Here is a 106435-nt window from a genome sequence, read left to right on the forward strand (position 1 = left end):
GTCGTCGGGCCAGCGCGATCACCTCTTCGGTGTCGGCGTACCGGCCGGGCGGATAGACCAACCCGGTCGACAAACCGAATGCGCCCGCGTCCAGTGCCTCGTCCAGGAGCCGGCCCATCGCCGCGAGATCCTCGGCACTCGGAGCGGCCGCGGTCGGGCCGATCACCGCCTGCCGGAGCGTGCCGTGACCGACCAGGTGGCAGACGTTGGTCACCGTCCCGGCGGCATCGACCGCGGCGAACCACTCGGTGCTGCTGTGCCAGCCGCCCAGCTGGTCGGGCTCGAGGCCGAACAGCCGTCCCGGGCCCTCGGCGAACGCGTCGTCGCCGGCCCGGATCGGCGCCAGCGACGACCCGCAGTTGCCGACGATCTCCGTCGTCACGCCCTGGCTGATCTTGGACAGATCGTCCTCGGCCAGCAGCGGGGCGTTGTCGGCATGGGAATGGGCGTCGATGAAGCCCGGGCAGACGATCCGCCCGCCGGCGTCGATCACCTCGGCGTCCGTTGCTTCGCCGGTCACTGAACCGGCCGCGGCCGGCTCGACGGCGGCGATCCGTTCCCCGTTGATCACCACCGTCCCGAGGTACGGTTCTCGTCCCGTGCCGTCGATGATCCGAGCGTTGATGATCTTCATCCCGCCGAGTCTACGGACCGCCGCCGGCCGGGCCGGGGCGGCCGAACCGGTCTCGTCCGATCGGATCGGAATCCGAGGGAACCTTCCGCTGCGTGGTGGACACCTCCCCGATGGCGGGGTGTTGCACCCCGTCCGCGGAGCGAGGGACGGTGATGACGGTGCGATGGCACCCGGCGAGAGGTCAGGCTACGTGCGGAGCGACGATCGGGACGGTCGGTACGACGAGGGTGTGGTCATCCACCTTCCGGAGCCGGCGTCGACGGTCGCGGCCGACCCCGACCCGGACTCCGACGAATCCGGTCCGGACGACTCGGGCCTGTGGCGAGAACTGCGGACCGGGGACGAGGAATCGTTCCGCGACCTGCTCGTCCGGCACGGCCGCGCGGTCTACAACTTCGCGTTCCGGCGGACCGGTTCCTGGTCGGTCGCCGAGGACGTGGCCCAGTCGACCTTCACCACGGTCTGGCGCCGGGCCGTGGCCGGAGACCTGGCCGTGCTGCGGCTGCCGTCGGCGCGGCCGATCCTGTTCGCCATCGCCCGCAAGGAGGCCGCCAATCAGCTCCGGTCGGCCCGCCGACAGGCCCGGCTGGCCGCGCGGATCGCGGCCGACCGCGACGTGGCCACGGCCGACAACACCGACGCCTGGCTGGCCGCGGAGTCGGCGATGCGCCAGATCAACGAATCGCTGCAGGTCCTGCCGCAGCAACAGCGGGAGGTGATCGCGTTGGTGCGCTGGTCCGGCCTCTCGCTGGCCGAGGCCGCCGAGTCCCTCGGGGTGCCGGTCGGCACGGTGAAGTCGCGGCTCAACCGGGCCCACCGTCGGCTCAGCGGCACGCCGCTGGCCGGCCTGCTCAAGGGAGGTCCCGAGTGATTCAGCGATCCACCCCCGACCTGCCGCCCGAACGCGAGTGGTCCGATCCGCTGGGCCGGGCCGATCAGATCATCGCCGAGGTCGGGCGGCAGCGGCCCCGGGCCAAACGACGTACCGGCTATGTCGTCCCGGCGATCGCCGCGGCCGCGGCCGCCGTCATCGCCGCCCTCGGCGTCGACCTGCTGGGCCAGCCCGCCGCCCCGAGCGTGGTCGCCACGCCGCCGGTGTCGGAGACGCCCGCCGCGACGCCGACGGCGCCGGCGCACGTGCCGACGCGCGGTTCGACGATGGTGCTGCGGGTCGGCGAGACGGCCGAGCTCCGGCACGCCGAGATCACCGTCGACGAGGTGTCCGGCACCAGCCGCGGCATCGCGGTCAAGGTCCAGACCTGTGTGGTCGACGCGCCGACGGCGCAGTTCCCGGCCGGGGTGCCGGTGCGCATCGGCGACTGGCTGGCGGTCCGTGATGATCATTCCGGGGTCGCCGTCGCGTGGGCACAGGATCCGGACCGGGAGCCGGCCTATCCCAACCTGGCCCTGGTCAGCCAGGGTGAATGCGTCGCCGGCTGGATGCCGCCGATGAATCCGCCGGGGCAGGGCGACATCTCGTTGATCTATCACGGCGAGCTGGGTGACGAGGCGCGCTGGCTGCTCGAGTGAGGCGGTGGGTCTTCGCCGGTGATCAACTTCCTAGTGTCGTGGTGACGAAGTTGTGTGACGTTTGCCGGTGTTCAGGTGCGTGCATCGCCAGGCCGACGAGGAAGACCTATCGGGTCATAGATCGACCGAGGAGAACGCAGCGAGGTGCGTGCCTGGACGCCGGCAAGCGTTACAGAACTTCGTCACCGCGACACTAGGTACTGCGACAAGTTGGTGATCATCGTCACCTGACCGGGATGGAACCTCAGCGGCGGGTCCGGACAACTCCAGGGCAGACGACAACGACGTGAAAGGAACCTCATCATGGCTCTAGGACTGCGAATCGCCGGCTCCGTGTTCGCTGCGGCAGCCCTGTCCCTGATCGTGATCCCCGGCGCCACGGCCGAGCCCCAGGACGAACCGGGCCTGCCGGTCGGCAGCCGGCTGGTCCGGCCCGCCGATGATCGGGCGCCGGCGCCGGCGCCGGCGCCGCCGCGGGACGCGCTGGCCCGTCGCGGCGACGCGGTGATCATCTCCTGCGAAGGGCAGTACAAGGCACCCAACCTGTCCAAGGCCGATATCGATCGGATCATGGAGCGCCAGAAGGTTCAGCTGAGTCAACCCGGCCTGACCTGCAAGATCATCTCGGCGGTGCCCGGGGACAACTAGTGTCGTGTTGCCTGAGTATCTTTACGTTTCCCGACGCCCAGGCACGCACATCGCTGCGTTCTCCTCGGTCGAGATATGACCCGATATGCCTTCCTCGTCGGCCTTGCGCTGCACGCACCTGGACGCCGGGAAACGTAAACCTACTCAGGCAACACGACACTAGCTATCCACCCGCGAGACGGCTCGCCGCGCCGACCTGGTTGGGGAGGGCGGCGGGCCCGACCCCGTGTCGAGCATGAAACGGGGTTCCATTTATCCTGGGACCATGCGATTGATCGCCGGTGCCTATCCCGCCGCTCCGACCGATCCGGTCGACCAGCCCGAGTTCCTGCGCCGGCTTGCCGAGTCCGATCTGATCGGTGGCCTGGAGTTGCCGTACGTGGACGACGAGGCGCGCTGGTCGGCACGCGCCCTGCCGGGCGACTGGACGCACGTGGTGACGACCGCGCCGGTGACCGGCCTGCGCACCCGCGACGACGCGAGCTACGGCCTCGCCTCGACCGACGAGGCCGGCCGGCAGCGAGCGATCGCCGTGACCAGGGCCATGTGGGAGGCGGTCCAGCGGTCCGGGCTGACCGTGGCCGCGATCGAACTGCAAACGGCGCCGGCGCGGATCGGCAGCGCCGAGGCGCTGAGCCGGTCGCTGACCGAGATCGTGAGCTGGGACTGGGCGGGCGCGGTGGTGCTGGTCGAGCACTGCGACGCGCTGGTGCCCGGGCACGAACCGGAGAAGGGATTCCTGGCGCTGGCCGACGAGCTGGCGGTGACCCGAGAGCTGGGGCTGGGCGTCGTGATCAACTGGGCGCGCTCGGTGATCGAGACCCGCACGCCGGACGGCGCGGTCGCGCAGGTGAAGGAGGCCGGCGACCAACTGCGCGGGCTGATGTTCTCCGGGGTCGCCGACACCCCGGTCGGCCGGCACCCCGCCTGGGTGGACGCGCACCTGCCGCCCGCACCGTACGAACCGTCGTCGCTGCTCACCGCCGACGAGATCGTCCGCACCCGGGCGGCCGCCGACTCACCGGCGCTCCTGGGCGCCAAGGTCGGCGCCGGCCCGTCCGACCAGACCCCGGCGGAGCGGGCGGCCACGGTGCTCGGCGCGCTGGAGCTGGTCGCCCGCGCCGGCTGACCCGTCCCGGCTGAGGTGTCGGCTTCCGGGCACCCGCCCGTAACCGGGATCCCTTATCGTTCGGCCCATGGTGCCTGTAACCCGGGGAATCCTGCTGATGATCTTGACCGCCGCGCTGGCCGTCGGGGTCGTACCGAGGCAGGCTGAGGCGGTGGAACAGGTCAGATTCGCGACCTTCAACGCCTCGCTCAACCGCGGCGCGGCGGGGGAGTTGCTGGCCGACCTCGCGACGCCCGACGATCCGCAGGCGCGCAAGGCGGCGGAGGTGATCCAGCGCAACCGGCCGGACGTGCTGTTGATCAACGAGTTCGACTACGTGGCGGACAATGCCGCCGCGGACGCCTTCCGGGCCAACTATCTGGAGATCGGGCAGCAGGGCGCCGCTCCGATCGACTATCCGTACGCGTACACGGCACCGGTCAACACCGGCGTGCCGACCGGCTTCGACCTGGACCGGAACGGCACCGTCGGCGGCGGCAACGATGCCCACGGCTTCGGCCTGTTCGAGGGCCAGTACGGGATGCTGGTGCTCTCCCGGTATCCGATCGAGACCGACCGGATCCGTACCTTCCAGCACTTCCTCTGGAAGGACCTGCCCGGAGCGCTGCTGCCGGACGATCCCGCGACCTCGACCCCCGGTGACTGGTATTCGGCCGCCGCCCTCGACGTGCTCCGGCTGTCCTCGAAGTCGCACTGGGACGTGCCGATCCGGATCGGCCGGCGGCCGGTGCACTTCCTGGTCGCGCACCCGACGCCGCCGACCTTCGACGGGCCGGAGGACCGCAACGGCCGGCGCAACCATGACGAGATCAAGTTCTGGGCCGACTACGTCTCGTCACCGCGGACCAGCCGCTACATCTACGACGACGCCGGGCAGCGCGGCGGCCTGCGACCCGGCAGTCGCTTCGTCATCGCCGGCGACTACAACGCTGATCCGCTGGACGGCGACAGCGTCGCCGGGGCGATCACCCTGCTCCTGGACCATCCCAAGATCACCGACTCGCGGCCGACCAGCGCCGGCGCGGTGATCGCAGCCGAGCAGCAGGGCGGCGCCAACGCCACCCACCGCGGCGACCCCGCTCTGGACACGGCCGACTTCTCCGACACCGCCCCGGGCAACCTGCGGGTCGATCACGTGCTGCCCTCCCGCGGTCTGCTGGTCCGCGACAGCGGCGTCTTCTGGCCGACCCCCGACTCACCCCTGGCCCGGCTCAACGACACCTCCGACCACCACCTGGTCCACGTCGACCTCCTCGTCCCCTGACTCGGTCGAAGGCAGCCGTCTGTTCGTTCCCTGACCCGCTCGGTCGGTTCGTTCCCTGAGCTTGTCGAAGGGCACACCAGTTGCGTTCCGTTCTCCCTGACCCGGTGCGGAAGTCGCCACAGGTAGAGAAATGCACGCCTGTCGGGCCGGGGAGGGTGCGGAAGTCGCCACAGGTAGAGAAATGCTCACCTGCGGGGCCGGGGAGGGTGCGGAAGTCGCCACAGGTAGAGAAACGCTCGCCTGCCGGGCCCGGGATCGACGGACGCCGGGCGATCTCTCGGCTCCTGGTAACCCGGCGTCGATCATCTGGCCTGTGCCCTCCGGCCGGCTGAGGTGACGAGCACCGTCCATCGACACGTCACAAGTGCGCCGACACGCCGCAAGAACGCCCGCAGATGTGACGGGTCGGCGGAGGGTCAGGAGGTGCGGTGGGAGGCGAGGGTGGCCAGGGTGGTGAGGGCTTGGTTGCCTTCGGGGGTGATCGGGGCGTCGGTGAGGGCGGCCAGGGCTTCGGCGTGACTGGAGTTGATCATGGTCTCGACCGCGTCCTGGGCACCGGAGTCGGCGATGATCTGCCGCAGCGTGGCGACCTGATCATGATCGAGATCGGAGCGGCCGAACAGGTCGGTGAACCGGCCCCGGGCGACCGGCGCGGCGGCAGCCAGGGTGTGCGCGATCAGGACGGTGCGCTTGCCCTCGCGAAGATCATCTCCGGCGGGCTTGCCGGTCAGCCGTTCGTCGCCGAAGACGCCGAGCAGGTCGTCCCGGAACTGGAACGCGCGGCCGAGCGCCGACCCGTAGCGGGCCAGCACGTCGAGCAGTCGCTCGTCCGCGCCGCCGAGGCTGGCGCCGAACTGGCAGGGCCGCTGGACCGTGTATTTGGCCGACTTGTATTCGACCACCCGCTCGGCCGTCTCGATCGCGGTCGACAGGTCGTGGGCGGAGAGCGGCCGGGATTGGGCCAGGATGTCCAGATACTGCCCGGCGGTGACCTCGGTCCGCATCGACTCCAGCAGCGGTAGCGCCCGGCCGAGCGCGGCGGCCGGCAGACCAGAGCGGTGCAGCAGTTCCGAGGACCAGATCAGCAGCAGGTCGCCGTACAGGATCGCGCCGGCCCGGCCGAACGTCTCGGCCGCACCGACCAGACCCTGCTCGGCATGCAGCCGCTCGAACTGCCGGTGTGCCGCGGGCCGGCCGCGGCGCAGGTCGGAGCCGTCCATCACGTCGTCGTGCACCAGGGCACTGACGTGCAGCAGATCGAGACTCGCCGCCGCGGCGAGCAGCGGTGCGAACTCCCGGTCGGCCGGCAGCCCGGCGGCGGCGACGTAACCCCAGACGGTGCCCGCGGGCCGGATCCGCTTGCCGCCGGCGAGCAGGTCCCGGGCCATCGCGTGCAGCGGGGCGAGGGCCGGGTCGATCGCGGCCAGCGTGTCCCGCTGCGCGTCCAGGAACTCGTCCAGCACGACGGCGACGGCGTCGGTGAACGCGGGGGAGAGCGGGTCGGCCGGATCGAGGACGGCCGGTTCGAGCTGGGTGCGTGCCACGCTCCGAGCGTACGGAATCCGCCCCTGGCCGCCGAATCCGGTGTTATCCACACCCCAGCCACCGAGTTGTCAGAACTGAGTTGTGTCATAGCACAACTCAGTTCTGACAACTCGGCGTGGGAGGGGCGCGGGGTGAGATGGGTGATCAGGGAGCGAGATTCGGACACTAGGCTGACCTGATGCCACTCGGTCCCATGATCGATTCCGCCGGACTCGTCAGCCGGCCGGATTCCCATGCCACGGTCGAGGCGATGCTGGCGGCCCCGGGCGGCCCCTTGTTCTCCTTCGAACTGTTCCCGCCGAAGGATGATGATCAACGGCGGATGCTGTGGCAGACGGTGCGCCGGTTGGAGGCGCTGGGACCCGATTTCGTCTCGGTCACGTACGGCGCCAACGGGTCGAGCCGCGAGCGGACGATCGAGATCACCGAGGCGATCGCTCAGCACACCACGCTGCGGACGATGGCCCATCTGACCTGCGCCAGCCAGCCGGTGGAGCAGCTGCGCCGGGTGATCGGCTGGTATGCGGCCGCCGGGATCCGGCACGTGATGGCGATCCGCGGCGACATGCCGGGCGGCCCGACGGCGCCGTGGGTGCAGCACCCGGAGGGGTTGCGGAACGCGACCGAGCTGGTCGAGCTGGTCCGCTCCCTGGGCGATTTCTGCGTCGGCGTCGGCGCCTTCCCCGACCTGCACCCGGAGAACCACGATCCCGATCTCGATGCGCGGGTGCTGGTGGAGAAGGCGCGGGCCGGGGCGACGTTCGCGATCACCCAGCTGTTCTTCACCCCGAGCCGCTACTTCGAGCTGGTCGACCGGGTCCGCTCGCTCGGCTGCGAGCTGCCGATCATCCCCGGCATCATGCCGGTCACCCGGCTGAGCCAGATCCAGCGCTTCGCCGAGCTGTCCGGCGCCGACCTGCCGGCGCCGGTCGTCGATCGGCTGGAGCGGGCGGGCGAGGATCCGGCGAAGGTACGGGAGGTCGGCATCGACATCGCCACCGAGGTCTGCCACGACCTGCTGGCCGGCGGCGCGCCCGGTCTGCACTTCCTCACCATGAACCGCTCGCTGGCGACCCGGGAGATCTACGCCCGGCTGCAGCCGGCCGCTTCCTGATCTTCCTGGACTACGTCCCCAGCGGCAGACTCAGCGGACGTACGGCCTCGAGGTGCGCCTCGATCGCGTCGGCGCCGGCGACCGCGCCACCGGCGGCCGCGAGCTCCCCGCGGAAGGCGGCGACCCGGGCCCGCAGGGTGCGGTCGGCGGCGACCTCGGCAACGGTCTCGCGCAGCAGCTTGGCCGTGATCATGGTCGGGTCGAGGGCGCGGCCGAGGCCGAGATCGTCCACCTGGTAGGCATTCATGGCCTGCTCGGGCATCTGCGGCACGGCCACCAGCGGCACCCCGGAGGCGAGTGACTCCAGGGTCGAGTTCATCCCGGCGTGGGAGAGGAAGACCTGGGCGTGCTTCAGCACGGCCGGCTGCGGGAAGTAGGGCCGGACCTCGAAGTTGGCCGGCACCGGACCAAGATCATCGACGGTGATCGCCTCGCCGATCGCCATCGCCACCTGCCACGGCTCGGAGCCGAAGGCCTCCAGGCAGGTGCGGAAGAAGTCGGGCTGATCGTTGAACGCGGTGCCCAGCGAGATGAACAGCAGCGGCCGGTCGGCCAGCCGCGGTTGCCAGACCTCGTCGGCGCGGGCGCCGAGATCGGGGCCGACGAAGACGAAGCGGTCGTCGAAGGTCTGCGCCTGCGGCTGGAACCGCTTCGGGATGAAGACGAGGTTCAGCTCGGCCGGCGTCGACTCGAACGGCCGCGGCGGCTGGACGCCGTGCCGGCCGGCGAACTCGGTCAGGGTGCGGCCGAGCGATTCCATCGTGCTCTTCATCGTCGCGGCGACCTCCGCGCCGCGAGCATCGAAGGCGAGCTGGCGGAGCATCTCCCGGCGTGGCTCGAACTCCTCGTTGCCGGCATAGGTCGGGTTCAGCGCGATGCCCGGCACGGCGAGCTGCTCGGTGATCATCGGTGCGGTGATCATCATCTTGTCGTAGCAGATCGCCACCACCGGATCGGCCGTCCAGGCCTCGATCACCGTCTCGTAGCCGGCCAGGGATTCCTCGATCATGCCGCCGAGCCGTTCGGCCATCGCGCCGGATTTCAGGTCGAACCCGCTCATCGCGGCGACGCCGTTGCCGGGCACCAGAACCACGTCGGCGCCGGCCCGTTCGACCGCCGCGGCGAACGGCTGCTGGACGGCGTAACTGACCCGGTGGCCGCGGCGGAGGAGCTCCTCGACCAGCGGCAGGGTCGGGTTGATGTGGCCGTGGCCGGGGAAGCTCAGGAAGCCGAAGTGCATGCTGGTTACCTCGCTGATCGGAAGGACGTACACCTTCCATCAGAATATGAGTGAGTGCTCACTCATTCCAGCCCTGCAGTACGTGACGTACCCCACGATCAGCCCAGCGAACGCCGCCAAGCCGCGTCCGGACCGGCATCGACGGTGACCAGCCGCTGGGTCGCCCGGGTCAGCGCGACGTAGAGGACGCGCACCCCGCCGGGGGACTCGGCGACGATGTCGTCCGGGCTGACCACGATCACGCCGTCGTATTCGAGCCCCTTCGCGGCCAGCGGGGTGACCGGGACCAACCGGTCCGGGGCCGTCCCGTTGTCGGAATGATCTTCCCGGGTGATCAACTTCGCGTCGATCAGCGACTCCCGGAGCGCGGCCAGCCGGGATGGCGGCGCGATCACGCCGACCGTGCCGTCGACGGCGTCCAGCAACTCGCGGGCGGCGGTGATCACAGTGTCCGCCAGGCCCGCCGAACCGCTGTCGGCGTCGACCAGGGTGCCGTCGGTGGTGAACGGGGCGGGGCGGGCGACCAGCAGCTCGGGTTCGCGCCCGACCTTGCGGACCGCGGTCGGCAGATCCGCGTCCGGCACCGAGCCGACCACGACCTTGGCGGCGAGATCGAACACCTCCGCGGGGCTCCGGTAGTTGGTGCTCATCCGGAACCGGCGCACCGGTGCGGTGCGGACGAGTTCGGTCATCGCGCGCTCGGTCTCCTCGGCATCCGGCCAGGAGCTCTGCGCCGGATCGCCGACGATGGTCCAGCTGGCGCTACCGCCGCGGCGGCGGAGCATCCGCCACTGCATCGGGCTGATGTCCTGCGCCTCATCGACCAGGATGTGCGCGTACGTGTCGTGCGGGGTGGCGAACGGATCCTGCTCCTGGCGGTCGGCCAGCCGCTCCATCGTGGTGAACACCTCGGCCACGTCCTCGCCGTTCTCCAGGAACAGCGGGATCTCCACCGCCTCCCGCTCCGGCACCGGTCCGAGCAGCTGCGCCAACTCGTCCAGCAGGGCGCTGTCGGCGACCGACCAGTCCCGCCGGCTCGACGGCGCCGCGGCCAGCCGGGCGTAGTCGGCGGCGAGCAGGTCCTGTTCGGCCGCGCTGAGCTGCGATCCGGCCGCCCGGCCGAGCAGGCTTCGGTCGGCCAGCCGGACCAGCGCCGCCGGCGCCGCGAGATCCGGCCACCAGGACTGGAGGAAGGTGCTGAACGCGGCCGTCGAGGTGACCGAGTCGTCGAAGTCCGGCCGGTCCAGATCGGCCTCCCGTGGCCGCCGCCGCCAGAGCGCGGTGAGCAGCGCGGTCTCGGCCGCGTTCCGGGCCTGGTTGAGCTTGTTGTGGGCGAGCACGTCGGTCCGGATCCGCGTCAGGGCCGGCGCGTCCAGTGCGTAGACGACGCCGTCCACCGTCAGCTGCAACCGGTCCGGCACCCCGGCCGGCGGCTCGGTGACCAGGCGGCGCAACACCCGGGTCATCCGCAGGCTGCCCTTGATCGCCGACAACGGCGCCGAGTCGTGCCGCTGTCCGGTCACGTCGAGCAGATCGTTCGGGACGGTGCCGATCGAGCGCAGTGTGACCGAGTCCTCACCGAGCGACGGCAGCACCCGCTCGATGTAGTTCATGAACACCTGGCTCGGGCCGACCACCAGCACACCGCCGGACTCGAACCGGCGCCGGTTCGAATACAGCAGGTACGCGGCGCGGTGCAGCGCGACCACGGTCTTGCCGGTGCCCGGGCCGCCGGTGATCATGGTGAAGCCCTGCCACGGGGCGCGGATCGCCTCGTCCTGCTCGGCCTGGATGGTCGCGACGATGTCGCGCATGGTGTGGCCGCGGGCCCGGCTGAGTGCGGCCAGCAGGGCGCCCTCGCCGACCACCACCAGCTCCTCACCGGCGTGCTCGGCGTCCAGCAGGTCGTCCTCGATGCCGATCACCTCGCTGCCGCGGCAGCGCAACACCCGGCGGCGGGTGACCTGCATCGGGTTGGACGCGGTGGCCCGGTAGAAGGCCGCCGCGGCCGGGGCCCGCCAGTCGATCACCAGCGGTTCGTATTCGGCGTCGCGGACGCCGATCCGGCCGATGTAGCGGGCCTCGGCGTCGACGTGGTCGAGCCGGCCGAAGACCAGGCCCTCGTGCTCGGCATCCAGGGTGGCGATCCGCTTGGCCGATTGGAAGGCGAAGATGTCGCGCTCCAGCAGCCCGGTGCCGTCCTCTTCCCGGACGTAGCTGCCGCGGTCCGACTGGTACAGCGACCGGCCCTCGGCGGCGACCAGCCGAGCCGACCGGGAGGCGATCTCGAGCCGCTGATAGACCTTGTCGACGTGTGCCTGCTCGACCGCGATCTCACGGTCCACGAGTGCCGCCTGGGCGTCCTGATCGTCGTGATCGGACTGGTCGGCGGAGGTCGACGAAGAAGTCAAAGGTGTGTCCTTACCCGAAAGACGAAACACCCCAGTCTACAAACGATCCGTCCTCAAGACACGGAGGAGGTCAACAGGTCGTCGTGGCAGGCGTAGGAGGCCAGGGCGCCGGACAACAGGGTCTGGGACAGACCGGGTCCGGCGGCCGAGAACGGACCGGCGACATAGAGCCCCGGCACCGGCCCGCGGATCGGTGGCCGGAGCAGCCAGCTGTCGTAGCCCTGCCAGGCCAGCCCGTGCCGCCAGTCCGGCCGGGTTGCGGCGTAGTCGTACCGGATCTCGATCATGGTCTCGGCGGCCGGCCGGCGCACCGTGATCAGCGGACCGGTGCCGGGCCGGTGTTCGATCAGCTCCCGGACCTCCGATGATCTTTCCCCGGTCACCGCACGGGCCGTGACGGTCGGGGCCAGGGCTGGTCGCAGCCGGGCCAGGGTCGCCCGCTGCGGCCGCAGCGGCAGCCGGCCGAGCAGCTCGTCGTACAACCGTGGCGGATCGACGGCGCCGATCACCGAGCGCGCTCGCACCGGGCCGGCGGCGGTGATCACTCCGCTCGCCCGGCCGGCGGTGTCGATCATGATCTCCGCCACCGGGTCGTCGATCATGATCACCTTCCGGGTCGCCAGCCGGCCGGTCAGGATCTCGATCAAGGCCGAGGTGCGGCCGGCTTCGGCGCCGTCGGTGCGGCGGACGGTCCAGCGGCCGAACCGGCGCAGCATCGAGAGCTCGACGGCACAGTGGGCCGGCGTCGAGGTCGGGTCCGATCCCAGCGGGTACGCCAGGTCGGTGATGATCGCGGCCAACGCCGGGTGAGCGAACTCCCGGGCCAGCCGCTCCAGCGACCGGCCCCGTTTCATGATCGACTCGATGGACCGGGTGAGCTGGAACCGGCCGTGCAGCTCCGACTCGAGGCCGAGCGGGCGCAGCGCCTGCCAGACCTGGTCGAGGTCGTCGATCAGGTCCCGCCAGGCGGCCGCCACGGTGCTGCCGTACGCGGTGCTCAGGGTGGCGAACTGTTCGCCGCGGTCGGTCGGCAGCGTCAGCTCGGTGCCGTCGGGGAAGCGGTGGATCGGCGGCGGGGCGGGGACGAGCTCCCAGCCGGCGCGGGCCAGCTCGGCGTCCATCGGCCGCCCGCTCTTGCGGAACAGGTCCCGCCAGGCCGCCGGCAGCGTGATCACCGCCGGCGCGTCGTCGACCAGGGCCGGGCCGGGGGAGCCGGCGAGCGGTCGGGCCGCCCAGACGCCGCCCGGCGGCCGTCCCTCGGTGACCAGGCCGACCCGGTGCCCGGCCTTGGCCAGCCGGGCGGCGGCCGCCATCCCGGCCGCTGTGGCACCGACGATGATCACGTCGAGGTCGGCGTCCGGCATGGCCACCGTCCTACCAGAACCCGGCCGCTTCGACCGCACCGGCCGGCCGGATGATCACTCCCAGCGCAGCACCTCGGCCTGCTCGAGCCGGGGGAGCCGCGGGTACCAGGAGCCCGTATCGGCGGGGTGGCCGAGGTTGACGACCAGGATCGAGGACCGATCGCCCTCGGGGAAGAACTCGGCGTCCAGGCCGACCGGATCGAAGCCGCCCATCGGGCCGGCGCCCAGGCCGAGGGCCCGCGCGGCCAGGATGAAGTAGCCGGCCTGCAGAGCTCCGTTGAACCGGCCGAGTTGGTAACGGGCATCGTCGTTGGCGGCCAACTGGTCGCGGAGTTCCGGCTTCACCGGGACGACCCGCGGCGCCAACTCGTGGAAGTCCTTGTCGAACGCGAGCAGCGCCACCGCCGGAGCCGCCAGTGTCTTGGCCCGGTTGCCCTCGTGCAGATGCCGCACCAGGCGCTGCCGGGCGTCCGGGCTCTGGGGGAAGACGACCCGCAGCGGCTGCAGGTTGGCGGCCGTCGGAGCCCACTTCGCGAGGTTCCAGATCTCGGCCAGTTGCGCATCGGTCACCGGCGTCGGCGCGAAGGAGTTGATCGTGTGGGCCTCGGTGAAGAGCGTCGCCAGCGCCGCGTCGTCGACCGGACGGGTGAGCGTGGGTTCCAGGACCTCGGTCATGATAGTAATCTCCAAGTCGCTAGGTAATTAGAAGTGCCATCGAGGATCATAGCTCGGCGGGTACAGTGGTCGGTATGGCCTCGGCAGGTGAGATGACTCACGACGCGCACACCTGCGACGAGTCGTTGGCCCGGGCCTTCCAGTTCCTCGGCAAGCGGTGGAACGGGGTCCTGTTGGGCACGCTGATGAACGGCGCGGCCGGCTTCGCCGAGTTGCGCCGGTCGATCCCGGGGATCAGCGACTCGGTGTTGTCGGACCGGTTGTCCGAGCTCGCGGGGGCCGGCCTGGTGCAGCGCACGGTGCGGGAGGGGCCGCCGGTCACGGTGGGCTATCGGCTGACCCCGGCCGGCGAGGCGCTGCTGCCGGCACTGGAGGAATTGATGGCCTGGGCCCGACGCCACCTCACCGAGGAGCGGTGTCGCGAGGCCCGACAGGATCGACGCCGAAAGGCCTAGATCTGTTCGGCCAGGACACGGGCTCGGCGACGCGGCACTAGCCTGCTGCCATGACCGACCTGGAGCACGTCGACGAGCAGTGGCAACGCGGCCTGTGTGTGGTGGCCCACCCGGATGATCTTGAATTCGGCGCGGCGGCGGCGATCGCCCGCTGGACCGATCAGGGCAAGGAGATCGGCTACGTCATGGTGACCAGCGGCGAGGCCGGGATCGACGGCCTCGCCCCGGACGAGTGCCGCCGAGTCCGGGAGGCCGAACAGGTCGAGTCGGCCCGGCTCGTCGGCGTCGACTCGGTCGAGTTCCTGGGGCTGCCGGACGGCGTCCTCGAGTACGGGATCGCCTTGCGCGCCGCGATCTGCCGCACCATCCGGGCCTTCCGGCCGGACGTGGTGATCACCGCCAACTTCCGCGACACCTGGGGCGGCCGGTCGCTCAACCAGGCCGATCACATCGCCACCGGCCGGGCCGTCATCGACGCGGCCCGCGACGCCGGCAACCGCTGGATCTTCCATGATCAACTCACCGGCGGGCTCGAGCCCTGGGGCGGGGTCAAGGTGGTGCTCGCCTCCGGCTCACCCGAGGCGGGGCACGCCGTCGACACCACCGCCACCTTCGACCGTGGGGTCGCGTCCCTGCTGGCGCACAAGGCCTACATCGACGGCCTCGGCTGGGACCACTTCGATCCGGAGGAGTTCCTGGAGGGCCCGGCCCGCGCCGCCGGCACCCGGCTCGGCGTCTCCCGCGCCGCGGGCTTCGAGGTGTATTCGATGGGCTGGGGCGACTGAGGCTGGGGTCGCCGTCACGGCAGCCGAAAGCGCCCGCGCGACCTGTATCTGTCGACGCGACCCAAACAGCATTCGCGTGGCCTTGTAGGAGTCGCGTCGCTGACGAGTCGGCCAGCGGCTCGCCATTCCAGGCTGGCCGAAGATCAGCCGGCGTGCCGCTCGAGGTACTCGTCCAGGGCTTTCCGAGCCAGCTTCGACCGCGACAGGCCCTCTCGTTCGGCTTGCTCCTCGAGCGCCTCGATCATCGGCGCCGGCACCCGGAACTGCACCACTGGGGAATGAGTTGCTCCACCCGACAGAGACTTGCGACCCGGGATCAGGTTCTTCCGGCGAGCATGAGCCGCGGCCTGCTCCCCGAGCTCGATCGATCGCGCGTCCGTGAGCTCCTCGCCGTGGTACATGAACGGCTCGTCGCTGGTGTCCAGCTCAGGCTTGCCGTGCATCTCGTTGAACGTCGGCATCACTCACCCTCCTCGTCGTCATCGTGACCGGCCCGGTAGTAGGTCGGCATGGCGTGGATGCAGGCCCACTCGCCGGGCCGCTTGTCGTCCGGCACGACGACCATGTGCAACTCGATGCCGCGCTTATCCTCGCCAACGTAGTGAAGCTGGTCACCTTCAGCGCCGACCAGCTCGGCTCCGTCCAGCGCGGCTATGATCCGGCTCGACGCGATGCGATGCTTCCGAGCGCCTGCGGTGATCCGGACCTTTGCCACGCCCTAGTGTGTCATACACATACGTGATTAACCAAGGATCCAATGCTGCGACCGACTCATCACCAGCCGACGCAGGCCCCACTGCGACGAGGGCTGGTCCCGCAAGCCGCCAAGCTGGTCCAATGGGGCGACGAGTCCGGGCCCTCCGGCTCGAGCCGCTCTGCCGACTCTGCAGCGACGTCGCCGACGTGGCGACCGGTTGTTGGGCGCCGGCTGAAACGACGGCGGTACAAGTGCAGCGGGAGATCACACCAGCCTCGAAGCGGCGGGACACCGGTGCGCCCTGCCTCGTCCTGGGTGTGCCTAATCGCGGGAGGCCGACCGTGACCCGCGCGCCTCGCCCATCGCCCGCCGGCGCGGCGGCGAGAGTCGTTCGCGCGACCCGTATCGGTCGATGCGACTACTACAGCAGTCGCGCGAATCCCATACGGGTCGCGTGGCTGTTGGGTCGGCCATTGGCAGGGCGGGCGGGGCGCAGCTGAAGCGTCGACGCCTTCAGGCGTCGTGGGGCATCAGATCCGGATCGGAGCGCCGAGGTCCGTGGCTCGCCTGCTCGATGCGGCGGCCGCCGCGATTCGCTCGCCGCGGATGCTCACACCGGGGCCGCGGAAACGCGGGGTGATTCTGTTCTTGACGCGTTGTCAGTGGGCAGGTGTAGATTGATCCTTGTTCGAACACGCGTTCGATATCGATACTTGGGGAAGGATCGCGGACGCGGGTTCGGCTAGTGGCGACGTGTTCGCGGCACGCGCTCCGGCTCGCCTTGGCGTGGATGGACTCGACCCCCGTCCACGCCAAGGCTGCCGATCAACTCGGGTCGAGACCTCCGAACTGTGTCCCTCAACGACCAGGCCGCCCAACCCACCAGGATCAGCCGAACCATGCCCCATTCAGTCGCCCTTGTCAGCAACTCCGTGACCAACAGCTCCGCGACCCGTCCCAGCAGCCCAGTGACCCGGGCCGGCAGCGATCCGACCGCTCGTCAGCAGCACCCCGGCGGCCCGAGCCACCCGCGACGACAACCGGCGCTGCCGACCTCCTTCCCGCGGCCGGACCATGATCGACTTCCGGCTGCCCTGCGGGCCGACCTGCAGCGCATCGAGAGCACGCTGCTCGAGGCGGAGCTGGCCGACCGGCCCAGTGATCGTTATCTGGCCGCCCATCTCGCTGCGCTGCGGATCGGCGCCCTGATCGTCCGGCTCCGCTCGGCCCAGGTCCGGTTCCCGAGTCACCTGTGGTCGCTGGTCACCGCGGTCGCCCCGGAGTTCGGGGAGTGGGCCGCCTTCTTCGCTGCGACCGAGGCCAAGCGGGAGACCGTGCGGTCCGGCGCGACCTCGATCGTCACCGAGCGCGAGGCGGCCGATCTGCTCCGCGATGCCGGACTGTTCTACCAGCAGTTGCACACCCGGCTGGCGGCGCAGACCGGTCGGCGGCCGGGTCGTCCCGGCTCGGCGCGGGGGTCGGCATGACCGGGTCCCGGCACGGCACGGGGGTCGGCATGTCCGGGTCCCAGCCGGCCGCGGTCCGATCGGCCGGGCCACTTTCCGGCGCCGACCGGTCCATCCGGCCGCTGCCCAGGACGCCGAGCCCGTCCCCGGCCACTAGGCTGCGGTCGAACGCGAGGTGGTGGTCGGATCCGACCCCGCCGGCCATCGGTCCGCTGGGTACGGCGGCGGAAGGAGGACTGCATGTCGGACGGCACGGCGCCCGCACAGTCCGAATCGCGCTCGGCGCCCCGACCGGCGACCGGGTCGGGCCGCTCCGGTCGACGCCGGCCGGTGACCCAGGTGCTGCTGCTGCGGATCCTCGAGGCGCGGCTCGCCGACCTCGACGGCGCGGCGGCCCTCACCGTGATCGACCTGGGCGGCGGCACCGGCGGCGTGGCGACCGCTCTGGCCGAACGCGGCCACCGGGTGACGGTCATCGACCCCAGCCCGGACGCTCTGGCCTCGCTCGAACGCCGGACCGCCGAGCTTGGCCTGGCCGACCGGATCAACGGACTCCAGGGCGACGCCGGCAACCTGGCCGACCTGGTCCCGCCCGGCTCGGCCGACCTGGTGCTCTGCCACCGGGTGCTGGATGTGGTGGACAATCCGGCCGATGCCCTGGCCTCGGTCACCGGCGTGCTGCGGTCCGGCGGCATGCTGAGCCTGCTGGTGCCGCAGCGGCACGCCCTGGTGCTCTCCCATGCGCTGGCCGGCCACATCGGTCTGGCCCGCGAGGTGCTGGCCGACCGGAGCCGCTTCGATCACGACTCGACCCTGGAGCTGGTCCGCGCTGCTGGGCTGGAGATCGTGGCGGAGCACGGCATCGGGGCCGCGGCCGACCACGTCGCCGAGGCGGTGGTGGAGTCTGGGGCCGGTGCGTACGCGGAGCTGCTCGCCCTGGAGACCGAGTTGAGCACCGACCCGGCCTTCCGGGCGATCGCGCCGGCACTGCACGTCTCCGCCCGGCGCCCCTGACCGACCCTTCCGGGCGCTCGCTCGGCACGCTCCCCGGGAGCGGCCGATGGCCGTGATCATGCACGTCGACATGGACGCGTTCTTCGCGTCCGTGTCGCTGCGCCGGCGCCCCGAGCTGCGCGGCACACCGGTCGTGGTCGGCGGCTCTCCGCGTGGCGTGGTGTTGTCGGCGAACTACGAGGCCCGGGCCTTCGGGATCCGGTCCGGGATGCCGTCCGGGCGGGCCAAGCGACTCTGCCCGCGGCTGAACTTCATCGATCCGACCTTCGACGACTTCTCCTCGGTGGCCAAGGGGATCGTTGCCGTCTTCGAGTCCGTGACCCCGGTGGTCGAGGCCGCCTCGATCGACGAGGCCTACCTCGACCTGACCAGCGCGCGGCACCAGTTCAGCTCCCCGTACGCGATCGGCGAGCACGTCCGGGCCGTGGTCTGCGACGAGCAGCAGATCACCTGCTCGGTCGGCATCGGTCCGTCCAAGTTCGTGGCCAAGATGGCCTCCCGCGCCGCCAAGCCGGACGGGCTGATCGAGGTTCCGCCGCAGCGGGTCGCCGACTTCCTGCATCCGCTGGCGGTGGAGACGATGTACGGGGTGGGGGAGCCGACCGCGGAGAAGCTGCACCGGCTCGGCATCCGGACCATCGCCGACCTCGCCCGGACCCCGGTCGGCGCGCTGCGCCAGACCCTCGGCCCGCATCAGTCCCATCAACTGGTCGAGTTGGCCTGGGGCCGGGACCGGACCCGAGTGGTTCCCGGGGTGGTCGAGCGCGGGGTCGGATCGCAGGAGACGTTCGGCGCCGATACCGAGGACCCCGCCGTCGTCCGCCGGGAGATGCTGCGGATGGCGGCGAAGACGGCGCGACGGATGCGCCGGGCCGGCTTCCTCGGTCGGACCGTCACGCTGTCGGTCCGGTTCGCCGACTTCCGCACCCTGTCCCGGTCCAGCACTCTGCCCAGCCCCACCGATGTCACCGACGAGATCTACGCGGCCGCGCTGGCGCTCTATCAACGGCTCGGGCTGGACCGGGCCCGGGTGCGCCGGGTCGGGATCAAGGTCGCCGGGCTGGTCCGGTCCGACCGCGCGGAGCGCCAGCCGTTCCTGGACGATCCGGAGTTCGGCTGGCGGGAGGCCGAGCGCGCCGTCGACGCCGCGGTCGGCAAGTTCGGCCCGAAGGCGGTGCAGCGGGCCGTGCTCGCCGCCCCACGCAACTGGGTCGCGGCGATGGGGCACCCGGGCCAGCCGGACCGGGAACGGCCCTGACCCGGCCAGCTCCGGTCCTGGCCCGGCCGCGTTGGGCTTGTTGCGCCCCGACCGATCCGCCCGGCCCGACCGATCCGCCCCTTGTTCCGGGGGCGACGGCCCGGATTCTGGTCAAGTGTGACGAACCTCCCAGTGCCCGCGGTGGGTGCGGTTTGAGCCGCCCGACGGTAGTGTCGGGGTCAGGTCCATCCCGGACCAGGTGCCAGGGCATCACCGGAGGGTCGTGCCGTGGGTTTTCCTGAGCTGAGGGTGGGCCTAGACTAGGGACCTAAGGCTCACGCCAGGCCAGGGTGTGAGGACCGCACAAGTTGCGCCGTTGGCGCTTGGAAGCCGGAGGTGGCCACGTGGCCCTCTCAGAGGAAGAGCAGCGGCTCCTCGAGCAGATGGAAGCCGCCCTCGCTGCTGAAGACCCGAAGCTGGTTAACACCATGCGCGGCACTGGTCCGCGTCGGGTGCATCGCCGGCGGGCCGCGCTCGCGGGCGTCGGGTTCTTTGCCGGGTTGGCACTCCTGATCGCAGGAATGTCGACCTATTTGTTCCTCAGTGTGCTCGGGTTCGTGATCATGGTTGCTGCGGCCGTCACGGCGATCTACGCCTGGCAGCACGTGGGCTCCGGCCCGGATCCCAAGTCTGGTGGGGAGCGGCTCCGCGCCCCTCAGCCGTCGGGTTCGGACAGCACCCGCAACTTCATGGACAAGATGGAGGAGCGCTGGCGGCGCCGGCGCGACGAAGGTTTCTGACCCGAACATCAGACCGACTCAAGGCCCGTCTCTTCCGCTGAAGAAACGGGCCTTGATCATGTCCGGTCGTAGTCAGTGGCGATCGTGATCAACCGCGGCCCCGATCGGCCGGACCGTCAGCCGGCGTTGGACGCCTCGACCTGCTCGGCCTCCGCGTACGCCTTCTTGACCTCGGCCGGGATCCGGCCGCGATCCGGCACCCGGTAGCCGCGGGCCTGACCCCAGGCCCGCAGGGTCGAATTCGCCGGGGGCAGGGCGGTGACGAAGGTGGAGACGCCACCGCGACGAGTTCCGGTGCGGCGAGCCCTCTCGGCATACGGCTCGAAGACGGAGCGCAATTTCGTGGCATTGTCGGTCGACAGATCTATTTCGTAATCCACGCCGTCGAGCGCAAAGGTCACGGTCTCGTCGGCGCCCGTTCCATCGAGATCGTCCTGCAGGGTGATCTCAACTCGTCGTGCCATGGAGTCGCCTTCCTACCTCGGTGAATTCGGGCCCTCACTCGGCTCCGAAGTATTCCATTTCCGGCCGCTGAGCGTCCAGTGTCGGAAACGTCACCGGTGTCGCCTTCATGGTCCCGGATCTGGCGTCTGACCAGGGATGCGGACGACTTGATCAGAACCGGAGTCCAACCGAGGGCCCGCCGATGCCCGGTTTCCGGCCGTCTTGCCGCCGGCCGGGCTAAAGGCGACGGAATAGTGAACGTGGCAACCAAAAGGCGAGGAATCGACGCCAGCGGCTTTGTGGTTCGGCGAGCCCGTAGCGCACGGTCCGGGTGATTTCGGGCAATTCATCGAGCTGCTCGTCGGGCGCCGATCGGGCATAGCGGGATCGTTCCACCAGAATCGCGACGCTGGTCATTCCGTCGGCCTGATCTCGATCCAGCTGATCCGCGACTCCGGCCCCGATCTGGCGCGGCGACCCCTCCGGCCAGCGGCCACCGAGATCGACCATGGTGTCCCGGATCTCCCGCCAGGCACCCTCGACCCGATCAAGATCATCCTGGTTCGCACTCAACCGGCTGGTCCGGCGGTGGATCCGTAGCGTGGCCGGCGCGGCCAGCACCAGCAGCACCAGCAGGCCGATGCCGATCCCCGCCACGACCTGCAACGGATCGCTGCCGGCCTGGGTCTGGTCGACCGGGCCGTCGGTCGGAGCCTGACTCGGCCCGGCGGACGGCTCGTTCGGCCCGGAGGTCGACTGCTCGGACGGCACAGTGGTCGGGTCCGGCCCCTCGTTGCCGGCCGACGGCGGCACCGACCAGTCCGGCACCGAGCCGGCCTGACTGGCCGGCGTCGGCTCGAACCGGACCCAGCCGTAGCCCGAGAAGTACAGCTCCGGCCAGGCGTGCATCTTGTGATTGGTCACCGTGTAGGTGCCGTCGCTGTTCCGGTCGCCGGGCAGGAAGCCGATGGTCACCCGGGACGGGATTCCCGCCACCCGCGCCATCATCGCCATCGCTCCGGCGAACTGCTCGCAATAGCCGCGCTTGTCCCGGAGCAGGAAGTTCTCCAACGCCTGATAGCCGCTGCCGGGCAGCGGCCGGGTGTCGTAACGGAACTGCCCGCTGCGCAGGAACGCCTGGATCGCGGTGGCCCGTTCGAAGGCCGACGACGAGTCCTCGGTCACCTCGGCGGTCAGGTCCCTCAGGCTCTGCGGCAGATCGTCCGGGACCGTGGTCGTGATCGCGGAGTCCTGCGGCGTGCCGGCGGCCGCCAGCGACAGTTGCTCACTGGTCGGCGCGATGTCGACGCTCTCCACCGAATAGCTCAGCCCGGCCACCTGGCGCCGTCGTACGTCCTCGCTGCCCATCGCCAGGATCGACAACGCACCGGGGTCGAATCCCCAGGCGCCGTCGGCGTTGAAGCTGCGCGGCGCATACGGGGCCGGCAGATACTCCGACTCGAAGCCGTCGGTGACCGTGATCGAGGTCTGCCGGCGCGGCGCCGGCTCGGTGGTGACGCCGGGGATCTGGCCCAGCCGGTCGCCCGGGGTGACCTGGATCTGCACCGGGGACCAGCCGGCGTTGCCGAACTGGGGCAGCGTGGTCAGCCGCAGGTAGGTGCCGGACTGACGGTTGGACTCGGTCACCGACCGGTATTTGATCACCGGCCGCTCCGCGGCCTGGGTCAGGTTCCGGCGCAGGTCGAGGGTCGGATCGCCCAGTTGCAGCGGACCGTTGCCGCCGGGGCCGCGACCGAAACCGATCCCGGACACCGACAGGGTCGGCACCACCAACGACGCGATCACGGTGATGATCAACGCCGGCACGGCCAGATAGCCGGCCGCCCGCCAGACCACCGGCGCGGCGGCGCCCATCGTCTCGGACGAGTCGAGGGACAACCCACGGGTCCAGCGGGCGTTGGCGTTCAGCCCGTCGGCGATCAAGATCGCCAGGTAGCCGACGGCGACCAGCCCGAAGCTGATGATCGAGGCGTCCTGGGTCAGCCCGAGGGCCGGCACCAGATACAGCGCGGTCGGCGGGGCGAAGGCCCAGCCCGGCCGGCCGACGCCGCCGACCAGCAGGTCGGTCAGCACCATCACGATGCCGACCGCGGTGACGAAGATCAACGTCACGCCGTCGTTCGGCTCCATCGGCGACGACTGGGTCTGCATGTGCGTGATCCCGGACTGCCACTGCTCAGCCAACCCGCCGTACCAGGTGGCCGAGGTCGACTCGTTCATCGACCAGGTGAGCATGCTCAGGGCCAGCCCGAGCACGGCGACCTGGATCGCGAACACGGCGGTCGGGCCCAGCCGGGCGCGGCGCAGCAGCAGGGTGATCAGCCCGAGGGTGAGCACCAGCAGCCAGCCGAGGACCAGATAGCGGCCGTCGCTGGTCAACGGCCGGATGGTCAGGGACGCCAACAGGACGGCGATGGTCACCGCGACGGTGCTGCGATCGGTGGCGCGCATCATCCCACCCGGCTCAGCTCGTTCAGGCCGGCCCAGGCGTCGCCGACCGAGGTCGTCCGGTCCGCCTGCACCACCCGCCACTGGTTGTCCAGTAGCACCTTCCGGGCCAGGTCGGCCGCCTCCTTGCGCCGCTCGTCCTCCTCCTCGCCGGCGAACGTGGCGACGTCCAGGACGATGGCCAGGCCGCGGGCCCGGCTGCCGCGGACCCGGAGCAGCACCTCGGCGTCGGCCGGGGTGAGCCGGCCGAGGATGGCGACGATCAACTGCCCGGGCCGGTCGGCGTTCGCCGACTCGACCGCGTAGTGCAGCGACCGGGTCGATCGCGGCCGCAGGTCGGTCAGCCGCTCCACCACCAGTTGCTTGCTGGCCGAACTGTGCTGGCCCATAGCGCCGCTGATGTGCAGCGGCCCGCCGGCGTCGAAGATCTCGACGCTGAACCCGGTGTCCAGGAAGTGGGTGGCCACCGAGCCGGCGGCCGAGATCGCCCATTCGATCGAGTTGTGCATGCCGCGGCCGGCGTGGGCCGAGTCGCGGGAGTCGAGCAGGATGCTGGCGCTCGGATCCCAGGCCTGTTCCTCGCGGCGCACCATCAGCTGATCCCGGCGCGCGGTCGACCGCCAGTGCACCCGGCGGACGTCGTCGCCGTGCCGGTACTCCCGGATCAGCGCGTCGTCGGCGCCGACCACGCCGATCCGGTGCGGCTGCGCTTCGCCGGTGCTGCCGGCGCCGCCGGCCGCCCGCAGCGGCGGCAGCGGAACGATGTCGGGCGTCACCATCACCTCGCTGGAGGCGACGAACTGCCGGTCCATCCGGACCAGCCCGAACGGGTCCGTGGTGCGCACCATCAGCGGCCCGGTACGAAACCGCCCGCGCACCCGCCCGAGCAGCGGATACTCCACCTCACGGCGCCAGTTCAGCGTGGCCCGGTCGATCAGGAAGCGCGGCCGGTTGCCCAGCTCGCGCGGCACCGCGTCCTCCAACATCAGGATGCCGATCGGCAGCCGGCCCTGCTGACCGAGGACGATCCGGCCTCGCATCGGTGAGCCGAGCGCGACCTGGGCCGGCTCGACCGACCGTTCGCAGGACAGTCGCAGCCGGGTCCGGGCGACCAGGATGGCGGCCAGGATCGGCAGCACCAGCAACAGCAGGCCGAGCCGCATGATGTCGCGCTGGTCGCTGACCACCCCGACCAGGGTCACGATCACCCCGACGACGGTGAAGATCCGGCCGCGGCCGGTGAGCAGTTGCCAGAATTTCGTGCCGTGCACCCCGACTCCTCTTCAGTGTCGCGAGTCAGGCCTGGCGGGCCGGCGCGTTCTGCCGGTCGCGCCGCCGTTCCGTCCGGGTCGGTGCCTCGGCCGGATTGCGATCCGGGATGTGCACCGAGGAGACGGCGGTGGAGATGATGTCGGCCACGGTCCGCCGGGCCAGCTGGGCGTCGGTCGACGGCAGCACCCGGTGGGCGAGGACGGACACGGCGAGGGTGCCGACGTCGTCCGGGGTGACGTAGTCCCGGCCGGACAGCGCGGCGAAGGCGCGGCTGGCGCGGAGCAGCTGCAGGCTGGCCCGGGGCGACGCGCCGATCCGCAGATCCCGGGTGTTCCGGGTCGCGTTGACGACGGCGACGATGTACTGCTTCACCGACTGGGAGACGTACACGCCACGGACCGCCGTGATCAGCCCGCGCACGGTGAGGCCGTCGGTGACCGGCCGCAGATCGGCCAGCGGATCCGACGACCCGTGTGAGTCGAGCATGTCCAACTCGGCGTTCGGCGTCGGGTAGCCCATCTGGATCCGGGCCATGAACCGGTCCCGCTGCGCCTCGGGGAGGGGATAGGTGCCCTCCATCTCGATCGGGTTCTGGGTCGCCACCACCATGAACGGCGTCTCGAGCAGATAGGTGGTGCCGTCGACACTGACCTGTCGCTCTTCCATCGACTCCAGCAGCGCCGACTGGGTCTTCGGCGAGGCCCGGTTGATCTCGTCGCCGACGACGATGTTGGCGAAGATGCCGCCCGGCTTGAACTCGAAGTCCCGGGTCTCCTGGTTGAAGACCGAGACCCCGGTGATGTCGGAGGGCAGCAGGTCCGGGGTGAACTGCACCCGGCGCACCGTGCAGTCGATCGACCGGCCGAGGGCCTTCGCCAGCATCGTCTTGCCGACGCCGGGCACGTCCTCCACCAGCAGGTGGCCTTCGGCGAGCAGCACGACGAGCGCCAGGTCAACGGCGCTGCGCTTGCCCTCGATGATTCCCTCGATGGCCTCGCGGACCTCGCCCATCACGCGCACAACATCAGTGAGGGAATACGAACCGTCTCCGGTTCTGGCGTAGCTCAAGGTCACCTGTCCTCCGTGTCTTAGGTCGACCGTCTCATCGGCAGCGCGCCAAAGCGGCACAAGGTGTCAATGGGAGGAAGTTCCCACGATGACCATACGCGGTGATTCGCCCTTCCGGTGACCGTGGACCGGTTTCGGGATCGTACGGCCGCCGGGCGGTGGGGACACGGATGGGGGGAGGTTGGGGCGAAAAGGGTGCCAAGTGGAGTGAAGTGGAGTATGGTGGCGGAAAGTGGAGCAGATCGGGCTGATTGTGGAGCCAGGAGGTGGTCGCCGTGTTTCTCGGCACCCACACTCCGAAGCTCGACGAGAAGGGCCGACTGATCCTCCCGGCGAAGTTTCGAGATGAACTGGCGGACGGACTGGTGATCACCCGAGCGCAGGATCGATGCCTGGCGATCTGGCCCGTCGCGACGTTCATCGAGCAGACCCAAGCCCTGAGGAATGCCCCCTCCAGCAGTAAGCAGGTGCGCGACTACCAACGGATGCTGGCCTCCGGTGCCTCGGACGAGACGCCGGACAAGCAAGGGCGGATCACCATCCCGCCGCATCTGCGGACGTACGCGGGCCTGGACAAGGACTGCGTGGTGGTGGGGGCGATGAATCGGGTGGAGGTCTGGGATGCCGCGGCCTGGGAGTCCTACGCGGGCGAACAGGAGACGGCTTTCGCCGAGATGAACGACGAGGTCTTCCCGGGCTTGTAACCGCGAGCCGCCCGAGAAGGAGCAGGACCCACGCACCACCGAGCTGTGAGAACTGAATAAGCGGTCGATGAGAAGCAGCGAGCTCGTGTCTCCAGGCTTCAACCCGACGATCCGGCTCCCTGGCGCACCTTCCCCGGTGCCAGGTAGCACTTCCCGCGGATCTCGGGTTGAAACCTGCCGACACGAGCCGCCTGCTTGCCGGCCGAACGTGGACGGAACAGCAAACGCACAGTGGGGGTCGAGATGAGGCTGATCGAGATCGTGGTCCGGTCAGCCAGCCCTGCTCACCTCCGCGGGCGGTACGGATGAGCGAAGAGCCCCGCCATGTTCCCGTCCTGCTCGGCCGGATCGTCGAATTGCTGGCGCCGGCCCTGGGGCCGACGCCGGACGATCCGCAGCCGGTGTTCGTCGACTGCACCACCGGGCTCGGCGGCCACTCGGCCGCGCTGCTCGACGCCTGCCCGGCCGCCCGGCTGATCGGGCTCGACCGCGACCCCGAGGCGCTGGCCGAGGCGACCCGTCGGCTGAGCCGGTACGGCGACCGGGTGCGCCTGATCCGCGCCGTGTACGACGAACTGCCCGAGGTCCTGGCCGATGCCGGGCTGAGCACGGTCCGGGCGATCCTGTTCGACCTCGGCCTGTCCTCGCTGCAGATCGACCGGGCCGAGCGCGGGTTCGCGTACGCCGTCGACGCGCCGCTGGACATGCGGATGGGCCAGGACCAGCCGCTCACCGCGGCCGACGTGCTGAACACGTACGACGTCGCCGAGCTGACCCGGATCCTGCGCGTCTACGGCGAGGAACGCTTCGCCGACCGGATCGCCCGGCGGATCGTCACCGAGCGGACGACCGAGCCGTTCACCACCTCGGCCCGGCTGGTCACCCTGCTGCAGCGGGCGATCCCGGCCAAGTCGGCCAAGACCGGCGGCCACCCGGCCAAGCGGACGTTCCAGGCGCTGCGGATCGAGGTCAACGCCGAGCTCGCCGCGCTCGAGGCGGCGCTGCCCGCGGCGGTGACCGCGCTCGCGCCCGGCGGCCGGATCGCGGTGCTGGCGTACCACTCGTTGGAGGACCGGATGGTGAAGCGGACGTTCGCCGCCGGCGCGACCGACCGGGCGCCGCGCGGCCTGCCGGTGGTGCCGGACGAGTTGCGGCCGGAGCTGACCCTGCTCACCCGGGGGGCGGAACGACCGGAACCGGCCGAGGTCGAGCTCAATCCGCGCGCGGCCTCGGCCCGGCTGCGGGCGGCGATGAAGATCGAGCGCTCGGAGCTCGGGGGCACGAAGCCCGGGGGCGCGACAGGCGGGAGTCAAGGAATGGGGGAGAAGGCGGCGTGAGCGCACTACTGGCACCGTCGGGCGGTGAGTCCGACTCCACCGAACGGAAGCGGCTGCGCACCGTGCCGGCGCGGCAGGACCCGCCGCGGCTGGCGCCGATGCCGTTCCTGGTGGTGTTGATCGGCGTGCTCGGGCTCGGCCTGGCCGGGTTGTTGATGTTGAACACGTCGCTGCAGGGCCAGGCGTTCGAGACCCGTCAGCTGCAGCGGCAGGAGTCCGAGTTGGCGTACCGGCAGGTCGAGTTGGAGACCAAGCTGGACAAGACCGCCGCCCCGCAGGAGCTGGCCGAGCGCGCCTCGGCCCTTGGGCTGCGGCCGAATCCGTACCCGGTCATCCTGCGGCTGCCGGAGGGCACGATCGAGGGTGACCCGAAGCGGGTCGACGGCGACGAGGTGCCGGGCATCGTGGTCAAGACGCCGGCGGAGCTCGCGGCGGAGCGGGCCGAGAAGGAGGCCAAGCAGGCCGCGAAGGAGGCGAAGAAGCGCGCCGAGGCGGAGGCCGAGCGGCAGCGCGAGCAGCAACGCGAGCAGGAACGCGAACAGGACCAGCAGCGCCAGGAGGGTGAGAACTGATGGCCGCCGACGAACGCCGCCCCCGGGCCCGGCGCACGACGTCGGCCCCGGCCTCGACCGGCACCCGCAAGCTCCGGCCCGGAGCGGAACGGAAGCAGCGCGCGGTCGCCGCCCGGACCGCGGCCCGGCCGGCCAAGAAGAAGGTCCGTCATCCGATCCGCCGGGTGGCGCTCGGCAACAGCCCGCGGCGACTGCGGATCGTGCTGGTCGCGATGGCGATCGCGCTCTCGCTGTGCGCCGGCCGGCTGCTCCAGTTGCAGGGCTTCGACTCCGCCGCGTACGCCGCCGGAGCCGACCAGTTCACCGCCAAGCTGCCGCTGCTGCCGACCCGGGGTGACCTGGTCGACCGGAACGGCTCGGTGCTGGCGACCACCCAGCCCGCGGTCGCGGTGACCGCCGATCCGACCCTGACCTCGAACACCGCGAAGAACCCGACCCGGGCGGCCCAGTTCGCCGAGGTGATCCTGAACCATCTGGAGCTCGACCGGGCGACGCTGCTCAGCCGGCTGAACAAGCCGGACACGCGCTTCGTCTATCTGGCCAAGAAGGTGCCGGCGACGACCTACCTGGCGCTGGCGGCCGAGCTGACCGAGAAGAAGCTGTACGGCGTGTTCCGGGAGAGCGACCCGATCCGGGTCTACCCGGCCGGATCGGTGGCGGCCGGCGTGGTCGGCTTCGTCAACGGCGCGGGCGAGGGTGTGGCCGGCCTGGAGCGCTCCCTGGACAAGCAGCTGGCCGGTGTCGAGGGTCAGGAGATCTTCGAGATGGCGCCGAACGGCAGCAGGATCCCGCTCGGTGAGAGCAAGATCAATCCGGCGGTCGACGGCACCGACTACCAGCTGACCATCGACGCCGAACTGCAATGGACGGTGGAGCGCCGGCTGGCCCAGCAGGTGCAGAAGGTCGGCGGCGACACCGGCACCGCGATCACCATGAACGTGAAGACCGGCGAGATCCTGGCGCTGGCCAACTACCCGAACTACGACGCGTCGAAGCCGGGGGACGCCGCCCCGGAGGACCGCGGCAACCGGGCCGTCTCCGCCGCGTACGAGCCCGGCAGCGTGGAGAAGTTGCTCACCGCCGCCGCGCTGATCGAAGCCGGGATCGCCGATCCCGAGACCAAGCTGACCATTCCGGAGCGACTCGAATCCGGTGGCGGCCTGATCAAGGACGCGTTCGCGCACGGCGAGATCGACCTGCTGATGCGCGGCGTGATCGCGAAGTCGTCCAACATCGGCACGATCATGCTGGCCCGGCAGATGGACAAGGCGAAGCTGCGGGACTATCTCGCCCTGTTCGGGCTGGGCAAGAAGACCGGGATCGAGATCGCCGGCGAGGCCGCCGGTCACCTGCCGCCGGCCGACATGAAGGACTACACCCGGGACCAGATCGCGTTCGGTCAGGGCCTGTCGGTCACCGCGGTGCAGGAGGCGGCGGCGATCGCGGCGCTGATCAACGGCGGTGTCTACCACCAGCCGACGGTGATCAAGGGCGCCACCGACCAGACCGGCCAGCCGGTGCCGCTGACCAAGGCCCCGCCGCGCCGGGTGATCTCGCCGGAGACCTCCGACCAGATGCGGGACCTGATGCAGGCCGTCGTCGATCACGGATCCGGCAAGCTCGCCGTCGACCACTACCAGAGCGGCGGCAAGACCGGCACCGCGCAGCGCTACGACCCGGCCTGCGGCTGCTACAACGGCTACACCGTCTCCTATGTGTCGGCCGCGCCGATCAACGATCCCGAGTTGATCACCTACGTCGTGGTCGACAACCCCAAGAGCAGCGACACCGGCACCAGCGGGGCGGCTCCGGCGGCGACCGACATCATGCAGCTGGCCCTGCCCCGGTACGGCGTCCCGCCGACCGCAGAGCGGGCCAAGGAGGAGAAGATCACGTGGTGACCGTGCCGGGGCGTCCCGTCCAGCACCCGGCCGGCTTTCTCGGCACCCCCTCCAGTCGATAGCGTCGGGCCAGTGAATTCCGATCCCCCCGGCGGCTCGGGGGTGCCGCCATCGTCCCGACTGCCTGAACCGTGCCGATTGTCCGACCTGTTCGACCAGCCGGGCCTGCCTGACACCCCGGTGTCGGGCGTCAGCCTGAGTGACCGCCTGGTCCGGCCGGGCGGGATCTTCGTGGCGCTGCCCGGGCTGGCCACCCACGGTGCGCGGTTCGCGCCGGCCGCGGTCCGGGCCGGCGCGGTGGCGATCGTCACCGACGCCGCCGGTCGCGAGCTGATCGAGTCCGGCGCCGATCCGATCGGCGTTCCGGTGATCGAGCTGGCCGACCCGCGCGCGGCGATGGGGCCGCTGGCGGCCCGGGTGTACGGCGAGCCGGCCGAGCGGCTGACGATGATCGCGGTCACCGGGACCAACGGCAAGACCACCACCTGTTCGCTGCTCGAGGCCGCGCTGCTGGCCGCCGGCCGCCGGGTCGGCATGATCGGCACGATGGGCTTCCGGCTGGACGGGGTCGAGCTGCCGGCGGACCGGACCACGATCACGACCCCGGAGGCGCCGGAGCTGCAGAGCCTGCTGGCGCAGATGGTCGAGCGCGGCGCCGACACGGTGATCATGGAAGTCACCTCGCACGCGCTGGACCAGGGCCGGACCGATCCGATCCGGTTCGACGTGGCGGCGTTCACCAACCTCGGTCGTGATCACCTGGATTTCCATCCGAGCCTGGATCACTACTTCGAGGCGAAGGCGCGGTTGTTCACCGCCGAGCGGACCAGGGCGGCGGTGATCAACTCCGACGACCCGCGGGGCCGGGAGCTGGTCGGCCGGCTGCAGGCCGCCGCGATCCCGGTCCGCACGATCGGCACCGCGGCCGCGGCCGACTACGCGCCGGTGACGGTCCGCGGCAGCGCCGAACAGACCATGATCACCGCCCGGACGCCGAGTGGCGGGCGCGAGTTCGCGATGCGGCTGCCGGGTGACTTCAACGTCCGCAATGGGCTCACCGCGCTCGCCGTACTCGACCTCCTGCTGGCCGACGGCCCGGCCTTCGATCTCGACACCGCGATCGCCGGCCTGGCCGCCGACGTGCCGGGCCGGATGCAGCGGGTCCGGCTGGGCGGTGCCGCGCCGGCGGTCTATGTCGACTTCGCGCACACCCCGCAGGCCATCGCCGCTGCCATCGACGCGCTGCCGGCGGGGACGGATCCGGCGACGGCACCCGGCGGCGATGATCCGGGGGTGCCGCTCCGCGGGCGGCGGATCGTGGTCGTCGGCTGCGGCGGTGACCGGGATCCGGACAAGCGCGGCCCGATGGGGGCGGCGGCGGCCGAGCGGGCCGACGTGGTGGTGATCACCGACGACAACCCGCGGACCGAGGATCCGGCGACGATCCGGGCCGCGGCGCTGGCCGGCGCCCGGGCGACCGAGCGGGCTCGGGCGGGCACCACCACCGTGCTGGACGGAGGGGACCGTCGAGCGGCGATCGCCGCCGCATTACGGTTGTCCCGGTCGGGCGACGTGATCGCGATCCTGGGCAAGGGGCATGAACAGGGCCAGCAGATCGGCACCGACCTGCTGCCGTTCGACGACGCGACCGTCGCGATCGAGGAGTGGCGGCGCTTGGAGCCGGCGGGGCAAGCCGGCAGTCAGTCGTAGTTTGGCGGGGGCCTGTGGGGGGCCGCCGCGTCCCGCACCGGTGCGGGAGATCAGAACAGGGAAGGATTTCGATGATCGAGTTGACCACTGGCGAGGTGGCCGACCTGTTGTCCGAGCCGACGGCGGGGGCCTCGCCCGAGTCCGGCTCGAGTCTGTCCGGCACCGTCGACCGGGCGCGGGTGATCACCGATCTGACGGTGGACTCGCGGACGGTCAAGCCGGGTTCCCTGTTCGTCGCCCTGCCGGGGGAGCGGGTCGACGGTCACGACTTCGTGGCGACCGCCTGGGCGGCCGGTGCGGCGCTGGCGCTGGTGGAGCACCCGGTGGACGGCGACGGACCGCAGCTGGTGGTGCCCGCTCCGCTGCTGGCGCTCGGCCGGATCACGCGGCACCTGGTGGACAAGTCCCGGGCCGACGGGCTGCGGGTGGTCGCGATCACCGGATCCCAGGGCAAGACCTCCTGCAAGGATCTGGTCGCCCAGTTGCTCGAGCCGACCGCGCCGACGATCGCGCCGCTCGGCAACCTGAACACTGAGATCGGTGTGCCGCTGACCGTGGCCCGGGTCGAGCCGCAGACCCGGTTCCTGGTCGCCGAACACGGCGCCCGCGGAGTCGGCCACATCGCGTACCTCTGCGAACTGACCCCGCCCGACGTCTCGGTGGTGCTCAACGTCGGCAGCGCCCACGTCGGCGAGTTCGGCAGTGTCGAGGCGATCGCGCAGACCAAGGGCGAGCTGGTCGAGGCGCTGACCGAGGACGGCACCGCGGTGCTGACCGCGGACGATCCGCTGGTCTGGGCCATGCGGGACCGGACCAAGGGCCGGGTGATCGCGGCCGGGGTCGGCCACGACCCGGGCACCGACCGTGCCGTCTGGGCCACCCGGCTGTCCGGCGACCGGGCCGGTCATTACGGCTTCACCCTGCACGCCCGGCTGCCCGAGACCGAGGGCGACGGCCAGGTCCGGCTGCGGATGATCGGCCGGCACCAGGTCGGCAACGCGGTCTCGGCCGCGGCCGCGGCGCTGGCTGTCGGCGTGCCGTTCCCGGACGTGGTCGAGCGGCTCTCCGCCGCCGAGCCCCGGTCGCGGTTCCGGATGGAGCTGTCCGAGCGGTCGGACGGCGTCCTGGTGCTGAACGACGCCTACAACGCCAACCCCGAGTCGATGCGGGCGGCCATCGACGCGTTGACCGAGCTGGCCGCCGGCCGGGCCCAGCAGTGGCCGGACGCCCGGGTCTGGGCGGTGCTCGGCGACATGCTCGAGCTCGGCGAGGTCGCCGACAGCGAGCACCGGGCGATCGGCCGGTACGCGGCCCAGCGCGGCGTGCAGCGGTTGATCGGGGTCGGCGAGTACGGCCCGGTCTATGTCGGCGCGGCCCGCAAGGCCGGCCTGGCCGAGGCGACCGCGGCCACCGACGCCGACGAGGCGGTGCAGTTGGTCGAGGCCGAGCCGGGCGACACCGTGCTGGTCAAGGCGTCCCGCGGGCTGGCCCTGGATGTGGTGGCCGACGCGATCCTGACCGCCGAGGAACGCCCGTGAGAACGATTGTCTTCGCCGGCGCGCTGGCCCTGTTGGGCACCCTGCTCGGCACCCGGTTGGCGATCACCTTCCTGGTCCGCAAGGGGTACGGCCAGCTGATCCGCGACGACGGGCCGACCTCGCACCACACCAAGCGGGGCACCCCGACGATGGGCGGCCTGGTGATCATCGTCGCGGTCGTCGGCGCGTACGCGATCAGTCACCTGCTGACCTGGACGGCACCGTCGGCCTCGGCCGTGCTGGTGCTGTTCCTGTTCGCCGGGCTCGGCGTGGTCGGCTTCCTGGACGACTTCCTCAAGATCAGGAACCAGCGCTCGCTCGGCCTTCGCAGCAAGGCCAAGCTGCTCGGCCAGTCGCTGGTCGCGATCACGTTCGCGATCTTGTCACTGCAGTTCCCGGACGAGCGGGGGATCACGCCGGCCTCGAACGCGATCTCGTTCCTCCGCGACATCGACTTCCTGCAGTTGCCGGTGGTCCTGGTGATCATCTGGGTGATGCTGCTGATCGCGGCCGCCAGCAACGGGGTGAACCTGACCGACGGCCTGGACGGCCTGGCCTCCGGCGCCTGCGTGATGATCTTCGGCGCGTACACGCTGGTGAACATCTGGCAGTTCAACCAGTCCTGCGCCTCCGTCGCCTCGGCCGGGCCGAAGTGCTACGAGGTGCGCGACCCGTACGACCTCGCCGTGGTGGCGATCGCGCTCGCCGGGGCCTGCTTCGGCTTCCTCTGGTGGAACGCCGAACCGGCCAAGATCTTCATGGGCGACACCGGCTCGCTCTCGCTCGGCGGCGCGCTGGCCGGGCTGGCGATCTTCACCCGGACCGAGCTGTTGTTGGTCATCCTCGGCGGCCTGCTGGTGATCGAGGTCGCCTCGGTGATCCTGCAGGTCGGCTTCTTCAAGGCGACCAAGGGTCGCCGGCTGTTCAAGATGTCACCACTGCACCACCACTTCGAGCTGTTGGGCTGGCAGCAGGTGACGATCGTGATGCGCTTCTGGATCGTGGCCGGCCTGTTCGTCGCCGCCGGCCTGGGAATCTTCTACGCGGAATGGGTGGCCGGAACATGACGACATTGACGTTCCCTGAGCCTGTCGAAGGGCAAGCCCGATGAGCCCGAGCTGGCTGCCGACCGCCGACGGCGCCTCGCCCTGGCCGCAGGCCCGGGTGATCATCGCCGGCCTCGGCGTGGCCGGCTTCGCCGCGGCCGACGCGCTGCTCGAGTTCGGGGCCCGGGTGCTGGTGCTGGACGACGCCGACAACGAGCAGGTCGGCGAGCGGGCCACCCTGCTGCGCACGCTCGACGCCGAGGTCCGGCTCGGCCCGGGCTCCACCGCGACGCTGCCGGACGAGGCGCACCTGGTGATCACCACCGGCTTCCCGCCGACCGCGCCGCTGATGGTCCAGGCCGCCGCCCGCGGCGTCCCGGTCTGGAGCGAGGTCGAGCTGGCCTGGCGGCTGAGCCGGCCGAACAAGATCATCCCGTGGATCGGCATCACCGGCACCAACGGCAAGACCTCGACCACGCTGATGCTGGAGGCGATGCTCAGCGCCGCCGGGCTGCGGACGGCCGCCGTCGGCAACATCGGCCGGCCGATCATGGAGATCGTGCTCGACCCGCAGCCGTACGACGTCCTCGCCGTCGAGCTGTCCAGCCACCAGCTGCACTGGTCGGACTCGCTGTCCCTGCACTCCGCCGCGGTGCTCAACCTGCAGCCCGACCATCTGGAGTGGCACGGATCGACCGAGAACTACGGGGCGGCCAAGGCCAAGATCTACGAGCGGGTCCAGGCCAGCTGTGTCTACAACGTGGCCGACCCGGCGACCGAGCAGATGGTGATGGACGCCGAGGTCGTCGAAGGGGCCCGGGCGATCGGCTTCACGCTCGGCATCCCGGACCGCTCGATGGTCGGCATCGTCGACGACCTGATCGTCGACCGCGCCTTCATCCCGCAGCGGGCCGACTCGGCGCTGGAGCTGGCCAAGGTCGCCGACGTGCTGCCGGCCGCGCCGCACAACGTTGCCAACGCTCTTGCCGCGGCGGCACTGGCCCGGTCCTTCGGCGTGCCCGCGACCGCGGTCCGCGACGGCCTGCGCGCGGTCCGGCTCGGACCGCACAAGATCGAGACCGTCGCGGTGCTGAAGGGCGTCACCTACGTCGACGACTCCAAGGCCACCAACCCGCACGCCGCCGACGCCGCGCTGACCGCGTTCGAGTCGGTGGTCTGGGTCGCCGGGGGCCAGGCCAAGGGCACCACCTTCGACGAGTTGATCATCAAGCACGCGGACCGGCTGCGCGGCGCGGTGTTGCTCGGGGTCGACGCCGACCTGATCGCCGGGGCGCTCGGCCGACACGCGCCTCAGGTCCCGGTGATTAGGGTCGACTCGGCGGAGACTAGGGCCATGGCTCAGGCCGTGACGGCGGCTGCTTCCCTGGCCAGACCGGGTGATGCAGTGCTGCTCGCCCCGGGATGCGCCAGTAAGGACATGTACACCGATTACGCCGCCCGGGGCGAGGCCTTCGCCGCGGCCGTGGCCGAGCTGCCGGGCGGGTGACGCCCCCGCCCTACGGCCGGCGGGGTCGGGTAGGAGAGAAAGGGAGCGACCCGTGGCGACCGTGACCGGACCGTTCCAACGCGAAGCCGGGGCCGACTCCGTCGACGGCGAGCCGGAGCGCAGCGGGCTGCTGCCGGGGACGCGGTCCCGACGGTCGGCCGGAGCCTGGCTCGAGGCCGTGCTGGAGCGCCCGCTGGCCAGCTTCCACCTGGTGCTCGGCGCGACCGGGATCCTGGTCGCACTGGGCATGCTGATGGTGCTCTCCGCCTCCAGCGTCTCGGCCGAGCTGAACTACGGCGACGCCTACTACTACGTCAAGCGGCAGGCGATCTTCCTCGGCATCGGGATCGCCGGCGGACTGTTGATGATGAGGCTGCCGCCCCGTATCCTGCGGGTGCTGGCCTGGGCCGGCCTGGCGCTGGCCGCGATCCTGTTGATCTTGACCTACACCCCGCTCGGGGTGAGCGTCGGCGGCAACCAGAACTGGCTCTACTTCGGCTCCTCGCTGTTCATGATCCAGCCGGCCGAGTTCGCCAAGCTCGCCATCGTGGTCTGGGGCGCCGATGTGCTGGCCCGCAAGGACAAACTGCTCGACCAGCCGCGGCACCTGATCATTCCCTATCTGCCGGCGACGTTGATCATCGTGCTGCTGGTGGTGTTCCAGCGCGACGCCGGGACCGCGGTCGTGGTCGCCAGCATCATGGTCGGCGTGCTCTGGATCGTCGGCGCGCCGATGCGCATCTTCATCGCGATCGCCGGCACCGGAATCGCGGGCATGGTCGGGTTGTTCCTGGCCAGCCCCAACCGGATGACCCGGCTGGCGGCGTTCCTCGACCCGACCGCCGATCTCGGCGGCGCCAACGACCAGACCAACGCCGGTCTGCTCGCGGTGGCGTCGGGCGGCTGGTGGGGCAGTGGGATCGGCGGCAGCCGGCAGAAGTGGGGCGGCCTGCCGGAGGCGCACACCGACTTCATCTTCGCCGTCATCGGCGAGGAGCTGGGGCTGTTCGGCAGCGTGATCGTGCTGGCGCTCTTCCTGGTCCTCGGCTACGCCGGGATCCGGATCGCGATGCGCAGCGACCACCCGTTCTTCCGGTATGCGGCCGCCGGCGTTACCGTCTGGTTGATGGTTCAGGCGCTGATCAACCTCGCGGTCGTGCTCCGGCTGCTGCCGGTCGCCGGCGTTCCGCTGCCGTTCCTGTCCTACGGCGGCTCGGCGCTGATCTCGAGCCTGATGGCGGTCGGCGTGCTGCTGACCTGTGCCCGGAACGAGCCGGCCGCCCGCACCTTCCTGGCCCGCCGGTCGGGCCGCACCCCGCCCGAGATGACTACTGTGGTCGGGCACCGCGGTCGGCCCACCAAGACCGCCAAGACCGTCAAGACCGTCAAGACCGCCAAGACGGCGAAGCCCGGCCGGTCCGCGCCGGCCGCGAAGAACACCAAGGCCGCCAAGGCCGCCAAGTCCAGCAAGATCAACCCCGGTAAGGCACGGACCCGATGAGACCACCTCGATGAGCGAACCGGAGGCCCGCCCGACGAGCGGGCCACAGGGCCGCTCGCTCAGCGTCGTCCTGGCCGGCGGCGGTAGTGCCGGCCACACGTCACCCCTGATCGCCACCGCCGAAGAACTGCGGCGTCAGGCGCCGGAGGCGCAACTCACCGCGATCGGCACCGAGCGCGGCCTGGAGACGACGGTGATCCCCGCGGCCGGACTGCCGCTGGAACTGATCCCGCCGGTGCCGATGCCGCGCCGGCCCGGCCTCGATCTGATCAAGGTCCCGGTCCGGCTGAACCGCGCGATTTCGGCCGCCGCCGACGTGCTGCGGTCGAAACAGGCCTCGGTGCTGCTCGGCTTCGGCGGCTACGTCTCCACCCCGGCCTATCTGGCGGCGCGCCGGCTCGGACTGCCGATCGTGATCCATGAAGGCAACATCGTGCCCGGCCTGGCCAACAAGCTGGCGGCGCGGTTCACCGACCACGTCTACACGTCCTTCCCGGCCACCCCGCTGCCGCACGCCCAGTGCATCGGGCTGCCGCTGCGCCGCGCCATCACCGAGCTCGACCGGGCCGGCCGGCGCGACGACGCCCGGAAGGAGTTCGACCTCGCGCCCGATCAGCCGACGCTGTTGGTCAGCGGCGGTTCGCAGGGCGCGGCCAGCATCAACCGGGCCGTGATCGAATCGGTGGACGACCTGCTCCGGGCCGGCATCCAGGTGCTGCACGCGCTCGGCCCGAAGAACGTCACCGCCGAGACGGTGCGCCGGACCGACCCGGACACCGGTGCCGTCTACGCGCCGCTGGCGTACGTGGAGCGGATGGAGCTCGCCTACGCGGCGGCGGACCTGATGCTCGGCCGGTGCGGCGCGAACACGGTGATGGAGACGTCCGCGATCGGGCTGCCGGCCGTCTACGTGCCGTACCCGGTGGGCAACGGCGAGCAGCGCCGGAACGCGGCCGGCGTGGTCGAGGCCGGCGGCGGCGAACTGCTCGAGGACGCCGACTGCACCCCGGAATGGGCCCGGGCCCGGATCCCGGAGTTGATCTTGGACCCGGAACGGCTGACCCGGATGTCGGCCGCCAGTCGTGACGTCGGCCGCACCGACGCCGCCGCCGATCTTGCCGCTCGAACCCTGGAGGTAGCACAGTCATGGGCTTGATCACGCCGACCGAACTGATCGGTGTCGAGCAACTCCCGCCGGTCCATTTCATCGCCATCGGCGGCTCCGGGATGAACGGGATCGCCTCGGCCTTCCTCGACCTCGGCTACGAGGTCAGCGGCAGCGACCGGCAGGACTCGGGATACCTGCAGGCGTTGACCAAACGCGGCGCCCGGACCTACGTCGGACACGCGGCCGAGCAGCTCGGCGACGCCAGGACGGTGATCGCGTCGTCGGCGATCCGGGAGGACAACCCGGAGCTGGCCGAGGCGCGGGCGCGGGGCTTGCGGGTGCTGCACCGCAGTGAGGCGCTGGGTTCGCTGATGCTCGGCCGGCGCGGGGTCGCGGTCGCCGGCACCCACGGCAAGACCACGACCACGGCGATGATCGCCCGGGTGCTGACCGAGGTCGGGGCTGACCCGTCCTATCTGATCGGCGGCTCGTTCCTCGGCAGCAAGACCGGCGGCCACATCGGCTCCGGCGACGCGATGGTGGTCGAGGCCGACGAGAGTGACGGCTCGTTCCTGCAGTACCCGGCCGAGGTCGCCGTGGTGACCAACGTCGATCCCGATCACCTGACCAACTGGGGCACCCCGGCGGCCTACGCGGACGGTTTCGTCCGGTTCGCCACCAAGCCGGAGCTGAAGCTGCTGGTGGTCAGCGCCGACGATCCGGGCGCGGTCGAGCTGGTCAAGACGATCTCCACCCGGACGTCCCCTGAGCTCGTCGAAGGGGCGGCGGCGCCGGAGATCATCACCTTCGGACTGAGCGAGACCGCCGACCTGCGGCTGACCGACCTGGAGCTGGCCGGCGGCGGCTCGACCTTCACGCTGACCGACACCCGGCGCGGCACCGGCGGCCAGGTGCGGCTGACCGTGCCGGCCCGCTACAACGCGCTGAACGCCGCCGCGACCTACGCGGTGGCGACGTATCTCGGCGGCGACGACGCGGCCGTACGGGCGGCGCTCGGCCAGTTCGGCGGCACCCACCGCCGGTTCGAACTGATCGGGACCGTGAACGACGTCCGGGTCTACGACGACTATTCGCATCACCCGACCGAGGTGGCCAACATGCTCACCGCGGCTCGGCCGGCGGCCGGCGACGGCCGGGTGGTGATCTGTTTCCAGCCGCACCTCTACACCCGCACTCGAGACTTCTGGCGCGAGTTCGCGGCCGCCCTGGAGGTCGCCGACGAGGTGATCGTGATGGACGTCTGCGGTGATCGGGAGGACCCGATCGAGGGAATCACGGGTGCCCTGGTCGCCGACGCGATCCGGCCCGGCACGGCCACCGTCACCTATCAACCGGTGTGGGACGAGGCGGCGCCGACCGTGGCCGGGATCGCCCGCCCCGGCGATGTCGTGGTGACCGTCGGCTGCGGCGACGTGACCAAGGTCGCTCCCAAGATCGTCGACGAACTGCGCCGCCGGTACGGGAGCTGACGTGAGCCACCCGGGGACGCGATGAACCGCACGGCGACGGCGGGCCGGCCGACGACGTCCCGGGCCGGCAGCGCGTCCCTGCTCTACCGGCGCCGCCGCCGGCGCTGGCCGTTCGTGCTGATCGGGCTGCTGGTGCTCGCGCTGGCCGGTGGGGCCGTCTGGCTGGTCGGGTTCTCCAGCGTGCTCGGCACCAAGCAGGTCGAGGTGCGCGGCATCACGGTGGTGGCCGAGGCCGACGTGCTCGCCGCGGCCGACGTGCCGCTCGATCAGCCGCTGGCCCGGCAGGACATCGACGGCATCGCCGGCCGGGTGGCGGAGCTGACGCCGGTCGAGTCGGTCGAGGTGACCCGGCAGTATCCGGACACGGTCGTGATCATGGTGCGCGAACGCACCGCGGTGATCGCGGTCGACGACGGCGACGCGTACCTGCTGCTGGATCGGCACGGCGTGCCGTACCGCCGGATCGCCAAGCTCCCGGCCGGTGTCGTGCTCGCCGAACTGAACGCCGGCAACACCCGGCTGGCCGAGCAGGTCGGCCTGGTCGCGGCCGCGCTGCCCGCGGCGCTGCGGAAGCGGGTCGAGGTGATCACGGCGACCAATGAGAGCTCGATCGAGCTCGAGCTGACCGACGGCGACCGGGTGATCTGGGGGACCGCGGACGAGTCCGCGCTGAAGGCCACCGTGCTGGTGAAACTGCTGGAGCGGAAGGGCAAGGTCTACAACGTCTCCGCGCCGCACCACCCGGCGATCCGCTGAACCCTCGATCCGCGATCGGGGCGCGATCATCGGAGCGCGCCGGCAAACTCGCGTAAAGCTGAGGTTCAGGTGGAGGGAATTCCGGCTGTTTGGCGTGTCTAGGTGGGGGTGATGGACGCTGCCGGTGACGACCTCTTAGCCTTGCCGGAACGCCTGGTCTAACTCTCGATCGCTTCCCAAGGTCAAGACTTGGCAACAACCTGGGTGAGCAGGGTCCAGTAGTCATTGAGCAGGAAAGAGGCGGAGGTTCGTGGTTTCTGCGTCAACGAATTACGTGGCCGTGATCAAGGTTGTCGGCGTCGGGGGCGGCGGGGTCAACGCAGTCAACCGGATGATCGAAGCCGGATTACGGGGAGTCGAGTTCATCGCGGTCAACACTGACGCGCAGGCGTTGCTGATGAGCGACGCCGATGTGAAGCTCGACATCGGGCGGGATCTGACCCGCGGGCTCGGTGCCGGCGCTGATCCGGAGAAGGGCAAGCAGGCTGCCGAGGATCACGCCCAGGACATCGAAGAGGCGCTGAAGGGCGCCGACATGGTCTTCGTCACGGCCGGTGAGGGCGGCGGTACGGGCACCGGCGGCGCGCCCGTCGTGGCCCGGGTCGCCCGCGCGATGGGCGCGCTGACGATCGGAGTGGTCACCCGGCCGTTCGCCTTCGAGGGCAAGCGTCGCTCGGTGCAGGCCGAGGACGGGATCGCCAACCTCCGCGAGGAGGTCGACACGCTGATCGTGATCCCGAACGACAAGCTGCTGTCGATGATGGACAACCAGCAGATCGCGATCCTGGACGCCTTCCGGCAGGCCGATCAGGTGCTGCTGCAGGGCGTCTCCGGCATCACCGAGTTGATCACCACGCCCGGTTTGATCAACCTCGACTTCGCCGATGTGAAGTCGGTCATGTCCAACGCCGGCTCGGCGTTGATGGGCATCGGTTCGGCGCGCGGTGAGGACCGGGCCCGGGCCGCCGCCGACATGGCGGTCTCCTCACCGCTGCTGGAAGCGAGCATCGAGGGCGCGCACGGCGTGCTGATCTCGATCGCCGGCGGTTCCGACCTCGGCCTGTTCGAGGTGTCGGCCGCGGCCACGCTGATCCAGGAGTCGGCGCACGAGGAAGCCAACATCATCTTCGGCACCGTGATCGACGACGCGCTCGGCGACGAGGTGCGGGTCACCGTGATCGCAGCCGGCTTCGAAGGCGGCGAGCCGCCGCGCCGGCAGCAGGGGATCAGCCGGCAGCCCGGCCTGTCCCGGTCGCAGCAGCAGGCCCAGCCGCAACCGGGGCAGCAGTCGCAGCCGCCGGCCCCGCAGCAGCAGCCGGTCAACCACCAGCGGCAGCCCGACGGCGGGGCGCCGAGGCAGCCGGCGCCGGCGCAGCAGCCCGGCCAGCGTGCGCCCGGTGCGCCGTCCCAGCAGCCGGTGCCGGTGCCGCAGAACGGCCCGAGCGCCCGGCCGAATCACCAGCCGAGTCAGCCGCCGGTCCGACCGGCCCCGCAGCCTCCGGCCGACGACGATCTGGACGTCCCGGACTTCCTGAAATAGACGGTGACCACGGGATCACCGGCGATAACGCCGACGCGACACGGGTTCGAGGTTCGCGGCCTGGGAGTTCTTCGCCGGTAATGTCGATACCGTCCCGAGACGGACCCATGTATATCGGCGTATGAGGGATCGACGTGTGAGGGCGGTCAGATGGCGGACAGGTTGAAGCGAGCGGCTGCATGGCTCGGGCTGGTCACCGACGACCGGTATTCCGAGTACGACGACCAGCCCGGGCAGGACGAGCCCACCGCCGGCGTGCCGACCGAGGCGAGCCGGCCCGAGGACTCCAAGGTGACCAACCTGGAGACCAAGCGGCCGGCTCCGACCGTGGTCTCGGCCACCGCCACGGCACCGCAGCCGGCCGCCCCGCGGCCGTCCGTCGCGCCCCGGCCCGCCGACATCTCCCGCATCATCACCGTGCACCCGCGCACGTTCAACGAGGCCAGGACGATCGGCGAGCACTTCCGTGACGGCGTGCCGGTGATCATGAACCTGACCGAGATGGACGACAGCGACGCGCGGCGGCTGGTGGACTTCGCGGCGGGCCTGATTTTTGCGGTCCGTGGCAGTATCGATCGCGTGACCAGCAAGGTGTTCCTGCTGTCGCCGCCGAACATCAATGTGACGGCGGAGGACAAGGAACGCATCGCGGGCGGGTTTTTCAACCAGAGTTGACCGGGGGTCGGTTCAGGCCGGGCCGCGGTGCTCGGGGACGGGAGCCGGCACGATAGTCTGAGGTCACGACCTGGTCGGATGTCGAAACGAACGCGAGGCACGTGGCTCAGATGGTCATCATCGGTCTCATCATCAACTTTGTCCTGTGGCTGTTCCTGATGGTTCTGTTCGCCCGGATGATCCTGTCCTGGGTGCCGGTGCTGGTTCGTGACTGGGAGCCACGGGGGGCCATGTTGGTGGTCGCCGAGGGCATCTATTCGATCACCGACCCGCCACTGCGGCTGCTGCGCAAGGTGCTGCGCCCGGTCCGGATCGGCTCGATGATGCTGGACTTGGCATTCATCGGGTTGGCAATCGCGGTGAGCATATTGATGAGGATCAACGCACTGGTGTTCTTCAGCAGTTGAGTCTGGCTCATCGCCGGATGTGTGCATTAGGCTCGAATTCGGTACGGTAAGGCAGATGGGTAACGGACGCATCACGGTTCCGAGTTCCGATTGTTTGAGGTGAACGATGACGCTGTCGCTGGACGATGTGCGCAACAAGCGCTTCCGGATGGCCCGCAAGTCGGGGTACGAAGTCCTGGAGGTCGATGAGTTTGTCGACGAGGTCGAAGAGGCCTTTGCGCAGCTGATCGAGGAGAACAAGAACCTCAAGAAGCAGGTCGAGTCACTGCGGTCCGCGCCAGTTCAGGACAGCGGTCCCGTCGACACGACGATGCTGCAACCGGCCGCGATGCCGCAGCACGACGGGAAGCAGACCCTCGTCGTCTCCACCGGCAAGGAGGCCAGCGCCGCCGTCGTGCGCCTGGTCGAGTTGTCGACGGAGCAGGCGGAGCGGCTGACGGCCGAGGCCGAGGAGGACGCGAACCGGATCCGCGAGGAGGCCAACCGGTCCGCCCACCAGGTGACGACCGACGCCCGGACGCGAGCCGAGCGGGTCGAGTCCGAGGCCCGGGTGAACGCCGAACGGGTGCAGTCCGACGCCACCTCCCGGGCGGCTCAGCTCGACCGCGAGATCGAGCAGCGCCGGATCGACATGTTCAGCGAGCTCGAGCGTCAGCGCGACCTGCTGAGCACCTCGGTCCGCGAGCTGCGGAACTTCGAGGCGAACTTCCGCAGCAACCTGACCGGCCAGCTGCGGCGGCACATCGACACCCTCGAGGCGTCGCGCGCCGAACCGCACGACACGCCGCAGGTGGTGCGCGATCTGGACGACAAGCCCGAGCGCGGCTCCCGGGACAACAGCCAGCGCAATGGCGTCTACGGCTCCGACAACGATTCGCCGACACTCGGCGGCGGATCGGCCAGTGACACGCCTCGACTGGACGCCCTGCTCGGCGACCAGCGCTGATCATCGGCACCGCCTGACCGTCGTCCGAACCGGACCGAGCCCCGCACCCACGGTGCGGGGCTCAGTCACGTTACGCCCTAGAACCGGGGCGCCGCCGACGTTCCTGAGAGCGTTCGAATCTTCCGCTCCAAGATTCGGGAAAACGGTGACGAAACGCCATCTCATCGTTGAAGATAGAGCGAATCGCCCCTACTCTCCTTGGGTCACTGCTACCCGGAGACTCCGGACGACACCGCAATACCCCGAAGGGGGGATCCGATGAGTACTGCCAAGAAGTCCTCGGCGAAGAAGCCGCCGGCCACGGGCGGGCGGTCATCGGGTTCGGCGTCGACCGGATCGCGTTCCAGTTCCGCGGGATCGAACGCACCGAAGGCAGCAGCTTCGAAGGGATCACGGTCGAAGCGGGTCGACACCACCCCGGCGACCCCGGCCGTGCAGAAACGGGCAGCCAAGTCGGCAGCCAAGCCGACGACGAAGACCGGCCCGACCGCGAAGCGGTCGAGCTCGCCGGCGCCGACCGCGAAGCGATCCTCCGGGACCGCCAAGCGGACGCCGGCGAAGCGGGCCCCGAGTCCATCGACGCCGCGTCGGTCGACTCAGTCTCGTCCAGCCCCAGCGACCAAGAAACGGCCAGACACCGGCCGCACTGCCTCGACCACCAACCCGGCCGAAACAGCCCAGACCCCTCGGAGCGACACCATGCACAGCGACGCCGCACCTGCCGTCAAACCCGTCAAGCCTTCCTCGCTCCCGGTCCGGGAGGGCGAGGACCCCTGGACCAAGGCCGAGCTGGACGAGGTGAAGGAGACCCTCGAAGCGGACATCGAGCGGTTCGCCGAACAGCTCGCCGCCTCCAACGCCGAGTTGGTCGGCATGCTCCGCGACGGCGCCGAAGGCGCCGGCCGCGATCCGGCCGATGTCGGCTCCGCCAACTTCGAGCGGGACGCCGAGATGTCCCTGGTGAACAACGCCTCGGAGATGCTGGAGCAGTCCCGGCTGGCCCTGCGGCACATCGAGCAGGGCAGCTATGGCAGCTGCGACAATTGCGGCAACCCGATCGGCAAGGGGCGACTGCTCGCCTTCCCGCGGGCCACCCTGTGTGTCACCTGCAAGCAACGCGAGGAACGGCGATAACCGAGAATCCGGCGGACCGGGACGAGTCCCGGCCGCGAACCAGTTTGCTGCGACTCCGGCTGCTCTATGCTGCCGTCGCCGTGGCGGGGGTCACGCTGGACGTGATCACCAAGACGATGGCGGTCCGTTGGCTGGATCCGGGCGACCCGGTCCAGCTGCTCGGCGGTCTGCTGCGGCTGCAGTTGGTCCGCAATCCCGGGGCCGCGTTCAGCCTCGGCGAGAACTTCACCCCGGTCTTCGCCGTCCTGTCGGCCTGCGTGCTGGCGGTGGTGGTGATCTTCCTCGCCCGGCGGGTCGGCCACACCGGCTGGGCGGTGGCGCTCGGCCTGGTGTCGGCCGGGGTGGCCGGCAATCTGATCGACCGGATCTTCCGGGAGCCCGGGGTGCTGCACGGCCACGTGGTCGACTTCCTGCAGCTGCCGTACTGGCCGATCTTCAACGTCGCCGACATGTGCATCACCGGCGCGGCGATCTTGATCATCGTCCTCTCGGTGATCAAGAACATCGGCCTGGACGGGAAACGGCTGGCCCCGACCCGGCGGTCGGGCGACGACCAGGCGGCGCGGGACGCGCCCCGCGAGCCGGGCCCGGCGAGCACCGAACGGTGAGCTCCGGGTGAGTGACACCCGGGTGATGCTGATCCCGGACGGGCTGGACGGCGAACGGCTGGACGCCGCCGTGGCCCGGATGCTCGGCCTGTCCCGCAGCCGGATCGCCGGCCTGATCGACCAGGGCCGGGTCGCACTCGACGGCAAGGCGGCGCAGAAGTCCGACCGGGTCCGGGCGCACGCGATGCTCGAGGTCGAGTTGGAGGACGACCGGGCCGAGGCCCAGGTGGTGCCGCAGACCGTGGCCGGCCTGAGGATCGTGCACGACGACGACGACATCGTGGTGATCGACAAGCCGGTCGGCGTCGCCGCCCATCCGAGCGTCGGTTGGTCCGGCCCCTCGGTGCTCGGCCATCTCGCCGGCGCCGGCTTCCGGATCACCACCTCCGGGGTGCCGGAGCGGCAGGGGATCGTGCAGCGACTCGACGTCGGCACCTCCGGGCTGATGGTGGTCGCGAAGAGTGAGCACGCGTACACGATGCTGAAGCGGGCGTTCCGTTCCCGGACGGTGGACAAGACGTACCACACGCTGGTGCAGGGCCACCCCGACCCGTTCCACGGCACGATCGAGGCGCCGATCGGCCGGCATCCGACGGCCGACTACAAGATGGCGATCATGGACGGTGGCCGGCACAGCACCACCCACTACACGACCCTCGAGGCCTTCGTCGGCGCCACCCTGCTCGAGGTGAAGCTGGAGACCGGCCGGACCCACCAGATCCGGGTCCATATGGCGGCGATCAAGCATCCCTGCGTCGGCGATCCGATGTACGGCGCGAATCCGGCGCTGGCGGCCCGGCTCGGCCTCGACCGGCAGTGGCTGCACGCGGTCCGGCTCGGCTTCACCCACCCGCGATCCCAGGAATACGTCAGCTTCGAGTCCGATTACCCCGAGGATCTGGCGCACGCCCTCGAGCTCGTCCGGGCCGGCTGAGACCCCGAATTCCGTGCGGCCCGGAGTTCGCTAGTGTCGATCCGTGCGAAGAGCCAAAATTGTCTGCACCCTGGGCCCGGCTACGTCGGCCCCGGAGCGCCTCATCGAACTCGTGTCGGCCGGAATGGACGTGGCTCGGCTGAACATGAGCCACGGCGACTACGCCGATCATGAACACAACCTGACCGGTGTCCGCCGCGCCGCCAAGATCACCGGCCGGCCGGTCGGCGTCCTGGCCGACCTGCAGGGCCCGAAGATCCGGCTCGGCCGGTTCGCGGCCGGCAAGGAGGTCTTGGCCTACGGCGCGACTTTCACGATCACCACCGACGACATCGAGGGCGACGCCCGGCGTTGCTCGACGACGTTCAAGGAACTGCCCGGCGACGTGAAGGCCGGCGACACGATCTTGATCGACGACGGCCGGCTGATGCTCAAGGCCACCTCGGTCACCGACACCGACGTGGTGACCCGGGTGATGGTCGGCGGGCCGATCAGCAACAACAAGGGGATCAACCTGCCGGGGGTCGCGGTCAGCGTCCCGGCGATGAGCGAGAAGGACACCGAGGATCTGCGCTGGGCCCTCCAGCACGGTGTCGACATGATCGCGCTGTCCTTCGTCCGCAACGCGGCCGACGTCGACATCGTGCACAAGATCATGGACGAGGAGGGCCGGCGGCTGCCGGTGATCGCCAAGATCGAGAAGCCGCAGGCGGTGGAGAACCTGGACGAGATCATCGACGCGTTCGACGCGTTCATGGTCGCCCGCGGTGATCTCGGCGTCGAGTTGCCGCTGGAGGAGGTGCCGCTGGTGCAGAAGCAGATCGTCACCGCGGCCCGCCGCTGGGCCAAGCCGGTGATCGTCGCCACCCAGATGCTGGAGTCGATGATCTCCGCCCCCCGGCCGACCCGGGCCGAGGCCTCCGATGTGGCCAACGCCATCCTGGACGGCGCGGACGCGGTGATGCTGTCCGGCGAGACCAGCGTCGGCCAGTATCCGGTGAAGACGGTCGAGACGATGGCCCGGATCGTCGACAACACCGAGTCGCACGGCCTGGAGCAGGTGCACGACATCCTCTGGGATCCGCACACCACCAGCGGGGTGATCACCAAGGCCGCCGCCGAGGTGGCGGAGCGGATCGACGCGAAGTATCTGGTCGCCTTCACCCACACCGGCGACTCCGCCCGGCGGATGTCCCGGCTCCGGTCCTCCATCCCGGTGCTGGCCTTCACCCCGATCGAGGCCACCCGGCAGGCGCTCACCCTGAGCTGGGGGATCGAGTCGTTCCTGGTGCCGATGGTCGGCCACACCGACGACATGATCCGCCAGGTCGACCGGGCCCTGATCGAGTCCGGCCGGATCGCCGAGGGCGAGCGGGTGGTCATCGTCGCCGGCTCCCCACCCGGCGTCGCCGGCCACACCAACATGGTCCGCGTCCGCCGCATCGGCGCCCCCCTCTGACCCACCTTCAGCCGACTTGTCAGAACTGAGTAGCCCTATGGCACAACTCAGTTCTGACAAGTCGGCGATTTCGTTACGTGGCGTATTGCAATGGCTAGACTTCGGGGATGGATAGGCGGATGGAATCGCGGCGGGGTGGCCGGCCGCGGAGCGCCGAGATCGACGTGGCCGCGTTGGACGCGACGCTGACGCTGCTGGGTGAGACCGGTTACCGCCGGTTGTCGGTTGAGGAGGTCGCGCGCCGGGCCGGCACGACCAAGCCCGCGCTCTATCGGCGCTGGCCGACCCGGCAGGCTCTGGTGCTGGCGGCGTTGGCCGGACGGCTGGGCGGGATCGACGTGCCGGACACCGGTTGCACCATGTGCGACCTGGGCGAGGCCATCGGGATCTTCGTCGCCGCCTTCCGGCGACTGCCGCCGGACGTGATCGGGCCGCTGCTCGCCGACTGCGCCGCCGACCCCGAGCTACACGCCGCGTTCATGGCGACCCTGTTCGATCCGCCACGGGACGCGGTCCGGCGGACCCTGATCCGGGCGGTGGACCGCGGTGATCTCCGTCGTGATCTTGATCTCGAACTCGCCGTCGATCTGCTCGGCTCGCTGGTGCACCACCGGGTCCTGTTCGGCCACGCGCCGCTCACCGACCGCGACGTCGAGACGGCGGTGGAGACCCTGCTCGGCGGCATCGCCGCCGACTATCCGCGGCTGCTCGAACACAGTCGGCAGCAGGCCGGCGATCCCGCCCTGCATGTGCTGCATCCCTGAACTGCAGCCCGCAATCCCTGTCCTACAAAGGGTGCCGGAGAGGGGACTCGAACCCCTATGTCCTCTCGGACAGACGATTTTGAGTCGCCCGCGTATACCATTCCGCCACTCCGGCCGGAGCCCGGAACATTCTGCCACACGCCGAACGGAGATCGCGGATCGTCCCGCTCCCGGCGGTGGGCGTGCCGGAGCCGAGTGCTGAATCGGCCCAGTAACACGCCTGCTCTAAAGTGTCACCCGTGACGAACGAGAAGAACGACCCCGCGGCCACCTCGCCCACCCGTGTCCTGGTGGCCGAGGACGAGGTGCTGATCCGCACCGACCTGGTCGAAATGCTCACCGAAGAGGGCTACGAGGTCGTCGGTGAGGCCGGCGATGGCGAGCAGGCGATCGAGCTGGCCATGGAGCTGCGGCCCGACCTGGTGGTCATGGACGTGAAGATGCCGAAGCTGGACGGGATCAGTGCCGCGGAGAAGATCGCCGGCGAGCGCATCGCCCCGGTGGTGATGCTGACCGCGTTCAGCCAGCGCGAGCTGGTCGACCGGGCCAGCAAGGCCGGCGCGATGGCGTACGTGGTCAAGCCCTTCGGCAAGTCGGATCTGGTGCCGGCGATCGAGATCGCCGCGGCCCGGTTCGCCGAGATCAAGGCCGTTGAGGCCGAGGTCAGCGACCTGTCCGAGCGGCTGGAGTCGCGCAAGATCGTCGATCGGGCCAAGGGGATGCTGCAGGCCGGTCTGAGCCTCACCGAGCCGGAGGCGTTCCGGTGGATCCAGAAGACCGCGATGGATCTGCGCAAGTCCATGCGCGAGGTGGCCGAAGGCGTCATCGAGCACGGGGCCGGCTCCAAGAAGAAGTAGCGTGCAGCGGCCGGTGAGCGGGGGATCGTCTCGTCGGCCGCTCGTGTGTAACGAACGCGATAACGCCACCCGCGAACTGGACATCGAAGCGGTGACTCGTCGTAGGGTGCATCATGCTCGACCAACCAGCGGTGCTGTCAGGTCTGCGTGGGCAGCTGCCGTTGCCGTACACCCAGCTCACGGTTGAGCTGGCCAGGAGGAGGAATAGTGCGTAATCGACGGCTTGCGACGGTAGGGGTTGCGGCCCTCATCAGCGCGGCGATGGTGCTGACCGGCTGTGGTCAGCGCGGCGGCGACGGGGGTGGCACCGAGCCGGGCGGCGGGGGTGAGAAGAAGATTGCCAAGATCGGCGTCGTCGCTCCGCTGAGCGGCGGGCTGTCGGCACTGGGCCTCGGCATCCGGAACTCGGTCGACCTGGCGATCCAGGAGGCCAACAAGAACAACGAGATCCCGGGCTGGACGCTGGAGCTCGACGCCAAGGACGACGAGGCGAAGAACGACGTCGGTCAGACGGCGGCGACCTCGCTGGCCTCCGATCCGGAGATCATCGGCGTGGTCGGCACCCTGAACTCCGACGTGGCTCAGGCCGTGGCGCCGATCCTCAGCGCGCAGAAGATCGCGATGGTGTCACCGGCCAACACGAACCCGTCGCTGACCCGTGGCGAGGACTTCGCGGACAACCCGAGCCGGCTCTACCCGAGCTACTTCCGGACCTGCGCCACCGATGACATCCAGGGTCCGTTCGCGGCGAAGTACCTGTACGACACGGCCAAGTTCACCAAGGTCGCGACGGTCAACGACAAGCGGACCTACGGCGCCGGCCTGGTCAAGACGTTCACCGAGGCGTTCACCGAGTTGGGCGGTCAGGTCGTCGCGGCCGAGACGGTCAACCCGGACGAAAAGGACTTCTCGGCCGTGATCAGCAAGATCAAGGCTTCGAACCCGGAGGCGCTGTACTACGGCGGCCAGTACCCGGAGGCGGGCCCGCTGAGCCAGCAGATGAAGGCCGCCGGCCTGAACATCCCGCTGATGGGCGGTGACGGCATCTTCGATCCGGCCTTCATCGAGCAGGCCGGTGCCAAGTCCGACGGTGACCTGGCGACCTCGGTCGGCGCTCCGCCGGAGGATCTGCCGTCGGCGAAGACCTTCATCGACGCGTACGGCGCCGCCGGCTTCAAGGAGCCCTACGCCGCCTACGGCCCGTACTCCTACGACGCGGCCCGGGCGATCATCGAGGGTCTGAAGGTGTCGCTGAAGGATGCCACGGACGCGGAGAGCGCCCGCCAGGCGACGATCGACGCGATCGGCAAGGTCAGCTTCGACGGCGCCAGCGGCAAGATCTCCTTCGATGAGTACGGCGACGCGACGACCAAGGTGCTCACCGTCTACGAGGTGCAGCAACAGAAGTGGGTCGGCGTCAAGACCGGTAGTTAGTCGATCATCGTCCCTCGGCGCGAGGACTCCCACCCGGAGCCTCGCGCCGAGTCCATATCAGGGCTGGGTTGGGACGGAAGATGAGGAGTTACCCACGTGGTGCTGCTTCAGCAGCTGATTGACGGACTCTCGCTCGGCGCGATGTACGCCTTGATCGCCGTCGGCTACACGGTGGTCTACGGCATCGTGCAGTTGATCAACTTCGCCCACGGCGAGATCTTCATGCTCGGCGGCTTCGGCGCCGTGTCGGTCTGGTTGCTTTTCCCGGGACGGCCGGTCGCGCTGTGGATCCTGCCGATCATGCTGATCGGCGGGATGGCGGTGGCGGTCGGCGCGGCGTTGTTGATGGAGCGATTCGCCTATCGACCGTTACGCAGCGCGCCCCGATTAGCACCGTTCATCACCGCGATCGGCGTCTCGATCATGCTCCAGGAGATCGTCCGGTTGTTCTACGACCGGATCCCTGGCTTCCCCAGCGCCAAGGCCGCGGTGATCTTCCCGCAGCTCGAGCTGATCAGCGGGGCGGCGATCCCGCTGGCGCCCGGCGTCTCCATCCAGCGCGGGGCGATCTTCACCCTGATCGCGCTGGCGATCTGCACCGTCGTGCTCTATCTGTTCGTGAACCGGAGCCGGCTCGGCCGGGCCATGCAGGCCTCGTCGCAGGACCCGGACACGGCCCGGCTGATGGGCATCAACGTCGACAAGATCATCATGTTGGCCTTCGGTGTCGGGGCCGCGCTGGCCGCGGTCGCCGGGCTGGCGTACGGCCTGCGCTACACCCAGGTGCAGTTCAACATGGGCTTCCTGGCCGGCCTGAAGGCCTTCACCGCCGCGGTGCTCGGCGGCATCGGCAACATCTACGGCGCGGTGCTCGGCGGCCTGGTGCTCGGGATGGCCGAGGCGCTGGCCACCGCGATCCCGTTCAGCGGGTCGGCCTGGAAGGACGTCTGGGCCTTCGTGCTGTTGATCTTGGTTCTGGTGTTCCGGCCGCAGGGTCTGCTCGGCGCCCGGGTGGTCGATCGCGCATGAGCGGACCATCACGGCTGGGCCTGCCCCAGCTGATCACCCCGGAGTTGATCAGGCGGACCGAGCCGTTTGCCTGGATCCTCGCGATCGCCGGCGGGGCGTTGATCATCATCGCTCCGTTCCTGCCATGGGCCTACGACGACGCCGCGCTGGACGACATGTCGGTGCTGCTCTATCCGTCGGTGCTGCAGCTGCTCGCACTCGCGCTCGGGGTGGTGATCGTCGCCGGCACGCTGCTGGACCGGCTGCGGCCGACCCGGCGCGGGAGCCTGGCGCCGGGTTGGCGCCGGCTGGCCAAGGCGGCGGCCACCGGAGCCCTGATCTATCTGGGCCTGATCGTGATCACCATCGGGCTGGAGCTCGGCGGCCTGGTCAACATCGAGCCGGGCGGCTGGATCGCGCTGGCCGGCGGACTGATCGCGTTCGCCGGGACCCGGTTGCTCGCGCCGGCACCGGATCCGGGGTTCGGCCGGCTGGAGGCGCCGGTCGTGGTCGAGATCCTCGCCGTCGCGGTCTTCATGGGGGCCGCGTTCTCCGCGGTCGTGTTCGCCCTCGACTTCGACGACGGCGGCGGCTTCGTCTGTTTCATCGCCTTCCTCGGGGCCGCGGCCGCGGTGTTGATCCGGGGCGGGGTGATGGCCTGGTATTCGGGCATCTCGGCCCGGCGCCGGCCAGTGCTGGTGACGGCCGCGATCCTCGCCGCGATCCTGTTCCCGTTCAGCCAGGGCAGCTCCGACGCCAACCTCTCGATCGCCACCCAGGTGATCATCTTCGCCATGACGGCGCTGGGGCTGAACATCGTGGTCGGCCTGGCCGGCCTGCTCGACCTCGGCTACATCGCCTTCCTCGGCGCCGGGGCGTACGTCTCGGCCATGCTCTCCCAGTCGGCGTTCGCCACCATCAACTTCCAGCCGCCGTTCCCGCTGGTGATCTTGATCAGCGGTACGGTCACGGCGGTCCTCGGCCTGATCATCGGGTCGCCGACCTTGCGGGTCTCCGGTGACTACCTGGCGATCGTCACGCTGGCGTTCGGCGAGATCTTCCGGATCGCGATGCTCAACCTGGACGGGATCTCCGGGCCGGACCTGACCCACGGGCCGAACGGCATTCCCGCGATTCCCGACCTCGATCCCTTCGGCTACGACTTCGGCGACCCGCCGCCGTTCCTCGGCATCTTCGATCCGTTGCCGCGATTCGCCAACTACTACTTCCTGCTGCTGTTCGTGCTGCTGATCGTGATCTTGATCGTGGTCCGACTGAACAACAGCCGGATCGGCCGCGGCTGGGTGGCGATCCGGGAGGACGAGAAGGCGGCCGAGGCGATGGGAGTGAACACCTTCGGGCTGAAGCTGTTCGCCTTCGCCGGTGGCGCGTTCCTGGCCGGCGTCGCCGGTTCGATCAAGGCGCACCACGACATCTCGATCACGCCCGGGCAGTTCGTGTTCCTGGAGTCGGCGTTCCTGCTGTCGGCGGTGGTCCTCGGCGGCATGGGCACGGTGGTCGGCGTGCTGGTCGGCGCGACGCTGCTCAAGCTGGCGCCGGAGAAGCTGCGTGAGTTCGCCGAGCTGCGGCTGTTGCTGTTCGGCGTGCTGCTGATCGTGATGATGCGGTTCCGGCCGGAGGGCATCGTGCCGAGCCGACGCCGCCAGCTGGAGTTCCACGAGGACGATGAGGAGCTTGCCGACAAGCTCGACGAAGGCGAGAGCGTACCGTCGAACGAGGGGGCCCGAGCATGACGACCGAACTGGCACCGCAATTGCGGGGAGTCGATCCCGATCTGCAGATCCTGACGGCGCAGGGTGTCTCGATGCGGTTCGGCGGCCTGGTCGCGGTCGATCAGGTCGACTTCTCCGTGGGACTGGGTGAGATCGTCGGCCTGATCGGCCCCAACGGCGCGGGCAAGACCACCTTCTTCAACTGTCTGACCGGGCTCTACCAGCCCACCTCCGGTCAGGTCGTCTTCCAGGGCGCCGTGCTGCCGCCCAAGCCGCGCCGGGTGGTCAAGGCGGGGATGGCCCGGACGTTCCAGAACATCCGGCTGTTCGCCAACATGACCGCGCTGGAGAACGTGATGGTCGGCCGCTACTGCCGGACCAGTTCGGGGCCGTTCACCTCGATCATCCGCGGCTGGAAGTTCCGCCGGGAGGAGCGGGAGACGAAGGAGATGGCCAACCAACTGCTCGACTTCGTCGGGATCGGCAGCTCGGCCGACCACCTGGCGCGGAACCTGTCCTACGGTGATCAGCGGCGGCTGGAGATCGCCCGGGCGCTGGCCACCGAGCCAAAGTTGATCTTGCTCGACGAACCGACCGCCGGGATGAACCCGCAGGAGACCCGGCAGGCCGAGGAGCTGATCCTGCGGATCCGCGATCTCGGGCTGGCCGTGGTGGTGATCGAGCACGACATGCGGTTCATCTTCAGCCTCTGCGACCGGGTGGTCTGCCTGATGCAGGGCAAGGTGCTGGTCGAGGGGACCCCGGAGGTCGTCCAGTCCGATCCTCAGGTGATCGAGGCCTACATCGGCACCGGGCCGGCCGAGCCGGAGGGCACGGAGCCCGATGGCATCGTCGGGGACGGAGGGCCGCGGAATGCTTGAGGTGAAGGATCTCAAGGTCGCCTACGGCCGGGTCCGGGCGGTGAAGGGGATCACCTTCACGGTCGACCAGGGCCAGGTGGTCACCCTGATCGGGACCAACGGCGCCGGCAAGACGACGACGCTGCGGACGCTGTCCGGGCTGCTGCCGGTCGAATCCGGCGAGATCTGGTTCGACGGCCAGCGGCTGGACGGCACGCCGGCGCACGAGATCGTCCGTCGCGGGATCGCGCAGTCGCCGGAGGGCCGCCGGATCTTCCCGCGACTGTCGGTCGAGGAGAACCTGCTGCTGGGCGCGTTCGCCCGGCGGGATCGGGCCGGCATCCAGCGCGACCTGCACCGGGTGTACGAACTCTTCGACGTGCTGGCCTCGCGCCGGGGCCAGCCGGCCGGACTGTTCTCCGGCGGCGAGCAGCAGATGCTCGCGATCGGGCGGGCGATGATGAGTGGCCCGAAGCTGCTGATGCTGGACGAGCCCTCGATGGGGCTGTCGCCGATCATGATGCAGCGGATCATGACCACGATCGCCGAGCTGAAGTCCGAGGGCGTCACGATCCTGCTGGTCGAGCAGAACGCGCAGGCCGCGTTGTCGCTGGCCGACTACGGGTACGTGCTCGAGGTCGGCCGGATCGTGCTGCACGACACCGGCGTCAACCTGCTCACCAACGAGGACGTACGTAAGGCCTACCTCGGCGAGGACTGATCCGGCTCAGGTCAAAGTCCGGTTCCGCCAGCGGAGGTCGGCGATCACGGCCCGGTGGTCGGACGGGTAGGTCCCGGCCACGGGGTCACCGGCGATCCGTACGCCTTCGACGATCACCTCCTGATCTTCGTGACCCGGCCGGAAGAAGATGTGGTCGATCCGCTGGTCCACCAACTGCGGGCCGGCCTCCAGCGGCGCCGACGGATGGTTCGACGGCAGCGTGACCGCCTCGGGCTCGCCCCCGCCCGCGACCCAGGCGTCGGTCAGCACATCGCCGACCGAGCGCAGCGTCGGCGAATCGGCCGCGGCGTTGAGATCACCCATCAGCAGCACCGGGCACGGCCCGTCGAACCGGGGATCGGTGGCCAGGTCGGCGAGCTGACGACCCTGGGCGATCCGGTCGTCGGTGTAGGCGACGCCGTAGTCCAGGCAGCTCGCGACGATCGGCAGCGGGCCGGCGGGATGGTCGACCCGGACCAGCAGCGACACCGGATCCCAGTCGCGGTGCCGGGCCGGCAGCACCGTGATCTCCGCGTCGAGGATCGGCCACCGGCTGAGCACCGCGATGCCGAGGTCGACGCCGACGTGATCGGGATCCGCCGGCTGCCGCGGTGGTAACGGGTAGGACGGGCCGGCGAATCGGGCGTGCCGGCCGAGCGTGGCGGCCAGCTCGTCGGCCTGCGACGTCTCGCCGTCGGCCCACACCTCCTGCAGGGCGACCACATCCGGGTCGGCCCGGCGCAGGGTCTCCAGGATGCCGGGTTGCCGATCACGCCAGCGTGGCCCGAAGCGCCACCAGAGGTTCCAGGTCATCGCCCGTACCTGGTGGTCCGCCATGTCATCCGTCCCTTCCGCGGGTGGCCGGAGATCGGCCCGACCCGGCTGACGTTCCAGCCAAGCACGGGCCGATTGATGATTCTGGCGGTTTTCGGTCGCGGCGTTCGACTCCGGGAGGTGCCCCTCGATTCTGTCGGCGGATCGGCGTTCGATCCCTGAGCCTGTCGAAGCATGTCCTGAGCCTGTCGAAGGGGGCAGGCCGGATCCGCCCGCCCTCCGACAGGCCGGACGGCGCTCAGCCTCGCAGGGCATCGGCAAGCGCGAACTCCCGCTGAGCCCCCGCGTCGTCACCGAGCCGACGCAGCGTGCGGCCGTACAACTCGCGCAGGTAGCCGTCATCGGGACGATCGGCGACCAACTCGGCCAGCGTGCCGGCCGCCGGAGCGAGGCTGGCGGTCGCCGCCTGGATCCGGGCGTGCAGCGAGCGCACGTTCGGATCGTCGGGATGCTCGTCCAGCAACGGCTGCAGCAGATACCGGCCGCCGTGCGGATCCCGGGCTCCGAGCAGTGCCTCGGCCAACCGGAGCCGGCGCACCTCGGCCGGCATCGGCTCGGCCGGGGGAGCGGTCGCGATCGCCTCGGCCAGGACCTCCGCCGACTGGGCCCCGGCAACCGCGACCCGGCCGTTGATCACGAACGTCGGTGACGTCGCGACGCCGATCGCCCGACCGGTGAGCAGTGCCTCGCGGGTGGCCCGCTCGACCGGGTCCGATGGCTCGAAGCCGGGCTCCAGGTAGAGCAGGCCGGCGTTCAGCGAGTCGGTGCCGGGCGGCCGCGGCAGCTCGTAGCGGTCGGCCAGCCCGGTCAGCCGGTCGAGCGCGTTGAGGTCGACGTGCCGCACCAGGTGGTCCCGGAAGAGTTCCTCGACCAGCCGGTCCTGCACCTCGGGCCCGTGCCGCAGTGCGGCACTGATCAGCCGGTGCGCGCCCCAACTGCTGGCCCGCCACCGGCCGCCGAAGTCACCCTCGATGCCCTCGTCCCGCGCCGCGTCCCGGATCCGGGCGCGGTTCTCCTCCACCGAGCCGGGACCGCAACGGGCCAGCTCGTCGGCGACGCCGGGCTCCTCGATGACCGAGGTCAGCGACGTCGACCAGCGCGGGGCGGTCGGGTCGATCAGGAAGGGGCGCCAGAGCACCGTCGCCGGTCGGTCGAGCAACCGCAGGGCCTGCTCCAGCCGGCGCTTTCCGACGTAGGCCCAACCGCACAGGACGTCCGCGTACACCTCGATGATCATGGTCCCAGGATAGGCGACGTTCGTACGTTATCCAACAGATGTCGGATAGTCGAGGGTCGTCGGATAGTGTGGACAGGGTGGATGACGATCGCCGAGTCCGGCGGACCCGGACACAGCTGCGGGCTGCGACGCTGCGCCTGTTGGCCGACGATTCGACCCGGCTCACCATGGCCGCGGTCGCGGCGGCGGCCGATGTCAATCGGAGCACCGTGCACCAGCACTACGACAGCGTCGACGCGCTGATCTGCGATGCCCTCGCCGACCGACTGCTCGCGATCGCGTCCGAGCTGACCGAGTGCCCGTTCGCAGACGACCGGGATCGCCCGCCCCGGCAACTGGTGGCGCTGTTCGACGCGGTCGCGGACGCGGCGCCGGTGCTGAGCCGGCTCGGTCCGAGTGCCTCGGCCCGGGTGCAGCACCAGCTGACCGGCTCGCTGGCCGCCGTGCTCGACGCCCGGTTCCGGGCCGGCCAGCGCCCACCCGGCTTCGGCCGTGTCCGGCCCGAGCTCCAGGCCGACTTCGTCGCCGCCGGGCTGATCAACCTCGCCCTGCGGCGCGGCCACGCCGACACCGCTCGCCGGCTCGCCGGCCAGGCCTGGCGACTGATCCGCGGGCATTGAGGATTCGACAGATTGGCGCATCCGCATTTACAGAATGACAAGTATTGGTGCAGAATCTATCTCACACTGACAATGAGGTAGAGGGGAATGTCATGAATCAGCAGCGCATGCGGGACGTGCTCGACCGGTTGTCACGGGGTGAGATCACCGCGGAACAGGCGGACCGCGATCTCGCCGATGCCGGCGACACCGTGGCCTCGGACCCGGTCGGCTCCTCGGCCAGGCCGGACAGCGGCACGGCGAAGCCGTCGCCCACACCACCCGTACCGCAGACTCCACCCACCCCACCCCCGCCGGCAGCTTTACCCACACCGCCGCGATCGCTGGCACCGCTCGCGCCGACGGCACCGGCCAAGCCGCTCGCGCCGGTCGAGCCTCCCGCGCCGGCCAAACCGCAGGCGCCGCTCAAGCCGCTCGCGCCGGCCAAGCCGATGACATCGGCCAAGCCGTCCGCGTCGGTCGTGCCGCCCGCGCCAGTGGTGCCGGCCAAGGCGTCCGCGGTCGTGCCGCCCGCGCCGTTGGTGCCGGCCAAGCCGCCCGCGTCGGTCGTGCCGCCCGCGCCGTTGGCGCCGGCCAAGCCGCCCTCGTCGCTGGCATCGGTCGAGCCGCTCGCGCCGGTGGATCCGGCTCCGCCCATCGATGCCGGTTCCGCGGGTCGGGCGGACGCCGGTGCGTCCTCGATCACGGTGCGGGCGAGGATGAACGGATCCGGCGCACTGACCGTGGTAGGCGAGGCGATTACAGGTCCCGAGGTACGAGGGCCCGCGTCGACGCAACTCCACCAGGACGGCACGGAGTTCGTGGTCACCAGCAGCTACGCCGCCGGCACCGAGCTCGCCGTACCGGCGGATGCCGACCTGGTGCTCGAGGTCAACGGATCCGAAGTCGAGGTCCGCGACCTGACCGGGACCCTGGACGGCACGTTCAACGTCGGCGACATCACGGTGGCCGGTCGGTTGGCGCACGGCGATTCGCGGATCCGCGCCAACGCCGGACCGCTGGTGCTCACGCTGGCCGCTGGGTCCGACGTCCGGATCCAGCTGCGGGCCGGATCCCAGTGGAGCGTCGATCCGCGGATCACCCAGACCGGTCCCGGCGAGTGGATCGTCGGCGACGGGCGGGCCTCGCTGGTGATCGAGGGCAACTTCGGCGACCTCACGGTGATCGGCCCGGTCGATGAGTGATCATCAGCACCGGCCGACCCGACAGTGCCCGACCTGCTCCGGCGATCTCCATCTCACCGGCTTGGCCTGCGCGGACTGCGGCACCGAGATCCGCGGCCGGTTCACCCGCTGCCACTTCTGCACCCTGACCGATGATCAACTGGAACTGCTGCACGTCTTCCTCGCCGCCCGCGGCAACGCGAAGGAGCTGGAACGCCACCTGAACGTCAGCTACCCGACCGCCCGCGCCCGACTCGACGACCTGCTCACCACGATCGGCGTCACCCCCACCACACCGTCCCGCCCCTCCCGCCGAGAGGTCCTCGACGCAGTCAGCCGCGGCGAACTGACCACCGAAGACGCCCTGTCCGAACTCTCCACCGACCGCCACTAGCCGGCCAGCTCATGATCTTGCCCCCAGGATGGAAGGAACGGTCGGGAAACGTCCCACTCGGCGAAGGGACGATCCCGGACGGGTGCGGCGGCGCTTCGCCAGGTCAGAGACACGCAGCGGCGCCCTTCCCACCTCTGAACAGCCGACCGGCCCCGTCCATCGCCTGTGACGCATCCCGCCCTCCGCCCGAGCTGCGAAGCGGCCCGCCCCAGGCCTCAGGTTCTTCACGTTAACGTGAAAAACCGTCGCTTCATGAACGTTGCAACCTTCACAAAGTGTCAGGAACGGGGGTGAAGCTCGGCATTCGACGGTACGGGTCGGCGCGGGCCGGGGAGTCGAGGTGGCCCCCGGATCCGGTGGGTAGTCGATGCTGATTCCCTCCGACCGGTCCAGGTCTGCCGGCGCCCTCGGAGAGAGTGCAGGCAGCCCACAACCCTCTCCTCCTTGCGATCTTCCTTTGGTCACAGCCGAACGTTCCTGGCCACGTCGATCCGGCATCGCAAGAACCCCTTCGCCAGCCGACCACAGTGCCGAAGGCGCCATCGCCCGCGCGGCCGCTTCGCCGACGCGACCGCCATCGGCCGGCGCGACCCCTGCAACGGTCGCGCCGGCCGATATCGGTCGCGTGGGGCTCGTTGCTTGCCGGGCCGGTGGGCGAGTGGCTGGCGGGCCTTCGTCGGCGCGACTCGTACCGGCTGGCGCGACTGTTGTAGGGGTCGCGTCGGCCGATGTCGGTCGCGTAGTCGTTTGCCGGGCCGGTGGGCGAGTGGCTGGCGGGTTTTCGGCGGCGCGACTCGTGTCGGCTGGCGCGACTGTGGTAGGGGTCGCGTCGGCCGATGGCGGTCGCGTGGGGCTTGTTGCTTGCCGGGCCGGTGGGCGAGTGGCTGGCGGGTTTTCGTCGGCGCGACTCGTGTCGGCTGGCGCGACTGTGGTAGGGGTCGCGTCGGCCGATGGCGGTCGCGTGGGGCTTGTTGCTTGCCGGGCCGGTGGGCGAGTGGCTGGCGGGTTTTCGTCGGCGCGACTCGTGTCGGCTGGCGCGACTGTTGTAGGGGTCGCGTCGGCCGATTCCGGTCGCGTGAGGCTCGTCGCTTGCCGGGCCGATACCGGTCGCGCGTGCCGCGTCTCTTGGCTGCCGCGCCGCGGGCCGATCGGCGACGCGACTGGTGTCGGGTCGCGCGACTGTTGTGGGGGTCGCGCGGACTGGCAGGGGTCGCGGCTGGAATCGCGTCGTCGCCCTGTCGGCGGATTCGGCGGGCGCAGGTGGCTGACGGGGTATGACGAAGATCGTGCAGGCGGGTAGTCCCGCCTTCTCGGTGCGATCTTTGAGGCCCGCTATACGTGCCCGATCCGAATCTCACCTGTCCGGGTTCGGGAAGCTGCGCAGGACCGCATGCCCTCGACTGCGAGCTGTCTGGATCCCAACCGGGCGCCGCATCCGGATCACCGTCCTCCGTGCCGGTACGGGATCTCGGGCGAGGACAGAGCCGGGAAAACCGCCGTCGGCCAGACGATCACGTTCACCGGGCATGTCGCACGGGTCGGCGATGATCAAGACCTGCCCTTCGGCAGGCTCAGGGGACGGATGGGGGCCGGGACTTGAGCACCCAGCAGAGCCAGCCGATCACGGCCTGGCCGATGGCGACGATGATCACGCCGGGCGCGAGGTCGAGCGGGGTGGGGATGTAGCCGGCCGCGAGGCGGGCGGTGGCCACGAAGATCGCGGTGATGGCGACGAGGGCGCCCAGCAGGGCTGAGACGGCCGCGGCGGCCGGCCGTAGTTGCGCTGCCGGACGGGTCGCGAGGCCGACGGCGAGGCCGGCGGTCGCGGCGGCGGCCAGGTTGACGACCAGGCCGCCGTGGGGGAGGGAGAAGGCACCGGTGAGGGCGGCGATCAGGGATCCGATCAGGTAGCCGACGAGTTGCCCGGGCAAGATCACCAGGAACATTCTGATCATGATCGCGCGCAGCTGCGGCCGGTCGTGCCCGCCGACGACATACGGATTCGCGCCGGGACCGCCGGACGGTTGATTGAGCCGACTCATTTCGCGATGCACTCCTTGAACGTGACCGGCGTCCGGAAGCCGTCCGACGCGGGGGTGCCCAGATAGGTCGCGTCGACGGCGCGGGAGTCCTCGGTCTCCAGGCTGAAGTCGACACCGAAGGCGATGCCGATCTTGACCTCGGCGGCGAAGCCGGTCTTGTCGATCACGTTGTCGTACTCGACGTTGCTGACCGTCGCGTTGGTGTACATCAGATTTTGCAGCGTGTCGTTCGGCACCAGTTGATCCGGGAACGCGGTCTCGGGGGAGACGACCCCGCCGTTCGCCAGCCAGGCGTCGACAACCGCACGCTGTTGATCATCGGTGATCTTCAGCATGGTGGTGGTGACGGTGGTGCCGCCGGTCCCGTTCTCGTCCTTGCCCTCACCGCCGAGATTGCCCTGGCCGACCTTGGTCGAGTCGCTGGCCTGGCCCTTCCGAGTGGTGGTGATCGTCACCCTGGTGATCTTCCCGTCCTTGTTCCGGGTGATCGCCAGGCTGGAACCGAGGAGGCCGGAGAGGTTCTTGCCGAACGGCCCGAGCTGACCCGTGAGCTCGCCGTACACCTCGCCGTTGGTGGTCCAGATGGTGTCGCCGTTGCGGTTGTCGGTGAGCTGGGTCCAGGTGTTGCTGGCACCGAATTTGATCCCGGATCTGGCCAGGTCGAGGCCGGGCACCCCGTCGTCCTCGTCGTCGCCCTGGCTCTTGTCCTTCTGTTCCCAGGGCAGGTTGACGCCGAGCTCGCCGGTGACGTTGGCGTCCACCTTGATGGTGGAGACGTTCTGATCCGGCGGCTTGGGCGGATCGGTGGCGCCCTTGATCGCCAGGTAGATCGCGTAGCCGCCGGAGGTGTCGTGCTTGAGCGTCTCCTGCTCGATCAGATACTGGTCCAACTGCTCCCGCATCGACTTCGCTTCGTCGGCGTTCTTGAAGATCCAGGTGCTGCCGTAGTCGAACTCGACCCCGGCGCCGAAGTCGACCTGGGCCCCGGCGGACAGCTTGCCGATGTCCAGTTCGGCGCCGAAGCCGCCGGTGACCCCGGCGCTACCGCCGTCGGTCGCGGTGTAGGCGACGGTCCCGTCGCTGTACGTGGTCTCGATGAAGCCGGCGTTGTCGCCGATCTCGATGAACGCGATCTTGATCACCGAGCTGACCTTCTCGGTCCGCTTGGTGACGGTGCACCGGTCCGGCTTCGGGTCGAACGTCGGCTGGCCGGGCTCCCCGGGTGGCGCCTCGTCGCAGGTGATCGGCTGGCCGTTCGCCCCGACCGTGCCGACGGCCTTGATCAGCCGGCAGATCGCGTTCCGAACGGCGATGTCGGCGGACTCGATGACCGGGGAACCGACGACGGAGATCACCAGCACCGCGACCATCGCCAGCGCGCCGAGGTACTCCAGCGTCGCCGTCCCCGCGTCTCGTCGTCTCGCGTGCATCGTCCGCCCGCCATTCTGGATGGGTTCCACAACGACGGTATGAAGTAACGCCTCGGCGGTCATGGGTCCGCGGACCCAGCGCCGGGCCCAAGCTCACTCGGTGACCGGGCGCAGCTCCATCGACTCGAGCAGCTCGCGCTCCAGCGCCGGATCCGGCTCGCTGACCAAGATCGACACCGCCACCGACTGCGGGTACGGCCAGTGCGCGGCGACGATCCACAGGCCGTGCAGTTCGGCGGAGTCGTCACCGGTGATCGTGTAGCGGGTCAGTTGCGCGGTGGTCGCGCCCTCGACGGTCACCTCGCGGGACTCGGTCACGGTGAACCCGGCCAGCCCGACCTGCGCCTTGCCGATCAAGGTGCCCATGCCCTGGGCCGCGGTCGCGTACGAGCCGAAGTCGCCGGCGAGGCTGAGCTGTTCCGGGGCATCGGGCGCATCCCGGAATCCCTTGTTCCACGGGGATTCGACGGCGAACTCGGTGTCCCAACCGACCGGTCGATCGACGGTCAGCCGGCCGACCGTCACCGTGACGTACCCGTCGTTGGTGGCATCGGAACACCCGGCGAGCAGGGCCAGCACGACCAACAGGACGACCCCAGGGAAGGCCCGACGTGACGACATGGTGACCTCCGGTCCGCGCATACGGATGTGCCACGCGACACGCTACAGTCACGATCGGGCCGGTTCGCCGATCCGGTCGGCGGAGGAGGTTGGCGTGGTGCTCTGGATCTGCCTCGGCGTCGCCCTCGTGCTCGGCGTGAGCGCCTCCCTCTGGCTCCGGACCGGCGGCTATCGGCGCGACGACGACGAGGTACGGCGCACGATCAACCCCTGGCTGGTGCCGCCGGTCGCAGTGGCCGGGGTGCTGCTCGGCTCACTGCTGTGGCAGCAGCCACTCGTCGTGGCGATCACGTTCACCGTGGCCTGGGTGTGGGCGTTGGTGCTCGCCCTGATCGATCTCGAGGTCCGGCGGCTGCCCGACGTGCTGACCCTGCCCGGCTATCCGGTGTTCGCCGCGGGCCTGACCGTGTGCTCGGCGCTGACCGGCTCCTGGTGGAACCTCGCGGTCGCCGGCATCGCCGCGGCGATCGCGCTGGTGATCTTCTTCCTGCTGGCCTTCCTGGCCCCGGGCGGGGACGGCCTGGGCTTCGGCGACGTCAAGCTCGCCGGGGTCCTCGGCGGCCTGCTCGGCTGGCTGGCTCCGATGACGGCCGCGCTCGGCCTGCTCAGCGGCTTCATCATCGGCGGGCTGGTCGGGGTGATCTTGCTGGTGGTCCGCAAAGCCGACCGCCGGTCCCACCTGTCGTTCGGCCCGGCCATGATCGCGGGCGCCTATCTGTGGACGATCCTGCCGCCGATCTAGCCCAGCACGGCCTGGACAGCCCGGTTACGATCAGCGGACATGTCGTGCGGAAGGCGAATCATCGATGTCGAACGGGTCCCGAGCCTCACGGTTGATCATCCTGGCCGTAGCGGCCGCCGTCGTGCTCGCCGGGCTCATGATCGGCCAGTCGCCGGCGCGGGCGGATGACCCGGTGCGGGTGTTACTGCTGCTGGACGTGTCCGGGTCGATGAACGAGAAGGTGTCCTCCGGCGGGACGAAGTTGGCGGCGGCGAAGGGTGCCCTGAAGCGGGTGGCCGATTCACTGCCGGCGGGCACGCAGGTGGGTCTGCGGGTGTACGGGTCCAAGATCAAGGAGCCGAAGAAGGAGAATCCCCAGGCGTGCCGGGACTCCGAGCTGGTGATGCCGATCGGCGCCCTTGATCGCAACCGGATGTACCAGGCGGTGGACTCGTTCCAGGCCGTGGGGGAGACGCCGATCGCGTACGCCCTCGAGCAGTCGGTGGCCGATCTTGGTGATCATGGTCGGCGGGTGGTGGTGTTGATCTCCGATGGTGAGGAGAACTGTGTGCCGGATCCGTGTCCGGTGGCGACGAAGCTGGCGGCGAAGGGTGTTGATCTTCAGTTCAATGCGATCGGGTTCGATGTGAATGCGAAGGCGCGCAAGCAGTTGCAGTGCATTGTCGACGAGACGGACGGCTCCTATTACGACGCCGACGACACGGATGAACTGAACGAGTCGCTGGACAAGCTGACCAAGCGGGCGTTGCGTCCGTTCGCGCTGTCGGGCGCACCGATCCAGGGCTCGACGGACCCCGAGCTGCCGGCCCCGGTGCGACCCGGTCAATACCTGGAGTCGTACGACAGCACCGGTGACCCGCGGCACTACCGGATCGATCGGACGCCCGGTTCGACGGTGCACCTCGGGATCAGCGCGGTCACGCCGAGCAGCGATGACGGTTACACCGACTCCTGGGAGCTCAGACTGGAAACGATCGACGGCACCCTGTGCGACACCGACACCTTCGGCGGCGGATCGGTGGTCTCCGCGACCGTCGTCGCCTCCGGCTCGGTGAGCACCGCCGGCGCCACCGACGCCTGTCAGCGGGACCCGGTGCTGCTGAAGGTCCGCCGGGCCGTATGGATCAAGAAGGACGTGCGGGTCGAGCTGGTCCTGGCCGAGGAGCCGCCGATCACCAACCTCGCCGAACTGCCGCCGCCGTTGGCCAAGGAGCCGGGCGGGATCGCTCCGGTCGCCCGGCAGCAGCGCCCGGCCAAGGTGGTCGGCGGGCTGGCGTTCACCGACGCCACGCCGGTGCAGCCCGGCTCCTACCTGGACGAGATCGCCGTCGGCGAGACCGTGGTCTACAAGGTGTCGCTGCAGCCCGGGCAACGCCTGCGGGCGACGCTGGACGCGCCCCGACCCGGCAGCGACTGGGGCCTGGAGTCGGGCTACCAGGGCGTCGTGCCGAGGATCATCGTGCTGTCGCCGTCCCGGGCCGAGGTGGACAACGAGTTCACCGCGGTGATGGGCGGCGGGCCCGCCGCGCGGCTGACGGCCGGGTCACCCGAGGTGCGGATCCGCAACCGGGAGTTCCCGGATCCGACCGTCGGCGACAACCACGTCCGGGCGGCCTCCCGCGGCGGTGACTACTACCTCGCCGTCAGCCTGGACGCCAACAAGACGAACCTGATCCGGACCCTGTTGCCGATCCAGCTGAACGTCGCGGTCGACGGCCGGCCGGCCGGTCTCCCGGTCTATGCCGCTCCGACACCTACCCCTTCGCCGGGGCAGTCGAGCCCGGCCGCGCCGCCCGACTCCCGCGTGCCGACCGATGCCGCGACGCCGCCGGTCACCGCCGGACCGGACCACTCGACACCGCCGGAATCGGACCTGCAGCGGATCGTGCTCGGCGCCCTGATCGGCCTCCTGGCGGCGGCGCTGCTGGCCGGCGTGATCGCGGTGCTGGTGCTGCGGCGCCGGCGCCGCTGAGTCCGCAATCGGTTTCATCGCGGCACCCTCCTGGCCGACCTCACCCCGAGTGACTCGTTTCACACTAGGCTGACGCCAGAAGTGGGGATCAGGTCGCGTTGCTGGGCGGAAGACGTGATTTCACGACGACCGCCTCCGGTTGTGGGCACCAGGAGGGGCACAGATGCTGATAGCCGTCCCGGGGTCGTCTGATCTGGGCGGTGTGCTCGGAGTCAGTACGGCGAATCCCGAGGCGTTGTTGCGCGCGATCCGGGATCGATTCGGGCCGTTCCGCCACCGTCATGTGCTCGTCCTCAGCCCGCGGCAACTGGCGTCCGTCGCCCGGGAGCAGGCGCACGTGGTCATCGCCTCCGACCCGGCCGTCCGAGTCTGCGTCCTGCCACTGCGGCACCACGGGTTGACCCTGTCGCTGATCGGCCGCGCCGTGCTGGCGGCAGAGCTCCGGCCGGACGGCTGGAGCGATCCCGGCCAGGCCGTGCAGCTGGTGCACAGCATCGCCGCCCGCAGCCGCAGCCTGATCTGGCATCCGAGCCTCGGCTCCGTCGAGGAACCGCACCCGTCCCTGGGCGAACGGATCGTCGGCCTGGTGCCGGCTCGCAGCTACTTCCACGAGCTCGGCTCGCAGGGTCTCGTCCCGGCTCGATCCGGGCCGGGCGGCCCGACCCCGTACGGCTGGCACGTCGCCGGACCGCCCTCGGCCCAGCTGCAGACCAGTCTGAACGGGGTGCACCTCGAGTCGGTCGACCTCAGTCTGGCCGGCCGACGACCCTATGCCGGGCGAAGATCGGTGGAGATCACGCAACTCGCGCCGCCGTACGCCCGACCGCTGGCCGGCCCGGCCTGCGGAAGCTGCACGGCGACCCTGGTCGGTTCGCTGTGTGCCTTCTGCGGCTGTGGCCCGGCCGGGGTACGGCAACCGGGCGAGGCGTCACCAGAGTCGGTGGAGGCGGAAAGAGGTGTCCGGATATGAACCCGAGGCAGTTGCGCGGGCTGGTGCTGATGATCTTGTCGGTGGTGGTCGCGGTGCTGGTCTTCGTCGGTGTGTCCAGCTATCTGACCGAGGTGAACAAGCAGGTCGGGCCGATGGTCACGGTGTTCAAGGTGAAGCAGGACCTGCCGGCGTTCACCACGCTGTCGGCGGAGAACACCGAGCGTGATCAGATTCCGGAGCAGTGGGCCGCGGACAACACGGTGCTGCAGGCCCAGGATCTCGACGGACGGGTGATCGCGGTGCCGCTCTCGGCCGGCTCCTATGTCAGCACCGACCTGCTGGTGCCGGTCAGCAATCTCGACCCGGACGAGCGGGAGATCGCGGTCAACGTCGATGCCGTCACCGGGCTGGCGGGCCGGATCCGGCCGGGCGACCGGGTCGACGTCTACGTGGTGTTCGCCGATGTGCCCGGATTGCCCAAGCAGGCCCGGATCCTGGTGCAGAACGTACGCGTGGTCTCGGTCGCCGGAGAGCAGCAGGTGCAGGCCCCGGACCGGGAGTCGCTGCAGAACGTCGTCCCGGTGACCCTGGCGCTGCGGCCGGAGTCCGCGCTGGCGGTCACGTACGCCAACTCCTTTGCCCAGGAGGTCCGGCTGGTCGGGCTGCCGCCGGGGGTGGCCCAGGACCGGAGCAAGGAGCCGCGCACCTTCGACGCCGGCCAGCTCGGCGGCAAGGCCGAGCCGGAAGGAGGCAACCGGTGAACCGCGCCGTGGTGGCGATCGCCGACCAGGTGATCGTCCAGGAACTCCGCTCCCGGCTGGATCAGAGTGATCACGAGGTCGAGGTCGTCTTCGTCGCGGAGTCGACCCAGGAGACGCTGTCGGCGGTGCTCCGGCACCGGCCGAGCATCCTCTTCGTCCATGATCAACTCGGGCCGGCGTCGGTGGTGCCGATGATCCGCGAGCTGACCCTGCGGCACCCGGCGCTGGCCGTGCTGGTCGTCACCTCCAACCCCAGCGTCGAGTCCTACCGCTCAGCCATGGACGCCGACGCCAAGGGCGTGCTCGACTACCCGTTCGGGCTGGAGGAGGTCGAGCATCGACTCGCCTCGGTGATCGAGTGGGGTGCCACCATGGCGCAGGCCCTCGCCGGGGACCGGGCGCCCGAGTCGAGGAACGGCTCGGCCGGCGGCCGGGTGATCGCCGTCGCCGGCGCCAAGGGCGGGCTTGGGACGACGATCATCGCCACCCATCTCGCCTGGGACGTGGTCCGGCAGAGCCGCGGGATGCGGGTCTGCCTGGTCGATCTCGATCTTGAGAAGGGTGACGTCCCCAGCTATCTCGACGTCAGTCACCGGGTCTCCGTCGCCGACCTGGCCAAGATCAGCGAGGATCTGACCGCCCGCGCGGTCGCCGACACCGTCGTGGCCCACAGCAGCGGGCTGCATCTGCTGCTGGCGCCGACCGAGATCCGGGAGACCGAGGTGATCACCGCCGCGGCGGTGCGGCAGATCGTCGCCCAGCTCCGGCGGCTCTACCAGCTGGTGATCATCGACACCGGTGCCGCGGTTACCGCCACCCAGGCGGCAGCGGTCGAATCGGCCGACCAGACCCTGCAGGTCGTCTCCGCCGACGTGCCGGCCCTCCGCTCGGCCCGGCGGCAGGTGGTCTTCTGGGAGTCGCTCGGCGTGGTCAACCCGGACAACGTTCGGGTCGTCGTCAACCGGTTCCGGCGTCGCGGCGAGATCCAGCAGGACACGATCGACATGCTGATCCTCGGCGAGCGGTCCGAGGTGCTGATCCCCGACCTGGAGCAGGGCCTGGAACGGGCCGGCAACAGCCGGACCCCGAGCGAGGTCCGCAACGGCGTCTGGTGGAAGAGCCTGCGCCGGATCGGCCAGGAACTCGGGGTGATGAACCACTTCCACCCGGACCGCCCGGCCGCCGGCGGCAACGGGCAGTCGCCGCCGCGGGAGACGGCGGCGCAGCCCGATCTCGCGGCCACCCCGGGCGCCGGTCCGGCCGCCGGATCCCGGCCGCGCGAGTCGGGTCAGATCGCGCTCGAGAACGTGGTGCTGATCCCGGTCGCCCTGCTGTTGTTGATCTTCAGTTTGCAACTGGCGCTGTTCGGACTCGGCTTCGTCTCCGCCGGCTCGGCCGCCGACGCCGCGGCCCGGGCGGTCTCGATCGGGGACGATCCGGAGGCCGCGGCCCGGGCCGCCGTGCCGGAGCAGTTGGTCGGCGGGATCAGCGTCGATCAGGCCGGGGCCGAGGTTACGGTCAGGTTCAGCTCGCCGTTGCTGTTCCTCGACGGGGTGACCCGGACCGCCACCGTGGCCGTCGGCCACAACGTCGTGGAGGAACCCCGATGATCACCCGGCGATCGGCCGAGCGGGGCACCGCGAGCATCGAGCTGATCGCGATCGTGCCGATGGTGATGTTCGTCGTGGTGGTCGTCTTCCAGGTGCTGGCGTCGGCGTACACGGTGCAGGCCGCGGCGCAGGCCGCCCGGGACGGCGCCCGTGCGTACTCGCTGGGCCGGTCACCGGAGGCCGCGGTCCAGGCCAGCCTGCCCGGGGCCGTCCGGCTGGTCGAGGTGACCCGGGTCGGCCCGCACCACGGCGTCCGGGTCACCGTCCAGGCACCGGCCTACCTGGTGGTCGGCGACCGTACGGTGACGCGGGAGGTGATCATGCCGTGAGGAATTCGTTCTCGGCCGGGTTCGCCGGCCGGTCCGCCGCCGTGAATCGGGAGATCGAAGCCGACGACCTGCAGGTGCGCCGGTTCAAGCAGATCCTGCTGGACGAGATCGACCTGCAGGAGCTGGCCAGCCTCCAGGCCGAGGAGCGCCGGGCCCGGCTGGAGCGGGTGCTGGCCCACCTGATCTCCCGCGAGGGCGTGATCTTGTCCAGCCGGGAGCGGTCGACCCTGATCCGCCGGGTGGTCGACGAGTCGATCGGGCTCGGCGTGCTGGAGCCGCTGCTGGCCGACACGACGATCTCCGAGATCATGATCAACGGTCACGAGACCGTCTATGTCGAACGGTTCGGCCGGCTGGAGCGGATCCCGTCCGGCTTCACCTCCGAAGATCAACTGCTGCAGACGATCGACCGGATCGTCTCCTCGGTGAATCGCCGGGTCGACGAGTCCAGCCCGATGGTCGACGCCCGGCTGCCGGCCGACGCCCGGATCCCGCGCGGCGCCCGGGTCAACGTCGTGCTGCCGCCGCTGTCGCTGAGCGGGCCGCTGGTCACGATCCGGCTGTTCCCGCGCGCGTACGGGCTGACCGAGCTGCTGGAGCGCGGCACCCTGGACCGGCCCACCGCCGAGCTGCTCTCCGCCTGTGTCCGGGCCCGACAGAACATCATCGTCTCCGGCGGTACGGCCTCCGGGAAGACCACTCTGCTGAACGCCCTGTCCCAGTTCGTCCCGGACCGGGAGCGGATCGTCACCGTGGAGGACGCCGCCGAGCTGTCGCTGAACCAGGAGCACGTGATCCGGCTGGAGACCCGGCCCGCCAACGTCGACGGCCGCGGCGAGGTCAGCATCCGCGAGCTGGTCCGCAACAGCCTGCGGATGCGGCCCGACCGGATCATCGTCGGCGAGGTGCGCGGCGGCGAGGCGCTGGACATGCTGCAGGCGATGAACACCGGCCACGAGGGATCGCTGGCCACGGTGCATGCCAATTCGGCCGACGACGCGCTGTCCCGGATCGAGACGCTGGCCACGATGAGCGACGTCGAGGTGCCGTTCCTGGCCATCCGCGACCAGGTCAACAACGCGATCCATCTGATCATCCAGCTCTCCCGGCACTCCGACGGGTCGCGCCGGATCGTCGAGGTGGCCTACGTGGTGTCCGCGCGGCGGGAGGAATACCTGCTGCAGCCGGTGATGCAGTGGGATCCGGTCGGCCGGCGGTTCGTCCACCATCCGCTGCCGGACCGGCTGACCCGAGGCCTGGTCCAGGCGGGGGTCGAGGTGCCCGGCAGCTGGCCGATCCAGGGGGCCGGCACATGATGATCATGATCTATGCCGGGTTGGCCCTGTTCGTCGTGCTGCTGGTCGCGGGCTCCGCTCAGCTGTTGCTCAACTCCACCGACCAGCGTCGCTTCGTCGCCGCGACGCTGGCGGCCGGGGCCGGTCAGGACGTGAGCCGGACCAGGTTCCAGCGCTGGGACCGGGCGTTCGCGGAGACCCGGCTGGGCCGGTTCCTGGAGCGGGATCTGCTGCTGGCCGGCATCCGGCAGCCGCCGTTGGTGATCTTCGCCGGGATCGTCGCGCTGACGATCGTGGTGCCGTTGCTGTTGGCCCGGTTCCTGGCCCCGGCGCTCGGTCTGGTCGGGCTGGTCGCCGGCTATTTCGTCTTCCGGGTCTGGGTGGTCCGGGCCCGCGACCGGCGGCGGGAGAAGTTCGTCCAGCAGATCCCCGAGCTGGCGCGGGTGTTGTCGAATGCGACCAATGCCGGCCTCAGCATCGTGACGTCCTGGCTGGTCGCGGAGGAGGAGATGGCCGAGCCGGCGAAGTCGGAGATCCGGCGACTGAACGCGGCGGTCCGGTTCGGTGCGTCGCTGGAGGACGCGATGCTGCAGCTGAACGACCGACTGCCCTCGCGTGAGGTACGGATCCTGATGTCGACCCTGGTCGTCAGCGCCCGCGCCGGCGGCTCGTTGGTGACCGCGCTGCGCGAGATCTCCCGGACGCTGGACGATCGCAAGGAGGTCCGCCGAGAGGTCCGGACCACCCTCGCGCAGGCCCGCAGCACCAGCGTCATGGTCACCGTTCTCGGGGTGCTGATGCTGTTCATGCTCAACTCGATCCAGCCCGGCACTGTGGAGCGGATGACCCAGAATGTGATCGGCGTCGCCGCGCTGGTGATCTCCTTCGGCCTGTTCGGGCTGGGCCAGTTCATCGTCTACCGGATGACCAGGATCGACCGGTGATCTCGCCCTTCTGGCCCGCGCTGGCCGCGACCGGTGCCCTGTTGCTGTTCCTGATCAGCTACCGGATGCTCCGCGGTCGGGTCGCCGACTACCTGGACGCCTCCGACCTGATCCTGCTCCGGGACGAGCGGCACCGCGAGTCCACCCGGCGGGTGCCGCCGTTGGAGCGGCTGGCCGGCCGGTTCGTGCCGCGGCTGCGCCGGTTGCTCGGCCCGGGGGTGGTGCAGACCCTGCAGCGCCAGATCGACCAGGCCGGCCGCCCGACCGGAGTTTCCGTGGACGGGCTGCTCCGGCGGATGTTCATCTGGGTGCTGCTGCTGATCCCGGCCGGGATCCTGCTGGTGGCCGGCGGTCAGCTGATCGGGCTGGTGCTGCTCCCCGTCGTGGCCGTCCTGCTGCCGCTGATGCCGATCGCCGCGCGGGCCCGGCATCGCCGCGAGTCGATCGAGCGGGACCTGCCCGACTTCCTCGACATCCTCGCCGTGACGGTCAGCGCCGGCATGTCCTTCCGCGCGGCACTGGCCCGGGTGACCGACCACTTCTCGGGGGCGATCTCGGACGAGATCCGGCTCACCCTGGGCCAGTTGTCGCATGGAGCGAGCGTGCGGGTGGCCTTCACGGGCATGGCCCAGCGGGCCGGCACGCCGTCCGTCCGGAGCTTCGTCACGGCATTCCTGCAGGCCGAGGAGCTCGGCGCGCCGCTGGCCGAGACCCTGAACCAGATCGCCGTCGACATGCGCCGGGAGAGTGCTCAGCTGATGCGCCGCCGGGCCGCTCAGACCGCGCCACGGGTCACCCTGATCACTTCGCTGATCCTGGTCCCGGCCTGTCTGATCCTGATCATGGTCGGCCTGGTGATCGGCGCCGACATCGACTTCGCCCGACTCCTCGGAGCGATGTGATGACGGCGGTCAGCCTCCGGGGCGACGTCCTGGCGGACCGGGGGCAACTGCTCGGCGAGCCGCAGTTCGTGCTGCTGGTCCGGTGGGTCTTCACCGGCCGGCTGGTCTTCCTGGCGCTGGCCGCGCCGGCCGCGTTCCTGACCAGCTCGGCCACCCTGGTCGGTGGGATCAGCCTGGTCCTGCTGACCGCGACCAGCCTGCTGCTGAGCCGCAGCGACCGGGTGATGCGCTATCTGTTGCTGCACCCGTTGCTCGCCTCCCTCGACGTCGCCCTGACGGTCCTGTTGCTGATCAGCCTCGACACCGAGCAGCCGGCCGCGCTGGCCGTCGTCTGTACCGCCCTGGCGACCGGGCTGCTGTTCCCGACCCGGATCCTGGTCGTGCTGCTGATCCCGCTGGCGTTCGGTGCGATCGGCTCGCCGAGCCTGGTCGCGCCGTCGGACGGGTGGCAGGAATGGCTGCTGCGGCTGACCGGCATTCCGGCGCTGGTCGTCGGTGTCTGCCTGATCGGCGCCGTGGTCCGCCGCTACGCGGAGCGGATGATCGAGGCCCGGCAGCAGGTGAGCGAGGCCGTCGCGGCGGTCGGGGCAGCGGAGGAACGAGCCCGGTTGGCCCGGGACATGCACGACTCGGTCGGCAAGTCGTTATACGGGATCTCGCTCAGTGCCAAGGCGTTGACCCGGGTCATCGACACCGACACCGCGGTCGCCCGCGAGGTCGCCGGATCACTCTCCGAGGCCGCCGAGACCGCGGCCGCGGAAGCCCGGGCGCTGCTGGTCACGCTGCGCTCCGGCAAGGCGGACCGGCCGACGATCGAGGTGCTCCGCGACGTCGTCGACGGGTGGCAGACCGAGTCCGGGATTCCGGCGGTGCTGAATTCGGTGCAGGCCGTCGACGCCGATCCGCGGGTGACCGAGCAGATGGAGCGAGCGCTGGGCGAGATGTTGCACAACGTCGCCAAGCACGCCGAGGCGGGCCGGGTGGACGTCATCCTGCGCGGCGACGCCGAGACGATCGAACTCGAAGTGAGCGATGACGGCCGGGGCTTCGACACCACGGCCGCCGCGGGTGCCGAGGAGGACGGCCATTTCGGCCTGCGCGGGTTGCGGGAACGGGCAGCGAGCGTCGGCGGCACCTTCGAGGTGGAGTCGACCAGAGGAGAGGGGACGACGTACCGATGGACAGCACGACGTCAGCCGTAGAAGGAACCGAGATCGATCTGATCACCGTCGGTATCGCCGACGACAACGCCGTGGTGCGTGCCGGCATCAAAGGACTGCTGTCCACCACCACCGACATCCGGGTGATCGGCGAAGCCGGTGACGGCGCGGCCGCGGTGGCGCTGGCCAAGGCCAAGCGTCCCCGAGTGATGCTGCTCGACGTCCGGATGCCCCGGCAGGACGGCGTGACGGCCGCCTCGGAGATCGCCCAGCTCACCAACGTCTTGATGCTGACCTATTCGGAGGCCCCCGACGTGATCTCGGCAGCAGTCCGGGCCGGCGCCCGCGGCTACCTGGTGCACGGTCACTTCGGCGACACCGAACTGATCCAGGCGGTCCGGATGGTCGCCGGCGGCATCGGTACGTTCTCGGCCCAGACCCTGGCGGCACTGTCCAGCCCGGCGCCGACGCTGGGCGAGTTGGCGACCCGCTTCGGGCTGTCCGAGCGGGAGGCCGAGGTGATGGACCTGATCGCCAAGGGATCGGCCAACACCGACATCGCCCACGGGCTCTTCATCTCGGAGAAGACCGTCAAGAACCACATCAACCGGATCTTCGCCAAGCTGCAGGCCAACAATCGCGGCCACGCGATCTCGCTGTGGCTGGCGGGGCCGCAGTGAGGTCGGGCTCGGGTCGATCACGGGGTGGGTGGGCTCCCGTAGGCTTGATCACCGATGCGCTGCCGAGCGAGAGGTCGTACGTCATGCGGGATCGAGGCCGACGATTCGTGCTGCTGGGGGTGGCGATCCTGGTCGCCCTCACGGGCCTGACCCTGGGCCACGTCCGCCCGGCCGCGGCCGATGATCAGGTGAAGGTGTTGTTGCTGCTGGACGTCTCCGGCTCGATGAACGAGAAGCTGGCCTCCGGCGGGACGAAGCTGGCGGCGGCGAAGTCGGCGTTGAAGCGGGTGGCCGACTCGTTGCCACAGGGGACCCAGGTGGGACTTCGGGTGTACGGCTCCAAGATCAAGGAGCCGAAGGAGGAGAACCCGAAGGCCTGTCAGGACACGGAACTGGTGATGCCGATCGGTCCGCTGGATCGCAACCGAATGTACGGGGCCGTGGATTCGTTCGAGGCGGTGGGCGAGACGCCGATCGCCTATTCGTTGGAGCGGTCGGTGGCCGATCTTGGTGATCAGGGTCGTCGGGTGGTGGTGTTGATCTCCGATGGCGAGGAGAACTGTGTGCCGGATCCGTGTCCGGTGGCGAAGAAGCTGGCGGCGAAGGGTGTTGATCTTCAGTTCAACGCGATCGGGTTCGATGTGAATTCGAAGGCGCGCAAGCAGTTGCAGTGCATTGTGGACGAGACGGACGGGTCCTATTACGACGCCGACGACACGGATGAGTTGAATGAGTCGCTGGACAAGCTGACCAAGCGGGCGCTGCGGCCGTTCGCCCTGTCCGGCAAGCCGATCATGGGTGCGGCTGGCACATCGAATGCCCCGCGGCTCAAGGCCGGCCACTATCGGTCGACGTACGATCTGAAGGGCCTCGATCGGTTCTACTGGATCGAACGGACTATTCCGCGGTCGACGATCACGGTTTCGGCGAGTGTGATCGTGCCGCGAGGCCGGCAGGGCGACAACGAGTCGTGGTCGATCGTCCTTCGCGGACCTGACCAGCCGTACCCGTGCGGTCTGACCGTCTTCACCGACACCGGTGCCGACGGTACAGCGTCGGTGATGTCCCAGGCACTGACGTCGACGGGCGGCACCTTCTCGTGTGCCGAGGGTGACGTGCTGCTCCAGCTGGCCCGGCTCAACAACAACATCGCGGGCGTTGACCTGAAGCCCGAACTCGACGTCGAGATCGTGGTGACCGAGGAGCCGCCGATCACGAACCTGGCTGAACTGCCGCCGGGGCTGTCCGACGAGGCAATCGACCGGACGCCGGTCGCCGCGGCGAAGCAGGCCAAGAGCGTGGTCGGCGGGGTCGCGTTCTCCGATGCACCGGTCCTGCAGCCGGGTTCGTACCTGAGCAACATCGTGGTCGGTGAGACGCTGGTCTACCAGGTGCCGGTGCAGCCCGGTCAGCGATTGCGGGCCACGCTGGACACTCCGGCACCGGGACGGAAATGGGGCTTCGAAGGATATCCGGTCGGAGCCAGGCTCTCGGTGTTCTCGGCGAAGCGTGCCCAGCTGGACGAGCAGCTGGAGGAGATTCCCCAGGGTTCGCCGGCGAAGACGGTGCGGACGACGGCGGGCACCCCCGAGATACGGATCCGTAACCGGGAGCTGAAAGGTCGGCCGGACGACGTCCGGGCGGTGGTGAGTGCGGCGTTCGGCGGCAACCACTACCTGATGGTCAGCCTCCGGCCCCTGGAGAGCGACCTGCTCGGCGTGCTGACCCCGGTCCGGTTGAACATCGCCGTCGACGGCGAGCCCACCGGGCTTCCCGTGTACGCCGAACAGCCTCCGACGCCCGGGCCGTCGTCTCCCGGGCCGTCGTCTCCGGCCGGCTCGCCCCCGTCATCGGAGACCCCGGTGCCGACCTCGCCGGGCCCCGGCGGCTCCGAGACGCCCGTCCCGGGCGGTGGCGGCGCGCCCGGGGTCGGCGGTGCGGTCACGGCGGTGCTCGGCATTCTGGCCGTGCTGGTCGTCGCCGGCGTCGTGACGGTGGTCCTGCTGCGCCGGCGAGCCGCGACCAGAGCCGGCGGATCCTCGGGGCCGGACGGACCAGCCGGGCCCCCGGGCGCCCCCTGAGCCTTGGGCCCGGAGTTGGGTCTCTGGACCCATGGCAGGACCGGCGGATCTCCGTAACTTTGAGGTCATCAAGGCAACCGGGAAAACCCGGGAGACGACAGGGATCGGCTGGTCAGGCCGGGAACCGGAAGGAATGAATCATGGAGAAGCTGATGCTTTCGCTGTACATGGTGCAGCTGACCGTGGCCGACAAGCTGCGGAACCGGCGGCGGGAGTCCGGGCAGGGATCGCTCGAGTACGTGGGCATGATCGCGGTGGCGGCGCTGATCATCGCCCTGGTCGTGGCCGCCGTGAGCGGTCCGACGCTCAAGACCTGGATCGACGGTGTGATCACCGGCATCACGACCAGCACCAACGTGCCGCCCAAGTAAGAGATCCGATCGGTGGCCGGGCGAGCGTTCTCGCCCGGCCCTTCGGGCGTTTCAGGGCTTCGGGCGGTTCAGGGAAGGACGAGCCAGTGGCACAGCGGCGGGCGGAGCGTGGATCGGGGCCGGTGACGGCGATCCTGGTCCTGGCGATCTGCGTGCTGCTCTTCGCGGTCGGCGTGTTCGCGATCGGCGCCGTGGCCCGGGAGCAGCGGTCCGCCGCCCAACACGCCGCCGACGCCGCCGCCCTCGGCGGAGCCCAGCGGATCATCGACGATCTGTCGGACCTGCTGGCGGGCGGATTCCTGAATGTGCTCGAGCTGCCGGGCCTGGCCGGTGCCGGCCAGTGCGGCCAACGGGGCGTCGTCCGGGCGACCGAGCTGGCCAGGGCCAATCAGGCGACGCTGACCGGTTACTGCTGGAACGTGTTCACCGACCGGGTCACCGTGACCGTCCGGCTCGACCAGGCCGCGGAGGACGGCGAACCGGCCATCGCCGAGGCCGTGGCCGCCACCAGATTCGACCTGACCAGCTGCCGGATCGCCACCGACTTCGCGACCCCGACCCCGACCCCGACTCCCACGCCGACTCCCACGCCGCCCCCGACCGGTCCGCCGCCGTCCGGCCCGCCGACGACGCCGCCACCACCTCCGCCTCCACCACCACCGGTCGAGACGTCGATCGACTGTGGCTTCGGTGCCCTGGAGTTGATCTTCGATCCGGCGACGCTGCGGTTCACGTTCATCGATCTCGATCTTGCCCTGCGCGATCTCCGGCCGCGCCTGACCAGCTGATCATCGGTTGTCGAGACGAGCCCGGATCCAGCGGTACGGATGGAATCCCGGCAGCCGGCGGCCGATCAGGATGACCAGCAGCGGGCCGACCAGCCAGGGCGACCCGGCCAGCAGTCCGTCCACGACCCCGGCGTCGGTCGTGACCACAATCGTGGTCAGCCAGCCGACGAGGATCGGGATGCCGCCGCCCCAGAGCAGGCATCGCAGCGGGGTCCGGTCGGCCCGTTCGGTGACGATCACGCCGACCAGCGCCGCGTAACAGCCCAGGACCATCGCCGCGAAGCTCAGCCGCACCGGGTCGGTGGTCGCGCTGCCGGACAGGGTGGCCGACATGCCCGCGCCGGCAATGATCAAGGAACCCAGTCCGGCGGCCCAGCCGAGCAGCAGGTTCCTGATCATGCCGCCCACCGGGCCGAGTCGAGGATCTCGGCGATCCGGCCGGCGGTCAGCCGGTCGGTGCCGAGCACCGCGAGGACCGCGGTGGAGCCGCCGTTGCTGGTGATCAACATCGTGCCGCGGTAACCGGTCCTGGACGCCGCCCGGAAGCTGATCGCTGAGCGCACCGCCGGCGATCCGTCCTGGGTCAACCGGTCCCGGGCCGGGCCGGCTGAGAGCTCCGGTAGCCAACCGCCGATACCGGAGGCGAGCAGCAGCCCGAGCACCTCCCGCGGCTCGGTGCCGACCAGGTCGGCCCGGGCCAGCACCAGGATCGCCGGCGCGCCGTGCTCGGTCAGCTGTCCCTGCCACTGCCAGCCGTCACTCGGCTGCTGCTCCCGGATCGAGGTCTGCACGGCGAAGCCGAACCGGCCGAGGGTCACCGGGACCGCCTGCGCGGTCGGGGCACCGAGCAGCCCGGCCACGCCGGCCAGGCCGAAGCCGAGCACGGTGCGCCGGGCCCACCGCCGCCGGTCGCCGATGCCGGTCACGTCCACCCGCACTCGGGATCGTCGACCAGCACCCGGGCCGTGCCGTCCGGCCGCGGTGCGACCTGCTGCACAGTGACCAGTCGGGTGTCGGCCCACTCCGTACGTCGGAGCAGCCGGACCTCCTCGCTGGCGCGGCCCAGCGCTGTGGCGGCCGCGACGCCCTGATAGCGCAGCACCGTGACCGTCGCGGCCCGGTTGATCCAGCTCGCCAGCCGGTCCTCGGCGTCCGGCGCGGCCAGCCCGAACAGCTCTCGGGTGGACAGCCCGAACCCGGCTGGGCCACTCAGCCATTGCTCGGCCAGCTCCCGTTCGTCCTCGGTCTGGATCGGCAGCCCGACATAGCCGACCGAGATCGACTTCGGCAGCGCCGAGCTGTCGGTGATCAAGGAACCGTCGGCCACGACCATGATCAACACGCTGGTCAGTCGCGCCGCCTCGTCCCGGCTCCAGCTGACCGCCCCGGCGACCGGCCGGCCGCTCACCGAGCCGGTGATCGGCGCGGTCACGGACAGCTGTTGCCCGGCCGTCCGGAACGCTGCGGTCGCCGGCCGGCTCCGGTCCAGTCTCAGCCAGTCGGCCTTGTTCACTGGGGCTTCCGGCGGTTCGCCACCGACCGGGAACGGTGCGGTCGTCAGCGTCAGCCGGCTGTAGCGGACCGTCGGCGGGGGCAGAGCGGGACCGCCGACCGGGTGCACCAGGCGGGCGAACAGGGCCATCGCCGACCGGCTCCGGACTTCCTGATCATGTCGGTCTTCGAGGGCCGTCGCGAGCTGCTGCAGATCCCGGCCGGCCGGCAGCAGCCACTCGGTGTGGGCCGGCACTTCGAGCCCCGGCGCGGGGTAGCGCGATCGCCGTACCTCGGCTTCGAGCACTGCCGGCGGATCGGTCGTGGTCGGCGGCCCGGCCTGCACCACGGTGTCGCCGGACCGGGCCCGGCTGGTGGTCAGGGTCAGGCCGCTCGGCAGGGTCACCGTCTCGGTCCGCACCTCGGGCAACGCGGCGTCCAGATCGGCCAGGAACCGGCACCGCGGCTCACCCAGCCGGACCGGCTCGAAGACCGGCAGCTCGTCCCGGCAGGTGGCCAGCCCGAGCGACCCGATCAGGCAGGCGGCGCGGGAGACGGCCGCCTGCCGCGGGCCGAACGCGAAGCTCATCAGCCCCGCGATGGCGATGGCGGCCAGCCCGACCACGATCACCCGGTCGATGACGCGTTGCCGCAGTCCTTCGCGTTCAACGGGTCGTCGTAGCCGAGGCACCGCATCCCTTCCGCACCCGGTCCCGAGGGGTCGGCACGACATTAGCCGAAGGACGCGTCAAACAGTCATCACCCGACATCGGTATCGCGCCGCTAAGGTCATGATCATGGCCGAAAGCGTCGTGTTCGGGCCGGGACCGCACCGGCTGCTCTACAACGAGGTCGAGATCGCGCCACTCGCCGTGGCCGAGTCGTACCGGTCGCGGCAGCGCGGGCTGCTCGGCACGGATTCGGTGGTCGGGGCGCTGTGGATCACCCGCTGTCCGTCGGTGCACATGGTCGGCATGCGTTACCCGATCGATGTCGCCGTGGTCGACCGGGCCGGCCGGGTGTTGTTGATCAAGACCCTGAAGCCGTGGATCGGCGGCACCCGACCCCGACTGCGGGCGACCGCGACGATCGAGGCCGGGGCCGGAGCCATGGCAGCGTGGGGGATCGAGGCCGGCGGGGTGCTGGCGATCCGCCGAGAAGGGCCCTAGTCGATCGGGTTCTCGAGCTGGGCCTGGATCAGCTTGGCGAAGGCGGCGTGGCCCTCGGCGTTCGGGTGGAAGCTGCTCGGATCGACCGGCATCATGCCCGGGCCGCCCCAGTCCAGGTCGTTGAACCAGGGATCGTCGCTGCCGATCCCGTGGCCGCGGAAGGCGTCGGTCGGGTCGGCGAACTCGACCCCGGCCTCGGCGGCCGCCGACCGGATCACGTCGTTGAGGTCACCGGCCCGCTCGTTCATCCATTCCTGATCTTCGGCGAAGAGCAGGTTGCCGTAGTCGTCCTCGGGGTTCTCCTCGAACAGCGGCGGGTAGCCGACGACGATGATCCGGGCGTTGGGCGCCCTGTCCTTCGCCTGCTGGTAGAGAGCGATCAGCTCCCGCTTCAGCTGGGGCAGTCGTTTGGTGATCCGGTCGTCGTGCTTCTCCTGGCAGGTGTCGATGAAGCCGACGCCGCCGTCGCCGTTGATCACGCAGTCCCGCAGCACGTCGGCGAACTTGAGGTCGTTGCCGCCGATCGACAGGGTCACCAGCGAGGTGTTCTCGTCCAGGGCGTCCAGCTGGGCCTCTTCGTCGGTGTTCGCGCCGTTGGGATCGTCGAAGTCGTCGATCACCGCGCCGGAGCAGGCGACGAACTGATCACCGTCGGCGAAGTCGTTGTCGGCGGCCAGGATCTGCGAGTAGGCGTTCGCCGAACGGTGGCACCGGTTGTGATCTTCCTCGTCGTCGTTGAACGGCCAGAGATCGTCGCGGTCGTCGAAGTCGGTGCCCTCTTCGTAGTCCCAGGCACCCTCGCCGGAGGCGAAGCTGTCGCCCATCGCGATGTACTTGCCGGCCAGCGCCTGCTGGTAGGGCGTCACGCCGACCTGGCTGATGCAGCCCGGCTGCTGGATCAACCGGCAGATCGCGTCGGCCGCCACGTACTGGACCTGGCTCGCCAGGCCCGCGTAGACGACGCCCATGATCAACAAGGTCGCGATCGCGATGGCGCCGATGTAGTCGATCGCGCCGGCGCCGCGGTCTCGCACCGCCCCGGTCCGACGCAGCCTGTTGATCATGATCTGACGTTACGGCCCGGGGCCGGTTCGGCGCTTGAGTCCGCGGACCCAACTCGGCTGGGCCCAGGGACCCAACCGGCCTGGCACCGCTACTTCGGCACCGCGGCGATCGCCTGCTCCAGCACTTTGGGGTCGGGCTCGTCCCGGATGCTGTACGAGAGGAAGGCGATCATGGTGTCGCCACGGCGGAAGAACGCCAGGTCGGTGATCAATCCCGGATTGGACTCCGGGACCTGACGCCAGCTGACGACCTCCGAGCCGGCCGAATCGAGCTTCAACGGCGTGATCCGGAACGTCTCGCTCTTCGTCCCCTTCGTCCCCGTGGCGACGAAGGACGTGCAGCCCGGAACCGCTCCGGACAAGCCGGTGATCACGCGCTCGGCGGTGTCGTCGGTGTAGCTGCGGACGTACTGCTGGACGAAAGGACCGAACGGGCCCATCGAGAACCGGACGCTGGCCATGGCGGCCGGCGGCGACGGCTCGAGGTCCACCCCGCAGACCTGGGTGCGATAGCCGCCGGCGGAATCGTTGCTGAGCCGCCAGTCCTTCGGCAGATCCTCGACCTTGATCAGATAGTCGTCCGGACGGACGTCGGGCGGCGGCGGGGCGGCGGGCGGAGTCAACTGGCAACCGGCCAGGGCGACGGTGATCAGTCCGGCGATCACGGCGACCCATGATCGCGGCAGCGGTCCCCGGCTCGGATCGGTCATGGTGATCATCGTGGCACAACCCTTCTCATCGGGGATCCTCCAACTGTCGCTGGATCGCCTCGGCGAACGCGGCTTGACCCTTGGCGTTGGGATGGAAGCTGCTGGGATCGACGAGCATCATGCCCGGCCCATCGAACGTGAGCTCGTTGAACCAGGGATCGGCGCTGCCGATGCCGTGCCCGGCGAAGTCCGCGCTCGGATCGACGAATTCGACGCCGGCCTCCTGGGCGGCCGAGGCGATCGTCCGGTTCAGCTCGGCGGCCTTCTCGTTCATCCACTTCTGGTCCTCGGCGGTGAGGCTGTTGCGGTAGCTGGGATTCTCGGGGAACAGCGGGGGATAGCCGACGACGATGATCCGCGCGTTCTTGGCCTTTTCCTTGGCTTGTTGATATTGCGCCAGCAGATTGGACCGCTGCGCCGCGATCTTTCTGCTGAGCGACTCGTCCAGCTGCTCCCGGCAACTGGACGGTGCGCGGCCACCGTGTACGACGCACGCCGTGAGCACCTTGGCGAAGCCGACGTCATTGCCACCGATCGACAGCGTGACCAGCGAGACGTCGTCGTCGAGCGCCTCGAATTGGGGGGCCTCGCCGGTCTCCTTGTCGTTGGGCTGGTTGAAGTCGGAACTCTCGGCGCCGGAGCAGGCCACGAACTTGGCGCCGCCGGCGAAGCGGTTGCCGGCGGCCAGGAGCTGCGCGTAGGCGTTGGCCGAGCGATGACAACGATTGTGCTCTTCTTCGTGATCGTTGAAGGGCCACGGATCGTCGCGATCATCGAAGTCCGTGCCCTCTTCGTAGTCCCAGGCGCCTTCGCCGGCGGCGAAGCTGTCGCCCAGTGCGACGTAGCGACCGGTCAGCGCCCGTTCGTACGGTGAGGGCCCGGAGTCGATCTTGCACACGGCCTGCTGGGTGATCGTGCAGAGCGCCCGTGACACCATCGATCCGACCTGGGCGCCCCACAGGGCGATCACCACCGCCAGGATCAGCATGGCCGCTATCGCGAGCACCGCGAGGTACTCCAACGTTCCTTGCCCGCCATCGCGCCTTCGGGGCGACCAGGGCATGTTGATCATGACCACAGGCTAGGAGAGTGAGACCGGCATCCGCTTGAGCCCGTGGGCCCGATCGGCGTGGGCCCCTGGGCCCACTGATGATCAAGTTCAGTGGATGATCATCGACCTGTTCGATCAGTGCCAGGGCAGCGCGAGAAAGAGCGTGAGGCTGATCAGCCCGCAGGCGAGGGCGATGATCGTGATCACTGGGCCGGCCGTCCCTCGTCCGGAGGTGGTGGCTCGACCGTTCAACACGTGGGCGATGATCGAGAGGATCAGCCCCGGCACGGCCAGGTAGGCCATCGCCTGCCCCTTGGCCGAGTTGGCCAGTGCGGAGAGCGAGGATCCGATGTGGAATCCGAGCGCCATCGCGAGCACGATGAGCATCGAGTTCCCGATGATCGCAGCCAGAGACAGGATCCAGGTCACCGACCGGAGGTTCATCGCCATGCCGTCAGATCTCCGTTCCGGAGTCGACGCCCGGCGGGGGTCAGCAGGGTCATGGCCGGTGCTCCGTGATCAGGGTCGGTGCGGTCGTGGGTGCCGCCCCGGCACCGTACCGCGAAGTCGGCGCAGTTCAGGGAGAACCCGACGGCGGTGCGGGGCAGTCCGGTTGCGGCGTGACCGAGCAGGCCACCTGGGCGGTGAAGCCGCGCAGCTGGCCGCCCCAGCCGGCGACCGCGATGCCGATCACCAGGAAGAGGGCCAACAGGACGACGCCGACGTACTCGAGGATGCGGGCCGTCTGTGGCCGGCCCGCGGCGGAGACCCGTATCCGAGAGTTGATCATGATCCGACCCTAGGTCGGCGACGCCCGGCCGCGCCTGAGCCCGGAGACCCAACCGGCTTGGGCCCCTGGGCCCAGAGGCCGACGGCTCAGGCCGGGGCGTCGTCTCGGCGCGGGATCAGCTGGCAGGTGAGCCGGGCGGTGCAGACCCGGGCGCCGTCGTCGTCGGTGAGGACGATCTCGAAGCTGGCGACCCGCGACCCCAGCCGGATCGGGGTCGCCGTCCCGGTGACCCAGCCCTGCCGGACCGCCTTGTGGTGGGTGGCGTTCAGATCGACGCCGACCGCGACCCGGTCCGGCAGCCCGTGGCCGGTCGCGCCGATCGACGCCAGGGTCTCGGCCAGCACGCAGGACGCGCCGCCGTGCCAGAGCCCGAACGGCTGCGTGTTGCCCTCGACCGGCATCCGGCCGACGACCCGCTCGGCGGACACCTCGAGCAGTTCCAGGCCCATCCGGGAGTCGAGCGCACTGGTCAGCGCGGAGGCCCATTCGGGCAGCGAGGCGGTCATTCGGACAGGGTAGTCAGCGACCCGGATCCACCGACCCGGACACTGTCGGTCCGGGCCGCTAGAGTCGCCTGCGTGTCGACCATCACCGAACCAGAAGCGCCCGCTCCCGCCGGGGAGGGCGAGCGGCCGCGCCTGCTGCTGATCGACGGCCACTCGGTGGCCTACCGTGCCTTCTTCGCGTTGCCGGTGGAAAACTTCAGCACCAAGACCGGCCAGCACACCAACGGTGTCTTCGGCTTCACCTCGATGTTGATCAACGTGCTCCGGGACGAGCAGCCGACCCATCTCGGCGTCGCCTTCGACGTGTCCCGGAAGACGTTCCGGTCGGAGATGTACACGGAATACAAGGCCAACCGGAGCACCTCGCCGGACGAGTTCCGGGGCCAGGTCGACCTGGTCAAGGAGGTGCTGAACGCCCTCAACATCGCCCATGTCGACAAGGAGGGGTTCGAGGCCGACGACATCATCGCGACCCTGGCCAAGCAGGCCGAGGCCGAGGGCTTCGACGTGCTGATCTGCACCGGCGACCGGGACGCGCTGCAGTTGGTGTCGGACCGGGTGACCGTGCTCTATCCGCGGAAGGGTGTTTCCGACCTGGCCCGGATGACGCCGGACGCGGTGCAGGAGAAGTACTTCGTCACCCCGCAGCGCTATCCGGAGCTGGCGGCGTTGGTCGGCGAATCCAGTGACAACCTGCCCGGTGTGCCCGGGGTCGGGCCGAAGACCGCCGCCAAGTGGCTGGAGGCCTACGACGGCCTGGAGAACCTGTTCGTGCACGCCGGCGAGCTGAAGGGCAAGGCGGCCGAGGCGTTCAAGGAACGGATCGACGACGTCCGGCTCAACCGGCAGGTCAACGCGCTGGTCACCGATGTCGAGCTGCCACTCAAGGTGACCGACCTGACCCGCCGCGACTGGGACCGGGAGGCGACCCACCAGCTGTTCGACGGGCTGGAGTTCCGGGTGCTGCGGGACCGGCTGCTGGAGACGCTGCCGGCGGAGGAGACGGCGCCCGAGGGCGGTTTCGAGGTCGAGGGCGAACGACTGGCGCCCGGGGCGCTGACGGACTGGCTGGCCGCCCACGCCGCCGGCGAACGGACCGGCGTCGACCTGATCGGCCACTGGGCCGCAGGGGCCGGCGACCTGCGGGCCATCGCGCTGTCCGCCGGTGACGGTGCCGCGGCCTATCTCGACGTGACCGAGCTCGACCCGGCCGACGACGCGGCGCTGGCCGGCTGGCTGGCCGATCCGGACCGGCCGAAGGCGATCCACGACGCCAAGGGTCCGCTGCTGGCAATCTGGTCCCGCGGCTGGCAGCTGGCCGGGCTGACCTCCGACAGCCAGCTGGCGGCCTATCTGATCCGGCCCGACCAACGGACCTTCGACCTGGCCGACCTGACCCTGCGCTATCTCAAGCGGGAGCTGCGGGCGGAGGACGCCGCGGCCGAGACCGGTGATCAGCTCGCGCTCGACTTCGGCGACGACGACTCGGGGGCGGAGGCCGCGGCGAACGCGGCGATGATCCGGGCCCGGGCCGTGATCGACCTGGCCGACGCGCTGGACGCCGAGGTCGAAGAGCGCAACGAGACCATGCTTCTGCGCGAGGTGGAGTTGCCGCTGCAGCGCACCCTGGCCCGGATGGAGCAGACCGGGGTGGCGGTCGACGTCGCCCACCTGGAGGGCCTGGAGGGTGAGTTCGGGGCCAAGGTGGCCGCCGCCGCCGAGGAGGCGTACTCGATCCTGGGCAAGCAGATCAACCTCGGCTCGCCCAAGCAGCTGCAGACGGTGCTGTTCGACGAACTGAAGATGCCGAAGACGCGGCGCACCCGGACCGGTTACACCACCGACGCGGACGCGTTGCAAGGGTTGTACGTGAAGACCGAGCACCCGTTCCTGGCCCAGCTGCTGTTGCACCGGGACGCGACCCGGCTGCGGCAGACCGTCGAGGGGCTGCTCAAGTCGATCTCCGACGACGGCCGGATCCACACCACCTACGGCCAGACCATCGCCGCGACCGGCCGGCTGTCCAGCACCGAGCCCAACCTGCAGAACATCCCGATCCGGACCGAGGAGGGCCGGCGGATCCGGGAGGCGTTCATCGTCGGCGACTCCTACGAGACGCTGCTCACCGCCGACTACTCGCAGATCGAGATGCGGATCATGGCGCACGCCAGCGGCGACGAGAGCCTGATCGACGCGTTCAAGTCCGGCGCCGACTTCCACACGGTGACCGCGGCCCGGGTGTTCGGCGTCGAGCCGGGCTCGGTCAACCAGGCCGAGCGGGCCAAGATCAAGGCGATGAACTACGGCCTGGCGTACGGGCTGAGCGCGTTCGGGTTGAGCCAGCAGCTGGGCATCGAGGTGTCCGAGGCCAAGGGCCTGATGGACGAATACTTCGAGCGCTTCGGCGGGGTCCGGGACTACCTCCGGTCGCTGGTCGACGACGCCCGTCGGACGGAATACACCGCGACCCTGCTCGGCCGCCGGCGCTACCTGCCGGATCTGACCAGCAGCAACCGGCAGCGCCGGGAGATGGCCGAGCGGATGGCGCTGAACGCGCCGATCCAGGGCTCGGCCGCCGACATCATCAAGATCGCCATGCTGGACGTCGAGCAGGCGCTGATCGACCAGGGCCTGGGCAGCCGGATGCTGTTGCAGGTGCACGACGAACTGGTCTTCGAGGTGGTCCCGGGGGAGCGGGACGCCGCGATCGCCCTGGTCGAGGACAAGATGAGCCACGCCGTCGACCTCAGCGTCCCGCTCGACGTCTCGGTCGGCCTCGGCCGCTCCTGGCACGAAGCCGCCCACTGACCCCTTTCTCCACCCGGTTCTCCACCCCTGGGCGGTGGGCCGGGAGGCCCTGATCTCGAAGACTTGAGGACATCAATTCCACCGGGGTTCACCGGCCGCAGACCGGCCGGGACGCCCCGATCCAACCCGGAAGGTGTCCTTCATGCTGTCCTCGGTGCTCACGATCCTCGCCGCGATCGCGCTGCTGATCTTCGTCTCGGTCCGACAGCTCAGCTGGCAGCCGGTCAAAGCCCGCCGGCTGCTGATGACCCCGCTGGTCCTGGTCGGGGCGGCCGTGGTGGTCGGGATCCAGACCTACCCGGCGATGGGAGCGCCGCAGGTCGGCATCGCTGACGTGCTGACCATCGCCGCCGAGCTCGGGCTGGCGGTCGTCGGCGGCCTGCTGATGGGCCGGCTGACCCGGATCGACATCGTTGCGGGGGAGATCAAGTCGCGGCTGACCGGGCCCGGCCTGGCCATCTGGTTCGGCTTCATCGCGGTCCGGATCACGATGGCGGTGCTGTCCCATCAGGCCGGCGGTCAGCTCGCCTCGAGCACCCCGTTGATCTTCGTCCTGATCGCCATCGTCAAGGGCATTCAGGCGTTCGTGATCACCCGGCGGGTGGACCGGCTGGCGTCGGCCCCGGCCCGCGTCCCGGTCGATAGCCTGCGCTGACCGGCGGTCACGGTGGGTGATCTCCGGTCCGAACGAGGGTAGCGTCGGCGCTCGTGACGTTCCTGTCCCGCAACCGTGCGGCTCGCTCCTTCGGCGAGCCGCTGCGGTCGTTCACACCGGTGGCGGTGGTCGCCCTAGCTTGGGTGATCATCACGCTCGGCGGGTTCAGCCGATCGGTGCCGACCATGATCGCCTCCTCGGTCGCGATCCTGGCTCTTGTCGTGGGGGTGTTGGGCTCCGACTTCCCGCGACGCGGCGGCGCAGAGCCGACCAACCCGGTGCTGCGGTGGCTGGCCAACCCGGCGGTCTCCATCGGGGCGTCGATCGTGCAGGTGCTGGCCGGTGCCGCTCTCTGTTTCGAGTTGCTGACCGCAGGCTGGGCCGTGTTCTCGGTCGGTGTGATCAACATCGTCGGCAAGCCGCTGATCCGGCTCCGGTACGCCATGATCGTCGCCGCGGCCGGCGGAGTCGTATTGATCATCGCGGTCTGGCTCTCCGCGGCGGACCACCGCGAGCCGCTCTGGTCGGCCGGGGTCGCCCTCGGGGTGATCGCGCTGGGCTACAGCCGGCGGCAGCGCCAACTCCGCCGCCAGGGCGAGTTGGACCTGGTCGAGCGCAGCCGCGAGGTGGTCGAGCAGACCGAGAAGACCCGGGCCGAGACCGAACGGGCCGCGGTGCTGGAGGAGCGCAACCGGATCGCCCGGGACATGCACGACCTGCTGGCCCATTCCCTCGGCGGGCTGGTGGTGCAACTCGACGCGGCCGACGCGATGCTGGCCGCCGGTCGCGACCCGGCCACTGTGGCCGAACGGATCCGCACGTCGCGCCGGCTCGCCGTGGACGGGCTGCGGGAGGCCCGGCTGGCGGTCCGCGAGCTGCGCAACGACGGCGCCGGCACCACGGCCGACACCGACCTGGCGGCCCGATTGATCGCCGTGCTGCGCGGCCCGGTCGGGGTCCAGCTCGGCACCGGCTTCGAGGTGGTCGGCGATCCCCGCCCGGTGCCGGGTCGGGTGGCCGAGGCGTTCGCCGCCGTGACCCGGGAGGCGATCACCAACATCAACAAGCACGCGCCCGGGGCGCGGTCGGCGGCCACGCTGGTCTTCACCGGACCGACGGTCCGGCTCGAGTTGATCAACTCGATGGCGGCCGATGATCATGAACAACGCGACGACGGTGACCGGCTGGCCGGGACCGGCAGCGGGCTCGGCGTGGCCGGGATGCGGCACCGGCTGGCCGAGATCGGCGGCGCCGTCACCGCGGAACGGCGCGGCGACCGCTGGCTGGTCAGCGCCGAGTGGACCGAGCCCGCGGCCCAGCCGGACGACCAGGAGGAATCATGATCGACAACGCCGCGACAACGATCCGGGTGCTCGTGGTCGATGATCAGGACATCGTCCGCGACGGGCTGGTCACCGTGCTGTCGCTGCTGGACGGCGTGTCGGTGATCGGTTCCGCCGGTGACGGTCGGCAGGCGATCGCCCTGGTCGCCGAGCACCGGCCGGACGTGGTGCTGATGGATCTACGGATGCCGGTGCTGGACGGCGCCGGGGCCACGGAGCGGATCGTCGCCGACCATCCGGAGACCGCGGTCCTGGTGCTGACCACGTTCGACGACGACGCCTCGATCGCCGAGGCACTGCGGGCCGGCGCGCGCGGCTACCTGACCAAGGACGCGTCCCGGGACGACCTCGCCGCCGCGCTGCGTTCGGTCGCCCGGGGGCAGGCGACGTTCGGGTCCGCGGTCACCGCCCGGCTGCTCGCCGGCTGGCAACCGGAGGCCGGGTCGACGGCGGCCCAGCCCGATGCGGCCCGACCGGCGCCGGCGGATCCCCGGCTGGCACAGCTGACCGGTCGGGAGCGGGAGGTGTTCCGGCTGATCGGCGTGGGCCGGAACAACGCCGAGATCGCCGACGAACTGTTCGTCAGCGTCGCGACGGTGAAGACCCACATCAACAACCTGTTCGCCAAGCTCGGGGTCCGGGACCGGGCCCAGGCGGTGGCCCTCGCCGGCCGGCTGTTGCCCGGCATGTGAGATCCGGCGGCCGGCCGGAATAGCGATGCGGCCGCGGGAAGTTGCGCCAGTGATCCGCCCCGTCTGCGGATCGACCACTCATGACCGAGCGCGCGGTTCCGTGCGCCCGTTCAGCGACCCCGAAAGCAGGAACCATGTCCAACCAGTCCGCCATCGTGATCGGCGCCGGCCCCGGGATCGGCAACGCGGTAGCGCAGCGATTCGCAGCCGACGGTTACGCGATCACGGTGATCGCCCGCTCCGCCACGACCGTGAACCCGGTCGTCGACGCCATCACCGCCACCGGCCAGGTGGCGCTCGGCCTGACTGCCGACAGCACGGACGAGGGAGCACTGCGCGACGTGCTCGACCAGGCGGTGGCCAAGCACGGAGTGCCCGACGTGCTGGTCTACAACGCGGCCAAGATCAGGCCCGACGCGCCGGGCGAACTGTCTGCCGCCGAACTGCTCGACACGCTCGCGGTCAATGTGGTCGGCCTGGCCACGGCCGCCGCGAAGCTGGCCCCGCTGATGGCCGAGCGAGGCAGCGGATCGATCCTGATCACCAGCGGGATGCCGGCCGTGGTGCCCGCGTACACCAGCCTGTCGCTGGGCAAGGCGGCGGCCCGGACCTACGCCGAGCTGCTGGCGGCCGAGTACGGCCCGGCCGGGGTGCACGTGGCCTCGGTCGTCGTCACCGACACGGTCGTACCGGGCGGCCCGTTCGATCCCGCCCTGATCGCCGAGGTTTATCCGCAGCTCCACGCCCAGCCCCGCGAGCACTGGACCTCCATCCACCGCTTCAAAGGCTGACACGGACCTCGCGGCACCCCACCCGCTCCCTCAAACGCGGCAGTTCAGACCAAACGCGGCAGTTGCAACTGCCGCGGTTGGCTGCAACTGCCGCGTTTGAGGGAGCGGTGGTGGGTCCGGCGGGCGGGCTAACTAGCCGGCGGCGGCGGTACCGGATCCGGCCGGCTCGAGTAGCTGTTCGAGGACGATGGCGACTCCGTCCTCGGCGTTGCTCAGGGTGGTCTCGTCGGCCGCGTCCCTGGCCTCCGGGTGGGCGTTCGCCATCGCGATCCCGCGGCCGGCCCAGGCGAGCAGCTCGGCGTCGTTCGGGGCATCGCCGAAGGCGAGCACCTCGCTCCGGTCGATGCCGAACCGCTCGCACAGTTGCGCCACACCCCAGGCCTTGTTCACACCCTCGGCCAGGATCTCGATGAACGGCGCCCCGGAATGGGTGACCGCGAACCCGCCCAGGCCGAGCGCCCGGACCTCGGCGACCAGCTCGTCCGGCGTCCGCTCGGCATGCCGGACGACGAACTTCAGGCTCGGCTCGGCGACCACGGCAGCCAGGGCGTGGCCGCCCATCGTCGCCGGATCGCGCTTGTGGTCCTCGAAGTCGGCGATCGCCGCATACCCGTCCTGCGCGACGAACACCTCGCCCGCCTCCCGGACACTGACGAACAGCACTCCGGGCACCCGATCCGCCAGCGCCTCGGCGACGGCCCGTTGCACCGCGACGTCGACGTACGCCTCGAACATCACCTCGCCCGTCCCGAGGTGGACGCACTGGGCCCCGTTGCCGCACAACGCCCACTCCGTGAAGCCGCCCTGCTCGGCGATCATCCGGGTCCCGCGCGGCTGTCGCGCCGTCACCGGCACCACCACGATCCCCGCCGCCCGCACCGCATCGAGCGCTGCCCGAGTCCGCGGGCTCACCGTCAGCCTGTCGTCCAGCAACGTCCCGTCGAGATCCGTCGCCACCAGCCGCACCCCGCCACCCAAGCTCACGCCGCTCACCCTAACCGCCGACTTGTCAGAAATGGGTAGCCCTATAGCGCCTCTCAGTTCTGACAACTCGGCGGTGGAGGGGGGGTCGGGGTGTGGACAACGGTCGCCATCCGGCCGAGTTGTCAGAACTGAGTTGCCCTATGGCACAACTCAGTTCTGACAAGTCGGCGGGGAGGGGGAATAGGGGCGGCGGTGGGTGGGTTGGGGGTGGTCATGGCTGAAACTGCACGATCGGAGTCCGGGCCGGGGTTCAAGTTCCCGTTCTGGGCGCAGGTGCTGCTCGGACTCGCTGTCGGCATCGCCCTCGGGTTCCTGGCCCGCCAGTTCTCGGTCGGCTGGCTGGGCGACGTGCTGGCCACGGTGGGCAGCAGCTTCGTCGGGTTGCTGCGGGTCGTGGTGGTGCCGCTGGTGCTGACCGCGATCATCGTCAGCATCGCGAATCTGCGCCAGGTCACCAACGCCGCCAGGCTTGCGGTCCAGACATTGATCTGGTTCGCGATCACGGCGCTGATCGCGGTCGTGATCGGTCTGACGATCGGCTTGATCACCAACCCCGGCCTGCAGGCGGGGGTCGACCTGGGTGGGGCCAAGGAACCGTCCAGCACCGGCAGTTGGCACGACTTCCTCGAATCGATCATCCCCGGCAACGTCCTTGGCCTGGAGGTGTCGACCTCGCAGAACGACGCCGGGATCTCCAGCTCGCTCAGCTTCAACGTGCTGCAGCTGGTGGTGATCGGCATCGTTCTCGGGGCGGCCGCGCTGGCGGTCGGCGAGAAGGCGGAGCCGTTCCTCAACTTCACCCGGGGCGCGCTCGCGGTGTTCCAGAAGATCACCTGGTGGATCATCCGGCTGGCGCCGATCGGCACCGCCGGGCTGATCGGTCGGGCCGTCGCCGACTACGGCTGGGACCTGCTCGCTCCGCTGGCGGTGTTCACGATCGACGTGTACGTCGGCTGCGCGATCGTGCTGTTCGTCGTCTACCCGATCTTGATCAAGCTGCACGGGCTGAAGCCGTCGAAGTTCTTCGCCGGCGCCTGGCCCGCGATCCAGTTCGCCTTCGTTTCCCGGTCTTCGATCGGCACGCTGCCGCTGACCCAGCGGGTGGTCACCCGCAACCTCGGCGTCTCCGAGAACTACGCCAGTTTCGCCGTACCCATCGGCGCCACCACCAAGATGGACGGCTGTGCGGCGATCTATCCGGCGCTGGCCGCGATCACCGTGGCCCAGCTGTTCGGGGTGCCGCTCGGCATCCGGGAGTACATCCTGATCGCGTTCGTCTCCGTGGTCGGCTCGGCGGCGACGGCCGGTCTGACCGGCGCGGTGGTGATGCTGACGCTGACTCTCTCCACTCTCGGCCTACCGCTGGCGGGCGTCGGCCTGCTGCTCGCGATCGATCCGATCCTGGACATGATCAGGACCGCGACCAACGTCGCCGGCCAGGCCCTAGTGCCGGTGCTGGTGGCGAAGCGCAACGGACTGCTGGACGAGAAGGTCTACAACAGCGCGTCGGTCGACTCCATCGAACGCGAACCGGTCCCCGCCGCCTGACCAAGGCGTTGTTGATCAAGACGTCCAGCCGATCCGAACGCGGCAGTGCGTAGCTTCAGCGCGCTGAATCCGGTGGCGAACGCAGGTGTCACGACGCTAGTGTCGATGGGAGTCCCTCACCCTCGATTGGAGCAGCGTGAGCCACGACCTCACCGATCAGCCGACCGCGACGACGCCGGTGCCGCAGCCGATCCTCAGTTCCGCCATCCGTGCCCTGACCCGGCTGACCGAGCTCGGCGAGCCGGTGGCCGCCGACCTGGCCGACGCGGTGGCAGCCCTGGACCAGGGCGCGGCCGGTGAGCTGACCGCCGAGCTGCGGCGGCTGCTCGCCCCACACCTGTTGTTGGAGTTCGGGGTCGGACCACGCGGCCCGGAGTTGATCAAGCAGCTCGGCGGCCGGGCGCAGCTGGTGCAGGGCGGCTGGCGCAGCTTCCTGATCTGCGCCGACAACCCGGGCGGCATCGAGGCCGGCTTCTCGGTCGGCGGCGGGGGCAGCGACGTGACCTGGGCGAGCGGCATGGTCACGCGGCCCTATCTGCCGGACCGGGTGGAGCACGCCTCGACGATCCGCGACCGGTGGTGGTACGAGCTCCGACTCGACGGCTCCGGCGCGCTGACCGGGCGCGAGCTGGAGTTCTTCGTGCTCAGCATCTACAGCCGCGACGCCGGTCAGCGGACCGCCCCGATCACCATCGGCCGCTCGCCGGGCCCGAAGCTCGACGGGGACCGTCAGGGGGACAGTTGGGAGCAGACGCAACGGCGCCGCATCGGGACCGCTGGGTCGACCCAGCTCGAGCTCGAGGTCGAGGCGACCCCGGCCCGCGACGTCGTGTTCGATGTCCGCGACAGCGACGGCCGGACCTGCATGGCGTCGATCATCGTGCGCGACGACGTCGGCCGGGTCTACCCGTCGCGGGGGTTGCGGCTGGCTCCTGACATGTTCTTCCAGGATCAGGTGTACCGGGCGTCCGGCGAGATCCTCCGCCTGCCCGCCGGCCAGTACGACGTCACGGCCTGGCGTGGGCCGGAGTACCGGCCGGTGATCACTCGCTTCACCGTGGACCCGGCCGACCCGGCCCAGCTCGCCGTACGACTCGATCGGTGGATCGACCCGGCCGAACGCGGTTACTACTCGGGTGACCCGCACATCCACGGCGGCGGCTGCTCGCACTACAGCCAGCCCACCGAGGGCGTGACGCCGGAGACCATGATCAGACACGTCCGCGGTGAGGCGATCTGGGTGTCCAGCGTGCTCACCTGGGGCCCGTGTTACTACTACCAGAAGCAGTTCTTCACCGGCCGCAGCATCAGTCCGCCCGCCACCCTCGAATTCCCTGCCCACCAAGAAGCCCAGGGCGTGACCTGGGACCCGCGCGGCACTGATCATGACGGCGAGAGTGTGCTGCGCTACGACGTCGAGATCTCCGGCTTCCCGTCCAGCCATTCGGGTCATTTGATCTTGCTCGGCCTGACCGATCAGGACTATCCAGGGACCGCGGTGCTGGAGGACTGGCCCTCCTGGAACCTCCCGATCCACCAGTGGGCGCAGCAACAGGGCGCCCTGACCGGGTTCGCGCATTGCGGCCTGGGGATGGCCACGCCGTCGCGCGAGCTGCCCAACTACGACCTCCCGCCGTTCGCCTCGATCGGGTCCAACGAGCTGGTCGTCGATGTGCCGCACCAGGCCGCCGATTTCATCGCCGGGGCCGAGTTCGGCCTCGCCGCCGAGATGAATGTCTGGTATCACCTGCTCAACACCGGCTTCCGGACGCTGATGCTGGGGGAGACCGACTTTCCCTGCGTCTCCGACGAGCGGCCGGGCATCGGGCGGACGTACGTGTCGCTGCCGACCCCGCCGGCCGGCGACCGGGCGCTCGAGGAGTGGATCGAAGGGCTGCGGACCCGGGCCTCCTACTTCGGCGACGGCCGCAGCCACGCGTTCGACGTCGCGCTGGACGGCGACCGGTCCCGCGAGCAGCGCCGGGCCGAGCCGGGCGCGGTGCGGCTGACCGCGACGGTCGCGGCCCTGCTGCCGGAGCAGCGGCCGGCACCGACGGTCGAGGGCTTCGATTACGACCTCGCGCCGACCGCCCCGTCGGTGCCCAGCAACGGCTCCAGCGACTGGGACGCCTCGGCCTGGCACCTCGAGTGGGCCCGGATCGGTGACACCCGGACGGTCAGCGTCGAGGTGGTGGTCAACGGCCTGCCGGTCGCCAGCCGGGAGCTCGTCGCCGACGGCACCGAGCAGGAGCTCACCGTCGACCTCGAGCTGGAACGCTCCTCCTGGGTCGCGCTCCGGCTGCTGCCCAGCCTGCACACCCAGCCGATCTTCGTCGAGATCGGCGACCGGCCGATCCGGGCCTCCCGGCGCAGCGCGCAGTGGTTGTACGACTGCGTCGACAAGCTCTGGCAGGTCAAGCACGGCTTCATCCGGCCGGCCGAACGGGAGGCGGCGCGCGCCGCGTACGACCAGGCGCAGACCGTCTACGCCGCCCGTCGCGACGAGAGCGAGGTCGAGTGATGGCCTGCGAACCGGGCTGCCCCTGCTGCAGCACCGACACCGGGAACGCCGTTCTCGTGGTCACGATCAACCCGGAGGGTCGGGTCGAGGCTGCCCGCACGGACGTCGCGCTCGATCCGGCCCGGCCGGGCGAGTGGGCGAGCGTCGCGGTCGCCGTGATCAATCAGGGCTACGTGACGGGCCCGCTGCAGCTCCGGTGGTCGACCCTGCCGGGTGTCGAGGTCGACGCCCCGGACACCGAACTCACCGGAGCACCCCGGCAGGACACCCGGTTCCGGGTCCGCCTGACCCGGCCGGGCGGCGCCGACCTGACGCTTCGGTTCTGGGCCCTCGGCTCGCTCGGCGGTCTCGCGAACAAGAACACCGCGTTTCTCTACCTGCGCTGCCGGGCGGATGACGCGTCCGGCCGCGAACCGGCAGCCGAGACCGTCAGGACACCGGCGACCAACTGAACGCCTCGCGCCACCAGTCGTCGTCCGCCGCCCAGGACCGCAGCGCGTCGAACGCGGCGTCCGCATTCGGCACCGTGGCCGCCTCCCGCGGCGCGTCGGCCGCGGTCGCGACCTCGATCCGCCATCGACCGTCCGCGGCCGAGCTGGCCTCGGCCAGCTGACCGGCCGGTCCTTCCATGATCACGGTCCCGCTCGCCTCCGTCAGCAACGGCCGCAGGGTCGCCGGCGCGATGTCGTCGACGGTCCGGCCGTCCGCGGTACGGGCACGAAAGTTCGCCATCCACCCATCCTCCCCGACCTTCGCCGGATCGATTTCGGTGGTCGGCGGGTCGTGGTCGGAAGGCGCCCTCGTTCCGTTCCCTGAGCCTGTCGAAGGGCAGGTCAGTTGATCATCGACCCGAGACCGCGGCCGGCGGCGGGGCGGTCGACTCCCGGAAGATGACGCGGTTGATCGTCCCGCGGGCGGGCTCCGGAACGGGCTCGCCGCGGATCTCGGCCAGCAGCCGGTGGATCGCCTCGCGACCCTGCGCCTCCCGGTCCACCGCCACGGTGGAGAGCGAGGGGGTGGCGAACCGGGCGATCTCGTAGTCGTCCCAGCCGAACACGCTGAGGTCCCGGGGGACGTCCCAGCCGCGGCTGCGGGCACCGCGGATCACGCCCATGGCGACCACGTCGTTGCCCGCGACGACGGCGGTGACGCCGCTGTCGCTCGGCAGGCCGGCCATCGCGTCGAAGCCGGACTGGGCCGACCAGTCGCCGTCGATGGCGGCGAACGATCGCAGGCCGAGCCGTTCGATCGTCTCCAGATAGACCTGCTTCCGGCTCCGGGCCGAGGCGAAGGTCTGCGCGCCCGCCACATGGAGGAAGGTCCGGTGACCCAGGCCGGCGAGGTGTTCGATGATCTCCCGGATCTCGGAGGCGTCGGCGAGCTCGCCCAGACCGCGCAGCTCGTCGTCATAGTTGCCGCTGACGACGATCGGCACGTTCCAGCTCTTCTTGCCGCGGACGTCGATCGACGAGATGGACAGGATCCCTTCCACCTGGCCGGATCTGGCCAGTTCGTCGACCCGGGCCGCGCGCGCTCTCGGGCCGCCCTCGATGCTGACGATCTCGACCTGGTAGCCGGCCTGGTGGGCGGTCTCGGAGGCCGCGCTGAGCAGCCGGCCGGGGGAGTGCGGACCCGAGGGGAGCACGATCGCGATCCGGTTGGTGCGGCGCGTGCGCATCGACCGGGCGACCAGATTGGGCCGGTAGTCGAGCGTCTTGATCGCGAAATCGACCTTGACCCGCGTCTTCGGCTTCAGGCTGTCCTTGTCCTGCAGATAGCGCGAAACCGTCGTGTGCGACACCCCGGCGAGGCTGGCCACCTGATGGATGGTCGCTGGTCGTTTCTCGCCCACCTCTGCCATATTGTCCTCCTCACCTCGCCCGCACGATGCCGGCCCTGAGGGTACCAGAATGTGATCGATCCACCCCGGGATTTCGGCCAGTGGCCACCGTGGGGTACCGCTTTGGCAACGGGGATGGCAAACGATTGTCGAGGCCTTGACTTCCTGCTCGGACCGCGATTAGCCTCCCTGCCAGAAGTGGATCGATCACTTTTTCAGCAGACCCAAGGGAGCGTCCGTGACTGAGGTTGATTTGACTCGTCCGACACGCGACGCGACCCCTGTGGACCCCGATTCCCACTCAGTGAGACCGACGCGAAAACGTTCGCTCGGCACCCGGTTGTTACGGGACTATCCGGTATTGCTGCTCGCGGTCCCGGGAATGATCATCATTCTCGCCTTCCAGTATTATCCGCTGTGGGGAAATGTCATCGCCTTTCAGGACTATCAGCCCTATCTCGGTGTGGGCGAGAGCCTCTGGGTCGGGCTCGAGAACTTCACGATCATCTTCAGCGGTGATCCGGCGTTCGTGAACGCGGTGCAGAACACGCTGATCTTGACGGCGATCCAGACCGTGATCGTGTTCCCAGCCCCCATCGTCGTCGCACTGGTCCTGCACAGCCTGCTCTCGAACCGGCTCCGGCAACTCGTCCAGAGCATCATTTACGTCCCGCACTTCATGTCCTGGGTGATCGTGGTCGCCGTCTTCCAGCAGGTGCTGGGTGGCACGGGCATGATCAACAACTGGTTGCGGATCAACGGCTTCGAGGCCATGAACATCATCGGCAACATCGAGGTGTTCCGGGCTCTGTTGACCTCACAGGTGATGTGGAAGGACACCGGCTGGGCCACGATCTTGTTCCTGGCTGTGCTCTCCCAGATCGACCGCTCGCTCTACGAGGCCTCGGCCGTCGACGGGGCCGGCCGCTGGCGGCAGACCTGGCACGTGACCCTGCCGGGCCTGAAGCCGATCATCATCCTGCTGTTGATCCTCAAGCTCGGCGACTCGCTGACCGTCGGCTTCGAGCAGATCATTCTGCAGCAGCCCGCGGTCGGCGTCGATGCCAGTGAAGTGCTCGACACGTACGTCTACAACAACGGGATCATCGGCGGGAACTGGGGTGTCTCGGCCGCGGTCGGCCTGGTCAAGAGCGTGGTGGCGCTGACGCTGGTGCTGTTGGCCAACAAGATCGCGCATCAGTTCGGTGAGGAAGGGGTCTACCGAGGATGAGTCAGGTCAAGCTCGACCGGCCACCCGGTCAGAAGCGGCGCGAGGTGCTGGTCGGCGGCATGGTGATGCCGCGGATGCCCGAGCGCGTGATCAAGGGAATCTTTCTCTTCATCATCTGCGGGCTGGTGGTGTTTCCGTTCATCGGAGTGATCTCCACCAGCCTGGCCAGCCCCGAAGAGGTGATCCAGGCCGGCGGCTTCGTGCTCTTCCCGACCGGCGGCATCGACCTGTCGGCGTACCGGTCGATCTTCGCCGGCGGCACGGTCACCCAGGCGTTGCTGGTCAGTGGCTTCATCACCGTCGTCGGCACTGCGATCGCCCTGCTCCTGACCTGCACCCTCGGCTGGGCGCTGAGCCGGCGTGGCACGATCGGCAACAAGTCGTTGCTGCTGCTGGTCCTGGTCAGCCTGCTGTTCAATCCCGGCCTGATCCCGATGTATCTCACCGTGCAGCAGTTCGGACTGTTGAACACGTTGTGGTCGGTGATCGTCCCGACCTGTGTCAGCGCGTTCAACGTGATCGTCGTGCGGGCCTTCTTCGTCGGCCTGCCGGGAGAGATCATCGACTCGGCCCGGATGGACGGCGCGTCGGAATGGAAGCTCTTCTGGTTCATCGGCCTGCCGTTGTCGAAGGCGGTGGTCGCGGTGATCGGCCTCTTCTACGGGGTCGGCTATTGGAACAGCTTTTTCAGTGCGCTGTTGTACATCGACGACAGCAGCCTTTGGCCGTTGCAATTGGTGCTGCGGACCTACGTAGTCAACGGGGTCGAGATCGGCGGTCAGGATCTCGGCATGGGCGCAGAGATTCTGCCGCCGCAGACCTCGATTCAAATGGCGATTCTGATGATTTCCATTGTTCCGATCTTGTGTGTATATCCGTTCATTCAGCGCCATTTCGCCAAGGGCGTGCTGACCGGAGCCGTGAAGGGCTGATTCCGAAATGAAAGGTACGAGACAATGAAGACTCCTGATTCACGGCTGACCCGCCGGGCGATGCTGGCCGGAGGGGCGGCGGTCGGCCTGGCCGGCGTCGTCGGCTGCTCCAACGAGGGTCGCGGCGGCGAGACCGGCAACAACGATGACGCCACCCGCTCCCAGGTCCGACCCGCCTACGTCCGCTACGAGGGCGTCAAGCCCGACCTGGCCGGAGCCGAGTTCAACATCCCGGACGCCTTCCTGCGCTACCCGGCCGAGCCGGTGGACGCCATCGCCGAGCCGCCGGGCGACGGCGAGCCGATCTCGGTCACCACCTACACGAACACGCCGATCCCGCCCAAGCTGGCGCAGAACGCGTTCTGGCAGGAGCTGAACAAGGAGGCCGGGTCGCCGGTCACGGTCAGCCTGACGCCGTCGGTGGACTACAACCAGAAGTTCGCCACTTCGGTGGCGGGCAACACGCTGGGCGACATCTTCATGGTCGGCGGCATCCCGCAGGTGCCGCAGATGCTGGCGGCCAAGGCGGCCGACCTGACGCCGCACCTGTCCGGCGACAACATCAAGAAGTACCCGTTCCTGGCCAACCTGCCCGAAACCGGCTGGAACGGGTGCATCTTCGGCGGCAAGGTCTATGCCATCCCGATCCCGCGCGGCGCGATCAGCTCCAGCGTCCTCTACAGCCGCGCGGACATGATCGAAGCGCAGGGGCTCAAGGCGGAGGTCAAGAGCGCCGACGACTTCGTCGAACTGTGCAAGGGCCTGTCGGACAAGCGCAAGAACCGGTTCGCGCTGGCGACCGCGCCGACCAACTTCGTCCGCAACATGTTCGACCAGCCGAGCGGCTGGGCCGAGAACGGTGACGGATCACTGACCAGCTTCCGGGAGCACGAGTCCCACGAGGCGGTGTTCGAGATCCTCACCCGGCTGTGGAAGGAGGGCTACATCCACCCGGACGCGTACTCCGGTCAGAACCAGGACATGAAGGCCCGGTTCAACAACGGAACCAGCCCGCTCGTGCACGACACGTTCAGCGGGTGGCAGACCTATCTGCAGACGAAGGTGCAGGACGCGGCCCGGATCGCGATCATCCCGCCACCGAAGGCCGACGGCTCCGGGCAGGGGCAGACCTGGCTGGGTGGGCCCACCATCGGCGTCACGGCGATCAACAAGAAGGCCGAGGCGCGGGTCGAGACCCTGCTGTCGTACCTGAACTTCCTGGCGGCGCCGTTCGGCACCCAGGAGTACCTGTTCCGCAAGTACGGCCTCGAAGGCGTCCACCACGAGATGGTCGACGGCAAGCCGGTGCTGAACGAGAAGGGCTTCAGCGAGTCGCAACTCGGCCTGTCGTATCAGGCCGACGGGCCGTGGACGGTCTTCCTGCCCGAGGACGCGTCGAGCACGCAGGTGTGCTTCGACGCGATGAAGGAGATCTGCCCGAACGCGATCGACAATCCGGTCTCCGGCATGTATTCCGAGACCGACCGGCGCAAGGGCCCGCAGATCAACGAGGCCCTCGACGACGTGGCCGAGGACATCATCACCGGCCGCAAGCCGATCTCCGCCTGGGCCGCCGGAGTGAAGAAGTGGAAGAGTGACGGTGGCGACAAGATCGCCGAAGAGTTCGCGAAGGTGCTCGCAGAATCACGTTGAACAGAAGGGGTTCCATGACCGACCGACCCGTACGGTTCGCCGCCGTCGGACTTGATCATGCTCACGTCTTCGGCCAGGTGGCCGGCCTGATCAAAGCCGGAGCCGAGTTCGTCGCGTTGGCGACCGACGATCCGGACGCCGCGATCGCGCAGTCGCTCCGGCAGCGCTATCCGGACGTCGAGGTGGCCGACGATCCCGACGAGCTGGCCGGCCGGGACGGGATCGATCTGGTCGTGACCGCCGCCGTGCCGGACCGTCGCGGGCCGATCGCGCTGACGGCGCTGCGGGCCGGCAAGGACGTGGTCGCCGACAAGCCGGGCTGTGTCAGTCATGATCAACTCGCCGAGATCGAGAAGGCGGTGGCCGAGACCGGCCGGTTCTGGTCGGTCACGTTCTCCGAGCGGTTCGAGGTGCCGTGCGTGATCAAGGCCGGCGAGCTGGTCCGGCAGGGGAGGATCGGCAATGTGGTGCAGACCCTCGGTCTCGGCCCGCACCGGATCGGCGACAAGGGCCACCTCGGCGGCGGTGGCGGCCGGCCGGACTGGTTCTACGACAAGGACCGGTTCGGCGGCATCCTCACCGACATCGCCTCGCACCAGATCGACCAGTTCCTGTGGTTCACCGGCTCCCGGACCGCGGAGGTGGTGACCAGCACGGTCGGCAACTTCGCCAATCCGGATCGGCCCGGCCTGCAGGACTTCGGTGAGGTCCTGTTGCGCAGCGACAACGCGCAGGGCTATGTCCGGGTCGACTGGTACACCCCGGCCGGGCTGCCGACCTGGGGTGACGGCCGGCTGATGGTCCTCGGCACCGAGGGCTACCTGGAGATGCGCAAGTACGTCGACGTCGAGGGCCGCGACGGCGGCAACCACCTGTTCGTGGTCGACCAGGCCGGCACCGAATACATCGACTGCTCCGAGGTCGAGCTGACCTACTATCCGGACCTGGTCCGCGACGTACGGGAGCGGACCACGACCGCCGCCCCGCAGGAGCACACCTTCGAGACCATGCGGCTGGCGCTGACCGCCCAACAGAACGCGACGGTCCGCGGCGCCGCTCGCTGACTATGACGACGAACTCGATGATCAACAGCACGAGAACGGAAACGGTAGGAATGGGAGTGCGGGACAACGTGAAGGTCGCCGTCGTCGGTTGTGGCGGGATCAGCCGCCGGCATCTGGAGGGCTACGCCAAGACCGGCCGGACGGAACTGGTCGGGGTCGCCGACATCATCGGCGAGAAGGCCGAGGCCGCGGCAGAGAAGTTCGGCGGCACGGCGTACGCCAGCACGACCGAACTGCTGGCGGCGCAGCAGCCCGACCTGGTGTCGGTCTCGACACCGCCGGGCAGCCACGCCGAGATCGCGATCGAGGTGCTGCGCGCCGGCCACTCGGTGCTGCTGGAGAAGCCGCCGGTGCTCTCGCTGGCCGAGCTGGACGCGGTCGCCGAGGCCGAGCGGGCCAGCGCCGGCTCGGTCTACGTGATCTTCCAACACCGGCACGGCTCCGGCGCCTTGCGCGCGGCCGAGCTGCTCGGTCGCGGCGCGCTCGGCATCCCGCAGGTCGCGGTCTGCGAGACGCTGTGGTTCCGGCCGCGCAGCTACTTCGACCCGGAGTGGCGCGGCACCTGGGTGGGGGAGGGCGGCGGCCCGACCCTGGGCCACGGCATCCACCAGATCGACCTGCTGCTGCACCTGCTCGGTCCGTGGAAGACGATCAACGCGACCGCCGTCCGACTGGACCGGCCGGTGGAGTTCGAGGACGTGTCGATGGCCTCGGTGATCTTCGAGAGCGGCGCCGTCGCGACGGTGATCAACAGCCTGCTGTCTCCGCGGGAGCTGAGCCGGATCCGGATCGACACCACCGAGGGCAGCCTCGAAGTCGATCATGTCTACGGCTACTCCGACGCCGACTGGACCTTCCACCCGGTGCCCGGCGCCAAGCGCGCGGCGAGCCTGGGGCAGGATCCGGGCGTCCGGACCGCGACCGGCGCGTTGGCCGGGGCGGCGGCGGACGAGACCGGCAGCGACCCGTGGACGGCCTCGGCCGGCGCCGACGTGGCCAGCAGCCACAGCGCCCAGCTCGATCGGCTGATCGACGACCTGGCGGCCGGCCGGCCGCACGACACGACCCTGGCCAGCACCCGGCCGACGATGGAGTTCGTCACCGCTCTCTACGCCTCCTCGGTGGCCGGCACCGCGGTCGACCGGGCCGACCTGACCCCCGACCATCCCTTCTACCGGGCCCTCAACGGCGGCCTCCCGGAGGCCCAGCTCGCCGAGTCCTTCGCCATCTGACCCCCGACCCGGATCCACCGATTGATCTGGATCGGTTGGTGTCGCTCGGGCCCGCGGAGGGGTGACGGTGAGCCAGGGTGTCGTTTCCTGGGCCCGTCGGTTGTTCGTTCCCTGAGCCTGTCGAAGGGCAAGCCCCAGTGTTCGTTCCCTGAGCCTGTCGAAGGGCAAGCCCCAGTGTTCGTTCCCTGAGCCTGTCGAAGGGCGAGCCAGATCGTGCCCCTCCGGTTTCGGCCTGACGGCCGGACAGACGCGCCAAGGAGCGGACGGGTCTCGCCGTCGCCTCGGTGCTCCGGCCGGGTATCGGTTGGGCTGTGGCGGGATCGTCGACTGTGACGTTTCCCGGCTCGATCGGCGCCGGAAGGCCGGGAAACGATGCCCCTATGTTTGTCAAGCGGCGATGGGTAGGGGATTTGGTGGTTGGCGGGGCTGGGTGATGATCTTGTAGACGTCACGGGCGATGTAGCGTTTGAGGCAGCGGATGATGTCGCGTTTGGACAGGCCTTCGGTGGTGCGGCGGGTGACGTAGTCGCGGGTGCGTGGGCACCAGCGGAGCCGGGTGATCACGATCAGGTAGAGCGCGGAGTTCGCGGCGCGGTCACCGCCGCGGTTGAGGCGGAGTCGGCGGGTGTTGCCGGAGGAGGCTTGGACCGGGCTGCTGCCGCAGAGGGCTGCGAAGGCCGCTTCGGTGTGGAGTCGGTCGGGGTTGTCACCGGCGGTGATGAGGAGTTGGGCTGCGTTGTCGGGCCCGATCCCTTTCTGGTCCAGCAGGGTGGGTGCGTGCCGGGTGACGGTGACGGTGAGGCACCGTTTGAGGTCGGTGATCTGGCTCGACAGTTCTTGCACTCGTCGGGCGAGGAGCCGCAAGGTGTAGCGGGCCGCTGTCGAGACGTCGATGGCCGGCTGGTCGGGCAGGCTGGCGCAGTGTCGCACGAGTTTGGCCGTGGTCATGGCCGTGAGCTCGTCGCGGAGTTCGGGGTCGGCACTGATCACCACGCTCTTCATCTGGTTGATCGTCTGGGTGCGGGACTTGATCGCTGATTCCTTGGCCAGTTTGAACAATCGCAACATTTCCACCGGCCCGTCGCTGGACTTCGCCGTCGCGGTGGCGCGGCCAGACACCACGGCTCGAGCCGCGGCTTCGGCGTCTAAAGTGTCGGTCTTGCCTCGCCGGCGCCGGTCAGCCCGATCGGGCTGGTTCACCTCGATCACCACGATCCCGGCCGTTCGCAAATGCCGGGTCAGTGCCTTGCCGAACGTGCCGGTGCCCTCGACCCCGGCACGACCCACCACGCCGAACCCCCGCGACCACGACAGCAATCTGCGAAAGCCGCGGATCGTCGTCGGGAACGACCGAGTTCCCAGGACCGTGCCGAGCTGGCTGAGCACGGCAGCAACATGGAACTCCTTGTGAGTGTCCACGCCCAGGATCACCTCGGGCGGGCCATCAGGCTGGGAATGATCACTCGATTGCGGCATGCTGGACAAGGTCGTTCGTCTCCTCTGTTCGGGAACGGATCGGCACGTCACCGGGTGGCACTGAACCGCCCCGGGGTGTCTGGAGACTTCATTAGTTGGAGGATGGAGTTATGGCACGTCCGTCGAAGTATCCCCGTGAGGTGCGGGTGCGTGCGGTCCGGCTGGTCGCTGAGGCGATGGAGCGCGGCGACTACCCGACCGAGTTCGAAGCGATCCGCAGGATCGCGGGTCAGCTCGGGATCGGGTCGGCCGAGACCCTGCGGAAATGGGTCCGCCAGACAGAAGTTGATCATGGTGTTCGGCCCGGTAAGACGACTGAGGACATCGCTGAGATCAAGGAGTTGAAGAAGGAGAACGCCGAGCTGCGCCGGGCGAATGAGATTTTGAAGTCGGCATCGGCTTTCTTCGCGGCGGAGCTCGACCGCCCACCCAGGTACTGACCGTGTTCATCGACGAACACCGCGATCAGTTCGGGGTCGAGCCGATCTGTCGCGTGCTCACCGAG

The 106435-nt window shown here is 69.9% G+C and carries 101 protein-coding genes, 1 tRNA gene, 1 pseudogene and 1 other annotated feature (1 of these 104 cut by a window edge); of the genes and pseudogenes, 71 read left to right on the forward strand and 32 right to left on the reverse strand.

Annotation, left to right across the window (positions count from 1 at the left end; all coding sequences use genetic code 11):
* Window positions 1-634, reverse strand: partial view of an N-acyl-D-amino-acid deacylase family protein gene (locus FNH24_RS08285; protein ID WP_152361692.1) — the 5' end (the start) only. Its footprint begins 923 nt before the window's first position; only the first 634 of its 1557 coding nucleotides appear in the window; the start codon lies at window positions 632-634; its stop codon lies off the left edge, out of view.
* Between the two features lie 190 nt (window positions 635-824).
* Here FNH24_RS08285 and FNH24_RS08290 point away from each other — a divergent pair, with 190 nt between their 5' ends.
* The 5 genes from FNH24_RS08290 (at window position 825) to FNH24_RS08310 (ending at window position 5205) form a co-directional block, all read left to right on the forward strand.
* Window positions 825-1505, forward strand: a complete 681-nt coding sequence (locus tag FNH24_RS08290; RefSeq protein WP_217428104.1) for an RNA polymerase sigma factor — start codon at window positions 825-827, stop codon at window positions 1503-1505.
* Complete coding sequence (locus FNH24_RS08295; protein WP_152361694.1) at window positions 1502-2164, forward strand: hypothetical protein; 663 nt, start codon at window positions 1502-1504, stop codon at window positions 2162-2164. The genes FNH24_RS08290 and FNH24_RS08295 overlap by 4 nt, the downstream gene beginning before the upstream one ends.
* Before the next feature lie 303 nt (window positions 2165-2467).
* Complete coding sequence (locus FNH24_RS08300) at window positions 2468-2812, forward strand: hypothetical protein (RefSeq protein WP_152361695.1); 345 nt, start codon at window positions 2468-2470, stop codon at window positions 2810-2812.
* 265 nt (window positions 2813-3077) lie between these two features.
* Window positions 3078-3941 (forward strand): DUF4862 family protein, encoded by an 864-nt coding sequence (locus tag FNH24_RS08305; RefSeq protein WP_161606052.1) that lies wholly within the window; start codon window positions 3078-3080, stop codon window positions 3939-3941.
* A gap of 67 nt (window positions 3942-4008) precedes the next feature.
* Window positions 4009-5205 carry an endonuclease/exonuclease/phosphatase family protein gene (locus FNH24_RS08310; protein ID WP_152361697.1) on the forward strand — a complete coding sequence of 399 codons (1197 nt, stop codon included), beginning with the start codon at window positions 4009-4011 and terminating at the stop codon, window positions 5203-5205.
* Between the two features lie 416 nt (window positions 5206-5621).
* Here FNH24_RS08310 and FNH24_RS08315 read toward each other — a convergent pair whose 3' ends face one another.
* Window positions 5622-6749: a polyprenyl synthetase family protein gene (locus tag FNH24_RS08315; RefSeq protein ID WP_152361698.1), complete on the reverse strand. Its 1128-nt coding sequence runs from the start codon at window positions 6747-6749 to the stop codon at window positions 5622-5624.
* 179 nt (window positions 6750-6928) lie between these two features.
* Between FNH24_RS08315 and metF the strand changes: the two genes are divergently transcribed.
* A complete protein-coding gene (metF, locus tag FNH24_RS08320) occupies window positions 6929-7864 on the forward strand; it encodes a methylenetetrahydrofolate reductase [NAD(P)H] (protein WP_246186808.1) in 936 nt (311 codons plus the stop codon).
* A gap of 10 nt (window positions 7865-7874) precedes the next feature.
* On the opposite strand, the gene FNH24_RS08325 is transcribed toward metF, so the two are convergent.
* The 4 genes from FNH24_RS08325 to FNH24_RS08340 all read right to left on the reverse strand — a co-directional run bounded on the left by FNH24_RS08325 (window position 7875) and on the right by FNH24_RS08340 (window position 13554).
* A complete protein-coding gene (locus tag FNH24_RS08325) occupies window positions 7875-9137 on the reverse strand; it encodes a macrolide family glycosyltransferase (protein WP_217428105.1) in 1263 nt (420 codons plus the stop codon).
* A 65-nt stretch (window positions 9138-9202) separates the two neighbouring features.
* Complete coding sequence (locus FNH24_RS08330; RefSeq protein ID WP_425486883.1) at window positions 9203-11449, reverse strand: HelD family protein; 2247 nt, start codon at window positions 11447-11449, stop codon at window positions 9203-9205.
* A 119-nt stretch (window positions 11450-11568) separates the two neighbouring features.
* A complete protein-coding gene (locus FNH24_RS08335; protein ID WP_152361700.1) occupies window positions 11569-12879 on the reverse strand; it encodes an FAD-dependent oxidoreductase in 1311 nt (436 codons plus the stop codon).
* A 54-nt stretch (window positions 12880-12933) separates the two neighbouring features.
* The gene (locus tag FNH24_RS08340) at window positions 12934-13554 is read right to left on the reverse strand and encodes a malonic semialdehyde reductase (protein ID WP_152361701.1); all 621 of its coding nucleotides are present in this window, start codon (window positions 13552-13554) and stop codon (window positions 12934-12936) included.
* 74 nt (window positions 13555-13628) lie between these two features.
* Here FNH24_RS08340 and FNH24_RS08345 point away from each other — a divergent pair, with 74 nt between their 5' ends.
* The gene (locus tag FNH24_RS08345) at window positions 13629-14009 is read left to right on the forward strand and encodes a winged helix-turn-helix transcriptional regulator (RefSeq protein ID WP_152361702.1); all 381 of its coding nucleotides are present in this window, start codon (window positions 13629-13631) and stop codon (window positions 14007-14009) included.
* A 50-nt stretch (window positions 14010-14059) separates the two neighbouring features.
* The gene (locus FNH24_RS08350; RefSeq protein WP_152361703.1) at window positions 14060-14794 is read left to right on the forward strand and encodes a PIG-L deacetylase family protein; all 735 of its coding nucleotides are present in this window, start codon (window positions 14060-14062) and stop codon (window positions 14792-14794) included.
* A 143-nt stretch (window positions 14795-14937) separates the two neighbouring features.
* Here the strand turns inward: FNH24_RS08350 and FNH24_RS08355 are convergent, their stop codons facing one another.
* Together FNH24_RS08355 and FNH24_RS08360 are read right to left on the reverse strand one after the other, a co-directional pair.
* Entirely contained in the window at window positions 14938-15255 is a 318-nt protein-coding gene (locus FNH24_RS08355; protein ID WP_152361704.1) for a ribbon-helix-helix protein, CopG family, read from the reverse strand.
* Window positions 15255-15509 carry a hypothetical protein gene (locus FNH24_RS08360; RefSeq protein WP_152361705.1) on the reverse strand — a complete coding sequence of 85 codons (255 nt, stop codon included), beginning with the start codon at window positions 15507-15509 and terminating at the stop codon, window positions 15255-15257. Before FNH24_RS08360 ends, FNH24_RS08355 begins: the two co-directional genes overlap by 1 nt.
* An 881-nt stretch (window positions 15510-16390) precedes the next feature.
* Between FNH24_RS08360 and FNH24_RS08365 the strand changes: the two genes are divergently transcribed.
* From FNH24_RS08365 to FNH24_RS08380, 4 genes are all read left to right on the forward strand, one after another.
* Window positions 16391-16978, forward strand: coding sequence for an SAV_6107 family HEPN domain-containing protein (locus FNH24_RS08365; RefSeq protein ID WP_152361706.1), 588 nt, complete (start codon window positions 16391-16393; stop codon window positions 16976-16978).
* 219 nt (window positions 16979-17197) lie between these two features.
* Window positions 17198-17971 (forward strand): methyltransferase domain-containing protein, encoded by a 774-nt coding sequence (locus FNH24_RS08370; protein ID WP_152361707.1) that lies wholly within the window; start codon window positions 17198-17200, stop codon window positions 17969-17971.
* Window positions 17972-18017: 46 nt separating this feature from the next.
* The gene (gene dinB, locus FNH24_RS08375) at window positions 18018-19229 is read left to right on the forward strand and encodes a DNA polymerase IV (protein WP_152361708.1); all 1212 of its coding nucleotides are present in this window, start codon (window positions 18018-18020) and stop codon (window positions 19227-19229) included.
* 344 nt (window positions 19230-19573) lie between these two features.
* Complete coding sequence (locus FNH24_RS08380; protein WP_152361709.1) at window positions 19574-19969, forward strand: DUF3040 domain-containing protein; 396 nt, start codon at window positions 19574-19576, stop codon at window positions 19967-19969.
* 116 nt (window positions 19970-20085) lie between these two features.
* Here FNH24_RS08380 and FNH24_RS08385 read toward each other — a convergent pair whose 3' ends face one another.
* The 4 genes from FNH24_RS08385 to FNH24_RS08400 form a co-directional block, all read right to left on the reverse strand.
* Entirely contained in the window at window positions 20086-20433 is a 348-nt protein-coding gene (locus tag FNH24_RS08385) for a histone-like nucleoid-structuring protein Lsr2 (protein ID WP_152361710.1), read from the reverse strand.
* A gap of 217 nt (window positions 20434-20650) precedes the next feature.
* Entirely contained in the window at window positions 20651-22888 is a 2238-nt protein-coding gene (locus FNH24_RS08390) for a transglutaminaseTgpA domain-containing protein (RefSeq protein WP_152361711.1), read from the reverse strand.
* Window positions 22885-24153 carry a DUF58 domain-containing protein gene (locus tag FNH24_RS08395; RefSeq protein WP_152361712.1) on the reverse strand — a complete coding sequence of 423 codons (1269 nt, stop codon included), beginning with the start codon at window positions 24151-24153 and terminating at the stop codon, window positions 22885-22887. Before FNH24_RS08395 ends, FNH24_RS08390 begins: the two co-directional genes overlap by 4 nt.
* Before the next feature lie 25 nt (window positions 24154-24178).
* The gene (locus FNH24_RS08400) at window positions 24179-25165 is read right to left on the reverse strand and encodes an AAA family ATPase (protein ID WP_152361713.1); all 987 of its coding nucleotides are present in this window, start codon (window positions 25163-25165) and stop codon (window positions 24179-24181) included.
* Window positions 25166-25497: 332 nt separating this feature from the next.
* Here FNH24_RS08400 and mraZ point away from each other — a divergent pair, with 332 nt between their 5' ends.
* The 16 genes from mraZ to FNH24_RS08480 all read left to right on the forward strand — a co-directional run bounded on the left by mraZ (window position 25498) and on the right by FNH24_RS08480 (window position 43960).
* Window positions 25498-25926, forward strand: coding sequence for a division/cell wall cluster transcriptional repressor MraZ (gene mraZ, locus FNH24_RS08405; RefSeq protein WP_152361799.1), 429 nt, complete (start codon window positions 25498-25500; stop codon window positions 25924-25926).
* A gap of 305 nt (window positions 25927-26231) precedes the next feature.
* The gene (rsmH, locus tag FNH24_RS08410) at window positions 26232-27263 is read left to right on the forward strand and encodes a 16S rRNA (cytosine(1402)-N(4))-methyltransferase RsmH (RefSeq protein ID WP_152361714.1); all 1032 of its coding nucleotides are present in this window, start codon (window positions 26232-26234) and stop codon (window positions 27261-27263) included.
* Window positions 27260-27835: a cell division protein FtsL gene (gene ftsL, locus FNH24_RS08415; protein ID WP_152361715.1), complete on the forward strand. Its 576-nt coding sequence runs from the start codon at window positions 27260-27262 to the stop codon at window positions 27833-27835. The genes rsmH and ftsL overlap by 4 nt, the downstream gene beginning before the upstream one ends.
* Window positions 27835-29736, forward strand: a complete 1902-nt coding sequence (locus tag FNH24_RS08420) for a peptidoglycan D,D-transpeptidase FtsI family protein (protein ID WP_152361716.1) — start codon at window positions 27835-27837, stop codon at window positions 29734-29736. The genes ftsL and FNH24_RS08420 overlap by 1 nt, the downstream gene beginning before the upstream one ends.
* A 72-nt stretch (window positions 29737-29808) precedes the next feature.
* Entirely contained in the window at window positions 29809-31446 is a 1638-nt protein-coding gene (locus FNH24_RS08425; RefSeq protein WP_152361717.1) for a UDP-N-acetylmuramoyl-L-alanyl-D-glutamate--2,6-diaminopimelate ligase, read from the forward strand.
* Between the two features lie 71 nt (window positions 31447-31517).
* On the forward strand, window positions 31518-32984 hold the full coding sequence (locus FNH24_RS08430) for a UDP-N-acetylmuramoyl-tripeptide--D-alanyl-D-alanine ligase (RefSeq protein ID WP_152361718.1): 1467 nt from the start codon (window positions 31518-31520) through the stop codon (window positions 32982-32984).
* On the forward strand, window positions 32981-34051 hold the full coding sequence (gene mraY, locus FNH24_RS08435; protein WP_152361719.1) for a phospho-N-acetylmuramoyl-pentapeptide-transferase: 1071 nt from the start codon (window positions 32981-32983) through the stop codon (window positions 34049-34051). Before FNH24_RS08430 ends, mraY begins: the two co-directional genes overlap by 4 nt.
* Window positions 34052-34091: 40 nt before the next feature.
* A complete protein-coding gene (gene murD, locus FNH24_RS08440) occupies window positions 34092-35537 on the forward strand; it encodes a UDP-N-acetylmuramoyl-L-alanine--D-glutamate ligase (RefSeq protein WP_152361720.1) in 1446 nt (481 codons plus the stop codon).
* Window positions 35538-35589: 52 nt separating this feature from the next.
* Entirely contained in the window at window positions 35590-37038 is a 1449-nt protein-coding gene (ftsW, locus tag FNH24_RS08445) for a putative lipid II flippase FtsW (protein WP_246186809.1), read from the forward strand.
* A gap of 10 nt (window positions 37039-37048) precedes the next feature.
* Window positions 37049-38194 (forward strand): undecaprenyldiphospho-muramoylpentapeptide beta-N-acetylglucosaminyltransferase, encoded by a 1146-nt coding sequence (murG, locus tag FNH24_RS08450; protein WP_152361722.1) that lies wholly within the window; start codon window positions 37049-37051, stop codon window positions 38192-38194.
* Window positions 38185-39636: a UDP-N-acetylmuramate--L-alanine ligase gene (murC, locus tag FNH24_RS08455; RefSeq protein WP_152361723.1), complete on the forward strand. Its 1452-nt coding sequence runs from the start codon at window positions 38185-38187 to the stop codon at window positions 39634-39636. Before murG ends, murC begins: the two co-directional genes overlap by 10 nt.
* Before the next feature lie 21 nt (window positions 39637-39657).
* A complete protein-coding gene (locus tag FNH24_RS08460) occupies window positions 39658-40392 on the forward strand; it encodes a cell division protein FtsQ/DivIB (RefSeq protein ID WP_152361724.1) in 735 nt (244 codons plus the stop codon).
* A gap of 250 nt (window positions 40393-40642) precedes the next feature.
* Window positions 40643-41932, forward strand: a complete 1290-nt coding sequence (gene ftsZ, locus FNH24_RS08465) for a cell division protein FtsZ (RefSeq protein ID WP_152361725.1) — start codon at window positions 40643-40645, stop codon at window positions 41930-41932.
* A gap of 150 nt (window positions 41933-42082) precedes the next feature.
* Window positions 42083-42607, forward strand: coding sequence for a cell division protein SepF (locus FNH24_RS08470; RefSeq protein WP_152361726.1), 525 nt, complete (start codon window positions 42083-42085; stop codon window positions 42605-42607).
* Window positions 42608-42717: 110 nt separating this feature from the next.
* Entirely contained in the window at window positions 42718-43014 is a 297-nt protein-coding gene (locus FNH24_RS08475; protein ID WP_152361727.1) for a YggT family protein, read from the forward strand.
* A 106-nt stretch (window positions 43015-43120) separates the two neighbouring features.
* Window positions 43121-43960 carry a DivIVA domain-containing protein gene (locus FNH24_RS08480; RefSeq protein WP_152361728.1) on the forward strand — a complete coding sequence of 280 codons (840 nt, stop codon included), beginning with the start codon at window positions 43121-43123 and terminating at the stop codon, window positions 43958-43960.
* Between the two features lie 209 nt (window positions 43961-44169).
* On the opposite strand, the gene FNH24_RS08485 is transcribed toward FNH24_RS08480, so the two are convergent.
* Window positions 44170-44505, reverse strand: a complete 336-nt coding sequence (locus FNH24_RS08485) for a hypothetical protein (RefSeq protein WP_152361729.1) — start codon at window positions 44503-44505, stop codon at window positions 44170-44172.
* 154 nt (window positions 44506-44659) lie between these two features.
* Here FNH24_RS08485 and FNH24_RS08490 point away from each other — a divergent pair, with 154 nt between their 5' ends.
* The 5 genes from FNH24_RS08490 to FNH24_RS08510 all read left to right on the forward strand — a co-directional run bounded on the left by FNH24_RS08490 (window position 44660) and on the right by FNH24_RS08510 (window position 48859).
* Window positions 44660-45094: a TraR/DksA family transcriptional regulator gene (locus FNH24_RS08490; RefSeq protein ID WP_152361730.1), complete on the forward strand. Its 435-nt coding sequence runs from the start codon at window positions 44660-44662 to the stop codon at window positions 45092-45094.
* On the forward strand, window positions 45058-45702 hold the full coding sequence (lspA, locus tag FNH24_RS08495) for a signal peptidase II (RefSeq protein ID WP_281351023.1): 645 nt from the start codon (window positions 45058-45060) through the stop codon (window positions 45700-45702). The genes FNH24_RS08490 and lspA overlap by 37 nt, the downstream gene beginning before the upstream one ends.
* 25 nt (window positions 45703-45727) lie before the next feature.
* Window positions 45728-46636: an RluA family pseudouridine synthase gene (locus FNH24_RS08500; protein ID WP_152361801.1), complete on the forward strand. Its 909-nt coding sequence runs from the start codon at window positions 45728-45730 to the stop codon at window positions 46634-46636.
* Window positions 46637-46679: 43 nt separating this feature from the next.
* On the forward strand, window positions 46680-48095 hold the full coding sequence (pyk, locus tag FNH24_RS08505; protein ID WP_152361731.1) for a pyruvate kinase: 1416 nt from the start codon (window positions 46680-46682) through the stop codon (window positions 48093-48095).
* A gap of 107 nt (window positions 48096-48202) precedes the next feature.
* A complete protein-coding gene (locus tag FNH24_RS08510) occupies window positions 48203-48859 on the forward strand; it encodes a TetR/AcrR family transcriptional regulator (RefSeq protein WP_152361732.1) in 657 nt (218 codons plus the stop codon).
* Between the two features lie 32 nt (window positions 48860-48891).
* On the opposite strand, the gene FNH24_RS08515 is transcribed toward FNH24_RS08510, so the two are convergent.
* Window positions 48892-48974: transfer RNA gene (locus FNH24_RS08515), tRNA-Leu, on the reverse strand.
* A gap of 124 nt (window positions 48975-49098) precedes the next feature.
* Between FNH24_RS08515 and FNH24_RS08520 the strand changes: the two genes are divergently transcribed.
* The 6 genes from FNH24_RS08520 (at window position 49099) to FNH24_RS08545 (ending at window position 55472) form a co-directional block, all read left to right on the forward strand.
* Window positions 49099-49716 carry an ANTAR domain-containing response regulator gene (locus FNH24_RS08520; RefSeq protein ID WP_152361733.1) on the forward strand — a complete coding sequence of 206 codons (618 nt, stop codon included), beginning with the start codon at window positions 49099-49101 and terminating at the stop codon, window positions 49714-49716.
* A 261-nt stretch (window positions 49717-49977) separates the two neighbouring features.
* The gene (locus tag FNH24_RS08525; protein WP_152361734.1) at window positions 49978-51150 is read left to right on the forward strand and encodes a branched-chain amino acid ABC transporter substrate-binding protein; all 1173 of its coding nucleotides are present in this window, start codon (window positions 49978-49980) and stop codon (window positions 51148-51150) included.
* A gap of 96 nt (window positions 51151-51246) precedes the next feature.
* On the forward strand, window positions 51247-52179 hold the full coding sequence (locus FNH24_RS08530) for a branched-chain amino acid ABC transporter permease (protein ID WP_246186811.1): 933 nt from the start codon (window positions 51247-51249) through the stop codon (window positions 52177-52179).
* On the forward strand, window positions 52176-53912 hold the full coding sequence (locus FNH24_RS08535; RefSeq protein WP_152361735.1) for a branched-chain amino acid ABC transporter permease: 1737 nt from the start codon (window positions 52176-52178) through the stop codon (window positions 53910-53912). Before FNH24_RS08530 ends, FNH24_RS08535 begins: the two co-directional genes overlap by 4 nt.
* The gene (locus FNH24_RS08540) at window positions 53909-54772 is read left to right on the forward strand and encodes an ABC transporter ATP-binding protein (RefSeq protein ID WP_217428106.1); all 864 of its coding nucleotides are present in this window, start codon (window positions 53909-53911) and stop codon (window positions 54770-54772) included. Before FNH24_RS08535 ends, FNH24_RS08540 begins: the two co-directional genes overlap by 4 nt.
* The gene (locus FNH24_RS08545; RefSeq protein WP_152361736.1) at window positions 54765-55472 is read left to right on the forward strand and encodes an ABC transporter ATP-binding protein; all 708 of its coding nucleotides are present in this window, start codon (window positions 54765-54767) and stop codon (window positions 55470-55472) included. Before FNH24_RS08540 ends, FNH24_RS08545 begins: the two co-directional genes overlap by 8 nt.
* Window positions 55473-55478: 6 nt before the next feature.
* On the opposite strand, the gene FNH24_RS08550 is transcribed toward FNH24_RS08545, so the two are convergent.
* Both FNH24_RS08550 and FNH24_RS08555 read right to left on the reverse strand, forming a co-directional pair.
* Window positions 55479-56309: an endonuclease/exonuclease/phosphatase family protein gene (locus tag FNH24_RS08550; protein ID WP_161606053.1), complete on the reverse strand. Its 831-nt coding sequence runs from the start codon at window positions 56307-56309 to the stop codon at window positions 55479-55481.
* A gap of 235 nt (window positions 56310-56544) precedes the next feature.
* A complete protein-coding gene (locus FNH24_RS08555; RefSeq protein WP_152361738.1) occupies window positions 56545-57543 on the reverse strand; it encodes a DsbA family protein in 999 nt (332 codons plus the stop codon).
* A 77-nt stretch (window positions 57544-57620) separates the two neighbouring features.
* On the opposite strand from FNH24_RS08555, the gene FNH24_RS08560 reads away from it, so the two are divergent.
* The 3 genes from FNH24_RS08560 (at window position 57621) to FNH24_RS08570 (ending at window position 59720) form a co-directional block, all read left to right on the forward strand.
* Window positions 57621-58163: a TetR family transcriptional regulator gene (locus FNH24_RS08560; protein ID WP_161606054.1), complete on the forward strand. Its 543-nt coding sequence runs from the start codon at window positions 57621-57623 to the stop codon at window positions 58161-58163.
* 92 nt (window positions 58164-58255) lie between these two features.
* The gene (locus FNH24_RS08565; protein WP_152361740.1) at window positions 58256-59347 is read left to right on the forward strand and encodes a hypothetical protein; all 1092 of its coding nucleotides are present in this window, start codon (window positions 58256-58258) and stop codon (window positions 59345-59347) included.
* Window positions 59340-59720: a DUF2089 domain-containing protein gene (locus FNH24_RS08570; RefSeq protein ID WP_152361741.1), complete on the forward strand. Its 381-nt coding sequence runs from the start codon at window positions 59340-59342 to the stop codon at window positions 59718-59720. Before FNH24_RS08565 ends, FNH24_RS08570 begins: the two co-directional genes overlap by 8 nt.
* Window positions 59721-61291: 1571 nt before the next feature.
* Here FNH24_RS08570 and FNH24_RS08575 read toward each other — a convergent pair.
* The 3 genes from FNH24_RS08575 to FNH24_RS31400 all read right to left on the reverse strand — a co-directional run bounded on the left by FNH24_RS08575 (window position 61292) and on the right by FNH24_RS31400 (window position 63813).
* Window positions 61292-61762: a hypothetical protein gene (locus tag FNH24_RS08575; RefSeq protein WP_152361742.1), complete on the reverse strand. Its 471-nt coding sequence runs from the start codon at window positions 61760-61762 to the stop codon at window positions 61292-61294.
* Complete coding sequence (locus tag FNH24_RS08580; protein WP_152361743.1) at window positions 61759-63192, reverse strand: hypothetical protein; 1434 nt, start codon at window positions 63190-63192, stop codon at window positions 61759-61761. Before FNH24_RS08580 ends, FNH24_RS08575 begins: the two co-directional genes overlap by 4 nt.
* A gap of 93 nt (window positions 63193-63285) precedes the next feature.
* On the reverse strand, window positions 63286-63813 hold the full coding sequence (locus FNH24_RS31400) for a hypothetical protein (RefSeq protein ID WP_161606055.1): 528 nt from the start codon (window positions 63811-63813) through the stop codon (window positions 63286-63288).
* A 94-nt stretch (window positions 63814-63907) separates the two neighbouring features.
* On the opposite strand from FNH24_RS31400, the gene FNH24_RS31405 reads away from it, so the two are divergent.
* The 14 genes from FNH24_RS31405 (at window position 63908) to FNH24_RS31805 (ending at window position 78379) form a co-directional block, all read left to right on the forward strand.
* Window positions 63908-64555, forward strand: coding sequence for a prepilin peptidase (locus FNH24_RS31405; RefSeq protein ID WP_161606056.1), 648 nt, complete (start codon window positions 63908-63910; stop codon window positions 64553-64555).
* A 64-nt stretch (window positions 64556-64619) separates the two neighbouring features.
* Window positions 64620-66527, forward strand: a complete 1908-nt coding sequence (locus FNH24_RS08595) for a vWA domain-containing protein (protein ID WP_152361746.1) — start codon at window positions 64620-64622, stop codon at window positions 66525-66527.
* A gap of 163 nt (window positions 66528-66690) precedes the next feature.
* A complete protein-coding gene (locus FNH24_RS08600) occupies window positions 66691-67497 on the forward strand; it encodes a hypothetical protein (RefSeq protein WP_152361747.1) in 807 nt (268 codons plus the stop codon).
* On the forward strand, window positions 67494-68219 hold the full coding sequence (gene cpaB / locus FNH24_RS08605) for a Flp pilus assembly protein CpaB (RefSeq protein ID WP_152361748.1): 726 nt from the start codon (window positions 67494-67496) through the stop codon (window positions 68217-68219). Before FNH24_RS08600 ends, cpaB begins: the two co-directional genes overlap by 4 nt.
* Window positions 68216-69829: a CpaE/TadZ family protein gene (locus FNH24_RS08610; RefSeq protein ID WP_152361749.1), complete on the forward strand. Its 1614-nt coding sequence runs from the start codon at window positions 68216-68218 to the stop codon at window positions 69827-69829. The genes cpaB and FNH24_RS08610 overlap by 4 nt, the downstream gene beginning before the upstream one ends.
* Window positions 69826-70158 carry a TadE/TadG family type IV pilus assembly protein gene (locus tag FNH24_RS08615; RefSeq protein WP_152361750.1) on the forward strand — a complete coding sequence of 111 codons (333 nt, stop codon included), beginning with the start codon at window positions 69826-69828 and terminating at the stop codon, window positions 70156-70158. Before FNH24_RS08610 ends, FNH24_RS08615 begins: the two co-directional genes overlap by 4 nt.
* On the forward strand, window positions 70155-71474 hold the full coding sequence (locus tag FNH24_RS08620; protein ID WP_217428107.1) for a TadA family conjugal transfer-associated ATPase: 1320 nt from the start codon (window positions 70155-70157) through the stop codon (window positions 71472-71474). Before FNH24_RS08615 ends, FNH24_RS08620 begins: the two co-directional genes overlap by 4 nt.
* Complete coding sequence (locus FNH24_RS08625) at window positions 71471-72397, forward strand: type II secretion system F family protein (protein ID WP_152361751.1); 927 nt, start codon at window positions 71471-71473, stop codon at window positions 72395-72397. The genes FNH24_RS08620 and FNH24_RS08625 overlap by 4 nt, the downstream gene beginning before the upstream one ends.
* Entirely contained in the window at window positions 72394-73299 is a 906-nt protein-coding gene (locus FNH24_RS08630) for a type II secretion system F family protein (protein ID WP_152361752.1), read from the forward strand. The genes FNH24_RS08625 and FNH24_RS08630 overlap by 4 nt, the downstream gene beginning before the upstream one ends.
* A complete protein-coding gene (locus FNH24_RS08635; RefSeq protein WP_152361753.1) occupies window positions 73299-74501 on the forward strand; it encodes a sensor histidine kinase in 1203 nt (400 codons plus the stop codon). The genes FNH24_RS08630 and FNH24_RS08635 overlap by 1 nt, the downstream gene beginning before the upstream one ends.
* Window positions 74477-75139: a response regulator transcription factor gene (locus FNH24_RS08640; protein ID WP_152361754.1), complete on the forward strand. Its 663-nt coding sequence runs from the start codon at window positions 74477-74479 to the stop codon at window positions 75137-75139. Before FNH24_RS08635 ends, FNH24_RS08640 begins: the two co-directional genes overlap by 25 nt.
* Before the next feature lie 83 nt (window positions 75140-75222).
* On the forward strand, window positions 75223-77220 hold the full coding sequence (locus FNH24_RS08645; RefSeq protein ID WP_152361755.1) for a vWA domain-containing protein: 1998 nt from the start codon (window positions 75223-75225) through the stop codon (window positions 77218-77220).
* A 140-nt stretch (window positions 77221-77360) separates the two neighbouring features.
* A complete protein-coding gene (locus FNH24_RS31800; protein ID WP_161606057.1) occupies window positions 77361-77591 on the forward strand; it encodes a hypothetical protein in 231 nt (76 codons plus the stop codon).
* An 86-nt stretch (window positions 77592-77677) separates the two neighbouring features.
* Window positions 77678-78379, forward strand: a complete 702-nt coding sequence (locus tag FNH24_RS31805) for a pilus assembly protein TadG-related protein (RefSeq protein ID WP_161606058.1) — start codon at window positions 77678-77680, stop codon at window positions 78377-78379.
* On the opposite strand, the gene FNH24_RS08660 is transcribed toward FNH24_RS31805, so the two are convergent.
* Genes FNH24_RS08660 through FNH24_RS08670 form a run of 3 tightly spaced genes read right to left on the reverse strand, consistent with a single transcriptional unit; the run spans window position 78380 to window position 80561 of the window.
* Window positions 78380-78778 (reverse strand): hypothetical protein, encoded by a 399-nt coding sequence (locus FNH24_RS08660; protein ID WP_152361757.1) that lies wholly within the window; start codon window positions 78776-78778, stop codon window positions 78380-78382.
* Entirely contained in the window at window positions 78775-79317 is a 543-nt protein-coding gene (locus tag FNH24_RS08665) for a hypothetical protein (protein WP_152361758.1), read from the reverse strand. Before FNH24_RS08665 ends, FNH24_RS08660 begins: the two co-directional genes overlap by 4 nt.
* Window positions 79302-80561 (reverse strand): hypothetical protein, encoded by a 1260-nt coding sequence (locus FNH24_RS08670; protein ID WP_152361759.1) that lies wholly within the window; start codon window positions 80559-80561, stop codon window positions 79302-79304. Before FNH24_RS08670 ends, FNH24_RS08665 begins: the two co-directional genes overlap by 16 nt.
* A 106-nt stretch (window positions 80562-80667) precedes the next feature.
* Between FNH24_RS08670 and FNH24_RS08675 the strand changes: the two genes are divergently transcribed.
* Window positions 80668-81039: a DUF192 domain-containing protein gene (locus tag FNH24_RS08675; RefSeq protein ID WP_152361760.1), complete on the forward strand. Its 372-nt coding sequence runs from the start codon at window positions 80668-80670 to the stop codon at window positions 81037-81039.
* On the opposite strand, the gene FNH24_RS08680 is transcribed toward FNH24_RS08675, so the two are convergent.
* The 6 genes from FNH24_RS08680 to FNH24_RS08705 form a co-directional block, all read right to left on the reverse strand.
* On the reverse strand, window positions 81036-82103 hold the full coding sequence (locus tag FNH24_RS08680; protein WP_152361761.1) for an SGNH/GDSL hydrolase family protein: 1068 nt from the start codon (window positions 82101-82103) through the stop codon (window positions 81036-81038). The genes FNH24_RS08675 and FNH24_RS08680 overlap by 4 nt on opposite strands.
* Before the next feature lie 89 nt (window positions 82104-82192).
* Window positions 82193-82813 carry a hypothetical protein gene (locus FNH24_RS08685; RefSeq protein ID WP_161606059.1) on the reverse strand — a complete coding sequence of 207 codons (621 nt, stop codon included), beginning with the start codon at window positions 82811-82813 and terminating at the stop codon, window positions 82193-82195.
* Window positions 82814-82838: 25 nt separating this feature from the next.
* The gene (locus tag FNH24_RS08690; RefSeq protein WP_152361763.1) at window positions 82839-83885 is read right to left on the reverse strand and encodes an SGNH/GDSL hydrolase family protein; all 1047 of its coding nucleotides are present in this window, start codon (window positions 83883-83885) and stop codon (window positions 82839-82841) included.
* Between the two features lie 114 nt (window positions 83886-83999).
* The gene (locus FNH24_RS08695; protein ID WP_152361764.1) at window positions 84000-84314 is read right to left on the reverse strand and encodes a hypothetical protein; all 315 of its coding nucleotides are present in this window, start codon (window positions 84312-84314) and stop codon (window positions 84000-84002) included.
* 127 nt (window positions 84315-84441) lie between these two features.
* A complete protein-coding gene (locus tag FNH24_RS08700; RefSeq protein WP_152361765.1) occupies window positions 84442-84654 on the reverse strand; it encodes a hypothetical protein in 213 nt (70 codons plus the stop codon).
* Between the two features lie 86 nt (window positions 84655-84740).
* Entirely contained in the window at window positions 84741-85160 is a 420-nt protein-coding gene (locus tag FNH24_RS08705) for a PaaI family thioesterase (RefSeq protein ID WP_152361766.1), read from the reverse strand.
* Window positions 85161-85232: 72 nt separating this feature from the next.
* On the opposite strand from FNH24_RS08705, the gene polA reads away from it, so the two are divergent.
* The 5 genes from polA (at window position 85233) to FNH24_RS08730 (ending at window position 91449) form a co-directional block, all read left to right on the forward strand.
* Window positions 85233-87968: a DNA polymerase I gene (gene polA, locus FNH24_RS08710; RefSeq protein WP_175047871.1), complete on the forward strand. Its 2736-nt coding sequence runs from the start codon at window positions 85233-85235 to the stop codon at window positions 87966-87968.
* Window positions 87969-88110: 142 nt separating this feature from the next.
* Entirely contained in the window at window positions 88111-88623 is a 513-nt protein-coding gene (locus FNH24_RS08715; protein WP_152361767.1) for a hypothetical protein, read from the forward strand.
* A 53-nt stretch (window positions 88624-88676) separates the two neighbouring features.
* Window positions 88677-89966 (forward strand): sensor histidine kinase, encoded by a 1290-nt coding sequence (locus FNH24_RS08720; RefSeq protein ID WP_152361768.1) that lies wholly within the window; start codon window positions 88677-88679, stop codon window positions 89964-89966.
* Window positions 89963-90658 (forward strand): response regulator transcription factor, encoded by a 696-nt coding sequence (locus FNH24_RS08725; protein ID WP_152361769.1) that lies wholly within the window; start codon window positions 89963-89965, stop codon window positions 90656-90658. The genes FNH24_RS08720 and FNH24_RS08725 overlap by 4 nt, the downstream gene beginning before the upstream one ends.
* Window positions 90659-90792: 134 nt before the next feature.
* On the forward strand, window positions 90793-91449 hold the full coding sequence (locus FNH24_RS08730) for an SDR family NAD(P)-dependent oxidoreductase (protein WP_175047872.1): 657 nt from the start codon (window positions 90793-90795) through the stop codon (window positions 91447-91449).
* A 132-nt stretch (window positions 91450-91581) separates the two neighbouring features.
* Here the strand turns inward: FNH24_RS08730 and FNH24_RS08735 are convergent, their stop codons facing one another.
* Window positions 91582-92433 carry an HAD family hydrolase gene (locus tag FNH24_RS08735; RefSeq protein ID WP_217428108.1) on the reverse strand — a complete coding sequence of 284 codons (852 nt, stop codon included), beginning with the start codon at window positions 92431-92433 and terminating at the stop codon, window positions 91582-91584.
* A 213-nt stretch (window positions 92434-92646) separates the two neighbouring features.
* Here FNH24_RS08735 and FNH24_RS08740 point away from each other — a divergent pair, with 213 nt between their 5' ends.
* The 3 genes from FNH24_RS08740 to FNH24_RS08750 all read left to right on the forward strand — a co-directional run bounded on the left by FNH24_RS08740 (window position 92647) and on the right by FNH24_RS08750 (window position 96954).
* Window positions 92647-93981 carry a dicarboxylate/amino acid:cation symporter gene (locus FNH24_RS08740; protein WP_152361770.1) on the forward strand — a complete coding sequence of 445 codons (1335 nt, stop codon included), beginning with the start codon at window positions 92647-92649 and terminating at the stop codon, window positions 93979-93981.
* A 136-nt stretch (window positions 93982-94117) separates the two neighbouring features.
* Complete coding sequence (locus tag FNH24_RS08745; protein ID WP_152361771.1) at window positions 94118-96502, forward strand: CehA/McbA family metallohydrolase; 2385 nt, start codon at window positions 94118-94120, stop codon at window positions 96500-96502.
* The gene (locus tag FNH24_RS08750) at window positions 96502-96954 is read left to right on the forward strand and encodes a hypothetical protein (protein ID WP_152361772.1); all 453 of its coding nucleotides are present in this window, start codon (window positions 96502-96504) and stop codon (window positions 96952-96954) included. Before FNH24_RS08745 ends, FNH24_RS08750 begins: the two co-directional genes overlap by 1 nt.
* On the opposite strand, the gene FNH24_RS08755 is transcribed toward FNH24_RS08750, so the two are convergent.
* A complete protein-coding gene (locus FNH24_RS08755) occupies window positions 96932-97234 on the reverse strand; it encodes a hypothetical protein (protein ID WP_152361773.1) in 303 nt (100 codons plus the stop codon). The genes FNH24_RS08750 and FNH24_RS08755 overlap by 23 nt on opposite strands.
* 109 nt (window positions 97235-97343) lie before the next feature.
* Entirely contained in the window at window positions 97344-98363 is a 1020-nt protein-coding gene (locus FNH24_RS08760; RefSeq protein WP_152361774.1) for a LacI family DNA-binding transcriptional regulator, read from the reverse strand.
* Window positions 98364-98724: 361 nt separating this feature from the next.
* Between FNH24_RS08760 and FNH24_RS08765 the strand changes: the two genes are divergently transcribed.
* From FNH24_RS08765 to FNH24_RS08785, 5 genes are read left to right on the forward strand one after another with little or no spacing between them, the layout of a single operon-like run.
* On the forward strand, window positions 98725-99573 hold the full coding sequence (locus FNH24_RS08765; RefSeq protein WP_152361775.1) for an ABC transporter permease: 849 nt from the start codon (window positions 98725-98727) through the stop codon (window positions 99571-99573).
* Window positions 99570-100505 (forward strand): carbohydrate ABC transporter permease, encoded by a 936-nt coding sequence (locus FNH24_RS08770; RefSeq protein ID WP_152361776.1) that lies wholly within the window; start codon window positions 99570-99572, stop codon window positions 100503-100505. Before FNH24_RS08765 ends, FNH24_RS08770 begins: the two co-directional genes overlap by 4 nt.
* A gap of 24 nt (window positions 100506-100529) precedes the next feature.
* Window positions 100530-102158 (forward strand): extracellular solute-binding protein, encoded by a 1629-nt coding sequence (locus FNH24_RS08775; RefSeq protein WP_152361777.1) that lies wholly within the window; start codon window positions 100530-100532, stop codon window positions 102156-102158.
* A 14-nt stretch (window positions 102159-102172) separates the two neighbouring features.
* A complete protein-coding gene (locus FNH24_RS08780; RefSeq protein WP_152361778.1) occupies window positions 102173-103222 on the forward strand; it encodes a Gfo/Idh/MocA family protein in 1050 nt (349 codons plus the stop codon).
* Window positions 103223-103278: 56 nt separating this feature from the next.
* Window positions 103279-104454 (forward strand): Gfo/Idh/MocA family protein, encoded by a 1176-nt coding sequence (locus FNH24_RS08785; protein ID WP_217428109.1) that lies wholly within the window; start codon window positions 103279-103281, stop codon window positions 104452-104454.
* A 387-nt stretch (window positions 104455-104841) separates the two neighbouring features.
* Here FNH24_RS08785 and FNH24_RS08790 read toward each other — a convergent pair whose 3' ends face one another.
* Complete coding sequence (locus tag FNH24_RS08790; protein ID WP_152361780.1) at window positions 104842-105930, reverse strand: IS110 family RNA-guided transposase; 1089 nt, start codon at window positions 105928-105930, stop codon at window positions 104842-104844.
* Window positions 105931-106040: 110 nt separating this feature from the next.
* Here FNH24_RS08790 and FNH24_RS08795 point away from each other — a divergent pair.
* Window positions 106041-106435 (forward strand): annotated as a pseudogene (locus FNH24_RS08795) (transposase); the annotation flags it as partial.
* Window positions 106328-106435: a sequence feature (AL1L pseudoknot), on the forward strand. This feature is flagged as partial in the annotation. (Overlaps the previous pseudogene by 108 nt.)

Source organism: Microlunatus speluncae, assembly GCF_009299835.1.
GTDB classification, from domain to species: domain Bacteria; phylum Actinomycetota; class Actinomycetes; order Propionibacteriales; family Propionibacteriaceae; genus Microlunatus; species Microlunatus speluncae.

Coding starts and splice junctions, on each gene's coding strand:
- FNH24_RS31400 (WP_161606055.1), bottom strand. CDS start 63,813: ATGTCGTCACGTCGGGCCTTCCCTGGGGTCGTCCTGTTGGTCGTGCTG.
- FNH24_RS08365 (WP_152361706.1), top strand. CDS start 16,391: ATGCCCCATTCAGTCGCCCTTGTCAGCAACTCCGTGACCAACAGCTCC.
- FNH24_RS08695 (WP_152361764.1), bottom strand. CDS start 84,314: ATGGCGATGAACCTCCGGTCGGTGACCTGGATCCTGTCTCTGGCTGCG.
- FNH24_RS08750 (WP_152361772.1), top strand. CDS start 96,502: ATGGCCTGCGAACCGGGCTGCCCCTGCTGCAGCACCGACACCGGGAAC.
- FNH24_RS08340 (WP_152361701.1), bottom strand. CDS start 13,554: ATGACCGAGGTCCTGGAACCCACGCTCACCCGTCCGGTCGACGACGCG.
- FNH24_RS08310 (WP_152361697.1), top strand. CDS start 4,009: ATGGTGCCTGTAACCCGGGGAATCCTGCTGATGATCTTGACCGCCGCG.
- FNH24_RS08510 (WP_152361732.1), top strand. CDS start 48,203: ATGGATAGGCGGATGGAATCGCGGCGGGGTGGCCGGCCGCGGAGCGCC.
- FNH24_RS08765 (WP_152361775.1), top strand. CDS start 98,725: ATGATCATCATTCTCGCCTTCCAGTATTATCCGCTGTGGGGAAATGTC.
- FNH24_RS08460 (WP_152361724.1), top strand. CDS start 39,658: ATGAACCGCACGGCGACGGCGGGCCGGCCGACGACGTCCCGGGCCGGC.
- FNH24_RS08675 (WP_152361760.1), top strand. CDS start 80,668: ATGGCCGAAAGCGTCGTGTTCGGGCCGGGACCGCACCGGCTGCTCTAC.
- murG (WP_152361722.1), top strand. CDS start 37,049: ATGAGCGAACCGGAGGCCCGCCCGACGAGCGGGCCACAGGGCCGCTCG.
- FNH24_RS08640 (WP_152361754.1), top strand. CDS start 74,477: ATGGACAGCACGACGTCAGCCGTAGAAGGAACCGAGATCGATCTGATC.
- metF (WP_246186808.1), top strand. CDS start 6,929: ATGCCACTCGGTCCCATGATCGATTCCGCCGGACTCGTCAGCCGGCCG.
- FNH24_RS08730 (WP_175047872.1), top strand. CDS start 90,793: ATGTCCAACCAGTCCGCCATCGTGATCGGCGCCGGCCCCGGGATCGGC.
- FNH24_RS08500 (WP_152361801.1), top strand. CDS start 45,728: ATGCTGATCCCGGACGGGCTGGACGGCGAACGGCTGGACGCCGCCGTG.
- FNH24_RS08595 (WP_152361746.1), top strand. CDS start 64,620: ATGTCGAACGGGTCCCGAGCCTCACGGTTGATCATCCTGGCCGTAGCG.
- FNH24_RS08775 (WP_152361777.1), top strand. CDS start 100,530: ATGAAGACTCCTGATTCACGGCTGACCCGCCGGGCGATGCTGGCCGGA.
- FNH24_RS08475 (WP_152361727.1), top strand. CDS start 42,718: ATGGTCATCATCGGTCTCATCATCAACTTTGTCCTGTGGCTGTTCCTG.
- FNH24_RS08790 (WP_152361780.1), bottom strand. CDS start 105,930: ATGCCGCAATCGAGTGATCATTCCCAGCCTGATGGCCCGCCCGAGGTG.
- FNH24_RS08780 (WP_152361778.1), top strand. CDS start 102,173: ATGACCGACCGACCCGTACGGTTCGCCGCCGTCGGACTTGATCATGCT.
- FNH24_RS08565 (WP_152361740.1), top strand. CDS start 58,256: ATGAATCAGCAGCGCATGCGGGACGTGCTCGACCGGTTGTCACGGGGT.
- FNH24_RS08385 (WP_152361710.1), bottom strand. CDS start 20,433: ATGGCACGACGAGTTGAGATCACCCTGCAGGACGATCTCGATGGAACG.
- FNH24_RS08615 (WP_152361750.1), top strand. CDS start 69,826: ATGATCACCCGGCGATCGGCCGAGCGGGGCACCGCGAGCATCGAGCTG.
- FNH24_RS08420 (WP_152361716.1), top strand. CDS start 27,835: ATGGCCGCCGACGAACGCCGCCCCCGGGCCCGGCGCACGACGTCGGCC.
- FNH24_RS08470 (WP_152361726.1), top strand. CDS start 42,083: ATGGCGGACAGGTTGAAGCGAGCGGCTGCATGGCTCGGGCTGGTCACC.
- FNH24_RS08715 (WP_152361767.1), top strand. CDS start 88,111: ATGCTGTCCTCGGTGCTCACGATCCTCGCCGCGATCGCGCTGCTGATC.
- FNH24_RS08660 (WP_152361757.1), bottom strand. CDS start 78,778: ATGATCAGGAACCTGCTGCTCGGCTGGGCCGCCGGACTGGGTTCCTTG.
- FNH24_RS08600 (WP_152361747.1), top strand. CDS start 66,691: ATGCTGATAGCCGTCCCGGGGTCGTCTGATCTGGGCGGTGTGCTCGGA.
- FNH24_RS08555 (WP_152361738.1), bottom strand. CDS start 57,543: ATGATCATCGAGGTGTACGCGGACGTCCTGTGCGGTTGGGCCTACGTC.
- cpaB (WP_152361748.1), top strand. CDS start 67,494: ATGAACCCGAGGCAGTTGCGCGGGCTGGTGCTGATGATCTTGTCGGTG.
- FNH24_RS08350 (WP_152361703.1), top strand. CDS start 14,060: ATGACCGACCTGGAGCACGTCGACGAGCAGTGGCAACGCGGCCTGTGT.
- FNH24_RS08355 (WP_152361704.1), bottom strand. CDS start 15,255: ATGCCGACGTTCAACGAGATGCACGGCAAGCCTGAGCTGGACACCAGC.
- FNH24_RS08535 (WP_152361735.1), top strand. CDS start 52,176: ATGAGCGGACCATCACGGCTGGGCCTGCCCCAGCTGATCACCCCGGAG.
- FNH24_RS08370 (WP_152361707.1), top strand. CDS start 17,198: ATGTCGGACGGCACGGCGCCCGCACAGTCCGAATCGCGCTCGGCGCCC.
- FNH24_RS08770 (WP_152361776.1), top strand. CDS start 99,570: ATGAGTCAGGTCAAGCTCGACCGGCCACCCGGTCAGAAGCGGCGCGAG.
- FNH24_RS08700 (WP_152361765.1), bottom strand. CDS start 84,654: ATGATCAACTCTCGGATACGGGTCTCCGCCGCGGGCCGGCCACAGACG.
- FNH24_RS08685 (WP_161606059.1), bottom strand. CDS start 82,813: ATGACCGATCCGAGCCGGGGACCGCTGCCGCGATCATGGGTCGCCGTG.
- FNH24_RS08705 (WP_152361766.1), bottom strand. CDS start 85,160: ATGACCGCCTCGCTGCCCGAATGGGCCTCCGCGCTGACCAGTGCGCTC.
- FNH24_RS08305 (WP_161606052.1), top strand. CDS start 3,078: ATGCGATTGATCGCCGGTGCCTATCCCGCCGCTCCGACCGATCCGGTC.
- FNH24_RS08725 (WP_152361769.1), top strand. CDS start 89,963: ATGATCGACAACGCCGCGACAACGATCCGGGTGCTCGTGGTCGATGAT.
- FNH24_RS08645 (WP_152361755.1), top strand. CDS start 75,223: ATGCGGGATCGAGGCCGACGATTCGTGCTGCTGGGGGTGGCGATCCTG.
- FNH24_RS08680 (WP_152361761.1), bottom strand. CDS start 82,103: ATGATCAACAGGCTGCGTCGGACCGGGGCGGTGCGAGACCGCGGCGCC.
- FNH24_RS08755 (WP_152361773.1), bottom strand. CDS start 97,234: ATGGCGAACTTTCGTGCCCGTACCGCGGACGGCCGGACCGTCGACGAC.
- FNH24_RS08570 (WP_152361741.1), top strand. CDS start 59,340: ATGAGTGATCATCAGCACCGGCCGACCCGACAGTGCCCGACCTGCTCC.
- FNH24_RS08580 (WP_152361743.1), bottom strand. CDS start 63,192: ATGCACGCGAGACGACGAGACGCGGGGACGGCGACGCTGGAGTACCTC.
- FNH24_RS08480 (WP_152361728.1), top strand. CDS start 43,121: ATGACGCTGTCGCTGGACGATGTGCGCAACAAGCGCTTCCGGATGGCC.
- rsmH (WP_152361714.1), top strand. CDS start 26,232: ATGAGCGAAGAGCCCCGCCATGTTCCCGTCCTGCTCGGCCGGATCGTC.
- FNH24_RS08690 (WP_152361763.1), bottom strand. CDS start 83,885: ATGATCAACATGCCCTGGTCGCCCCGAAGGCGCGATGGCGGGCAAGGA.
- FNH24_RS08430 (WP_152361718.1), top strand. CDS start 31,518: ATGATCGAGTTGACCACTGGCGAGGTGGCCGACCTGTTGTCCGAGCCG.
- FNH24_RS08345 (WP_152361702.1), top strand. CDS start 13,629: ATGGCCTCGGCAGGTGAGATGACTCACGACGCGCACACCTGCGACGAG.
- murD (WP_152361720.1), top strand. CDS start 34,092: ATGAGCCCGAGCTGGCTGCCGACCGCCGACGGCGCCTCGCCCTGGCCG.
- FNH24_RS08335 (WP_152361700.1), bottom strand. CDS start 12,879: ATGCCGGACGCCGACCTCGACGTGATCATCGTCGGTGCCACAGCGGCC.
- FNH24_RS08625 (WP_152361751.1), top strand. CDS start 71,471: ATGATGATCATGATCTATGCCGGGTTGGCCCTGTTCGTCGTGCTGCTG.
- FNH24_RS08300 (WP_152361695.1), top strand. CDS start 2,468: ATGGCTCTAGGACTGCGAATCGCCGGCTCCGTGTTCGCTGCGGCAGCC.
- murC (WP_152361723.1), top strand. CDS start 38,185: ATGGGCTTGATCACGCCGACCGAACTGATCGGTGTCGAGCAACTCCCG.
- FNH24_RS08635 (WP_152361753.1), top strand. CDS start 73,299: ATGACGGCGGTCAGCCTCCGGGGCGACGTCCTGGCGGACCGGGGGCAA.
- FNH24_RS08540 (WP_217428106.1), top strand. CDS start 53,909: ATGACGACCGAACTGGCACCGCAATTGCGGGGAGTCGATCCCGATCTG.
- FNH24_RS08550 (WP_161606053.1), bottom strand. CDS start 56,309: ATGGCGGACCACCAGGTACGGGCGATGACCTGGAACCTCTGGTGGCGC.
- FNH24_RS08545 (WP_152361736.1), top strand. CDS start 54,765: ATGCTTGAGGTGAAGGATCTCAAGGTCGCCTACGGCCGGGTCCGGGCG.
- FNH24_RS08525 (WP_152361734.1), top strand. CDS start 49,978: ATGGTGCTGACCGGCTGTGGTCAGCGCGGCGGCGACGGGGGTGGCACC.
- FNH24_RS08400 (WP_152361713.1), bottom strand. CDS start 25,165: ATGGGCGAGGTCCGCGAGGCCATCGAGGGAATCATCGAGGGCAAGCGC.
- FNH24_RS31800 (WP_161606057.1), top strand. CDS start 77,361: ATGGAGAAGCTGATGCTTTCGCTGTACATGGTGCAGCTGACCGTGGCC.
- FNH24_RS08490 (WP_152361730.1), top strand. CDS start 44,660: ATGCACAGCGACGCCGCACCTGCCGTCAAACCCGTCAAGCCTTCCTCG.
- FNH24_RS08760 (WP_152361774.1), bottom strand. CDS start 98,363: ATGGCAGAGGTGGGCGAGAAACGACCAGCGACCATCCATCAGGTGGCC.
- dinB (WP_152361708.1), top strand. CDS start 18,018: ATGGCCGTGATCATGCACGTCGACATGGACGCGTTCTTCGCGTCCGTG.
- FNH24_RS08390 (WP_152361711.1), bottom strand. CDS start 22,888: ATGATGCGCGCCACCGATCGCAGCACCGTCGCGGTGACCATCGCCGTC.
- FNH24_RS08740 (WP_152361770.1), top strand. CDS start 92,647: ATGGCTGAAACTGCACGATCGGAGTCCGGGCCGGGGTTCAAGTTCCCG.
- FNH24_RS08575 (WP_152361742.1), bottom strand. CDS start 61,762: ATGAGTCGGCTCAATCAACCGTCCGGCGGTCCCGGCGCGAATCCGTAT.